We start from the raw sequence: 115343 nt of genomic DNA, 5'->3' as shown, positions 1-115343 counted from the left end.
CGCCCGGTTGCGCGAGCTGGAGCCGGACGTCTGCCCGGTCGTCGCGTACGGGGCGTTGCTGCCGCAGTCCGCGCTCGACATTCCCGCGCACGGCTGGGTCAACCTGCATTTTTCGCTGCTGCCCGCGTGGCGCGGCGCGGCACCGGTCCAGGCGGCGATCCGGGCCGGGGACGAGATGACCGGCGCGTCCACCTTCCGGATCGTGAAGGAGCTCGACGCCGGGCCGGTGTTCGGCGTGGTGACCGAGCCGATCGGCCCGGACGACACGTCCGGTGCGCTGCTCGGCAGGCTCGCCGAGTCCGGGGCGCATCTGCTGGTGTCCACCGTGGACGGCATCGAGGACGGCACGCTCCGCGCGGTCGAGCAGCCGGGCGAGGGCATGAGCTACGCGCCGAAGGTGACCGTCGAGGACGCGCGCGTGTCGTTCGCCGACCCGGCTTCCGCGGTCGACCGGCACATCCGTTCGGTCACGCCGGATCCCGGCGCGTGGGCGGAGTTCCGCGGCGAGCGGTTCAAGCTGGGGCCGGTCACCGTGCTCGACGAACCCGGTCCGCGGCCGGGCGAGCTGGTGGTCGAGCGCAAGCGCGTGCTCGTGGGCACGGCGACGAAACCGGTGCGGCTTGGCGAGGTCCAGGCGGCCGGGAAGAAACGGATGGCGGCCACCGACTGGGCGCGCGGCACGAGGATCGACGAAGGAGAGCGCCTCCAGTGAACGAGCGTGGAGAACGGCGGCCGTCGCGGCCGCAGCGGGGCCGTCCGGCTCCGCGCAAACAGGGACCGCGGCGTCCGCCGGAGATCGACCCGGCCCGCCAGGTCGCGTTCGACGTGCTGCGCGCCGTCCGCGAGAAGGACGCGTACGCCAACCTCGTCCTCCCGCAGCTGCTGCGGGAACGTCGCGTGACCGGCCGCGACGCCGCGCTGGCCACCGAACTGACCTACGGCGCCTCTCGTGCGCAGGGCCTGCTCGACGCGGTGATCGCCGCGTGCGCCGACCGGCCGATCGAGAAGACCGACCCGGTGGTGCTCGACGCGCTGCGGCTCGGCGTCTACCAGCTGCTGCGCACCCGGATCCCGGAGCACGCCGCTGTCGGGTCCACTGTGGACCTGGTGCGCGCCGAAGCCGGTTCGTGGGCAACGGGATTCACGAACGCCATCCTGCGCGCGGTGTCCGCGAAGGACGAGACGCAGTGGCTCGACGAACTGACGCCGGACGAGGCCACCGACCCGATCGGCGCGTACGCGCTCCGCACCGCGCACCCGCGCTGGGTCGCCCGGTCGTTCGCGGAAGCGTTGGGGGACAAGGGCGCTGAGCTGAAAGCCGCCCTCGAAGCGGACGACGCCCGCCCCGAGGTGCACCTGGTCGCGCGTCCCGGCGAGATCAGCGCCGACGAACTGGCCGCCATCACCGGCGGCGACCCCGCGCCGTACTCGCCCTACGGCGTCCACCTGCCCGCCGGCGCGGGCGATCCGGCCGACGCGGAACCGGTGCGCGAGCGCCTCGCCGCGGTGCAGGACGAAGGCAGCCAGCTGTGCGCCATCGCCGTCACCAAGGCCCCGCTGGAAGGCTCCGACGAGCGCTGGCTGGACCTGTGCGCGGGCCCCGGCGGCAAAGCGGCGCTGCTCGGCGCGCTGGCCAAGATCAGCGGTGCGCACGTGGACGCCGTCGAGAAGGCCCCGCACCGGGCCCGGCTGATCGAGAACGCGACCGAGGGCCTGCCGGTCACCGTGCACGTCGCCGACGGTCGTGAATCCGGCCTCGAACCGGGTTACGACCGGATCCTGGTCGACGCCCCGTGCAGCGGTCTTGGCGCGCTCCGCCGACGCCCGGAAGCCCGGTGGCGCCGCAAGCCGTCGGACGTCGCGGACCTCACCAAACTGCAAGGCGAACTCCTGATGGCGGCGCTGGACCTGGTGCGTCCGGGCGGCATCGTCACGTACGTCGTGTGTTCGCCGCATCTGGCCGAAACCGAAGGCGTGGTAGGCGAAACCGCCCGCCGGACCAAGTCCGAGATCGTCGACGCCCGCGAGTTCTTCCCGGACGTCCCGCAACTCGGCGACGGCCCGTACGTCCAGCTGTGGCCCCACCGACACGGCACCGACGCGATGTTCTGCGCGGTGCTGCGCAAGCCGTGACAGATCTGGGTTTGGTCGCCAGCTCGTGCGGCGGACTGGACACCCGGTTCACCGACGAGCTGGCGAAACCAGCGGTAGCCCGAGGCTGGCGGCTGGCCGTCACCCTCACGCCGACCGCCTGGGGCTGGCTGAAAGCGACCGGCGGGCTGGGCGAACTCGAAGCCACGACGGATCTTCCGGTGCGCAGCACGTCCCGCCTTCCCGGCGAGCCGCGTCCGCATCCGGATCCGAAGGTGTTCCTTTTCGCGCCCGCTTCGGCGAACTCGGTGGCGAAGCTGGCGCTGGGGATCGCGGACAACCAGGCGCTCACGTTGCTCGGCGATGTCCTTGGCGCGCCAGGGATCACGATCGTCGTGGCCTACCAGATCCAGCCGACCCGGGAGCACCATCCGGCTTGGCGGCGGCATCTGGACACGTTGGCCGAGGCGGGCGTCCGGCTGCACCGGCTCGACCCGCGCCGACCCTGGTCGGAAGCGCTCGATCTGCTGCCCTCTCCTGCGTGAAAAGCCGTGAAGGACTCCTTGAGGGAATCAGATTCCCTCAAGGAGCCCTTCACGGACTTCAGGCTCAGCGGAGGCGAAGAGCGCGCTTCACGGTGCCGAACAGGTCGGTCTGGTTGGTCAGCCCGACGACGTTCGCCGCCTGCGGCCCGTAAGCCGCGATCCGGACCTGCGTGCCGGTGTGCTCCATCGAGGAACCCGGCAGCGCGGTGCCGTAGTTGAGGGTCATGTTCACGCCCTCATTGGTGATCAGCGTGGCAGTCTGCCCAGGCGTCTTGGCGTCGTTGGACACGATCTGGCTGGTGTGCCCGTGGTCCGCGGTCACCACAACCAGCGTGTCGGTGTGGCTGCGCGCATACGCGAGCCCGGCGGCGACAGCGGCGTCGAAGTCGATCGTCTCGCCGATCTGCCCGCACGGGTCGGCCGCGTGGTCCTGCTTGTCGATCGACGCACCCTCCACCTGGAGGAAAAATCCCTTGTTGCTGCGGCGGTCTTCCAGCAGCTGCAACGCCTTCTGCGTCTGCGCCACCAGCTTCGGCTGAGTCTTCGGCAGCGCCGGGTTCGCGGTGCAGCGGGTCGGTGCGGTGCCGCCCTGCGTCGCCTTCGGGCCGGTCCAGTTCACCGGCAGGTTGCCCGGCGCGAACAGCCCGAGCAGCGGCTTGCCGGGACGCGCCTTGGCGAGGTCGTCAGCGGTGTTGACCACGGTGTACCCGGCGGCCTTGGCTTGCTCCAGCACCGGCTTGCCCTTGAACTGCCCGGCGGTCGCCTTCTGGTCGAAGTACTTCGCGCCGCCGCCGAGGAGCACATCCGGGCGGGTCTGCACGAGCTGCTCGGAGATCGAGCCCGCGCCGCCGTTCTCCTTGGCGTTCCGCGCGCACTTCTTGGTCGTCTCGTCCGGGCCCTTGCAGTCACGGTCGACGACGTGCGCGCCGAGCACGGCCGGGGTCGCGTCCTGGACCTCGGCGGTGGTCACGTCGCCGGTGCGCAGGCCGCTGCGCTTGGCGAGTTCGAGCAGCGTCGGGACCGGGTTGCCGTAGGCGTCCACGGAAATCGCGCCGTTGTAGGTCTTCGTGCCGGTCGCCCAGCCGGTGCCCGACGCCGCGGAGTCGGTGACGTAGTCCGGCTTCGCCGGGTTGCCCTTCTCGACCGCGTACGTGGTGTAGTCGCCGGTCAGCGGGAATTCGTCCATCGCGAGCCGCCCGGCCGCACCGCGCTCGTAGTTGCGCGCCGAGGTGATCTCGGACTGGCCCATGCCGTCGCCGATGAACAGGATGACGTTGCGCGCGTGCCCGCCCTGGATCGCCTGGCGGATCTCCTGCGTGCGGTCGCCCGCACCGGCCGAAGCGGCCCGCGCGCCCTGGTCGTCCTGGTTGCCCTGCGCGGCGATCGCGACCGGGGCGGCGGCGACCATCGCGACGCCGAGCGCGCCCGCGGCCAGCCACTTGCGGCGGCCTGCCAAGACCGTTCTCATGGTTCTCCTCGAAGTGCCTCTCGTCCGGAACTTCCGGACGTGACCCATTAGTGCTCGACGATGTGTTCGACGCGGAGAATCCGGATGAGCGCCGGATGTCCGTAAAGCGAACTCCGGTGCGGTCACGGCCGGTGAACAGGCCGGAACCGGGTCCTTTTACACTCGGGTCGTGGCTTCACCTCTCATCGCACCCAGCATCCTGTCCGCCGACTTCGCCAAGCTCGGCGAGGAGATCGCGGCCGTCGCGCGCCCCGGGGAGACCCGGGCCGACTGGGTGCACGTGGACGTCATGGACGCGCACTTCGTGCCCAACCTGACCCTCGGCCTGCCGGTGGTCCAGTCGATCCTCAAGTCCACCGACGTCCCCATCGACTGCCACCTGATGATCGACGACCCGGACCGCTGGGCGATCGGCTACGCCGAGGCCGGCGCGTACAACGTCACGGTGCACGTGGAAGCCGCCGCGGACCCGGTCATGCTGGCGAAGAACCTGCGTGCCGCGGGCGCGAAGGCCGGGCTGTCGATCAAGCCGGGCACGCCGCTCGAACCGCACCTGGAAACCCTCAAGCACTACGACACGCTGCTCGTCATGTCGGTCGAACCGGGCTTCGGCGGGCAGTCGTTCATCGCCGACGTGCTCGACAAGGTGCGCACCGCGCGCCGGCTGGTCGACACCGGGCACCTCAAGCTGGTCGTCGAGATCGACGGCGGGATCAACTCCGACACCATCGAACAGGCCGCCGAAGCGGGCGTCGACTGCTTCGTCGCGGGCTCGGCCGTCTACGGGGCCGAGGACCCGGGTCGCGCCGTCGCCGCGCTGCGCGAACAGGCCGCCCGCCTCCGCGTCGGCTGACGTTCCGGCCGGGGAAGCTCCCGGGGCCGGGCGGGTGTTGGATGGAGGGGTCGCCGAAGACGGCGGCCGGGCGAGGAGGCAGCAGTGTTCACGGGAATTGTCGAAGAGGTCGGCGAGGTCACCGCGGTCGAGCAGTTCACCGACGCGGCTCGGCTCACCGTCCGCGGCCCGCTGGTCACCTCGGACGCGGGCCACGGCGATTCGATCGCGGTCAGCGGCGTCTGCCTGACCGTCGTCACGGTCTCCGGCGGCGAGTTCACCGTCGATGTGGTGAACGAAACACTCCAGCGTTCGAGCCTCGCGAAGGTGGCCGTCGGCGACGCGGTGAACCTCGAGCGCGCGACCCCGGCGGGCGGACGGCTCGGCGGGCACATCATGCAGGGCCACGTGGACGGCACCGGCGTCTTCGTCTCCCGCGACGAGCGCGGCGTGACGACGTTCTCCCTGCCCCCGGCCTTGTCGCGGTACGTCGTGGAGAAGGGTTCGATCGCCGTCGACGGCGTTTCGCTCACCGTCGCGAGCATCTCCGAGGACCGGTTTTCGGTCGCGCTGATCCCCACCACGCTCGAGGTGACGACCCTCGGCAGGCGGCAGGAAGGTGACCACGTGAACCTCGAAGTGGACGTCGTCGCGAAGTACGTGGAGAAGCTCACTGCGCCACACGTGGCGGCGAACGCGCACAATGTGTGACATCCACCCGGCGGCGGCAGCGAAGGAGCACCCGTGAGCGAGACGAAGGCGGCCGAGCCGCAGACCGGATGGACCCCGTGCGGAGCAGGCGCGGCGGTCGACGTGGACGCCATCGAGGCGGCGATCGCGGACATCGCCGCCGGGCGTGCGGTGGTCGTCGTGGACGACGAGGACCGCGAGAACGAGGGCGACCTCATCTTCGCCGCCGAGAAGGCGACGCCGGAGCTGCTCGCCTTCATGGTGCGCTACACCTCGGGCTACGTGTGCGTCGCGCTGACCGAATCCGAGGCGGACCGGCTCGACCTGCCGCCGATGTACCACACGAACCAGGACCAGCGCGGCACCGCGTACAGCGTCACGGTCGACGCGGCGGAGGGCATCAGCACCGGCATCTCCGGCACCGACCGCGCGCACACCACCCGGCTGCTGGCCGACCCCGAAGCCACCGCGAAGGACTTCCGCCGACCCGGGCACGTGGTGCCGCTGCGCGCCAAGGAAGGCGGCGTGCTGCGCCGGCCCGGTCACACTGAAGCGGCGGTCGACCTGGCCCGGCTGGCCGGTCTGCACCCGGCGGGCGCGCTCTGCGAGATCGTGTCGCAGAAGGACGAGGGCGACATGGCCCGGCGCGACGAGCTGGAAGTGTTCGCCGCCGACCACGACCTCAAGATCATCTCCATCGCGGACCTCATCGCTTACCGGCGGCGCACCGAGAAGCAGGTCGAGCGCGTCGCCGAGGCGCGGATCCCGCTGGCCGCGGGGGAGTTCCGCGCGGTCGGGTACGACAGCCTGCTCGACGGGATCGAGCACGTCGCCTTCGTGTACGGCGAGATCGGCGACGGCGAGGACATCCTGGTCCGGGTGCACTCCGAATGCCTCACCGGCGACGTGTTCGGCTCGCTGCGCTGCGACTGCGGCCCGCAGCTGGACGCCGCGCTGCAGAAGGTGGCCGACGAGGGCCGCGGGGTCGTGCTGTACATCCGCGGGCACGAGGGCCGCGGCATCGGCCTGCTGCACAAGCTGCAGGCGTACCAGCTGCAGGACGCGGGCGCGGACACCGTCGACGCGAACCTGGCGCTGGGCGTCCCGGCGGACGCGCGCGACTATGGCACCGGCGCGCAGATCCTGTGCGACCTCGGCGTCCGGTCGATGCGGCTGCTCACGAACAACCCGGCGAAGCGGGTTGGCCTCGAGGGCTACGGCCTGCGCGTCACCGGGCGGGTCGCGCTGCCGATCTCGCCGAACCCGGAAAACCTGCGGTACCTGCGCACCAAGCGCGACCGGATGGGGCACGACCTCAGCCAGCTCGAGCACTACGACCAGGTCGGCGCGTCCGACCCGGGCACCGAGGAGGACACCACGCGATGAGCGGCGAGGGGCGGCCGGAAGCCGCGCTCGACCTGCGCGACTGCAAGTCCCTGCGGCTGGCGGTCGTCGCGACGCGGTGGAACGCGAAGATCACCGACGTGCTGCTGGAGCGCGCGCTCGCCGCGGCGAAGGACGCCGGGCTCGAGGAAGAGCCCACGGTCATCCGGGTGGCGGGCGCGGTGGAGCTTCCGGTCGCGGCGCAGGCGCTCGCGCGCAACCACGACGCGGTCGTCGCGCTGGGCGTCGTGATTCGCGGCGGCACCCCGCACTTCGAGTACGTGTGCGACGCGGTCACCGCCGGTTTGACCCGGGTCGCGCTCGACGAGAGCACCCCGGTCGGCAACGGCGTGCTGACCTGCGACACCGAGCAGCAGGCGCTGGACCGCTCCGGCATGCCCGGCTCCGTGGAGGACAAAGGCTACGAGGCGGCCGTGGCGGCGCTCGACACCGCGCACGTGCTGCGCGGTCTCGGCAAGCCGTGGACCGAGCGGGGATTCGTGTGAGCGTGATGACCGAGCAGCAGACCGCCCTGGTGATCCGGCCGCGCCGGGCGCTGATCATGTGCAGCGTGCTCGCGGTGGCGCTGCTCGCGGCGTTCGTGGTGGTGGCGGTCCTGCTGCGCAGTTCGCACACCGGCGTCGTGTTCGAGGCGTCGGACCAGATCGCGATGATCGGCATCGGCGTCGCGCTGTCGGCGGGCACGATGCTGTTCGGCAACGCCCGCGTCCGCGCGGACGCCACCGGCATCGAGGTCCGCAACGTGCTGGCGCGGCGGGTTTTCACCTGGGATCAGGTGCTGTCGATCAGCTTCCCGGACGGGGCTTCGTGGGCCCGGCTGGAACTGCCGGACGACGAGTACTTCTCGGTGATGGCCGTGCAGGCAGTGGACCGCGAACGCGCGGTGACGGCGGTGCGCGCGCTGCGCCGGTTGCACCGCGCCGCCACCGAGGCCTGAGGTCTCCTACAGGTCCAGATCCACGACGATCGGCGCGTGGTCGGACGGTTGCTTGCCCTTGCGGGCTTCGCGATCCACGTAGGAATCGGTGACCGCCTTGGCGAAAACCTCGTTCCCGTAGACGAGGTCGATGCGCATTCCCTTGTTGTTGGGGAAGTTCCCGCCGCGGTAGTCCCAGTACGTGAACGGGTGGTCGTACTTCAGCGGCCGCGGGAACACGTCGGACAACCCGGCGTCGCGGAGCTTCTTGAGCGCGGCCCGTTCGGGTTCGGTGACGTGCGTGGATTCGGCGAACAGCGAGATGTCCCAGACGTCCTCGTCGGTCGGCGCGACGTTGAAATCGCCGAGCACCGCGAACGGGCGCGCGTGGTTCAGTTCTTCGCCGACGAGGTCGCCGAGCTTCTCGAACCACTCGAGTTTGTAGGCGTAGTGCGGGTTTTCCGGCTCGCGCCCGTTCGGCACGTACACCGACCAGACACGGATCCCGCCGCACGTCGCACCGATCGCGCGCGCCTCGGCCTTCCCGTCGAAGCCCGGTTCGCCCGGCAGCCCGCGCACCACGTCGTCGAGCCCGATCTTCGAGAGGATCGCGACGCCGTTCCACCGCCCCAGCCCGTACACGGCGACCTCGTACCCGCGCGCGGTGATCTCGTCGGCGGGGAAGGCTTCGGTGGTGTTCTTGAGCTCCTGAAGGCACAGAACGTCCGGAGCGGTGCTGTCGAGCCAGTCGAGCACGCGCGGCAGCCGGGGAACGATGGAGTTCACGTTCCAGGTGGCGACGCGGACGGTCATGGCTGCTCCCTGATCGTTCGGCGGGTCGGCGAGGCTAGGCTACGGCAGGCCAGTTCCGTGCCTCGGGACGCCTTCCGCCGCACGACCGCCAGGGGACGCGAGCACACTGTCGCCCGCGAACGTCGCGGCCCGGCACCCCTGCCCGCAGCAAGGGGTCTCACGGAAACTGTCGGACCCTCGCCATACAGTGGGGCACGTGGCTGATCCGACCACCTACCGACCTCAGCCGGGGAGCATCCCGGACTCGCCTGGCGTCTACAAGTTCCGCGACGACGCCAAGCGGGTCATCTACGTCGGCAAAGCGAAGAGCCTCCGCAGCAGGCTCAACTCGTACTTCGCCGACCTGTCCGGCCTTCATCCGCGCACGCGGCAGATGGTCACCACCGCGGCGAGCGTCGAGTGGACCGTCGTCGGCACCGAGGTCGAGGCGCTCCAGCTGGAGTACAACTGGATCAAGGAGTTCGACCCGCGGTTCAACGTCCGCTACCGCGACGACAAGAGCTACCCGGTCCTCGCGGTCACGCTGAACGAGGAGTTCCCCCGGCTGCACGTCTACCGAGGCGCGCGCAAGAAGGGCGTCCGCTACTTCGGGCCGTACTCGCACGCGTGGGCGATCCGCGAGACGCTCGACCTTCTCCTGCGCGTTTTCCCCGCCCGCACCTGTTCCGCCGGCGTCTTCCGCCGCCACGGGCAGATCGGGCGGCCGTGCCTGCTCGGCTACATCGACAAGTGCTCGGCTCCGTGCGTCGGCCGGGTGTCGGCGGACGAGCACCGGGCGATCGTCGAGGACTTCTGCGACTTCCTCGCCGGCCGCACGGACGCGATGGTGAAGCGGCTCGAACGCGAGATGGCCGCCGCTTCCGAGGAGCTGGAGTTCGAGCGCGCCGCGCGGCTGCGGGACGATCTGGGCGCGTTGCGGCGCGCGATGGAGAAACAAGCCGTGGTCTTCGGCGACGGCACGGACGCCGATGTCGTCGCGTTCGCGCACGACGAGCTGGAAGCCGCCGTCCAGGTGTTCCACGTGCGCGGCGGGCGCGTGCGCGGGCAGCGCGGCTGGGTGATCGACAAGGCCGAGGAAATGGACGTCCAGGCGCTGGTCGACCACTTCCTCACCCAGTTCTACGGTGAGGAATCCGACCGCGCGGGCCGCGACGACGTCGAGACCGGTCCGGTCGTCCCGCGCGAGGTGCTGGTGCCGGAGCTGCCGGCGGACGCCGACGCGGTCGCGGAGTGGCTGTCCGGCCTGCGCGGGTCGCGGGTACGGCTGCGGGTCGCGCAGCGCGGAGACAAGAAGGCGCTCGCGGAAACGGTGGAGCGCAACGCCAAGGAAGCGTTCACCCAGCACAAACTGCGCCGCGCGGGCGATCTCACCGCACGGTCCGCGGCGCTGCAGGAGCTCCAGGACTACCTGGCGCTCGACAGCGCGCCGCTGCGCATCGAATGCATCGACATCAGCCACATCCAGGGCAGCGACGTCGTCGCGTCGCTGGTGGTGTTCGAGGACGGGCTGCCGCGCAAGTCCGAGTACCGCAAGTTCGCGCTGCGCGAAGCGGCGACGGAGGGCGACGTCGCGTCCATCGCCGAGGTCGTGCGGCGGCGGTTCTACCGGTACCTCAAGGAAACGGCCGAAAACGCCGAGGAGGCAACGGAAACCGCGTCGGAGACCGCGGACGAGGCGGTCCGGCCGGTGCGCGCCGGGATCGACCCGGAGACCGGCCGCCCGCGCAAGTTCGCCTACCCGCCGAACCTGCTGGTCGTCGACGGCGCGGGCCCGCAGGCCACCGCGGCCGCGGACGTGCTCGCCGAACTGGGCATCACCGACATCGCCGTCGTCGGGCTCGCGAAGCGGCTCGAAGAGGTGTGGCTGCCCGGCGAACCGGATCCGATGATCCTGCCGCGCACGTCGGACGCGCTGTATCTGCTGCAGCGGCTTCGCGACGAGGCGCACCGGTTCGCCATTCGCTACCACCGCGAAAAGCGCGCCAAGCGCATGCAGACGTCCGAATTGGACAGTGTGCCCGGACTCGGGCAGGCTCGGCGCACCGCGCTGATCAAGCACTTCGGCTCGGTGAAGAAGCTCAAACAGGCCCGGGTCGAGGAAATCGAAGCGGTGCCCGGCTTCGGCAGGCGCACTGCCGAGGCCGTGGTGGCGGCACTGGCCGGGGAGACCGGCGCCGCACCGCGGGCAGTACCGGGAGGGGACCAGGGGTCGTGATCGGGAAGGAAGCACAGACGTGAGTGCGGAAGAGGAAAAGCGGGGCAGCGGGATGGAGGTCGCGGTCGTCAGCGGCCTGTCCGGCGCGGGCCGCTCCACGGCGGCCAAGTGCCTGGAGGACCTCGGCTGGTTCGTGGTCGACAACCTGCCGCCGGAGCTGATCGCCACCATGGTCGAGCTCGGCGCGCAGGCGCGGGGGGCGATCACGAAGGTGGCGGTGGTGATGGACGTGCGCTCGCGCGCGTTCACCGACGACCTCGCCTCGGTCATCAAGGACCTCGACGCGCGCGGGTACAAGCCGCGCGTGCTGTTCCTGGAGGCCACCGACGCGGTGCTGGTGCGCCGCTTCGAGTCGGTCCGCCGCGGCCACCCGATGCAGGGCGACGGCAGGCTCGCCGACGGCATCACCGCCGAGCGCAAGCTGCTTTCGCCGCTGCGCGAGGAAGCCGACCTGGTGCTCGACACGTCCGCGCTGTCGGTGCACGACCTGCGCGCGAAAATAGAGGACGCGTTCGGTTCCGAGGCCAGCACGCAGACCCGCGTCACCGTGCTGTCCTTCGGCTACAAGTACGGTTTGCCGATGGACGCCGACCTGGTGATGGACGTGCGGTTCCTGCCGAACCCGTTCTGGATCCCGGAGCTGCGCGAGCACACCGGCCTCGACGGCGAGGTGCGCAACTACGTGCTGTCGCAGGAAGGCGCCGAGGAATTCCTCGACCGCTACCACCAGCTGCTGCGGCTCATCGGCGCGGGCTACAAGCGCGAGGGCAAGCGGTACCTGACGCTCGCGGTCGGCTGCACCGGCGGCAAGCACCGCAGCGTCGCGATCTCCGAGGAACTCGCCCAGCGACTGTCCAATGAGGACGGCATGGCAGTAAAGGTGGTGCACCGGGATCTTGGCCGGGAGTGACGTGCGCGCGGTGGCGCTGGGCGGAGGACACGGGCTGCACGCGACGCTGACCGCGCTCCGGCGGATCACCCGCGCCGTCACGGCGGTGGTCACGGTGGCCGACGACGGCGGGTCGTCCGGCAGGCTGCGGCGCGAACTGGGGCTGCTGCCGCCGGGCGACCTGCGCCAGGCGTTCGCCGCCTTCGCCGCGGAGGACGGCGGGCGGCTGTGGGCGGAGGTGTTCCAGCACCGCTTCGGCGGCGACGGCGCGCTCGCCGGGCACGCGGTCGGCAACCTGCTGCTCGCCGGGCTGTTCGAGGTGCTCGGCGACCCGGTGGCCGCGCTCGACGAGGCGAGCAGGCTGATGGGCATCTCCGGCCGGGTGCTGCCGATGTCGCCGGAGCCGCTGGAGATCGAGGGGGAGGTCAGCGGCCTGGACAGCGAGGACCCGGACGCGATCCGGCGCATCCGCGGCCAGGTCGCGGTCGCGAGCACGCCCGGCCAGGTGCACCGCATCACGCTGCACCCGGCCGGCCGCCAGGAGCGTCCGCCGCGCGGCTGCCCGGAGGCGATCGAGGCGGTGCTGGAGGCGGACGTCGTGTTCCTCGGCCCCGGCTCGTGGTTCACCAGCGTGCTGCCGCATCTTCTGGTCCCGGATCTGCACGACGCGCTCGTGCGCACGACGGCGACGAAGGTCGTCGTGCTGAACTTGGTCCCCCAACCGGGGGAAACCGGCGGATTCTCCCCGGAGCGGCATCTGGACGTACTCTTCGAGCACGCGCCCGCGCTGCGGGTCGACGCCGTCGTCGCGGACCGTGATTCCGTCCCTGACCCGGCAAGCCTGCGCCGGGCGGCCGAACGCCTCGGGGCGAGGGCCTGCCTGGGGGCGGTGGCCGACCCGGTCGTGGCGGGACGGCATGATCCTGGTGCGCTCGCCCAGTGCATGCGAGAGGCACTCGGCCTCGGCGGGGAGCACTGTGGGTGACGGCGGGCGCGCAGCGAAAGGCAGGAGGGGCAGTACATGGCGATGACCGCCGCGGTGAAAGACGAACTGAGCCGGCTCGAGATCACGAAGATCGGGCCGCGCCGGGCGGAGGTCGCGTCGCTGCTTCGCTTCGCGGGCGGGCTGCACATCGTGGCCGGCCGGGTGGTGGTCGAAGCGGAGCTGGACACGGGTTCGGTCGCGCGGCGGCTGCGCAAGGAGATCCACGAGCTGTACGGGCATCATTCGGACGTGCACGTGATCACCGCGAGCGGCGGCCTGCGCAAGGGGACGCGCTACGTCGTGCGCGTGGTGAAGGACGGCGAGGGCCTGGCGCGCCAGACGGGTTTGATTGACCAGCGCGGCCGCCCCGTGCGAGGCCTGCCCGCCGCCGTGGTGTCCGGCGGAGTGGCCGACGCCGAAGCAGCCTGGCGCGGTGCCTTCCTGGCCCACGGTTCGCTGACTGAACCGGGCCGCTCGTCTTCCCTGGAAGTGACCTGCCCCGGCCCGGAAGCGGCCTTGGCCCTGGTCGGCGCGGCGCGGCGGATGGGCATCCAAGCGAAGTCCCGTGAAGTGCGGGGCGCGGACCGCGTCGTGGTCCGAGACGGCGACGCCATCGGCGCCCTGCTGACCCGTCTGGGCGCGCACACGAGCGTGCTGCAGTGGGAAGAACGCCGGATGCGCCGGGAAGTGCGAGCGACCGCCAACCGCCTCGCGAACTTCGACGACGCGAACCTGCGCCGCTCGGCCCGCGCCGCCGTCGCCGCGGCCGCCCGAGTGGAACGCGCCTTGGAGATCCTCGGCGACACCGCCCCCGACCACCTGCTCGCCGCCGGACGGCTGCGCTTGTCGAACCGCCAGGCGTCGCTCGAGGAACTGGGCCAGCTCTCCGACCCGCAGATGACGAAAGACGCCGTGGCCGGACGGATCCGCCGGCTGCTCGCGATGGCGGACAAACGGGCGAAGGAGCTGAGCATCCCGGACACCGAATCGGCGGTGACTCCGGAAATGCTGGAAGAAGAAGCCTGACACGCTTGACGGCGGGGTTCTGGTTCGGGACGGCCTAGCCCCGCCGCGGTGGCTTGGGGGAGCGGCCTGCGTGGCCCGGTTTGCGGCTTCTCAGCGGGGAGCCCGCTTCGCGCGTCGCTGGGGTAAGGGAGGGGCCTGCTTCATCCCTTTGCCGTGGCGTGCCCGGCCCCGGTTTGCGGCTTCTCGGGCGGAAGCACGCTTCGCCCGGTCGCTGGCCCGGGAAGGGCGAGGTCTGCTTCATCCCTTCGCAGTGGCTTGTCCGGCCCGGTTTGCGGCTTTCTCAGGCGGGCACCCGCTTCGCCCGGTCGCGTGGTCTGGCGGCCAGCCTGATCCGTCCGCGGTGGCTTGCGAGGGCGGAGCAGCCCAGTTGCGGAGCCACCAGCCGAGGCGGCTTGCTGGCGAGGATCGGCCCGCCAAGATCCGCGCGACAAGAAGCCGCGTCGGAAGACCAGCCGCGGTCGCCGGAGGCCTGCCCGATCGTTGGCGGGAGTCTCGTGAGTGTTCAGGCCGGTTCTAACCGGCAAAAACGCTCACGAGAGTGCGCATGCCGAAAACCTCGCCGCGCGGGCCGAGCCCAGCATCATCCCCTGCACCGCGAACCTCCCGCTACGCCTTCCGTACCACGCCCCACCCCACCCTGCGCTTTACTCGGCGCCTACCCGTCCCGCCGCACCGAGAGACCCGCCCCGGCCGTCAAGACTTCGTCCACAGTGGACAAATCACCCCCGCCACACCACCGTCTTCGCTACCGTAGGGGGCATGATCGATCTGCCGCTCTCCGCACTTGAACTCGCGCTGGTCGAGGCCGGGCAGTCGGCCACCGCGGCGCTCGAACCGCTCTCCGCCGTCGCGCGCCGGGTCGACGAGCTCGGCTACCGCAGGCTCTGGTTTGCCGAGCACCACGGTTCCCCGGCCATCGCCAGTGCCTCCCCGCAGGTGCTCGCGGCGCACGCGGGCGCGGTGACGTCCCGGGTCCGGGTCGGGTCCGGCGGCGTTCTCGCGCCCAATCACGCCCCGTTCGCGTTGGCGGAGCAGTTCGGCACCCTGTCCGCGCTCAACGGCGGCCGGGTCGATCTCGGGGTGGGACGAGGGCCGGGGGCGCTCGATCCGGACATCATCCGCGCGCTGCGCCGCGGAGCCGAGCCGGCCGGGGAAGCCGACTATCACGCTGACGTCGACGAGCTCCTGAAGCACCTCGGCAGCGACAAGGTCCTCCCCGGCGGGGTGACCGTGCCGGAGCCGTGGCTGCTCAGTTCCAGTCCGGCGGGCGCGGAGGTGGCGGCTGAGCGCGGGTTGCCGATCGCGTTCGCGCATCACATCCGGCCGGACAACACGGCGCCCTCGCTGGAGCGGTACCGGGAGAAGTTCCGGCCGTCGAAGTGGCGCTCCGAGCCGTACGTGCTGTTGTGCGTCGAGACGATCTGCGCGGACACCGAGGCCGAAGCCGAATACCTCTCCGGGCCGATGAACGTCCTCAAGTCCCATCTGCTCACCGGTGGCGGGGGAGACCAGCCGATGCTCACGCCGGACGAGGCCGCCGGGTACGAGTTCGCGCCGGAGATGGTTCCGCAGCTCGAACACTTCCGCGCGGCTCAGGCGTACGGCGAGCGGGAGCAGGTCCAGGCGCGGCTCGCGGAGCTGGCGAAGCAGACCGGCGCGGACGAAATCATGGTCACGGTCCCCGTCTTCGACGCGAAGGCGCGGATCCGCTGCTACGAACTGGTGAAAGAATAAGGTGCGGCAGGGGTGACCGGCGCCGCTCCGGTCACCCCTGCCGCGGCTTTATCCGGCGAACGCCGCGCCGGGGAACTTCAGCTGCACCACCACGTTGTCGATGGTGTCCGGCGTGCCGCCGAGCTTGTCGTTGTTCGTCGAGGTCACCCAGAGGCGCCCGTCCGGCGTCTTGGTCACCGAGCGCAGCCGGCCCCAGCGGCCGGAGAACACCGCCGACACGGTGCCGACGCTGTCGCCCTTGATCTGCGTCGCGAACAACTGCTTGCCGGTCACCGCCGCGATGTAGATCCAGTCGTTCACGATCTCGATGCCCGACGGCCCGGCCTGCGAGGTCGGCCACGTCTTCTTCGGCGCGATCGTCCCCTTGCAGTCGCCGATCGTGCCCTCGCACGCCGACCAGCCGTAGTTGCCGCCCTTCTGGATCAGGTTCAGCTCGTCCTGGCTGCTCTCGCCGAACTCCGACGACCACAGCCGCCCCTGCGAATCCCAGGCGAGGCCCTGCGGGTTGCGGTGCCCGTAGCTCCAGACGTACCGCGCGTTGCCGCCGGTGGCGTAGAACGGGTTGTCGCTCGGCGCGGAACCGTCCGGGTTGAGCCGGAGGATCTTGCCGTTGAGCGAGCTCTTGTTCTGCGCGTTGGCCTTGACCTTCGCGTCGCCGACGGTGGCGTACAGCTTGCCGTCCGGGCCGAACGCGATCCGGCCGCCGTTGTGGTACTGGTTCTTCGACATCCCGGTCAGCACCGGCGTGGTGGTCTTCGACAGCGTGGTGCCGTCGTAGGTGACCTTCACGATCCGGTTGTCGCTGGACGACGTGTGGTACAGGTACACCGCGTGGTCGGTGTTCCACTGCGGCGAAATCGCCAGCCCGAGCAGGCCGCCCTCGCCGTTCGTGGTGACCACGCCGGGGATCTTGCCGAGCATCGTCTTCTTGCCGTCCGGGGTGATCTGCAGCAGTTCGAACCGGTCCCGTTCGGTCACCAAGGCGTTGCCGTTCGGCAGGAAACCGACCGCCCAGCCGAGGTCGACCTTCGCGATGTCCTTGTCGTACGACGGGATTCCGCCGCCCGCACCGCTGCTGCTGGTCGTCTTCGCGGTGACCGCGTTGCTCGCCGCGGAGGCGTTTCCGTTGGGGTCACGGGCTTTCACCGTGAACGTGTAGGACGTGTTCGGCTTGAGGTCGGTGACCGTCGCCGAAGTCTGCGACGTGGACGAGACGACAGTGCCGCCCTGGTACACGTCGTAGCCCGCGATCGAGCCGCTGTCGTCGGTGGAAGCCTTCCAGGACAACGAAATGCTGTCCGAAGTACTGCCGGTGACCTTGAGCGAACCGGGCACGCTCGGCGGGGTTTTGTCGTCGCTGGGCGGGGTTTTCACGCCGACGACGTTGCTCGGCTGGGACGGGTTGCCCGCCGCGTCGTAGGCGATCACCGAGATGTCGTACGACGTGTTCGGCGTCAGCTGGTCGACGGTCGCCGAGGTGGTCTTGCCGTCCACGACCTTCAGCGTGTTGCCGCCGCGGTTGATCTCGTACCGCGTGACGCCGACGTTGTCCGTCGCCGCGTCCCAGCGGAAATCGGCCGCGGTGGGCCGGATGTTCGACGCCTGGAAGTTCTTCGGCGGCGTCGGCGGCTCGGTGTCGACCGGGGCGCTGAAGCTGTCGGTGATCTTGTCGGTGTTGGGCCCGCCGTTCGCGGACGCCGAAACGGTGCGGACGTGGTTGACGCCCGCGGTGAGCTGGACGGTCGCGGTGACGGTCTTCCACGTCGTCCAGGAACCCGTGCCGGGGAAGGAAACCGTGCCCTTGTCACCGCCGTCGACCACGAGCTTCATCGGCCGGTCGTCGGCGGTTCCGTTGGCATAGCGGAAAGTCAGCGTGTGCGTGCCGGCCTGTGCCGCGTTGACCGAGTAGTCGGCGTAGCTGCCGACGACGTTTTCGAAATCCACGAATCCCTTGCCGGAATAGCCGGGGTGGTTCGTGGCGATCTTGGCCTGGGAGAGCGTCGCGTCCTCGGACTCGTAATCCCCGGTCGCCGCGGTGGCGGTCACGGGGGTCAGCAGTGCGCAGCCGAGCGCGGTCGCCGCGGTACCGGCGAACAGCGCGCTCAACGTCGAGCGTCGTGCCACGGGGGCCTCCTGCTTGAGGGGGATCGGGGCGGCGGCGGGGAACTGCACGGTCTTCGTTAGGAAAGTTTCCTATTTATCGGGACAGATCACACACCCTCGGCAGGTGCGGTGTCAATAGTGCGATCGCGGCATTACGCTCCGCAGCCGTGGCCGCGGAGCGCATGCAGAAAGAACGGGTAGGTCAGAAGCCGGCGATGTCCGCCCGCGCGATCACCTTCGTGATCCTCGCCCGGACGAGGGATTCTTCGGGGACGGCGTTGCGCTTGCCGTAGGCCGGGCCGTTCTCCTCGCCCATGTACCGCGCGCCGAGCCGGGTGGCCCACTCCAGCATTTCGTCGTAGTCGTGGTGCAGTTCCGCCTCGGCGGTGAACTGGACGTACGAGAACGGCGGCCGCTGGTCGTCCACCGCGAGCGAGAGCCGCGCGTCGCGGCGCAGGGCCTTGCCCTTGAGCGTGTCCGTCCCGGTGGTGAAGATCAACTCGTCGCCGTTCGGTCCCTCGTTCAGCAGGAACCACACCGGCGTGACGACCGGGGCCCCGTTGGCCCGCACGATCCCCAGCATCCCGGTCCGCGTGCCCTCGCTCGCGAACTTCCACCACTCCGCCCTGGTCATCTCCCGCATGCCCGCCACGCTAGCCGTCCGCGTGTGCGGGCTCCCGGCCGGGCCGACTAGCCTGACCTGCTGTGCGATACGACGAGATGGGCGCCGCTGGGCTCGCCGACGAGGGGCTGACCCGTCGGCTGAAGGCGCTCGCCTGCACCGCGCCGTTGCACGACCTCGACGCGCGCAAGGCGAAGCTCGACTGGGCCGACGCCACGGTGTACCAGATGGCCGAGATCGCGCTGCACACGATCGACCAGGTCACCATCGCGATGGACTTCGACACCGGCGCGGGTCACGACCAGGTCATCGACCGGCTGCTGCCGTTCATCTCGCTGCAGGCGCCCTCGCGGATGCCGGACGAGCACGTGCGCGTGGCGAAGTGGGTGCTGGACAACCTGATCAACGTCGGCACCACCGACCGCGGCTTCCGGCGCGTGTACGGCTCGCTCGGTCCCGGCGGCTACCAGCGCCGCCAGTTCGACTTCAAGCTGCTGGTCGAGCTGGCCGCCCCCGACGGCGAGGTGTACCTGCGCGCCACCGACGAGGCGATCAACGTGCTGGTCGGCGCGCTGGACACGGACGTCGAATCGGCGCAGATCGCGGCCGAGGTGAAGCTGGAGAACCTGATCAACCGCGGCCGCCTCGCCGACGCGAAGCTCGCCGCGGAGCAGGCGCGCTACCGCACCGTGCAGTATGGCGAGACGCTGCGCGCGAAGCTCGACGCGACCCGCCGCGACGTGCGCGCGGTCGACTGGGAGAGCGAGGTGCCAGAGCTGATCGAATCGGCGCTCGGGCACATCGAGTCCCGGTTCCGCGCGGAGAACGCGATCCTGAAGAACATCACCACCGCGCGCGACGAGTCCGAGGACGCCGACCACAAGCGCCGAGCGGCCGAGCTGGTCGACATCGTCGCCGACTGCATCCGGCGGCACACCCGCCTCCAGTCGCGGCTCGCCGACGCGGGCGCGGTCTTCCGCGCAGAACAGGACCGCCAGCAGTTCTCCGGCCCGCCGCAGCGGGCCACCATCGACCTGTTCGGCCAGCTCCTGATGCCGACACTCGGGCTGCCGCTCGCCGACGCCACCGCGCCCGCCGAGCACTTCTTCCATGCCGTCGCCGGGATCACGACGCCGGTCGTGCCGTCGCTGTCTTCGCTGGTGTCGCTGCTGCTGCGGCCCGCCCCGGAGCGCGACCAGCTGGTCGGCGAGGTGCCGGAGCCGGAGCTGGTGCCCGCCGAGGTGACCGACCGGTTCGGCGACGACGTGTGGCGGCTCGCCGACGAACTGCTCGACCTGCCCGACGTGCCGCGGCGGCTGTCCGGGCTGCTGGAGGACGCGCGCCGCTCCGGGCAGCCGAACCTGGCGTCCCTGATCGCGCTGCGTGCGCTGCACGCCTACAGTCCCGAGGTCGGCGCGGCGCGCCGGCAGGGGGAACGCCAGGTGCTGCTCGCCGTCGACGACGGCACCCTGCTCGACGACCCGGAGTTCGGCGGGGCCGATCTGCTGCTGACCACCGCGGAGGTCGAACGAGCTGACGACGAGACCGAGGAGGTCGCCTGATGCCGGTGACGCACACGAGCGTCGACGCCGAGGCCGCCGCGCGCCTCGTCGCGTTCGGGATGCGCCCGAAGCAGCTGCCCGCCCGCGACGTCGTGTACGGCGAGCTGGTGCGCCGCTACGGCGAGGACAACGCGTTCAAAGCGCTCACCCACGCGGTCGCGTCCGGGCTCGGGCTGATGGTGCTGGAGGTGACGCAGCAGGCCGGATGCGTGCTCGCGGCCACCGACGAGTCCGTCTTCGAGATCAAGATGGACAGCTACGCGCGGCAGGCCAAGATCCGCGAGCGGCGCGAGACGGAAAAGGTGCTGCACGGCCTGATCCACCTCGCGACGGCCGCGCTCGGCTACCCGCGGCCGGACGACCTGGCCAACGACACCTACATCGGCCGGGTGAGCGTCGAGCAGGTCGACGCGATGGTCCGCGAAGCCGCGCGGGTGCTAGACGAGCGCGCGCAGCTGGCCGAGGCGAACAACGACCCGCTCGCGGACGCGCCGGAGCTGGAGCAGGCGTGGCGCGCGTACGCTCGACGTCCGGCCGCAGCGGCGACGAAGGACGGCCGGATGGCGGCGGACACCACGCGCGGCATGGTGTCGCGGGCGCTGCGATTCCTTGCCGATCAAGGCTTTCTGGTGCAGGTGAGCGACGAGCAGGGCGGCACGTACCGCACGACGCCGCGGTACCAGATCCAGGTCCGGGAGCTGGCCGCGGACGCCGCGTTCGACGACCTGCTCGCGCTCGATGTCGTCGCGGTCGCTGGGGCCGGGGGAACGCTGCGCGCGACGGCCTCGGACACGCTGCAGTAAGAGGGGACGGGAATGTACGAGCTTTCGCGGGTCCGCCTGCATTCGGTGGGCCCGGCGGGCGCCCGGTACCAGGACGTGGTGCTGGACTTCAGCGGCGTCGGGGCCACGATCACCGCGCCGAAGCAGGACGCGTTGTTCTCCGCGGGCATCCACGCCGGCGGGCCGGTGCGCCGCCCGTCTCCGGCGAGCGTGCTGTTCCTGGAGAACGGCGGCGGCAAGTCCGTGCTGATCAAGCTGATCTTCTCGGTGATGCTGCCCGGGCGGCGCCAGGTCGTCGGCACCACGAGCACGAAGGTGCTGGAGAAGTTCGTGACGGCCAAGGACGTCGCGCACGTGGTGCTGGAGTGGCTGCACGTCGAGACCGGCCAGCGGGTGATCACCGGCAAGGTGTCGGAGTGGCGCGGGCACGTGACGTCGGCGGACTCGGAAAACCTCGTCGACTCCTGGTACTGCTTCCGCCCGACCGCCGACGTCGCGCTCGATTCGCTGCCGCTGACCGAGGACGGCCGCCTGCTGACCATGTCCGGGTTCCACGACCGGATCGCGGGCGCGGCGATGGCCGAACCGGAGCTGGAGCTGTTCTGGACGCGCCGGCACCACGAGTGGACCGGGCGGCTCGACCAGCTCGGCCTCGACACCGAGCTGTTCCGCTACCAGCGCGCGATGAACGCGGGCGAGGGCGAGGCGGCCGACGCGTTCCAGTTCTCCACCGACGAGGCGTTCGTGGAGTTCCTGCTGCGCGCGGTGCTGTCCGAGGACGAGCCGAAGGACCTCGCCGAGGTCGTGTCGACGTACGCGAACAACCTCGCGCAGCGCGGCGATCTGATGGCGGAGAAGGAATTCGTCGAGGGTGCGCTGGAACTGCTCGGTCCGCTGGCCGAGGAGGAAGGCGTGGCCGCGGCTTCGCGGCGGATCGCCGAATCGGCGCGCGAGGATCTCGGCGAGCTGGCCGGGCGGATCCACGCGCGCAACGAGCTGGAGAACGCGCGGCTGTCGGGGCTGGAAGAACACGTCGAGGAAGTGCGCAGTGCGGAAAAGCTCGCCGAGGGCGACCATCGGCGGCTGACCGCGGGCGTCACCGAGCTGCGGCGGCTGGTCGCGGTGCTGCGGCTGGAAGAAGCGCAGATCGAACGCGAGCGCGTCGACGGCGAGCTGGCCGAGGCGAAGACGCAGGCCGAAGCGTGGCGCGAAACCGCGACCGTGCTGAACCGGTTGAACGCTGCGCGCAAGGCGAAAGACCTGCGTGAGCTGGTCGGAAACCGTGAGGAGAAGGCGAAACCGGCGTTGGCCGCCCGGGATGCGGCGGCGGTCGCGTTGGGGCGCGGTTTGCTTTCGCTGGCTCGTGACGCGCAACGGCAGGCGGACAAAGCCGAGGCACACGCGGACGCGTTGCGCGCCGAAGCGGAGAAGGCGCAGGTCGAGCGGGACGAGGCGGCGAACCTGGCTGCCGGGCGCCGGGCTGAGGCGCGTGGACTGTCGTCGCGGATTGCTGAGCTGCGCGAGGAAATCTCCGAGTCGGTCCGAAGTGGACTGTTGCCCTCCGGGGCGGATGTCGCCGAAGCCGCGCGGTCCGCGCGGGCGGAAGCCGAGGCCGCGGCGGCGGAATCCGTTCGCCGGGAACAGGAACTCGACCGCGTCGGCGAGGATCTGCAAGCGGCGCAGCGTTCGGTGAACGAGGCGCATCAGCTCGCCGGGTCCACTCAGGACCGTCTCGTGCGGGCGGCCGAAGACCTCGAACGCGCGCACCGGCGGACCGACGCGCTGGCCGCCGAACCGCGGTTGATGGAGCTGCTCGGCGCGGACGACGTCAAGCTGGAGAGCGATCTTCCGGTGCTGCTGCAGCGCTTGCGCGACGCGAGTGCGGCGGTGGAGAAGGAGCAGACCGCGCTGCGGATGGAGGAGTCGGCCGACGAACGGGCGCTGGCCGCGCTCGGGTCGGGCGGGCTGCTGCCGCCGCCGGAGGACGTCCAGGCCGCGCTGGATGCGTTGGAGCAGGCGGGAATCACCGCGTGGTCGGGCTGGCGTTATCTGTCCAAATTGGACTCGGTGCGGCGCGACGAAGTGCTGGAGCGGATGCCGCAGCTCGTCGCCGGCGTACTGCTGAACGACGCGGCGCAGGCGAAGCGGGCGCGGGAAGTGCTGGCGGCTTCGCGGCTGCTGCCGAGCGCGGTGATCGCGGTCGGGACTACGGACGCGTTCCAAAAGGACGGTCCGGCCGCCGCGGGTGTCGAGTTCCTCGTGCCGCCGAACCCGGCGATGTACGACGAGGAAGCCGCGGACACCGAGCGGGAAGCCGTGGCGCAGCGGCACGCCGAACGGCAGCGTCGGCTGGAGCAGCTGTCGGAGTCGCTGGCGGCTGATGGCGCGTTGACGTGGAAGCTGACCACCTGGCGCGAGGACTATCCGGCCGGGGCGATCGGGACGCTTGCTGAGCAGGCTGAAAGCGCTCGCGTCGCCCGGGAGACCGCGCAGACCGCGCTCGCGCAAGCGGAGGCGGAATTCGCCCGGTTGAGCGAAAAAATCACCGCCTTGCGGGAGCGAGTCCCGGCGTTGCGGACCGCAGCGGCAGAAGCCGAGGAGAAGGCGCGTCGGCTCGGCGAACTGTCCACTCGGGCCGCGCGTGTCGCGGAGTGGACCGAAGAAGTCGAGCGGGCAACGGAAATCGCGGAACGCGCGGAGACGTCGGCAGCTGAGGCATCGGCGCGAGCGGCGCGGTTGCGCGAGCAGGCGGCGGAGGAGCAGCGGACCGCTGACGGACACCGTCGCACCGTCACCACCGCACGGTCCGAGCTGGCTGAGGTGCCTGGCGCGGCCGAGCTGCCGGAGGACGTCGAAGCGCCTTCGGAACCGGTGGACGCGTTGCGGCGCACCTTCGTGTCGGCTTCCGAGTCGTACGCGAAGGTCGAGGTCGGCAGCGATCTCCGGGCCGAGTTGGAGCAGGCGGAATCCGCTGAGGCAGCGGCGTCGTCGGCCTTGGAAGCGCTGGACGAAGAGGTCCGGGTGCGCGCGGGGGCGTTGCTGGAGACGCCGGACGGCTCGGACGCTTCCACCCGGGCGGCGGCGTTGGCGCGGGCACGGCGGGTCGTCGACGCGCTGGAGGAGGAACGCACCGAGGCGATCGGGCAGGTGTCGACGCGGCGGGCGGAGCTGGACGTGCTGCCGTTGCAAACCGGCGTCGCTTCTCCGGCTGAGCGGCCGCGCGACATCGAGCACGGACTTGAGCTGATCGACGCGGCTTCGCTGGAAGTGTCAGCGGCGGCCCGGAAATGGGAAGAGCTGCAAGAGCGCCGAGCGGCGGCGGAAGCGACGCTGGACGCGGGCAAGGCTTCGGCGTCCGGCTTCGGATTGTTGTCGGAATCGTTGGCGCACTTGCGTTCCGAGGAACCCGCGGACGCGTACGACGGCGATGTCGAGTCCGCGCGGACCCGGTACAACCAGCTCAACACCGTCCTGAACGACGCGCAGTCGGCGGCCGATTCCGGCGACCGGCGGGTGCGCGCGGCGGCGGACCAGCTGGCGCAGTACGCGACCGAGAAGCGGTTCGAAAAGCTCAGCACGCCGGTGCGGCAGCAGGTGATTTCCGTGAAGCGGGACCAGCTTCCCGCGCACGCGGCGGAATGGAGCGAGGCGCTGCGCCCTCGGCTGCGGACCCTCACCGACGACCTCGCGCAGATCGACCGGCACCGCGGCGGCATCATCACGCGGCTGCAGGGCATGGTCGAAGGTGCGTTGCGTACGCTGCGGTCGGCGCAGCGGGTGTCGCGGCTGCCGGACGGGCTCGGCGACTGGTCCGGCCAGGAGTTCCTGCGGATCCGGTTCACCGAGCTGGAAGACCATGTGCTGGCGGAAAAACTGGGCGAGGTCGTCGACGAGGCGGCCGCGGGCAAGACCGCCGACGGCCGCGACGTGAAGCGCGACGGGCTGTCGCTGGTGCTGCGCGGGGTGCACGTCGCCGCGCCCAAGGGGTACCGGGTCGACATGCTCAAGCCGGACTCCGTGCTGCGCACCGAACGCCAGCGGGTGTCGGAAATCCGCGACGTGTTCTCCGGCGGCCAGCAGCTGACCGCGGCGATCATCCTGTACTGCACGCTGGCCGCGTTGCGCGCCAACAACCGGGGCAAGGCGCGGAACCGGCATTCGGGCGTGCTGTTCCTGGACAACCCGATCGGCCGTGCGTCCGCCGGATACCTGCTGGAACTGCAGCGGGCCGTCGCGGAGGCGCTGGGCGTGCAACTGATCTACACGACGGGCTTGTTCGACGCGGGCGCGCTGGCGGAATTCCCGCTGATCGTGCGGCTGCGCAACGACGCGGACCTGCGGGCCGGGCGGAAGTACCTGTCGGTGGACGCGACGATCCGGAATTCCCTCGACGACCTCGGGGACCCGGACGGGGTCGCCCGGCTTTCGGCGACGCGGATGTTCAGCCGTGGGTCTTCCGCTCCCGCGGTGGACTCGTCCGCCGAAGAAGAACAACCGGCCTGACGGCTGGCGCGCGGTCTGCCCAGGCGGCACACCGCGCGCCGAGACCCGTCAGCTGACGGGCACGTACGCCAGCCCGTGACCGCCTGCCGCTCCGGCCGCTTCAGTGTCCAATGTGGTCACCAGGGTGCGGGTCTGGAGATTGATGACCTCCACTTCGGTCGATGCCGCCCCGGACACGAACGCGATCCGGCCGTCCGGGGCGGCGAGAATCGCGAGCGGAAAGTCCGTCCGCAGGTCCATGGACCCGAGCAGTTCGTGACTGGTCGCCGAAAACGCCAGCAACCGCCCGCCCAGTTCGGCGGCCAACACCTCGCCGGACGCCGTGCAATGGATCGGCAGCACCGGATGTTCCGTCGGCAACAGGGTTTCTAGAGTTCCGGTGACCGCGTCGAACACCCGGATCCCGGGCGCTGCGCGAACCGGCTCGGTCCCGTTTTCCAGATACGGAGCCGCGACGTACAGCCGCTTGCCGTCCCGGGAAACCTCCAGCCCTTCACTGCCGGGCAGAGAGATTTTCTCGACCTCGCCACTGTCCAGGTCCACAAAGGACACGAACGGCGCTTCCTTGTTGGTCACGAACCCGCGCCGCCCGTCCGGACTGATGGCGACCTAATGCGGCCCCGGCGCGCCGGTCGCGAGATGCCGGACCGGGCGTCGCGTCGCGGTATCGACGACCACCAGGCCGCCCTCGCTTTCCGGACTGGCCTCGACCGTCACGTACAGCAGCCCTCGCGTCGCATCGATTGCCAGACCGTGCGGCGCGTGATCCGGCGAGAGATCGACGACCTCCAGGACCTCGCGCGAATCCGGATCGATCGCGGTCAGCTCGGTCGCTCGTTCGCCATGGCTGTGGTACGCCCCGCGGCGGTACGCGCTCGCGGTCCAGACGAGGCGGTGGACGGGGTCGAAGCACAGGTCGTGCGGCTGCGCAGGCACCTCGACGGTGCCGAGATGCTTCCCGGACCCGACGTGGAAGAAGGCGACCGCCGGCCCCTTCGCTCCAGCGACCGCGAGTATCGCTTCTCGCATTGGCTCTCTCCTTTGTGTTCGGCTACGAGATCCACTCTGGGCGGCCGCGGATTGCGCGTCGATGCAAGAATCGGCACGGAATTCTTCCGCTGAACGCAAACCTTCCGGGACGGCCATGGACCTGAACCTCTTGCGCGTGCTGGACGTCCTGCTTCAGGAAGGCAGCGTCACGCGCGCCGCGGCCAGACTGGGCAGCTCGCCCGCCGCGGTGAGCCGAACCCTCGCCAAACTGCGCCGCGCCACCGGCGATCCCTTGCTGGTCCGCGCAGGTCAAGGCCTAGTACCGACCCCGCGCGCGCTGGAACTGAAAGACGAAGTCGCCACCCTGGTGCACCGCGCCGACCGCATCCTCGGCCCCGGCCCTGGTTTCGTCCCCGCCAACCTCCGCCGCACGTTCACCGTCCAGGCGACCGACCTGGTCGTGAGCGGCCTGGCTGGTTCTCTGACCGCCCGCCTCCGCGCCGAAGCCCCGCACGTCGAGGTCATCTTCGTCCCGGAGTCCACAGAGGACAGCGGAGCCTTGCGCGACGGCCGGGTAGACCTGGAAATCGGCGCCGCCGGTCACCACGACCCGGAAACCCGCACGGAGCCGTTGATGCACTCGACGGTCCTGGGCATTGCGCGCCAAGGGAATCCGCTCTTCTCTGCCCCCATCGATCCGGTTTCCTTCGCCGCCGCCGACCACATCGGCATCTCCCGCCGAGGCAAGCAACAAGGCCCGATCGACGCCGCCCTCGCCCGGCTGGGCCTGCACCGCCGAGTCGCCGCGGTCGTCCCCGGCCACCCGAGCGCCCTGATTTTGGCGAGCGAGAGCGACCTGGTGACCATCGGCATCGCAGGCTGGCTGGACCCGTTGCTGACCGCTCTGGGCCTGCTGACGTTCGCCATCCCGCTCGACCTGCCGCCCGTCGAACTGGGCCTGGCCTGGCATCCCCGGACGGCAGCCGATCCCGCCCAGGCCTGGTTCCGGAACCACGTGCGCTCCACCCTGCTCGCATCCTCCTGACCAGCGCTGATGCGTTTTCTGTCGGACCTAGCTGGTAGAAATCGAGCCGTGAAGATGACCCTCGCCCAACGCCGGGCCCGCCTCGGCATACGCCACCACCTCGCGGCACGGGCGACGACCGTCGAGGAAGCAGTCGACGGCGTCGTCGCGCTGCACGCCACCGATCCCGCTTCGGTGTACCTGTCCGCCTGGTCGCGCGTGCGTGACGTCTCGATCGCCGACGTCGAGGACTCGCTGTACTCCCGGCGCACCCTGCTGCGCATCCTGGGCATGCGGCGCACCGTTTTCGTCACCGACGTCGCCACTGCCGGTGCGGTGCAAGCCGCGTGCTCATACGACGTCGCCGCCCGGCAACGCCGCTTGCTCGAGAAGCAGCTGGGCACCCTGGGCCATCCGGAGAATGTCGCGCGTCCTGGCGAATGGCTGGACGAGGTCATGGCGAGCGTCGAAAAAGCCTTGCGCGCCAGGGGATCGGCGACCGCCCAGCAACTGGCGGACGACGAACCGCGCCTGCGGCAGCAACTGCTGATGGCGAAGGGAAAACCGTACGAGTCGATCGGCAACGTCACCAGCCGGGTGCTGTTCCAGCTGGCTGCGGAAGGCCACATCGTGCGCGGACGCCCGCGGGGGAGTTGGCAGAGCACGCAGTACCACTGGTCCCCGTTGACCGATTGGCTGGCAAACGCCGAGGGGTCGGCTGGTTCTGGCGCTGGCCGTGGAGCCAAAACCGGTGCTGGGTCCGGCAGCCCCGCCCTCGTCCCCGCCGACTCGCCGGGCCCTCCGAGCTCTGCTGCTGGCAATCCGCACCACTCCGTTCCCGGCGTCGCGGGCTCGGGTTCTGGAACCAGCGGGCCAGGCCGCTCCCACCCCGGCACCGCCGGAGGACCGAACGGCTCTGACTTGGGCACCATCAGCGGGTCCCCCGACTGGCCAGGCCTCTCCGAAGACGAAGCCCGAGCCACCCTGGCCCGGCGATGGCTGCACGCGTTCGGCCCCGCCCCGGTCGCCGACCTCCGCTGGTGGACCGGCTGGACGGCAGGTCAGACGAAAAAGGCCCTGACCGCCGTCGCCCCCGCCGAGGTCGACCTGGACGGCGAACCAGCGATCGCCCTGCCCGACGACCTGGCCCCGGTCGCCGCTCCCGACCCGTGGATCGCCCTGCTCCCGGCGCTGGACCCGACCGCGATGGGCTGGCAGTCCCGAGACTGGTACGTCGGCCCGCACCGCCCCGCCCTGTTCGACCGCAGCGGCAACATCGGCCCGACGGTCTGGAGCGACGGCCGCATCGTCGGAGCCTGGTGCCACCGCCCGTCGGGAGAAGTCGCGGTGCGCCTGCTGGAGGACATCGGAACCGAGAAGACCGCCGCGGTGGACGCCGAGGCAGCCCGGCTGAGCGCCTGGCTGGGAGACGCCCGGGTCGTGCCGAAGTTCCGCACGCCGGTGGAGAAGGAGCTGTCCGGATAGCGCCCGTGCACGGTGCCGAACCGACCGGCGGCGGGTGGAGCTGCTGAGAGCCGGACGACCCGGCGATGGGTGGGGCAGGCGACAGCCAGACGACCCGGTGGCCGGGCTCGTGACCAGGCTGTCCAGCCTCGGGACGCCTGGCAGCCAGTCCTGCCGGGGACACGCGGACGGCTGTATACCGCGCGGCTGCCGAGTCGCCGAAGAGAGCCCGGAACGAAGCATGTCCTAAAGGTTCGGCGGGTAGGCCGCGCCTGCCCAACTCGCCCGAGGCGACCTAGACCGGCGCAGCGTGGGACGCGGCGGCTGGTGCGAGTTCGCTGTGCGCTTCGCGGGAGTCCGGTACTCGGCCGCGAATCACTCGGACGTTCGCGCGACGGGGCCCGTGCCGAGCGCATGCCGTGCCGGTTCCCGCCGGACCCCCTAGCCCTGCCGAGTTCGGCCGTCGTGCTCTTGCTGGCCGGGTTCTGCCGAGCCTGGCCCCGAGCTCCTGCTGCGCCGCTCCCGCCGAGCCCAGCCCTCGAGCCACCCCGTCTCGGTCCTGCCGACCTTGCCCCAAGCCCCCACCCGGCCAACCCGAGCCGCCCCCCTCCTCTGCCCCACCCCCGCGACCCCGCCCCACCACCCCCGGCGAAACCGTCCCGACAGCGTGAACCGGGGCACCAAGACCGATCAAGCCACTGGTCCGCTCCCTCCCCCTGACACCGCGGGAGCGTCCGCCGCGTTTTCGGTCCTCACCCGGCTGAGCTGGGTTCTTAATCGATTCTTGACGTCTCCCGGCAGTGGTGGAAGTCTCGTCAGGGCAGTCCGGGGCAACGGGGCCCGCACGCTAGGGTTGCACCGATTCCGGAAGTCGCAGAAGTCGTCCGGGGCGGGCGCCCCGGGGAACTTCCGCAGTGACCAACTTCAGCGGTCGGCGGCCGGCGCGCCGCCGCCGTGATCAACACCAGAGGAGTGGCAGCAGTGACCGTTCGCGTAGGTGTCAACGGCTTCGGCCGGATCGGCCGCAACTTCTTCCGTGCCGTGAAGGCGAGCGGTCACGACATCGAGGTCGTCGCGTTCAACGACCTCGGCGACGTCGCCACCATGGCCCACCTGCTCAAGTACGACTCGATCCTCGGCCGCTTCCCGGGCGAGGTCAGCGTCTCCGACGAGGGCATCGTCGTCGACGGCAAGACCATCAAGGCCCTCGCCGAGCGCGACCCGGCCAACCTGCCCTGGGGCGACCTGGGCGTGGACGTCGTCGTCGAGTCGACCGGCTTCTTCACCAACGCCGACGCCGCCAAGGCGCACATCGCCGGCGGCGCGAAGAAGGTCATCATCTCCGCGCCCGCCAAGGGCGAGGACCTGACCGTCGTCCTCGGCGTCAACGACGACAAGTACGACGGCTCGCAGACGATCATCTCGAACGCGTCCTGCACCACCAACTGCCTCGGCCCGCTGGCCAAGGTCCTCAACGACGCCTTCGGCATCGAGCAGGGCCTGATGACCACGATCCACGCCTACACGCAGGACCAGAACCTGCAGGACGGCCCGCACAAGGACCTGCGCCGCGCCCGCGCCGCCGCCCTGAACGTCGTCCCGGCCTCCACCGGCGCGGCCAAGGCGATCGGCCTCGTGCTGCCGGAGCTGCTCGGCAAGCTGGACGGCTACGCGCTGCGCGTCCCGGTCCCGACCGGCTCGGCCACCGACCTCACCGTGACCCTCAAGAAGTCCGCCACGGTCGAGGAGATCAACGCCGCCTACAAGGCCGCCGCCGAAGGCCCGCTGGCCGGCATCCTGAAGTACTCGGTCGACCCGATCGTGTCCTCGGACATCGTCACCGACCCGGCGTCCTGCATCTACGACTCGCCGCTCACCAAGGTGATCGGCGACCAGGTCAAGGTCGTCGGCTGGTACGACAACGAGTGGGGCTACTCCAACCGCCTCGCCGACCTGATCAAGCTCGTCGGCTCGAAGCTCTGAACCTGATGAGCGTCAAGAACCTCGACGACCTGCTGGGCGAGGGCGTTCAGGGCCGCTACGTGCTGGTGCGCAGCGACCTGAACGTCCCGCTCGACGGGTCGGCCATCACCGACGACGGCCGGGTCCGCGCCGCGCTGCCGACGATCAAGAAGCTCGCCGACGCGGGCGCGAAGGTCGTCGTCACCGCGCACCTCGGCCGCCCCAAGGGCGAGCCGGACCCGAAGTTCACGCTCGCCCCGGTCGCGAAGCGGCTCAGCGAGCTGCTCGGCGCCGAGGTCCCGCTGGCCGGCGACCTCGTCGGCGAGTCGGCGAAGGCGCTGACCGCCGGTCTGGCCGACGGCAGCGTCGTCCTGCTGGAGAACGTGCGCTTCGACGCGCGCGAGACCAGCAAGGACGCCGTCGACCGGTCCGAGCTGGCGGCGGAGCTGGCCGCGCTGACCCCGGGCGGGGCGTTCGTCTCCGACGGCTTCGGCGTCGTGCACCGCAAGCAGGCCTCGGTCTACGAGATCGCCGCGGTGCTCCCGGCGTACGCGGGCGGCCTCGTGCTGGCCGAGCTGGACGTGCTGAAGAAGCTCACCGACGACGTCAAACGGCCGTACGTGGTCGCGCTCGGCGGCTCGAAGGTGTCCGACAAGCTCGGCGTCATCGCGAACCTGCTCACCAAGGTCGACCGGCTGCTCATCGGCGGCGGCATGGCGTACACGTTCCTCAAGGCCAAGGGCTGCGAGGTCGGCACGTCGCTGCTGCAGGAAGACCAGCTCGACCAGGTCAAGGGCTTCCTCGCCGAGGCCGAGAAGCGCGGCGTCGAACTGGTGCTGCCGGTCGACGTGCTCGCGGCCGACGGGTTCGCCGCCGACGCGGCGCACGAGGCCGTCGACGTCACCGCCATCCCGGCCGACCGCATGGGCCTCGACATCGGCCCGCGCAGCGCCGAGCTGTTCGCGCAGAAGCTCGCCGACGCGGCGACCGTCTTCTGGAACGGCCCGATGGGCGTCTTCGAATTCGAGGCGTTCGCCGGCGGCACCCGCGCGGTGGCCGAGGCGCTCGTCAAGAGCGACGCGTTCACCGTGGTCGGCGGCGGCGATTCGGCCGCCGCGGTGCGGCAGCTGGGCCTGCCCGAGGACGGCTTCTCGCACATCTCCACCGGCGGCGGCGCCTCGCTGGAGTACCTGGAAGGCAAGGAGCTGCCCGGCGTGGCGGCGCTGGAGGGGAAGAACTAAGTGGCACGCAAGCCCCTGGTGGCAGGCAACTGGAAGATGAACCTCAACCACCTCGAGGCCATCGCCCTGGTGCAGAAGATCGCCTTCGCGCTGCCGGAGAAGTACTACGCGAAGGTGGACGTGGCCGTGCTGCCGCCGTTCACCGACATCCGCAGCGTGCAGACGCTCGTCGACGCCGACAAGCTCTCCCTCACCTACGGCGCGCAGGACCTGTCGCCGCAGGACTCGGGCGCGTTCACCGGCGACATCTCCGGCCCGATGCTGGCGAAGCTGGGCTGCAGCTTCGTCACCGTCGGGCACTCGGAGCGGCGCGCGATCCACGGCGAGACCGACGAGCTGGTCAACAAGAAGGTCAAGGCCGCGCTCAAGCACGGCATCACGCCGATCCTGTGCGTGGGCGAGGAGCTCGAGATCCGCGAGGCGGGCGAGCACCTCGAGCACACCCGCAACCAGCTGATCGAGGGCCTCAAGGGGCTCAAGGCCGAACAGGTGCAGGCCGTGGTGATCGCGTACGAGCCGGTGTGGGCCATCGGCACCGGCAAGGTCGCGACCGCCGCCGACGCCGAAGAGGTCTGCAAGTCCCTGCGCGGGACGCTCTCGGAGAAGTACGGCGACGAGGTCGCCACCGCGGTCCGCGTGCTCTACGGCGGCTCGGTGAAGTCCGGGAACGTCTCCGAGCTGGTGGCCGCGGACAACATCGACGGGGCGCTGGTCGGCGGCGCGAGCCTCGACGGCGAGGAGTTCACCAAGCTCTGCGCGCTCGCCGCCGGTGGCCCGCTGCCCTGATCGTGGGCACTACCGGGTAGCCTGTGTGTTCGGTCCGTCACTAGAGCAGTGGACGAGTCCAGGGGTACGGTGAAGATCCGCACGCTGTGCGGGTTCGGCCGTACCCCTGCATGCTCCGACAAGCACAGAGGATGACATGAAGCTGTTCCTGCAAATCCTGTTGATCGCCTCCAGCGTCCTGCTGGTGGTGGCCGTGCTGCTGCACCGCGGCCGGGGCGGCGGCCTGTCGTCCCTGTTCGGCGGCGGGATGCAGTCGAGCCTCGCGGGGTCCAGCGTCGCCGAGAAGAACCTCGACCGGATCACGCTGCTGCTCGGGGCCATCTGGCTGATCAGCATCGTGGGTCTCGGCCTCCTGCTCAAGGTATGACCGGGTCCCCGGAAGGGGACTTGCGATCGGCGTGCCTATTGGGGGGCGCGCCGCCGATTCCAACGGGTGAGGATTCATGGTTGGCGGTAACGCGATTCGCGGCACCCGCGTGGGTGCCGGTCCTTCGGGCGAATCGGAGCGGGGTGAATCGGCGCCACGGCGCCGGGTGTCGTATTGGTGCGCGAACGGGCACGAGGCTCGCCCGTCGTTCGCGATGGACGCGGAAATCCCCGACGAATGGGACTGCCCGCGCTGCGGGCTCCCGGGCGGTCAGGACGAGCAGAATCCGCCCGCCGCGCCTCGTACCGAGCCGTACAAGACACATCTGGCTTACGTGAAGGAACGCCGCAGCGACGCCGACGGCGAGGCCATCCTCGCCGAAGCGCTCGAGCGCCTCCGCCAACGCCGCGAATTGATCTGAGGCACGGTTTCTCCGGGACCACCGGCTTCCCGTCCGCGAGGGCGAGGGCCGGTGGTTTTTTAGTTCCCGGGGTGGACTGGACCTCGGCAGGTCCAGACCACCCCCGGGAACTCCCGTGCAGTGGGGATGCCTCGGCGGTCCGGACCGGCGATGAGGCAAGTCTGGACCGCAGCCGGGTCGGCAGTTCGGGCGGCGGGATTGGCTGTCGTCCGGGCGGTCCAGGCGGGGAGAGGGCGGGCCTGGATCTGTGGCGCGGTTCGGAGCGCGGGACCTAGCCTGCGTGGTCCGGACCTTCAGGACCTTTGCGGGCCCGAAGACCCTCGGTTTGCGCCGGGGGAGTGGCTGTCGCCCGGGCGGCTCAGCCCGGCGGAGAAGCTCCCGTTCGGACCGCCGGAACTGGATGCCGCCCGAGTGGTCCAGACCGCGCAGAAGCAGGTCTAGACCTCCGGAAAGGCCCGATTCCCGCTCTGGCGCCATCGAGGCCCGACCCGGCCAAGGCTCTTGACCGGTCCAGGCCAATCCCCGTCAGGTTCAGCGGTCCAGCGGATACCGTGCCCGCACCCGGAATCCGCCGTCCTCCGTCCCGGAGGTTTCGAAGCTTCCGCCCAGCAGGCGGGCGCGTTCGGCTAGTCCGGTGAGTCCGTGGCCGCCCGACGGGAAGGCCTCGCCCGCACGGCAGGCGCGGGCGTTCTCCACCTCGATGTCCAGCGCGCCGCTCGCCGCGTGGATGCGGATCGTGGCCGTCGCGCCGGGTGCGTGCTTGTGGACGTTCGTCAGGCATTCCTGCACCGTCCGGTACGCCGCCGCCGAGACCTGGCTCGGCAGGGTGTCCGGGAGCTGCTCGACGGTCAGCTGCACCGGGACGTCGCACTCGCGGATCAGGTGGTCCAGCTCGCCGATGCCGGGCCGCGGGCCGTCGTCCCCGGAGCCGGAGCGCAGCACGCTCACCAGCGAGCGCAGTTCCTCGAGGGTTCGCGTCGACAGCTGGCGGATGACCTGCGCCGTCTCCAGCGCCGGGCCGTCCTTCGCCTGCGCCTGCAGCGCGCCGGCCTGCATGGCGATCAGCGTGATCTGGTGCGAAACCACGTCGTGCATCTCGCGGGCCAGCCGGGCGCGTTCCTCGGCGCGCACCGCGTCGGCGTGGAAGCGGCGTTCGCGGTCGCGGCTCTTGGCCAGCTCGCGCAGTTTCGCCGAGATCTCCGCGCGCGCCCCGATCAGCAGGCCGATCGCGATCGGCATCCCGGCCACCAGCACGCCGTAGATCCCGTCGAGGACGTGTTCGCGCCAGCTCAGTTCCGCGAACTCCGACAGCGGCCACCGCACGAACCGGCAGGTGAACACCAGTCCCGCGCCGACCCAGGTCTGCCAGTGCAGCTGCCGCCGTGTCGCGAGCATGCCGAGGTTGAGCATCGACGCGAGCTGCGCCCATCCGGCGAAGAACCCCGGTGCCGCGGCGAGCACCGCGAGGAACGGGAACCGCCGCCGCACCACGACCGCGAGGCACGCGGCGGCCGACAGGTAGAGCGAATAGGGCTGTGCTTTCGGCGGCACGACGAGCCAGACGTCGAGCACCGCCAGCAGCACGACCACCGCTTCGACGGCGATCGTCGCGACGATGGGCTTCCGGAACACGGCGAACGCCCCGGTCAGGCTGACTCGCCTGTCCCGCCGGGCGGCTCCCGCGGCGGAGCTGCTCATCGAGATGCCAGGAATCGAGAGTCCCTCAGTGCTCATCGCGGCGACCCCATTCGTCTTGTGGACTTAGTGATGAGATGCTCCGGCCACCCGATCGGGACGCGCGGCGGTGAACAAATGTGCGGATGCTAACGGGAACGTGTGTGTTGCCAGTAAGTTTCACCCAGAGTGGTTCTTGTGGTGTTGTAATCTCCACAACTGCTCCAACAGGATGAACATAGCGCGGTCGACATCACCTTGTGTCGATCACATCACCTTATGTTCACCATACGGCGGTTCCCACATACTGGTGAGCCGCTTTTTGGCGCAGTGTCAGTTACTCCGTTTGCCGCCCAGGTCGACGCCGGGTCCGTGCCACGCGTACAGGGGAGAGATCACCCGTGCGGGTGGGTGGGACGTGTCGCTGCGCAATCGAAGGCCGCCGCGTCGTGGCGAGCACGGACGCGGCGGCCGGGTAAGCGGGCGGGCTGAGGCTTACGCGGGCGTCTCCGCGGTCGCGACGAGAACCGCGCGGCCGAGCACGTGGCCGAACATGGTGAACCCGAGGACGGCGGGCGTCGCGTCGGCCGGGACGCCGATCGACGCGACATCCAGGGCGTGCACGACGACGAAGTAGCGGTGTTCGCCGTGACCGGCGGGCGGGGCCGCGCCGATGAAACGGGCGGCACCCGCGTCGCCGCGCAACTGGAACGCGCCCTCGGGGAGTCCGGAGCCGGTGTCGTCGCCCGCGCCTTCCGGCAGGTCGGCGACGGTGGCGGGGATGTCGGCGACGGCCCAGTGCCAGAAGCCGGAACCGGTCGGAGCGTCGGCGTCGTACACCGTGACGGCGTAGCTCTTCGTGCCTTCCGGAGCGCCGGACCAGGACAGCTGCGGCGACGTGTCCTTGCCGCCGGGCACGCCGAAGATCCCGGAGAACTGCTCGGCGGACCAGGCCGCGCCGTCGGCGACGGTTGTGCTGGTGACGGTGAAGCTCGGCACCTCGGGAAGGCGCGCGAACGGGGAGTTGGCGGACATGGGTTCCTCTCAAGAGAAGCGGTATGTCATCGACTATAACACTAATAATCGATGATTTGAGGGATCGTCTATCCTGAGCGCATGAAGCAGATGCTGTCCGAGCAGATCTACGACCAGGTCCGCGACGCGATCATGCGCGGCGAGGTCGAGCCGGGGCAGGCGCTGAAACCGCAGGAACTGGCGGCGCGGTACGAGGTCAGCCTGGCCGTGGTGCGGGAAGCGCTGGTGCGGCTGGTCGGGGAGGGCTTGGCGGAACGGCTGACGAACCGCGGGTTCGCGGTGCCCTCGCTGGCGGATCGGCGGTGGCAGGAGATCGTCGAGGCGCGCCAGACGGTCGAGCCCGCGATGCTGCGGTTGTCGGTCGCGCGCGGAGACCTGGAGTGGGAGACGCGGGTGCGCGCGGCGGGGCACCGGCTCGCCCGGACGCCGATGTATGTGCCGGACGAAGGCAGCTACTACTCCGCTGCTTGGGCGGAGGCGCACCGCTTGTTCCACCGCACGCTGCTCGACGGCTGCGGGAACGCGGTGCTGCTGGAGAATTTCGACCGGATGTGGATGGCGAGCGAACTGGCCCGGCGCTGGACGGTGCACCCGGCGTACCGGCTGCCGGTGGAGGAGGTGCTCGCCCAGCACGAGGCCTTGGAACGGGCCGCGCTGAGCCGGGACCCGGAGGAGGCGGCGGGACTGCTGACGGACCACCTCGGGGCGACGGCGGCGCTGCTGACGGGGGCGGAGTCGGCGGGGGAGTAGCGGATTCCTTGCGGCGCGAGGGAGATGGGTCCGGCGGGAGTTGCTGGCAGGCGCTTCCGATCGGAGGGAAGGTGGCGGATTCGTTGCCGCGCAACGGATTCGGGCGCGGCAGGAATGTGCGGGAGTCGCTGGCGAACCATTCGGCGGCGATGCTGCGCGGCGGGAGAGTAGCGGATTCGGTGCAGCGCGGCGGAGAAGAACTCAGCGGCAATGCGCGAGGAGTCGCTGGTGAGCCATTCAGCAACCGCCTTGCACCGCAACGAAAAAGGCTCCCCGCGCCACACGCGCGAGGAGCCCTTCCCGGCAAACCGTCTTACTCGGCTGGCGGCTGGTACACCTTCGTCAGCTTCCCGCCCGCCTCGCGGTCGAGGAGCCACAGCGTCCGCCGGTAGCCGCGGGCGCCCGAGACGGGGATCTGCGTTTCGGGCGCACCGGCCAGTGCCTGCGCGACCGCGTCCGCCTTGGCGGTTCCTGCCGTCATCAGCCACACCTCGCGGGCGCGGCGGATGGCGGGCAGCGTCAGCGATACGCGCGTCGGCGGGGGCTTCGGGCAGTCGCGGACCGGCACTACCGAGCGCTGTGTTTCGCGCACCTCGGCGGTTTCCGGGAACAGCGACGCCGTGTGGCCCTCGCCGCCGAGGCCCAGCAGCATGATGTCGAACTCCGGCACGTCCGCGCCGGGGCCCGCCGCGTCGGAGAGGACCTTCGCGTAGGCCTCGGCGGCAGCGTCGACGTCGTCGCCGAATTCGCCGTCCGACGGGGCCATCGCGTGCACCCGCTCCGGAGCCAGCGGCACGTGGTCGAGCAGGGCTTCGCGGGCGCCCTTCTCGTTGCGCTCGTCCGAATCCGCCGGGACGAACCGTTCGTCGCCCCAGTAGATGTCCAGCCGCGACCAGTCGATCGCGTCCCGCGCGCTCGACTCCCGCAGTTCGCGCAGCACGGCGATGCCGGTGCCGCCGCCGGTGAGCACCACCGACGCGGCACCGCGGGCCGCCTGCACGTCGACGATCCGGGTCACCAAGCGGGCCGCGGCGGCCGCGGCGAGCAGGTCCGGGTTTTCGTAGACGACGACCTCGGTCCGGCTCATGAGCTGCTCTTTTCCGCCGTCTTGCGTGCCGTCTTCGGCTTCGCGGCCGCAGCGGGCTTAGCGGCGGCCGCAGGCTTGGCGGCAGCGGGCTTCGATCCGTTGGAAGCGGCGATCTTGTGCAGCCCGTGCAGCGCCGCCTCGTAGATCTCGTCCGGGTCGAGCCGCCGGAGTTCCTCGACGAGGCATTCCGGGTTGCTGCGCCGCTGCAACGCGATCCGCCGCGTCGGCTGGCCCGGCTGGGTCAGCGTGCCGACCCGCCCGTCCGGCCGCGTCAGCTCCACCGCGCCCGACTTCCGCTCCAGCTTCACCGAGATGATGCCCTGCGCGCTCGAGCTCTTGACCCGGTGCACCGGTGCCTTGAGGTACTCGGCGAGCCAGCCCGCGAGCAGTTCGGTGGACGGCGAATCCGCCTCGCCGGTGACCGTCGCGCTCGTGATCTTCTCGTACGGCGGCAGGTCCAGCGCCGACACCAGCTGCGCCCGCCAGCGGGTCAGCCGGGTCCACGCCAGGTCGGTGTCACCCTCCACATAGGACTTCGCGCGCGTGGTGAGAGACCTTATCGGGCTCTTTTCCGCGGCCGAGTCGGTGATCCGCCGCTGTGCCAGCTGACCGAGCGGGTCCTCCGCGGGAGCCTTCGGACCGGCGCCCGGCCACCAGGTGACGATCGGCGCGTCCGGCAGCAGCAGCGGCACCACGGCGCTCTGCCCCTGCGCGGCCAGCGGACCGTACAGCCGCAGCACGATGACCTCGCTCGCGCCGGCGTCGCCGCCCACGCGGATCTGGCCGTCTATCCGCGGCGCGGCCGTGCGCGCGCCCTTCGCCACGACGATCACCCGCGACGGGTGCTCGCGGCTGGCGTCGTTCGCGGCCTCGATGGCGTCCTCGAGCTTGGCGTCGTCGTCCGCGACGATCACCAGCGTCAGCACCCGGCCGAGCGCGACCTGGCCGCCCTGCTCGCGGATCTCCACCAGTTTCTTGTTCAGCGCCGACGTCGTGGTCGACGGCAGGTCGATGATCACGGACGCCTCCAGTGCCTGCCGGTACGTTCCAGCATCTCGTCAGCCGACTTCGGTCCCCAGCTGCCCGGCGGGTATTGCTCCGGCGCGGTGCCGAGCTTCGCCCAGTGCGACAGCACCGGGTCGAGGATCTCCCACGACAGCTCGACTTCCTCGTTCACCGGGAACAGCGACGGCTCGCCCAGCAGCACGTCCAGGATCAGCCGTTCGTAGGCCTCCGGCGACGATTCGGTGAACGCGTGGCCGTAGCCGAAGTCCATCGTGACGTCGCGGACCTCCATCGTGGTCCCCGGCACCTTCGACCCGAACCGCAGCGTGATGCCCTCGTCCGGCTGCACGCGGATGACCAGCGCGTTCTGCCCCAGTTCCTCGGTGGAGGTGGAGTCGAACGGCAGGTGCGGCGCGCGCTTGAACACGACCGCGATCTCGGTGACGCGGCGGCCGAGCCGCTTGCCGGTGCGCAGGTAGAACGGCACGCCCGCCCAGCGGCGGTTCTGCACCTCCAGCGTCACCGCGGCGTACGTCTCGGTCTTCGAGTCCTTCGCGAACCCGGCTTCCTGCAACAGCCCCGGCACCTTCGTGCCGCCCTGCCAGCCGCCCGCGTACTGCCCGCGCGCGGTGGTCTGGTCGAGCGGCAGCATCGGCTTGGTCGCCGCCAGCACCTTGGCCTTCTCCGACCGCAGCGCCTTCGGCTCGAACGACAGCGGCTCGTCCATCGCGGTGAAGGCGAGCAACTGCAGCAGGTGGTTCTGGATGACGTCGCGCGCCGCGCCGATCCCGTCGTAGTACCCCGCGCGGCCGCCGAGGCCGATGTCCTCGGCCATGGTGATCTGCACGTGGTCGATGAAGTTCGCGTTCCAGATCGGCTCGAACAGCTGGTTCGCGAACCGCAGCGCCAGGATGTTCTGCACCGTCTCCTTGCCGAGGTAGTGGTCGATGCGGAACACCGACTCCTCGGGGAAGACGTCGTTCACGATCGCGTTGAGCTCCTTGGCGCTCTTGAGATCGTGCCCGAACGGCTTCTCGATGACCACGCGTCGCCAGGTGTTCTCGTCGGCCTGCGCGAGGCCCGAACGCGCCAGCTGCTTGGTCACCACGGGGAACGCGCCCGGCGGGATCGACAGGTAGAACGCGGTGTTGCCGCCGGTGCCGCGTTCCTCGTCCAGTTCGCGCACGGTCTTCGCGAGCCGGTCGAAGGCGTCGTCGTCGTCGAAAGTGCCCTGGACGAACCGGATACCTTCGGCGAGCCGGTTCCACACCGACTCCTTGAACGGCGTCCGCGCGTGCTCTCGCACCGAATCGTGCACCAGCTCGCCGAAGTCCTGGTGTTCCCAGTCCCGGCGGGCGAAGCCGACCAGCGAGAACCCGGCGGGCAGCAGCCCGCGGTGCGCGAGGTCGTAGATGGCGGGCATGAGCTTCTTGCGCGCCAGGTCGCCGGTGACGCCGAAGATCACCAGGCTCGACGGCCCGGCGATCCGCGGCAGCCGCTTGTCGCGGGGGTCCCGCAGCGGGTTGCGCCAGGTGGTCACTGAGCGGCCTCCTGCACTGCCCGCACGAGCTCGGCGAGCCCGGCGGCGCGGTCGGTCAGGTGCAGCCGCAGCACCGGGCGCCCGTGCTCGGCGAGCACCTGGCCGTCGCCGAGCGCCTGCGCGTGCTGGAGCTGCCCCAGCGTGTACGGGCGGTCCGGCACCGACAGGTCGTCCTCGACGGCTCCGGTGATCTGCAGGAAGCTGCCGTTCTGGTGGCCGCCCTTGTGGTACTGCCCGGTGGAGTGCAGGAACCGCGGGCCCCAGCCGAACGTCGTCTGCACGCCGGTCCGCTTGGCGATTTCGCCGCGCAGCAACGAAGTCGACGCGTCGTCCAGCCGGTCGAGGTACGCCTGCACGGCGATGTACCCGCCGTCGGCCACCGAACCGAAGAACGCGCGCAGGACGTCGGCGAGCTTGCCGTCTGTCGAAACCCCTTCGCTGCCAAAGACTTCGACGGTACCGTCCACAGTGGCCGGTGCTTCGCCGCCCTTCAGCTTCTCCGGGTCGTCCAGCAGCGCACGCGCCGCCTTCTTGGCCGCTTCGACGTCCGGCTGGTCGAACGGGTTGATCCCGATCAGCCGACCGACGAGCGCGGTCGCGAACTCCCACAAGAGGAACTGCGCGCCGAGCGGGCCGGTCACCGAGATCTGCGCCGCGCCTTCCGGCGCGCCGATCGCGACCGCGGTCGCGTCCTTGCCGTGGTCGGCGAACCCGGGCGCGTCCGGGCCCTCGACGGCCACCGGCAGCAGGCCGGTGCCGAGCTTGCCGGTGGACTCGGCGATCAGCTGCTCCGCCCAGTCCGGGAAACCCTTGATGCCCGAACCGGTGTCGGCCAGCACGACCTTCTCCGCACCGGCCTCGTGCGCCGCGCCCCACGCCGCCGCCAGCTGCACGGCCGGGTTCTCCGGCGCGTCCTCGGCGAGCGTTTCCGCGACCGATGCCGCCTGGTCGAGCAGCCGCGCGACGTCCGCGCCCGCGAGACCGGCCGGCACGAGGCCGAACGCGGTCAGCGCGGAGTAGCGGCCGCCGACGTGCGGGTCGGCCAGGAAGGTCTTGCGGTAGCCCTCCTTCTCCGCCAGCTCGGAGAACGGGGAGCCGGGATCGGTGACGACGACGATGCGTCGCGCCGCGTCGATCCCGGCGTCCGCGAACGCCTTGGCGAAGATCCGGCGGTGGCTGTCGGTCTCGACGGTGCCGCCGGATTTCGACGACACCACGATGACGGTGCGCTCGAGGTCGCCCGCGAGCGCGTCGGCCACCTGGCCGGGGTCGGTCGTGTCGAGAACCGTGAGCGGGACGCCGGCGGTGGCGGTGATGACCTCCGGCGCGAGCGACGAACCGCCCATGCCGGCGAGCACCACGCGGTCCACGCCCTCGCTGCGCAGTTCCGCGCGCAGCGCTTCGATTTCCCCGATCAACGGACGCGACGACTTGTGCAACGTCGTCCAGGACAATCGGATCGACGCTTCGGACTCGGCGTCCGGACCCCACAGGGTGGAGTCCTTGGCGGCGAGCTTGGCAGCGGCGCCGTCGGCGGCCAGCCGCTGCGCCAGCGGCGCTGCCTTTTCTGCCAGTTCGGCGTCGACGATCACGACGCCGGTTTCGTCCCCGCTCATGGTCTCTGGTTCAGCCCCTCGCTTTGTTCAGCTGCCCGGTCACCGTGTCCAGCAGTTCCTGCCAGGACTTCTCGAACTTCTCGACGCCTTCGGTCTCCAGCGTCACGAACACGTCCGGCACGTCGATGCCGGCCGCCGACAGCTTGTCGAAGATCGCCTGCGCCTGCTCGCCCTTTCCGGAAACCGTGTCGCCGGTGATCTCGGCGTGGTCGGCGACCGAGTCCATGGTCTTCTCGGGCATCGTGTTCACGACGTCCTTGACCACGAGCTGGTCGACGTACCGGGTGTCGGAGTAGGCCGGGTCCTTCACGCCGGTGGAGGCCCACAGCGGACGCTGCGCGTTCGCGCCGGCCTCGGCGAGCGCCTTCCACTGGTCCGTGGCGAACAGCTTCTCGAAGGCCGCGTACGCGAGCCGCGCGTTGGCGATGGCCGCCTCGCCCAGCAGCGCCTTGGCCTCGTCGGTGCCGATCGCGTTCAGCCGCTTGTCGACCTCGCTGTCCACACGGGACACGAAGAACGACGCGACCGAGTGGATGCCCTTGAGGTCGTGGCCGTTGGCCTTCGCCTGCTCGAGACCGGCGAAGAAGGCCTTGATGACGGCCTCGTAGCGCTCGACGGAGAAGATCAGCGTGACGTTGACGCTGATGCCCTCGGCGAGCACCGCGGTGATCGCGGGCAGGCCCTCTTCGGTCGCCGGGATCTTGATCATCACGTTCGGCCGGTCGACGGTCTTCCACAGGTCCTTGGCCTCGGCCACCGTCTTGTCGGTGTCCTTCGCCAGGCGCGGGTCCACCTCGATGGACACGCGGCCGTCGACGCCGTTCGTGGCGTTGTACACGTCGCGGAACAGGTCCGCGGCGTTGCGCACGTCGGTGGTGGTCAGCTCCCGGACGGTGCCGTCGAGGTCCGCACCGCGCGCGGCGAGGTCGTTGACCTGCTCGTCGTAGGCGGCGCCCTTCGACAGCGCGTTCGCGAAGATCGTCGGGTTGGTGGTCACGCCGACGACGTGCTTGTCGCGGATGAGCCCGGCGAGGTTGCCCGAGTTCAGGCGCTCCCGCGAGAGGTCGTCCAGCCAGATCGAGACGCCTGCTTCGGACAGCTGTGCGAGCCGATCAGTGCTCATGGTTGCTCTCCCTTCAGTTCTTGGTGTTGGCGATCGAGCGGCGGGCGGCGTCGACCACGGCTTCGGCGGTGAAGCCGAACTCGCGGAAGAGCGTCGCGGCGTCGGCCGAGGCGCCGTAGTGCTCGATCGACACGTTCTCGCCGGCGTCGCCGGTGAAGCGCTGCCACGGCATCGCGATCCCGGCTTCGACCGAAACGCGGGCCTTGACCGTCGGCGGCAGGACGGCGTCCTTGTAGTCCTGGTCCTGCGCGTCGAACCACTCGACGCACGGCATCGAGACCACGCTGGCGGGGATGCCGTCGGCCTCGAGGGTCTTGCGCGCCTCGACGGCCAGCTGGACCTCGGAACCGGTCGCGATCAGCACGACCTCCGGGGTGCCGTTGGACGCCTCGGCCAGCACGTAGCCGCCCTTCTTGACGCCCTCGGCGTTCGTGCCCTCCAGCACCGGCACGTTCTGCCGGGTCAGCGCGAAGCCGGACGGGTGGTGCACGTCCTCCAGCACGGCCTTCCACGCGTACGCGGTCTCGTTGGCGTCCGCCGGGCGGACGACGTTGAGGCCCGGGATGGCGCGCAGCGCGGCGATCTGCTCGATCGGCTGGTGCGTCGGGCCGTCCTCGCCGAGACCGATCGAGTCGTGCGTCCACACGTAGATGACCGGGGCCTTCATCAGCGCGGCGAGCCGGACCGGCGGGCGCATGTAGTCGGAGAAGGTGAGGAAGGTCGCGCCGTACGGGCGGGTGCCGCCGTGCAGCGCGATGCCGTTGAGGATCGAGCCCATCGCGTGCTCGCGGATGCCGAAGTGCAGCGTGCGGCCGTACGGGTTGGTCTTCCACATGTCGGTGCCGGCCGCGGCCGGGCCGAACGAGTCGGCGCCCTTCATGGTGGTGTTGTTGCTCTCCGCGAGGTCCGCGGAACCGCCCCACAGCTCGGGCAGCGGCTCGGCCAGCGCGTTGAGCACCTCGCCGGAGGCCTTGCGGGTGGCGATGCCCTTGGCGTCGGGCTCCCACGACGGCAGGTTGTCCGCGAAGCCCTCGGGCAGCGTGCGGGTCGACAGCCGGTCGGCCAGCTTCTTGCGTTCCGGGTTCGCCGCGGCCCACGCCTCGAAGCGCTCCTGCCACTCGGCGCGCTGCTTCTCGCCGCGCTCGATCGCCTGGCGGGTGTGCGCGAGCACGGCCTCGTCGACGTCGAAGTTCTTCTCCGGGTCGAAGCCCAGCGCCTTCTTGACGCCCGCGACCTCTTCCGCGCCCAGCGCCGCGCCGTGCGCCTTGCCGGTGTTCATCTTCGTCGGGGCCGGGTAGCCGATGATCGTGCGCAGCTGGATGAACGACGGCCGCGTGGTCTCGGCCTGCGCCGCCTTGATGGCCGCCTCGATCGCGACGACGTCCTCGCCGCCCTCGACGGTCTGCACGTGCCAGCCGTAGGCCTCGTACCGCTTCGCGACGTCCTCGGACAGCGCGATGTTGGTGTCGTCCTCGATGGAGATCTTGTTGTCGTCGTAGAAGACGATCAGGTTGCCCAGTTCCTGGCGGCCCGCGATGGACGAGGCCTCGGAGGTGACGCCCTCTTCGATGTCGCCGTCGGAGGCGATCACGTAGATGTGGTGGTCGAAGATGCTCTCGCCGGCGGGGGCGTCCGGGTCCAGCAGGCCGCGCTCGCGGCGCGCCGCCATCGCCATGCCGACGCCGTTCGCGAGGCCCTGGCCCAGCGGGCCGGTGGTGGTCTCGACGCCCTTGGTGTGCCGGTACTCCGGGTGGCCCGGGGTCTTGGAGCCCCAGCGGCGCAGCTGCTCGAGGTCTTCCAGCTCCAGGCCGAACCCGGCCAGGTACAGCTGGATGTAGAGGGTCAGGCTGGAGTGCCCGGCGGAGAGGACGAACCGGTCGCGGGCGGGCCACTCCGGGTCGGCGGGGTCGTGCCGCATCGTGCGCTGGAACAGCGTGTACGCCAGCGGCGCCAGGCTCATCGCAGTGCCCGGGTGCCCGCTGCCGCATTTTTCGACGGCGTCCGCGGCCAGCACGCGGGCGGTGTCCACGGCGCGGGTGTCGGTCTCGGTCCAGTCGGCCGGCACGTTGCGCCGGAGCAAGGGGTTGGTCTCGCTGCTAGAGGTTTCGGACACTGAACTCGAACTCCTGCGTCGGTGAAGTGGTGGCTGTATTCCGTGCGTGCCGCTCAAGTGCTGCGGTGTGCGCCCTCAGTTATCTCAATCGATCCCGAAGGGACGATATTCCTGCTGGCGGCGCTGTGCAGGCGGAGCGAGCGGCCCGTCGCTGTCACCCTAGTGCGTGCGCGCGAGCGCGGGCGCGGGCGCTGCGGGTGAGGTGATCCTGCCCGCCTGTCTGTCTCCGGCTACCCGCCGCGGGCCGTCCCGACTCATCGCGGCCCGCCGCGGCGGACGTGACGGAGGGAACACCGCCGGGCGTGTCCCGGACCCGCGGGCGTCGGGCCGGTCCGTCACGTCTAACATCGATCGCGGGCCAGGCACGGAAGTTCTCCATGAGCACCACCTCTTCTTCCGCGCCGCCCGGCCCAGGACTGACTCAGGGAGAGAAATGTCGTTGGTGAACGCTGCGCACGGACGCAGTGAAGACACCAGCGCCGTACCCCCGGACGGCGGACGGCCGAGCGGGGCCCGGCGAAGCTTCCGCCAGGTGGCCGGCGCGTACGCCGCGCTGGCGAAGCCGCGCGTGATCGAGCTTCTCCTCGTCACCACGATCCCCGCGATGTTCCTCGCCGGGCGCGAGGTGCCGAACCCGTGGCTGGTGGTCGCGACGCTGGTCGGCGGCACCATGGCCGCGGGCAGCGCGAACGCGCTCAACTGCGTGATCGACAGCGACATCGACAAGGTCATGAACCGCACCAAGCGGCGGCCGCTGGTGAAGGACGCGGTGCCGCGGCGCAACGCGCTGGTCTTCGGACTCGTCCTGGGCATCGCCTCGTTCGCCGTCCTGTACTTCACGGTGAACCTGCTGGCGGCGGTCCTCGCGATCGCGACCATCCTGTTCTACATCTTCGTCTACACCCTCGGCCTCAAGCGGCGGACGTCGCAGAACGTGGTCTGGGGCGGGGCCGCGGGCTGCATGCCGGTGCTGATCGGCTGGGTCGCGGTCACCGGCACCGTGCAGTGGCCGGCGTTCGTGATGTTCGGCGTGATCTTCTTCTGGACGCCGCCGCACACCTGGGCGCTGGGCATGAAGTACCGCGACGACTACGAGCGCGCGGGCGTGCCGATGCTCCCGGTCGTCGCGACCGCCGAGCACGTGGCCCGGCAGATCGTCATCTACTCGTGGGTGATGGTCGCCTGGACGCTGCTGCTGCTCCCGGTCACCAGCTGGCTGTACGCGACCTTCGCGATCCTCGCCGGCGGCTGGTTCCTCTTCTACGCGCACCGGCTGCAGGCCGCCGTGCACCGCGGCGAGGAGACCAAGCCGATGGCGCTGTTCCACCGGTCGAACACGTACCTGATGATCGTGTTCGTCGCGCTGGCGGTCGACTCGGCGATCGGCTTGCCGGTCCTCGGCCTGCCTTTCTGACCCGACCCGTTCGCACCCGATCCGCGCCGGGCAGGAATGGCCCGGGATCCTCGCCGGTTGCACTCTTCCGGCCCCGATCCCGACCTGAAAGCAGGACCTTTCCTTGCCCGAGGAACCGGCCTACGAAGCCGAGCTGCGCCGCGAGCAGGCTTATGTCGACGCGCTGTTCGCGAAGCTCGACGCCGAACGCACCCAGACCCAGCGCCGCCTCGACGAGACCCTGCGCCAGACCGGCGGGACGCCGCAGGCGCGGACCGAACGCGAAGCCGCCACGAACCTGCACAGCGACCGGCTCGCCCAGCTCGGTTCGGTCGAACAGGGGCTGTGCTTCGGCCGGCTGGACTTCGGGCCCGGCAGCGCCTCCGAAGACACCGAGGAAACCGCCTACATCGGACGGCTCGGGCTGTTCGACGAGGACGACGACTACCGGCCGCTGCTGATCGACTGGCGCGCGCCGGTCGCGCGGCCCTTCTACCTCGCCACCGCCGCTTCGCCGGACGGCGTGCGCCGCCGTCGCCACCTGCGGTCGCTGAGCCGTCGCGTCACCGGGTTCGACGACGAGATCCTCGACCTGACCGCCGCCGACCAGGGCCAGGACCTCGGGCTCGCCGGCGAGGCCGCGTTGCTGGCCGCGCTGGAGCGCCGGCGGACCGGCGAGATGGCCGACATCGTCGCCACCATCCAGGCCGAACAGGACCGGATCATCCGCGCGCCGCTCGGCGGGGTGATGGTGGTGCAGGGCGCGCCGGGCACCGGCAAGACCGCGGTCGCGCTGCACCGCGCGGCATACCTGCTCTACACGCACCGCCAGCAGCTGACCACGCGCGGCGTGCTCGTCGTCGGCCCGAACTCGACCTTCCTGCGCTACATCGGCCAGGTGCTGCCGTCGCTCGGCGAGACCGGCGTGCTGCTGTCGACCATCGGGCAGCTGTGGCCGGGCCTGGACGCGGACGGAGTCGAGTCGCCGGAAGCGGCCGAGGTGAAGGGCCGGCTGGTGATGGCCGAGGTGCTCGCCAAGGCAGTCCGCGACCGGCAAGGTGTACCCGATCCGGTGATCGAGATCGAGCACGAACGCGAAATCCTCAAGCTCGACCGGAAGACCTGCGCGCAGGCCCGCACCCGGGCTCGCCGTTCGCGCCGGCCGCACAACCTCGCGCGACGGCTGTTCGTCTCCGACGTGCTCGACGCGCTCACCCGGCAGGCCGCGCGTGCGCTGGGCGAGGACCTGCTGGACGCGCAGGACGTCCAGGACATCCGTGCCGAGCTCGCGTCGAGCCCCGCGGTGGCCGCCGCGCTGAACTCGCTGTGGCCGAAACTCACGCCCGCGGGCCTGCTGGACGACCTGTTCGCCGAGCGCGAACACCTCGACCGGGCGGCGGGCGAGCTGCTGTCCGAAGAGGACCGGAAGCACCTGGAGAGCGGCCGCGACGCGAAGTGGACGCCCGCCGACGTGCCGCTGCTCGACGAACTGGCCGAACTGCTCGGCAGCGACGACTCCGAGGAGGAGGCCGAGCAGAAGCGCCAGGAACGCGTCGAGCGCGCGTATGCCGAAGGCGTGCTGGACATTCTCGAGCAGGACGAGGAAATCCAGGACGAGGAGATCCTGCGGGTGTCCGACGTGCTGGACGCCGAACTGTTCGCCGAACGCCAGCAGGCGCGCAGCGAGCTGACCGCGGCGCAACGGGCGGCGCAGGACCGGACGTGGACGTTCGGGCACGTGATCGTGGACGAGGCGCAGGAACTGTCCGCGATGGACTGGCGCCTGCTGATGCGCCGCACGCCGAACCGGTCGATGACGCTGGTCGGCGACGTCGCGCAGACCGGGGCCGCCGGGGGAGCGCGGACTTGGGACGAGGTGCTGTCGCCCTATGTCGCGGACCGCTGGCGGCTGGAGCAGCTGACGGTGAATTACCGCACCCCGGCGGAGATCATGGCGGTCGCGGCGGGCGTGCTTGCTGAACTGGACGTGGACCTGGCCGCGCCCGCATCGGTGCGGGAGACCGGGGTGCCGCCGTGGGGCGTGGAGGTCGCCTCGCTGGACGAGGAACTGCCGCCGCTGGTGGCCGCGGAACTGTCCGCTGTGGACGGTGGGACGGTCGCGGTCCTGGTGCCGGGTTCGCGCATGGACGAGGTGCGGAAGCTGCTTCCGGAGGACGACCGGCTGAGCGTGCTGACCGTCGATCGTTCCAAGGGACTGGAGTTCGACGGGGTCGTGCTGGTGTCGCCGGACGAGATCGTGGCTGGCTCGGCGCGCGGGCTGAACGACCTGTACGTGGCGCTGACCCGGGCGACGCAGCGGCTCGGCGTGGTGCGGACTGGTCCGGCGGTGCCCGCGCTCGGCGGGCTTGGTTAACCCGGACCCCGCCCCACCACCGCCCTCAACGGAACGGCTGCGCCGTGCGGATAAAGTCCGGGCATGCAGAACATCGGCAGGACAGCTGTCCTCGGCGCGGTCGTGGCGGTCGCCGCGTTCGGCCTCACGGCCTGCGGCGGCGACAGCAGCGCGGCTCCGGCGACCCCGAGCCGCGAGTGCACCGCGGACGACATCAAGACCACCGGGAACTTCGGCCAGGCGCCGACGATCACCATCCCGGACGACTGTGCCCCGCCGAAGAAGCTGCTCACCAAGGACCTCTCCGCGGGCGCCGGGAAGGCCGCGGCCGCCGGGTCGAAGCTGTCCATGAACTACCTGGTCGTCACCTGGTCGAACAAGAAGAAGCTGGACAGCTCGTTCGACCGCGGCGAGCCGTTCGGCCTCGATCTCGGCGCCGGCCAGGTCATCGAGGGCTGGGACCAGGGCCTCGTCGGCGTCAAACAGGGCGGGCGGCGGTTGATGATCATCCCGCCCGCCCTCGCCTACAAGGACGGCGGACGCGGCATCGCGCCCAACGAAACGCTGGTGTTCGTGACCGACGCCCTCTCGGTTTCCTGAGTCAGGGGATCAGCAGCAGCTTCCCGGTCGTCCGGCGTCCCTGCAGGTCCTCGTGGGCCTTGCGGGCGTCGGCGAGCGGGTAGCGGCCGCCGATGCGGACGTTCAGCGAACCGTCCTGCACGGCGGCGAACAGTTCGCCGGCGCGCCAGTCGAGTTCCTCGCGCGTGCGCAGGTAGTGGCCGAGCGTCGGGCGGGTCAGGAAGAGCGAGCCGCCGGAGTTGAGCCGTTGCGGGTCGACCGGCGGCACCGGGCCGCTGGCCGCGCCGAACAGCGCCAGGGTGCCGCGGATCTTCAGGCTCGCGAGGCTGCCGTCGAAGGTGCTCTTGCCCACGCCGTCGTAGACCGCGGCGACGCCTTCGCCGTCGGTCAGCTCGCGGGTCACGGCGGCGAAGTCCTCGCGGTCGTAGCGGATCACGTGGTCCGCGCCGGCGCCGCGAGCCAGTTCGGCCTTCTCGTCGGTGGACACGGTGCACAGCACTCGCGCGCCGCGCGCCTTCGCTAGCTGGACCAGCAACAGACCGACGCCGCCGGCCGCCGCGTGGACGAGGATGTCGTCGCCTGCCTGGACTTCGTAGGTCGAACGCACCAGGTAGTGCGCCGTCATGCCCTGCAGCATCGTGGCGGCGGCGAGCTCGTCGGACACGCCGTCCGGCACCTTCACCGTGGCGCTGGCCGGGACCACCGCGCGCTGGGCGTAGCTGCCGAGCACGCCCTGCCAGGTCACGCGGTCGCCGGGGGCGAATTCGGTGACGCCCTCGCCGGTCTCCACGACGGTCCCGGCGCCCTCGGAGCCGAGGACGAACGGCAGGTCGATCGGGTAGATGCCCTGGCGCTGGTAGGTGTCGATGTAGTTGACGCCCGCGGCGGCGAGGTCGACCAGCAGTTCGCCCGCGCCGGGCGGGCCGGGCTCGATCTCGGCCAGTTCCAGCACTTCCGGGCCGCCGGTCCGGGTCACCTGCACTGCGGTCGGCATCGTTCCTCCTCGAGATGGGCGCGTCTGGCGTCCACTATGGCCGAGAACACGGTCGGGCCGCGGGGGCGGGGGTCTCGGGTTAAGCTCCGGACGTGGCTGAGGAGACCGAAAACACGCCGACCGCGCCGACTGCCCGCCAGCTGGCGTCCGCCCGCGACTTCGTGGCGAAGCACGGGAAACCGTCGCGCGCCGTGGTCGAGAACATCGGCCTCGCCGGCGCGCGGGTCGTGCTCGTGGGCCCGGACGGGGCGATGGGCGACGTGCTGGTCGCCGGGGTCGAAACCGGGAACGCGCTGGTCGAGCAGGTCGACGACCTCGAGGCCGCGGAGTGGGACAGCGAAACCGTGAAGACTGTCAAAATCGGTGCCGCGCACCGGCGCAAGATGGCCGGGCCGCGAGCAGGCCGGTGACCCGCTCGGCGATTTTCGTCGGCTGCGCCGCGCTGCCCGAGGGCGACGGCGACGAGGCCGCGGTGCTGCCCGCGCTCGCGGACCTCGGATTCACCGTGAGCTGGGCGGCCTGGGACGCGGCCGCGGACTTCGCCTCGGCGGACATCGTCGTGCTGCGCGCCGCCTGGGACTACCCGGAGCGGCGCGAGGAATTCCTCAGCTGGTGCGAGGACGTGCCCGGGCTGAGCAATCCGGCCGCGGTCGTGCGGTGGAACACGGACAAGACGTATCTCGGCGAACTGCTCGACGCCGGGGTGCCGACGGTGCCGGTCGAGATCGTGCCGCCGGGGGAGAAGCCGCGCTGGCCGAAGAAGCCGTTCGTGGTGAAGCCTTCGGTGGGCGCGGGAGGCCGCGGCGCCGCCCGGTTCTCCGCCGCCGGTGCGGACGCGGAGCAGCATCTGCGCACTTTGCACGACGAGGGCCGCACGGGTCTGGTGCAGCCGTATCAGTCCAGTGTGGACGCTCAGGGCGAGATTGCGGTGACGTATTTCGGCGGCGTTTATTCGCACGCCTTCACGAAATTCGCGCCGCTGGAGTCCTCAATGGACAGTTCCGGGCTGTACCGGGAGGAGCGGCTCGCGGCCGCGGTCCCGGCCCCGGAGGTGCGCGCGGTGGCGGAGGACGCGCTGGACGCCGCTTGCGGGCTGCTCGGGATCTTGCGGGCGGAACTGCTGTACGCACGGGTCGACCTGGTCCGCGGGGACGACGGGCGTCCGCTGGTGCTGGAGTTGGAATTGACCGAGCCTTCGCTGGGTTTCCGACACGCGGACGCGGGCGCGCCGCTGCGGTTCGCGTCGGCGGTGCGGCAGCAGCTGGCCTAGCCCCGCCCGGCAATGCTTGAAGGTCCGTGAAGGGCTCCTTGAGGGAATCAGATTCCCTCAAGGAGCCCTTCACGGACTGTCAGCCGGGTTGGTGGACGCGTTTAGTGGCGAGTCGTTCCGGCCGGGGCCACCGGACGTCAGTCGCCCAGCCGAGGCGTTCGAAGGTCCAGATCACCCGCGCCGAGACGTCCACTTGGCCGCGCAGGACGCCGTGCCGGGCGCAGGTCGGGTCGGCGTGATGGGAGTTGTGCCAGGACTCTCCCATGGACAGCAGCGCCAGCGGCCAGAAGTTCGCGGCGCGGTCGCGGCTCGCGAACGGGCGGTCGCCGATCAGGTGGCACACCGAGTTCACCGACCAGGTCACGTGGTGCAGGAACGCGATCCGCACCAGCCCGGCCCAGAAGAACGCCGTCAGCGCGCCCTGCCAGGTGCCGCTGAACGCCCAGCCGAGGGCGGCGGGCAGGGCGAGGCTGAGCGTGATCCACAGCCAGAAGAACCGGTTCACCAGGCGCAGGTCGCGGTCGCCGACGAGGTCGGGCGCGAAACGGTCGGCGTTGGTGACCTCGCGCTGGAACATCCAGCCCATGTGCGCGTGCCAGAACCCGCGCAGCAGCGCCGTCGGCGAGGTGCCGAACAGCCACGGCGAATGCGGATCGCCCTCGCGGTCGGAGAACGCGTGGTGGCGGCGGTGGCTCGCGACCCAGAAGATCACCGAACCCTGCACCGCCATGCTGCCCGCGATGGCTAGCGCGATCCGCAGCGGGCGGCCCGCTTTGAACGCGCCGTGGGTGAAGTAGCGGTGGTACCCGACGGTCACGCCGAGCGTGGCGAGCACGTAGAAAACGGTCGCGAGGATCAGGTCGGTCCAGTCGATGCCCCATCCCCACACCAGCGGCACGGCGGCGATCAACGCGGCGAACGGCACGAGCAGGAACGTCTTGAGCACGAGCATCTCGGCGGTCCCGCGCCGGCCGGAGAGCAGGGGTTTGGCGGCACGGGCAGGGGCGGTCGGCATGGCGGCACCTCGGGCTTTCGGAAAGCCGGACGGCGACGACGGTAAGCCGCCGACCTGTCCGTCGGGCCGACGCGCAGTTACGCCCGGATGACCGTCAGTTCGCGGTGGCGAGTTCCCGCTTCTCGGCGGGCTCCAGCGACGTGACCGGGCCCCGGTCGCGAGTGCCGGTCCACAGCACCGCCGTCACCACGATCACGAGCGCCGAGCCCAGCACGTGGAAGGACACCATCGCCTCGGGCACGCCCAGCGCGTACTGCACGGTCCCCAGAACACCCTGCAGCAGCGCGACAATCCACACCCACGCGTACCGCCGCCACACGCTCTTCGGCGCGCCGACGCGCATCAGCGTGAGCCCGAAGACCCCCAGCACGACGAGGTACGCGATCAGCAGTCCGCTGTGGATCCGGGCCAGCTGCTCGATCGGGGCGTCGAGGCGATGCGTGTTGACGTCGCCGCCGTGCGGGCCCGCGCCGGTGACCGTCGTGCCGGCGATGAGCACCGCCCACATCAGCACCGTCAGCAGCACCAGCATCTGCCGTCCCAGCTTCGGGACCAGCGGGCGCGCCGGTTCGTCTCCTTCGCGGAACGCCTTCAGCAGCAGGACCGCCAGCCACACGAGCGGCGTCGAAGCGAGGAAGTGGATCGCGACCGTCCACCATTCCAGTTTCGCCAGCACCGTCAGCCCGCCGATGACCGCCTGCATCACGACGCCGCCGGGCATCGTCCAGGCGAGCTTCACCAGCCGCTTGCGCTCCGGGTGGTCGATCTGGATCCGCCACGCGGTGAGCACGGCGAGCGCGGCCACCACGATCACGACGCCGGTCAGCATCCGGTTCGAGAACTCGATCCACTGCGTGACCGCGTCGATGCCGGAGTGCCGCACCGGCACCAGGCTGCCCGCGACGCACTGCGGCCAGGTCGGGCATCCCAGCCCGGACCCGGTCACCCGCACCACGGACCCGGTGACGCCGATGCCTGCCTGCGCGACCACCGCGGCGATCCCGACCGCGCGCTGAACCGCGGCGGACGGATACGGCAGGCGGGCGATCAAACTGCGAAGGGACACGCCGAAAGAATACTCGCGCGCGTTTTCCCGCCTGCACGCGGCGGTATTGTTCCGCCCGGATTTGCCAGCGTGCGCAAGGAATCGGGTGCGGCGGCGGTCACATTCCGGTGCGAAATTCCGCGCGGAAATCGCGGTGTGGGATTCAGGTGAGTTTTGTGGTTCGCGTCGCCAGCACGCCGGCCAACGCCGCCCACACCACCAGCACCGCGGCCGGTCCGAGCGGGAACTGGCCGTCCACCAGCGCCGCGCGCATGCCTTCGGCCAGCGCCCCGGAAGGCAGCAGCGACACCACGAACCCGACCCCGGACGGCAGCGCCGACGGGGCCAGCAGAATCCCGCCCGCCAGCAGCAGCACGAACCACACGATGTTCGCCAGCGCCAGCACGGCTTCCGCGCGCAACGCGCCGCCCAGCAGCACGCCCAGCGCGCCGAAAGCCAGCGTCCCCAGCACCAGCAGCACCACCGCGGAACCGATCCCGGCGGCCGACGGGGACCAGCCCAGGAATGCCGCCACGATGCCGAGCACCACGGACTGCAGCGCCACCACGACCAGCGCCGCCACGACCCGTCCGGCCACCAGCAGCCAGCGCGGCAGCGCCGTCGCCGAAAGCCGCTTCAGCACGCCGTACCGCCGGTCGAAGCCGAGCGCGATCGCCTGGCCGGTGAACGCCGACGACATCACCGCCAGCGCGAGGATCCTCGGCGTCATCCAGTCCACTTTGGACGTCGAGCCGAGCTGGCTCGCCGGGAGGATGTCCAGCAGGCTCAGGCCGATCAGCAGCGCGAGCGGAATGATCAGGGTGAGCAGCAGCTGCTCGCCGTGCCGCAGGGTCAGCGCGGCCTCGACGCGCGCGTGCGTGCGCAGCATCTTGCCGAGCGAACCGCGGCCGGGCGCGGGGGCGAAAGTGCCCGCGGGGAACGGAGAACTCATGCGCGCAGCTCCCGTCCGGTGAGTTCGAGGAACACTTCTTCGAGCGTCCGCCGTCCGACTTGCAGTTGTTCGGGCAGTACGCCCTGTTGCGCGCACCAGGCGGTGACGGCGGAAACCACCTGCGGGTCGACCGCGCCCTCCACCAGGTAAGAACCGGGCGCGGTTTCGCTGACCCGGTAGCCCTCCGGCAGCGCGGCCGCGAGCAGCGTCGTGTCGAGTTTCGTGCGGGCGCGGAACCGCAGCTGCGCCGCCTCGCCGGCCTCCAGGGTCAGCGCATGCGGCGTGCCTTCGACGACCACCTTGCCGTGGTCCACGATCACCACCTGGTCGGCCAGCGTTTCCGCTTCCTCCATCAGGTGGGTGGTGAGCAGGACGCTCACGCCGTCCGCGCGCAGGGCCGCGAGCAGGTCCCAGACCAGCCGCCGCGCCTGCGGGTCCATGCCCGCGGTGGGCTCGTCCAGGAACACCAGCTCCGGACGGCCGACCAGCGCGCACGCCAGCGAAAGCCGTTGCTGCTGCCCGCCGGAAAGCCGTTTGAACGGGGTGCGCTTCGCGCCGGCCAGCCCGAGCACGTCGAGCAGCCACGCCGGATCGTGCGGGTTCGCCGCGCAGGAAGCCACTAGCCGGAGCATTTCCTCCGCGCGCACGCCTGGGTACGCGCCGCCGCCCTGGGGCATGATGCCGACGCGGGGGCGGAGCCGGGAGCTGTCCGCGACGGGGTCGAGGCCGAGCACGCGAACGCGGCCCGCGTCAGGTCTGCGGAAACCCTCGCAAATCTCGACAGTGGTCGTTTTTCCGGCGCCGTTCGGCCCGAGCAGGGCCAGCACGCAGCCACGCTCCATGCGCAGGTCGATGCCGTCGACCGCGGTGGTGGAGCCGTAGCTTTTCGCCAAGCCGGAGATCTCGACGGCGGGGTTGTCCACAACGAATCACGATACGACGTCGGCGGGCGCGCGCGGTGCTGGGGACGCCGGAGGTGTCCTGGACAACAGCAGCGGCGAAACCCGGTACACGATCGCGAGGCCGCCGAGGGTCACCAGAGCGGCCGCGCCGTAGGCCCACGGCAGGACGTAGGAGCGGCCGTCGAAGGTGCCGCCGGTGGGCGGCAGCAGGAACGGCAGCCCGGCGCTGATGACCGTGGCGACGACCCGGAACCGCGACGTCCCGGCCGCGGCGGCGAGCGGGATCACCGCCCACAGCAGGTACCAGGGCTGGAGGTTGATCTGCAGGATCATCGCCGCGCCCAGCGAAACGCCGAGCCCGATGATCGGCCGGTACCGCCATTTGAAGCTGGCCCACAGGAATTTGATCGTGACGGCCGCGGTGATCGCGTTGCCGAGCGTGCCGAGGATCGGCACCAGCGCGTCGGTGTGGTTGCCCAGCCCGAGCGTGATGCCGAGGACGCCGCTGAGGTTCGCGATCTCGGCGGTGGGGGAGATGAACGACCGCACCAGCCCCGGCGTGCTCGCCGTCGCGCCGATCCAGCCGAAGCCCAGCCCGGTGCCGACGCAGATCGCGGTGAGCACCACGCCGAACAGCAACGCCATCGGCGCGCCCGCCCACACCAGGTCCTTCAGCCGCCCGTGCCATCTGCGCGCGACCATCACCGACAGGAACGGCAGCGCCAGCACCGCCGGGATCTTCACGGTGGCGCCGACGGTGATGATGACGACGCCGAGCGCGATGAAGAGCAATTCGCCCTTCGCCAGCGGCGGCGGACTGTCTCCCTTCACCCGCACCGGCAGCCGCCGGATGCCGATCTCCAGCCCGGCCACCATGAGCCCGATGGCGAGCGAATCGTTGTGCGCGCCCGCGACGAAATGGAAGATCAGCAACGGGTTCGCCGCGCCGAGCCACAGCGCGGTGGCCGGCTGCACGCCGAACCGCCGGGCCAGCCGCGGCACCGCCCACACGATCAGCAGCACGCCCACCATCGCGAGGCCGCGCTGCAGCAGCACGCCGACGACGATGTTGTTGCCGCCGACCGGGGCCAGCCACCCGCCGAGCCGCAGCAGCAGCGGGCCGTACGGGGCGGGCGTTTCGCGCCAGATGTTGGTGACGCCCGCGGTGAGCGGGTCCGCGACGCCGAGCGCCTGCGCCGGGCCGAGCTGGTACGGGTCCATGCCGCGGTGCACGATCTCGCTCTGCGCGAGATAGCTGTAGACGTCGCGGGAGAACAGCGGCGGGATCAGCAGCAGCGGCGCGACCCACATCGCGACGGTGCGGGCGAGCTGCCCGCTGGTGGCCAGCCGCGCGCTCGCCGGACGGGCGAACCGGGCGAGCATGAGCCAGCTCAGCACCAGGATGCCCATCCCGGAAAACGCGATCGCGAGCGAGACCGTCGGGATCCGGATGAACAGCCGCAGCACCGGCAGGTCCTGCACCGGGTTGATCACCGGCGCTGCGCCGGCCCCGAGCGAGCCGAGCGCGAGGAACAGCGAGCCGACCGTGCCGAAGCGGCGGACCGCGTCGAGGCCGCGGGTCTCGGCGGCGTTCAGCGGATCGGTGCGGCGCGGGCCGACCGGCGACGGCACGGTCGCCGGGTGGTCAGCGCTGTCGGCGCCGCCGGATACGTCCGGTTCCGGTGCCCGCTGGTCCGGGTGTTCGCCGACTGCCACGCCCGGAAGCGTATCGAGTCCGGTCCGGGCGGCGTGGCGAGTCCGGCCGGAAGGCTGCGGGCGGGTGCGGGGCGGCGGGTCGCGAGTGGGTTTGGCGGGCGGTGCGGAGGGGCGGATCGGTCTGGTTCGGGCGGAGGGGAGGATCGAGTCCGGTCGGCGCGGGGAGCCCGGCGGGAAGGTGGTGCCGGGTGCGGGGCGAGGCTCGTTCCGCGTGAGTCGGGTCACTGGGCGACACCCTGCCTTTGCCCGGCGGCCGGAAATAAGACACACTTGTGTTGTGAAAAAGAACGGGACCACCGGCGAGGGGCGCGGCGAGCAGCCGCGCACCGCGGCTGTCGGCGTTCCCGTGCAGGTCAGCGCCGCGAACGTGGCCGAGGGGCGCACCCGGCACGAGGTCGCCCGGCTGCTGCTGGAGCAGGGCCCGATGACCGCCGTGGTGGTCGCCGAGCAGCTCGGGATCAGCCCGACCGCGATCCGGCGGCACCTCGACGCGCTGCAGGCCGACGGCGAGGCCGAGACCCGCGACGCCCCCCGCAAGGGCCCGCGCGGACGCGGCCGCCCGGCCAAGCTGTTCCTGCTCACCGAAGCGGGCCGCGCCCGGTTCGGGCACGCCTACGACGACCTCGCGGTCTCGGCCATCCGCTTCCTCGCCGAGCACGCCGGCCCGGACGCGGTGCGCGCGTTCGCCGAGCGCCGGGTCGAGGGGCTCGTCGGGCCGCACCGGCAGGCGATCACCGGATCGGCTGATCCGGTCGAGCGCGCCGAGGCCCTCGCCACCGCGCTGAGCAGGGAGGGCTACGCTGCCTCGACCCGTCAGGTCGGGGCGGGCGCCCCCGCCGCGAACGTCGGCGCGCAGCTGTGCCAGCACCACTGCCCGGTCGCGCACGTCGCCGCGGAATTCCCGCAGCTGTGCGAGGCCGAGACGGAAGCGTTCGCGAAGCTGCTGGGCACCCACGTCCAGCGGCTGGCGACCATCGCGCGCGGAGACAACGCGTGCACCACACACGTACCCGCCGGACCGGCGGGTATCCCGGCCCATCCCGAGCCGGACCGCACGACGCCCGGACCAGCGGCCCCGCCGCCCGAAGGGCACGCACCACGGATCCCGAATGGAGGGAAACCCGCATGACTGCCGCTGCCGAGCAGCGCACTCCCACCACCGAGCCGTTGAGCCAGGAAGAGACCATCGCGTCCCTTGGCAACTACGCCTTCGGCTGGGCGGACTCCGACGAGGCTGGCGCCAGCGCCCGCCGCGGCCTGAACGAGGATGTCGTCCGCGACATCTCCGCGAAGAAGTCCGAGCCCGAGTGGATGCGCGACGCCCGATTGAAGGCGCTCAAGCTGTTCGACCTCAAGCCGATGCCGAACTGGGGCGCCGACCTCTCGGGGATCGACTTCGACAACATCAAGTACTTCGTGCGGTCCACCGAGAAGCAGGCGGCCAGCTGGGAAGACCTGCCCGAGGACATCAAGAACACCTACGACAAGCTGGGCATCCCCGAGGCGGAGAAGCAGCGCCTCGTGGCCGGCGTCGCCGCGCAGTACGAGTCCGAGGTCGTCTACCACCAGATCCGCGAGGACCTGGAGGAGCAGGGCGTCCTGTTCCTGGACACCGACTCCGCGCTCCGCGAGCACCCGGAGATCTTCCAGGAGTACTTCGGCTCCGTGATCCCGGCGGGCGACAACAAGTTCTCCGCGCTGAACACGGCGGTGTGGTCCGGCGGCTCGTTCATCTACGTGCCGAAGGGCGTGCACGTCGAGATCCCGCTGCAGGCCTACTTCCGGATCAACACCGAGAACATGGGCCAGTTCGAGCGGACGCTGATCATCGTCGACGAGGACGCCTACGTCCACTACGTCGAGGGCTGCACCGCGCCGATCTACCAGTCGGACTCGCTGCACTCCGCGGTCGTCGAGATCATCGTGAAGAAGGGCGCCCGCTGCCGCTACACGACGATCCAGAACTGGTCGAACAACGTCTACAACCTGGTCACCAAGCGCGCCAAGTGCGAAGAGGGCGCGACCATGGAGTGGGTCGACGGCAACATCGGCTCCAAGGTGACCATGAAGTACCCGTCGGTCTTCCTCATGGGCGAGCACGCCAAGGGCGAGGTCCTCTCGGTCGCGTTCGCGGGCGAGGGCCAGCACCAGGACGCCGGGGCCAAGATGGAGCACCTCGCGCCGCACACGTCCTCGACCATCGTGTCGAAGTCGGTCGCGCGCGGCGGCGGCCGGACCTCCTACCGCGGCCTGGTCAAGGTCGCGAAGCGGGCGCACCACTCGCGCTCCAGCGTGGTCTGCGACGCCCTGCTGGTGGACACGATCTCGCGGTCGGACACGTACCCGTACGTGGACATCCGCAACGACGAGGTGTCCATGGGCCACGAGGCCACCGTGTCCAAGGTCAGCGAAGAGCAGCTGTTCTACCTGATGTCGCGCGGCCTCGACGAGGCCGAGGCGATGGCGATGATCGTGCGCGGGTTCGTCGAGCCCATCGCGCGCGAGCTGCCGATGGAATACGCGCTCGAGCTGAACCGCCTGATCGAGCTGCAGATGGAAGGGTCCGTCGGCTAAATGTCCGTGGCAGAGAACAACGTTTCCGAAGCGGTCCGCGAGGGGGTCGTCGTTCCGGCGGCCTCCCGCGCGGAGCGCTTCACCTCCTACGACGTCGAGGCCTTCGAGGTCCCCGGCGGGCGTGAGGAAAACTGGCGCTTCACGCCGATGAAGCGCCTGCGCGGCCTGCACGACGGTTCCGCCGTCGCCTCCGGCGAGATCACGCTGGAGACCGAGGCCGCGCCCGAGCTGAAGATCGAGACCGTCGGCCGCGACGACTCGCGGCTCGGCCAGGCGGGCGTGCCGAGCGACCGCATCGCCGCGCAGGCGTACTCCTCCTTCGCCAAGGCCACCGTCGTGACGGTGCCGAAGGAGACGAAGGCGTCGACGCCGTCGGTGCTGCGCATCCACGGCCCGGGCGAGGGCCAGGTCGCCTACGGGCACCTGCAGGTCCGCGCCGAGGCGTTCGCCGAAGCCGTGATCGTGCTCGACCACGTCGGGTCCGGCACCTACGCCGACAACGTCGAGTTCGTCATCGGCGACGGCGCCAAGGTCACCGTGGTCAGCGTCCAGGACTGGGCCGACGACGCGGTGCACGTCTCCGAGCAGCACCTCAAGCTGGGCCGCGACGCCGCGCTGCGGCACACCGTGATCACCCTGGGCGGAGACCTGGTCCGCATCTCGCCGACCGCGACCTTCACCGACAAGGGCGGCGACGTCGACATGCTCGGCGTCTACTTCGCCGACGGCGGCCAGCACCAGGAGCACCGGCTCTTCGTCGACCACGCGGTGCCCAACTGCAAGTCGCGGGTCGGCTACAAGGGCGCGCTGCAGGGCGAGGGCGCGCACGCGGTGTGGATCGGCGACGTGCTGATCCGGGCCGCGGCCGAGTCCACCGACTCCTACGAGTTCAACCGCAACCTGGTGCTCACGCCCGGGGCGCGCGCGGACTCGGTGCCGAACCTGGAAATCGAGACCGGCGAAATCGAAGGCGCCGGCCACGCGAGCGCGACGGGAAGGTTCGACGACGAGCAGTTGTTCTACCTGCAGTCGCGCGGAATCGCCGAAGAAGCCGCCCGCCGCCTGGTCGTGCGCGGGTTCTTCCACGAAATCCTGGTGAAGATCGACGTCCCCGAGGTGCGCGAGCGCCTCGAAGCCGCGATCGAGGCCGAACTCGAAGCCGTCGGCGCCTGACGCCCTCCACCGCAGACTTTAGGAAACGAAGAATGGCTACCCTGGAAATCAAGGACCTGCACGCGTCGGTGACCACCGACGAAGGCGCCAAGGAGATCCTCAAGGGCGTCAACCTGACCATCCGGTCGGGCGAGACGCACGCGATCATGGGCCCGAACGGCTCCGGCAAGTCCACCCTGTCCTACGCGATCGCCGGCCACCCGAAGTACACGGTGACCTCCGGCGAGGTGCTGCTGGACGGCGAGAACGTGCTCGAGATGAGCGTCGACGAGCGCGCCCGCGCCGGCCTCTTCCTCGCCATGCAGTACCCGGTCGAGGTGCCCGGCGTCTCGATGTCGAACTTCCTGCGCACCGCGGCCACCGCGGTCCGGGGCGAGGCTCCCAAGCTGCGCCACTGGGTCAAGGAGGTCAAGGAGGAGATGGGCAAGCTCGGCATCTCCCAGGAGTTCGCCGAGCGCTCGGTGAACGAGGGCTTCTCCGGCGGCGAGAAGAAGCGCCACGAGATCCTGCAGCTGGCGCTGCTCAAGCCGAAGTTCGCGATCCTCGACGAGACCGACTCCGGCCTGGACGTCGACGCGCTGCGCGTCGTGTCCGAGGGCGTCAACGAGTACAAGGCGGGCAACGAGGTCGGCGTCATGCTGATCACGCACTACACCCGCATCCTGCGGCACATCACCCCGGACTTCGTGCACGTCTTCGCCGACGGCCGCATCGTCGAGTCCGGCGGCCGCGAACTGGCCGACGAGCTGGAGGAGAACGGCTACGTCAAGTACGTCGGCTCCGCCGAGCCGGCCAAGGCCTGACGTTCCCCGCGCCCCGTTCCCGACGACACCGAGAGAGAGGAGTTGGCTCGATGACCACCACGGCTTCGAACAGCCCGACCAACTCTGTTCCCCTTGACGTGGCGGCACTGCGTGCCGACTTCCCGATCCTGACGCGCACCGTGCGCGACGGGAAACCCTTGGTGTACCTGGACTCCGGAGCGACCTCGCAACGGCCGGTGCAGGTGCTCGACGCGGAACGGCGGTACGTGTTCACGTCGAACTCGGCCGTGCACCGCGGTGCCCACCAGCTGTCCGAAGAGGCCACCGACGCCTACGAATCCGCGCGTGCCAAGACCGCGGAATTCGTCGGCGCGGACCCGGAAGAGCTGGTGTTCGCCAAGAACGCGACCGAGGGCATCAACCTCGTGGCGTACGCGATGAGCAACGCCGCCACCGCCGGACCGGAAGCGGAGCGTTTCCGGATCGGCGAGGGCGACGAAATCGTCATCACCGAGATGGAGCACCACGCGAACCTCGTGCCGTGGCAGCAGTTGTGCCAGCGCACCGGGGCGACGCTGAAGTGGTTCAAGGTGACCGCCGAGGGCCGGCTCGATCTGTCCGACATGGACAGTGTGATCACGCCGCGCACGAAGGTGGTCGCGTTCGCGCACCAGTCCAACGTGCTCGGCACGGTCAACCCGGTGGCCAAGCTGGTGGCCAAGGCGAAAGAGGTCGGCGCGCTGACCGTCCTCGACGCCTGCCAGTCCGTTCCGCACTTCCCGGTGGACTTCCACGCGCTGGACGTCGACTTCGCGGTGTTCTCCGGGCACAAGATGCTGGCCCCGTCCGGGATCGGCGTGCTGTACGGCCGGACCGAACTGCTGTCCGCGATGCCGCCGTTCCTGACCGGCGGTTCGATGATCGAGCTCGTCACGATGGAGCGCACCACGTTCGCCGCGCCGCCGCAGCGGTTCGAGGCCGGGGTGCCGATGACGTCGCAGGCGATCGGCCTCGGCGCGGCGGTGGACTACCTGTCCGCCATCGGGATGGACCGCGTCGCGGCGCACGAGCACGAGCTGGCCGCGGCCGCGATCGCGGGCATCAGCGCGATCCCGGGCGTGCGCATCGTCGGGCCGACCGACCTGGAGGACCGCGGTGCCACCGTCGCGTTCGTGATCGACGGCGTGCACCCGCACGACGCCGGCCAGGTGCTCGACAGCCTCGGCATCGCCGTGCGGGTGGGGCACCACTGCGCGTGGCCGCTGCACCGGGCGTGCTCGGTGCCCGCCACCGTGCGGGCGAGCTTCTACCTGTACAACACGCTGTCCGAAGTGGACGCTCTGGTCGCCGGGATCCGCGAGGCGCAGAAGTTCTTCGGGGTGGCCCAGGACGGGGCCGAGAAGTGAACCTGGAGAGCATGTACCAGGAGATCATCCTGGACCACTACAAGAACCCGCACGGGCGCGGCCTGCGCGATCCGTTCGACGCGGAGTCGTTCCAGGTCAACCCGACCTGCGGCGACGAGATCACCTTGCGGGTGAAGGTCAGCGACGGCAAGGTCGAGGACGTGTCCTACGACGGGCAGGGCTGCTCGATCAGCCAGGCGTCCGCGTCGGTGCTCACCGACCTGGTCGTCGGGCACACGGTCGACGAGGCGTTCACGACCATGGACGCGTTCGTGGAACTGATGCAGGGCAAGGGCAAGGTCGAACCGGACGAGGACGTACTGGAGGACGGCGTCGCGTTCGCCGGCGTCGCGAAGTACCCGGCGCGCGTGAAGTGCGCCCTGCTCGGCTGGATGGCGTTCAAGGACGCGGTGTCCAGCACCACCACAGGAGCTGAGAAGGCATGAGCGAAGAGACGGCCACCGACCCGCGCGAGGGGCGCACCGCCGCGGACCTGCCCGAGCAGTCCGCCGCCGTCCCCGCCGACATCGCCAAGATCGAGGACGTCGAGGAAGCGATGCGCGACGTCGTCGACCCGGAACTCGGCATCAACGTCGTGGACCTCGGCCTGGTCTACGACATCCGGGTCGAGACCGACAACACCGCGACGATCGACATGACGCTCACGTCCGCGGCGTGCCCGCTCACCGACGTGATCGAGGACCAGACGTCGGCCGCGCTGACGTCCGGCGGTCTCGTGAACGACTTCCGGATCAACTGGGTCTGGATGCCGCCGTGGGGCCCGGAGAAGATCACCGACGACGGCCGCGAGCAGTTGCGGGCGCTCGGTTTCACTGTCTGACGTTGTGCTTCGAGAAGGCCGCTCCCGGTTCGCCGGGGGCGGCTTTCGGCGTATCCGGGCTGGTGCTTTCGGGCGCTGCCGGGCGGAACGCCGGATTCTGTCGGGGGCGGGTGCTATTACTGGTCAATGACCGAACCCGACTCCGAATCCGTGCGTTCTTCCGAGGAAAGACCCAGCCGCGGCCTGGCCGTGGGAGCGGTGTCCGTGGCCGCGGTGAGTTTCTCGCTCGCGGTGCTCACCTGGCTGGCCTGGCTGCTGGTCCGGCCCCGGATGCTGACCGCCGGGGTGTATCCGCTCGTGGCCGAGGTGTTCGTCCTGGTGCTCGGTGCGTTGTGGTTCCTGGCGCTGCTGGCCGGGGTGCTGGCGGTGGTCCTGGGGCGGCTCGGGGGAGGACTGCGCTACGGCGGCGACCTGGCCCGCAAAGGCGCGCTGCTGGGCGGGCTGACGGTGGTGGTGGCGCTGGCCGGGACGGTCGCGTTCACGGTTAGTCCTGGGTTGATGCCTGTTTATGGGGATGTTGGGCGGCCGCTTAATTCGATCCTTCGGGAGTAGGGGTTGTATAACGGCCTATACGGGGGTGGGTGGTTGTGGGTCCGTTGTGGATAGAGGGGCGTTGGTCGTCTGCGCGGTTCTGGGCTGCGTGACGGATTCGCGGGTCCGGTTGATCCTCGCTCGGTGATCGACGGGTTTCTGGCCCCCGTGGCTGGTTTTCTGCGTGCTTCGCCGGTTTTCGGCGGGGCTGGCGCGTATGCCGTTGCGCAGGGGTATTTCACTCTGCTGGGCCGGGTGATGCTTGGCGTGACTTGCCGCGGTGGTGAGGGTGTCGCGGTTTCGGGCGGCTCGTCGCCTGGGGGCGACATCGCGCACGGTGGTTGCGTGGGGCACCCCGAAGCTTGATTGTGCTGACGGTTCGGGGGTGCTTGTCAAGGCGGGAAAGATGCCTTGACAAGCACCCCCGAACCGCAGGAGAGCTTCGTATCGGGGTGCGGGGGAGGGGCTGGGTGCCTCGCTCGTTGGGTGCACCGGCTGCGGTTGGTGGGTGGGATAGCGCCCCAATGTGGCATTGGGTGCGTGGGACGCACCCAATGTGGCGTTCGGTGCGTCTGACGCACCCAATGCCGCATTGGGGCGCTACCGGAGTGCGGTCGTGAGGGGAACCCTGACGGAATCAGAGTTCCTCAGGGTGGCCCTCACGTACTTCGCCGAGCAGGGTTGGGGCGAGGGTCAGCGGGTTCGGGGCCGTCGTCCGGAGCGTCGGAAGACGACGAAAAGCAGTCGCAGTCCTGCCAGTGCGCTGATCATCAGCAGGTTGTAGCCGAACACGTGGTTGAGCGTCAGTCCGGGCACCAACTGCGGGCCACTCGAGCTGGACAGCAGTAGTACGGCCATAAGTCCGGTTGCGATGCCGACCAGGGCCAGCAGTACCTCGTGCACCAGGCCGGTCACCAGGTCGCGGTCGCGTTCGTCGGAGAACAGGCGCATGTTCACCGACAGTCTGCCTTCCTCCAGTGCCGCGCCGATTCGGTCGACGCGGCGGGGGAGGCGGCGCAGCACTGGCAGCAAGGCGGTGAATTCGTCGGTGACGGTGCGGCGCAAGGTGTCCGGGCGCAGGCCGATGCGTTCGGTGGCGAATGCGCGGGATTCGGCGACCAGGTCGAAGTCCGGGGCTAGCGTCGCGAGGGTGCCTTCCATCGTCGCCAACGCGCGGAACACCGCGGCGATCGGCGGCGGGACGGCGAGGCGGAAGTCGGCTATGACGCGGAACAGGCCGGTGAACAGGTCGAGACCGGGCGTCCGGCCGGGGCCGAAGTGTCGGGCCAGCAGGGCGCCGAGGGCGCGTTCCAGGCGTTGTTCGTCGAGATCGTCCGGGCGGTTGACGATTTCCAGCAAACCGTCGCGGACGCCGGCTGGGTCGCCGCGGTCGATGGCGGGCAGCAGGGCTTGCAGGCCGGCGCGCAGGCCGGTGTCTAGGCGGCCGACGGAGCCGAAGTCGAGCAGGCCGAGGGTGCCGTCTTCGAGCAGCAAAACGTTGCCCGGGTGGGGATCCGCGTGGAACACCCCGCCGAGCAGTACCTGGTCTAGCAGGCCGCGCAGGAAAGTGCGGGCGAGTTCTTCGCGGGAGTGCGCGGAACCTGTGGCGAGCGGTTTGCCGTCCAGTCGTCGCATCACCAGAACGCGCTCTGTGGACAGTGCTTTGTGGACAGTCGGAAGCGTGACGCCGGGGACCGGATGTGCGGCGATGGCTTCGATGTTCGCGGCTTCGGTGCGGAAATCGAGTTCGTCCTCAAGGGATTCGGCGAAGCCGTCGGCCAGTTCCCGGACACCGAGCGAACGTGCCCAGCCGGCGCGTTCGTACAGCACGGCGGCTAGGCGGCGGACGATGTCGATGTCGCGTTCCACCTGCTCGCGGATCCCGGGCCGCTGCACTTTCACGACGACCTCGGCGCCGGACCGCAGCCGGGCGCCGTAAACCTGCGCGATCGACGCTGCGGCAAGGGGTTCGTCGTCGATGTGGGCGAAGGCGGTGACGTCGATTTCCTCCCGCAGCAAAGCGCGCACCTCGTCTTCGGGCGCGGGCGGGACCTGATCGTGCAGCTTGCTGAGTTCGCGGATGTACACCGGCGGCAGGAGATCGGCGCGGGTCGAGAGCAGTTGGCCGAGCTTTACGAACGTCACGCCCGCTTCTTCCAATGCCAGCCGCAGCGATCGCGCGAGTTTCGCCGAGCCGTCAGGTCCCGCGGTGCGGCGGCCGGTGAGGAACGAGCCGAGGCCGTGGCGGATGGCGATGCGCATGATCCGCGAGTAACGACGGGCGCGGGACGCGCGGGATCGCAGCGAGCGCATCCGGGCGAACAGTCCCGATCCGCCGGACGGAACCGCGAGTTCGGCGACGAACAGGACCAGCAGGGTCACCGCGAGCGCGCTGCCCGCCAACGGGATCAGCAGTCCGATCGCGACCCCGGCGTTGGTGAGCACGGCGATCGGGAACAGTCGGACGGCAGTGCCCGCGACGAGCCAGCCGGCCAGCGCGGCGCCGAGCGCGCGGACGAGACCGACGCGCACCCCGAGCACTTTGCGGGCCGCGGCGACGAGCGGCCACAGCACGACGACGTAGGCCACCAGGCCGAGCAGCAGCGTTTGCATGCCGAAGAGCACACCAGCACGGCGGCGCGTGCGGATCCAGCCGGGGCGGGACGGGCCTCCCTCTCGCGGGGGAGCGCCCTACTTTCGGACGTAGTCGGCCCCGGTGGTGAACTTCTAACGTCATCGAGCGGACAAAGGGTTGCTTGCTTTCCCCGATGAGTACGGAGGACACGATGCACGCACGAGGGTTCCGGCGGATCGCCGCACTGGCCACGGTCGCCGCCGTGCCGCTCGGCTTCGGCCTGGCGACCGCACCCGCCGCGTCCGCCGCCGCGGCGACCACCGTCTACTACAGCTCGGCAGGCGCGCCGGACTACCTCGCGCAGATCGACCAGGGCGCGGCGAACTGGAACGCCGCGGTCACCGACGTGCAACTGGTCAAGGACGAGGGCAAGGCGACGATCACCATCCACGAGGTGCACAGCGGCGGCTCGTACACGCAGACCGACGGACACGGCAACGGCGACGTCTACCTGGACACGAGCCAGGTCGCGGAGGGCTACGACCCGACCCGCATCGCCGCGCACGAACTCGGGCACAACCTCGGGCTGCCGGACCACTACGAAGGGCCGTGCACGGAACTGATGTCGGGGCACGGTCCGGGCACGTCGTGCACCAACGCGAAGCCGGACGCGCAGGAGTCGGCGAAGGTGCAGCAGTTGTGGGCCAACGGAGTCCGCGCCGCGGGCACGCGGGTCACGACGACTGTCTACTGAGGACTGCGCGCGGGCCGGAGCGGACCCGGCCTGCGCGCTCTCATTCGGCTTGCTGCCGGAAGAACAGGCACGCGCAGGGAGCACGATCTCGGCCGGGGGTTACGTCGACTGTCTACTGAGGACTGCGCGCAGGCCGGAGCGGACCCGGCCTGCGCGCTCTCATTCCGCGTGCAGCACGAAGAACAGGCAGCTCGGGCTGACGCACAGCATCCGGTAGTCCTCCGGGAACAGCTTTTCCGCCTCCGGAACCGGTTTCGGCTCGCTGAGCACCGCAATCCGGAACCCGGCCGCCGTGAACGCGTCGGTCATCGCGTGCACCGGCCGGTTCCAGAAGCTCATCGGCATGGTGCGGCCGTCGATTTCCCAGGTCTCGGTCCACTCGTAGGTGGTCGAGTAGTCGGTCTGCTGCCCGGCTTGCCGCTGCAGCAGGTGAATGGCAAACGGATGGTCGACCACCACGATCAGCCGTCCGCCGGGCTTGAGGATGCGGTGGAACTCGCCGAGCGTCGGGCCCCAGTCTTCGAGGTAGTGCAGCACCAGTGAGGCGACGACGTCATCGAACGCGTTGTCCGCGTAGGGGAGCGGCTCGGCCACGTCGGCGATGCGCAGGTCCACATCCGGTCCTAGCCGCTCGCGGGCGATGTCGAGCATGCCGCTGCTGAGGTCGAAACCGGAGACTTCCGCGCCGCGATCGCGCAGCGCGACGGTCAACGGCCCGGCGCCGCAGCCCGCGTCGAGAATCCGCCGCCCGGCCACGTCCCCGGCCAGCGCCAGCACGGCGGGCCGCTCGTAGTAGGCGTTCTGGATTTCGGTGTCCGACCATCGGGTGTAGGTGTCGGCCAGCAGGTCGTAGTCGTTGACGACGGTGCTCTCTTCAGGCGGCATGCGGTCCACGGTGCCAGAAAATCGGCCGCCGGGTCCCGCCCTGGAGGGAGGCGTCCGCTGGCGCCGCCTGTCAGGATTGGCGGGTGCGTTTCTTCCGTCCGCTGGTCAGCGGGGTCACCTATCGCCGGTGGGTGTACTTGATCCTCGGCGCCGCGCTCAGCGTGCCGTACCTGCTGCTCGCCATGGTCGCGATGCCCGCGCTGGTGCCGTTCGCCACGACGATGGGGTGGGCGAGCCTCGCCGGGTTCGTCGTGATGCTCGTGGTGCTGGCCGCGACCGCGTTCCTGCCCGCGGTGCGCGTCCTGGAGGCGGCGGCGGTTCGGGAACTGCTCGCCCAGCCCGCGCCGGGACGCGGACGGCTGCGGTGCGCGACGATGTTCGTGCTGCACGTCGTGACCGGTCTGTGCACCGGTCTCGCGACGCTCGCGGTGCCTGCCGGGTTCGGGTTCGCGATCAACGCCGTCTTCACCGGTCGGCTTGTCGACACGCCGGATTTCCACCTGACGGTTCCGCGCGGCTGGGCTTCGGCGTGGCTGCCCGCGGCGTTCGTGGCGGCTTTCGTCGTGCTGATCTACGTCGTGTGGGGCCTCGGCGGAGTGCTGCGCCGCGTGGCCGCCCGGTTGCTCGGCTGGTCCGCCGCCGAACGCATCGCACAGCTCGAACGCCGCACCGACCAGCTCGCCGAACGCACCCGGCTCGCGCGCGAACTCCACGATTCCGTCGGCCACGCGCTTTCGGTGGTCACGCTGCAAGCCGGGGCCGCGCGGCGGACGTTGCACACCGACCCCGGTTTCACCGAGGAAGCGCTCACCGCGATCGAGGAATCCGCCCGCACCGCGCTCGACGACCTCGACCACGTGCTCGGCCTGCTCCGCGACGAAGCACGCGACCGGACGCCGCACGCGGGTCTCGCCAACCTGCCCGCGCTGATCACCGTGACGCAGCAGTCCGGGACGGAGTGCCGCTACGAGGTGCACGGCGACATCGCCGCGGTGCCGGCGGTGGTTTCCCGCGAGGTGTACCGGATCCTGCAGGAATGCCTGACCAACGCGGTGCGGTACGCGGGCAAGGTGCCGGTCACCGTCGCGCTGGCGGTCGCGGACGGGCGGCTGCGGGCGGCGGTCGCGAATCCGCTCGGCTCGGCCCGGCCGTCGCGCGCCCGCGGCGGACGCGGTCTACGGGGCATGGCGGAGCGGGCGGAACTGGTGGGTGGCAAGCTGTCCGCGGGACCGGTCGGCGATAACTGGGAGGTCGTGGTGACGGTGCCGTGGGGGAACCGGTGAGCGTGCGAGTCTTGCTGGTGGACGACGAACGGCTGATCCGGGCCGGGCTGCGCGCGATCGTGGACAGCGAACCGGATCTGACCGTGGTCGGCGAGGCGTCCGACGGCGCGGAGGTACCCGGGCTCGTCGGGCAGCTGCGGCCGGACGTCGTGCTGATGGACGTGCGGATGCCCGCGGTGGACGGGATCCGCGCGACGGAGCATCTGCTGTCCACTGTGGAGGATCCGCCGAAGGTGATCGTGGTGACCACCTTCGAAAACGACGACTACGTGTACGACGCGCTGCTCGCCGGGGCGAGCGGATTCCTGCTGAAACGCGCGCGCCCGGAGGAGATCGTCGCCGGGATCCGCACGGTGCTGGCGGGGGATTCGCTGTTGTTCCCGGCCGCGATCCGGGGCATGGCCGCTCGCCGCGCGCCGGGTGCCGCCGCCCCGCTGGACTTCCTGACCGAACGGGAACGCGACGTGCTGCGGCTGATGGCGGCGGGACTGTCCAATGGGGAGATCGCGGCGGAGCTGTTCCTGGGGCTGCAGACGGTGAAAACGCACGTCGGGAATGTGCTGTCGAAACTGGGCGCGCGGGACCGGACGCAGGCGGTGATCCGGGCCTACGAGTCGGGATTCGTCAGGCCGACCGGCTGATCGCGACGTCCCGGCCGATGCCGCGCAGGACTTCGACGCGGTCGCTGCCGGGGCGGCTGAGGACCCAGCTCGAACCCGGAACCGCTTTGGCGCGTTTCTTCAGCGGTGCGAGGAGCCGGGAAGCGTCCCGATAGGACGGAATGGCGCCGCTGCCGCACACGAGCGTCGCCAGGGAAACCGTGACCGGCATGCCTTCGGCGGACCAGTGCGTGTCCAGCAAAGCCGCGGCGACCGTGCCGATCTCGTCGACGTCGCACACGATCAGGAAGTCGTCGCCGCCCACGTGGCTCACGCGCATCCGCGGCAGCCGCCGGGCGAGGTCGGTGAGCGTTTCGCCCAGGGCGCGGATCAGGTCGTCGCCCGCGGCGAAACCAGCGTTGTCGTTGACCGATTTGAAGGCGTCGACGTCCAGCCACGCAGCCACGAACTGCTCGCCGCTCGCGATCCGGCGTTCCACGTCGCGCGCCGCCGCTTCACTGCCCGGCAGCCGGGTGAGCGGGCTGAGCGTGACCGCCTCCTCGACCTTCGCCTCGGCGACCCCGCGCACGACCTCGGTCACCAGCACCACGCCGAGACAGTGCCCGGACGCGTCGACCACTACGACGTCGTCGCCGGTGCGGCCCCAGTCGGCGTCGGTGACCAGTTCGAGGAATTCCAGCGCGCTCGCGCCCGCCTCGATCAGGTGCGGTTTGTCCGCCAGCCGGGCGGCGGGCCGCTTCGCGTGCAAGGCGTGTCCGTACGGACCGGTGATGGTGACGAGGAACCGGGTCCGGTCGACTGACCACTGTGGACGGTTGTCCGCGTCGACGCCGACCACCCCGCTCGGTGCGTCCGCGGCGGCGAGCACCTCGCGGACGTCGTCGCAGGTCGCGTCGACCGGCAGGGTCGTGGCCGGGCGCAGGAAGTCGCCGACGCGCGGGGCCTGCGGCGGCGCGGGCGTGCGCCGGTCCTCCGGGATGACCGCGCCGGAGGCGGGCGCGGACCGGTGCGCGGCGGGCGGCGCGAGCAGGTTGCCCTGCGCGATCCGGACGCCGAGGCTCTGCGCCGCGTCCAGCTGCGACTCGGTTTCGATGCCGGTCGCGACCAGCCGGATGTTCGTGCGCGTCGTGAAGTGCAGCAGCGCCTCGACCACTGCCGTCGACGCCGGGTCGCCGGGCAGGCCGCGCAGCACGCTGCGGTCGAGTTTCACCAGGTCCACCGGCGACTGCGCGAGCAGCGCCAGCGGCAGGTCGCCGCGGCCGAGCCCGTCGAGCGCGAGCCGGAAGCCCTGTTCGGTGAGCGCGCGCATGCCGTCGAGCAGGCGGCCGGTGGGCAGGTGCGTGAACGGCGGCCCGACCTCGAGCACCACGTCGCGGGTGCGTCGTCCGGCCGCGCCGAGTTCGGCGATCAGCTCGTCGAACGCCTCCAGCGGCGACGCGAGCGTGCGGGCGGAGACGTTGAGGTGCAGCGGGAGCGCGCTGGGCCGCTCGGCCTCCTGGCGCACCGCGGCGGCGGCCAGCCCGAGGTCGACCTCGGTGAGCTTGCCCGCGCGGCGCGCTTCGGCGAGCAGTTCGTGCGCTGTGCCCCGGCCCGGCCGGGCCAGCGCTTCGTACGCGACGACCCCGCCGGTGTGCAAGCTGTACATCGGCTGGAAGGCGAATCGGACCGCACGCAGCGTCGTCACGGACGCGATACTCGCACCGCCGAAGGGGGCCGCGAAACCGTTGTCAGCTGATGTTCACCGGCGCGGCACTTCGGCCACCGGATCGGAGTAACAAAATGGTTTTCCCGTTCGCTCGATCGGGCAAGGCAACAATCCCGGCACGGACTCAGCCGAGCAGCCGCCGACGCAGCCGGGCCGGGGCGGCGCGGAACAGGTTTGCCATGGTCGAGGCGGTGCCGGGCAGGTCGGCGCGGCCCGAGGTGAACGCGCGCTGCGCCGGGATCGGGAGCTCGAAGAACAGGTCGAAAAATTGCGCCGACTGAGCGGGTGACATTCCGCACAATGCACGGAGTCCGTGGCGGCGCAAGGCATGCACAGCACGGGCTTCCGGCGGCCACAATGCCTTCCGGGCAGCGCCGGCCGCGGCCGCCGGACCTGCGTCGAACGCGTCTGCGAGAGCCTCCGCGACGCGAGGCGCGAGCTGCAGTGCGGTCGCGAGGCTGAAACCGGTCGCCGGGTGCACGAGCGCGCCCGCGACCCCGAACGGCACCGCCTGGCCGCGCTTCGGCAGCGGGACGTCGAGCACGATCCGCACCTGTTCGACCCGGCCCGCCGGACGGATTCCCGCCGCTTTGAGCCGCGCGTGCAGCCGCTGGGCCAGTTCGGACACCGGGAGCCCGGGTTTGCGGGCGAGCGAGGTCTCCTCGACCAGCACGGAGCCGTCGCCGAGGGGCAGGAGGTAGCGGAAGCTGTCGGTGCCGTCGCGCCAGTCCATGAAGACAGCAGTGTCGGGCGGGGCCAGCCGCTCGGCCTGGTCGGCGGGCAGCACGAGCCCGTACGCGGTCTGCTCAGCGCGCGGAGCCCGGAGCTTGGGCGCACCGGACGCGTCGACGAACACAGCGGCTGCGAGCCGTCGACCGTCGGCGAGCAGGACCGTCGAACCGTGCGGACCGTGTTCCGCGCCGGTCGCCTTGCCCGTGACGACCTCGACCTGCGGTTCGGTGAGCCACTCGCGCAGCCCGGCGTTGTCGAGCACCCGGTAAGCCCGGTCGACGCGGTGCTCGCGGGTCCCGAACGCGAGCGTCGTCGCCGGAGCCGCGGCGATCGCTTTATCCGGCAGCTCCGGCACTTCGTCTGCCCACAGTCCGTAAGTGTTCGGCCACTTTAGGTGCGGATCCGGGTCGAGCACGGCCGTTTCCAGTCCTCGCCGGGCGCACGCGGCCGCCAGCGCCCGTCCGGCCGGGCCGCCGCCCGCCACCAGCACGTCGGTCATCCCGCAATCCTGCCGGACGGCCGGATACGGTGGGACACATGGACGAGACCGATCCGAGGGCAGCGCGGCGGGACCCGCAGGACGGGACCGGCGGGTTCACCGATCTGGCGACCAGCCCGTTCCGCGTCGACCGCGACCGGATCACCGCGTCGCCGTTCTTCGCGCGGCTCGGCGGGGTCACCCAGGTGGTCAGCGCCGGCGGCGCCGGGCTGCTGCACAACCGGCTGACGCACAGCCTGAAGGTCGCGCAGGTCGCGCGCGGGATCGCGGAGCGGATCACCGGATCGAGCGAGTCGGCCGAACTCGCGGCGAAACTCGGCGGCTGCGATCCGGACGCGTGCGAGGCCGCCGCGCTGGCGCACGACCTCGGGCACCCGCCGTTCGGGCATCTCGGCGAGCAGATCCTGGACCGGATCGCCCGGCACCGGTTCGGCCTGGCCGACGGTTTCGAGGGCAACGCGCAGTCGTTCCGCATCGTCACGACGACCGACGTGCGCGGCCCGTCCGCCATCGGCCTGGACCTGACGACCGCGGTCCGCGCCGCGGTCCTGAAGTACCCGTGGGCGCGGCTGCATTACCCGCAGCCGCATCCGACCGCGATGCCGCTGCCGCCTCGCGGCGCGGCCGAGCCGGACGACGCTCCCGGCACCGGCGCGAGCAAGTTTTCCGCGTATGTCACGGAATTGGACGACTTCGAGCAGTCGCGGGCCCCGTTCGCCGGGCGGATCGAGCCGTGGCAGCAGACGGTCGAAGCGTCCGTTATGGACACTGCCGACGACATCGCGTACGCGATCCACGATCTGCAAGATTTCCACCGCATCGGCGTCCTGCAGCACGCCCCCGTCGCCGCCGAACTGGGGGAGTGGCTGGCGCACGCGGTCGAGCTGGCCTCTTTGGACGATGCCCGGCTGACCGCGGAAATTCGCCGGCCAGGCCGTTCCCTGGAGCGGATGCGCCGCCGCATGCACCTGAAGGACAGCTGGATCGTGGACGACGACGCCTTCGCCGCGGCCGTCGCCCGAGTCCAGCGAGAACTGGTCGACGGCCTTCTCGCGGACGGCTTCGACGGCTCGACCGAAGCCGAACAAGCGACGGCCGCCTTCTCGGCGAGCTGGATGGCACGGCTGGTCGACGGGGTGTTCGTCCTGTCGTCGCCCCCGACCCGGTCCGGGCATGTGTCGCTGCGTCCCGCGCAGTGGCACGAGGTGCAGGTCCTGAAGTTCGTCCACCGGCGGTTTGTGTTGCTGCGCCCCGATCTCGCCCTGCACCAGCGCGGCCAGGCCAGTCTGGTCACGACGCTGGTCGACGCGCTGGACGCGTGGCTCCTGGACCGCGACGAGGCTTCCCGCTTGCCGCGTCGGCTGCACGATCTGATGGAACTGGCGCACGGCGAGTACTCGGACCTCGCCCGGGTCGCGCCGGAACTGCTGGTGGGCGCGACGGGCGAACGAATCGAGGGCGCGGACGCGGTGCGCGGACTGGCCCGGGGACGCGCGGTCGTGGACTTCGTGGCTTCGCTGACGGACAAGCAGGCGGTGACCTTGCTGGACGCTTTGTCGGGCCGGTCGAGCCAGCCCTGGTCGGATTCCTTTGTGCTGTAAATAGGTTGCGTTCGCCGGGGCCGGTCAGCACGGTAGACAGATGCCGTTGACGATCCGGGACGCTGGCGCCGACGATTGGCCGGGGATCTGGCCGATCATCCGGGACGTGGTGACCGAGCAGCAGACGTTCCCCTACGACCCGGCGATGAGCGAATCCGAAGCCCGTCAGCAGTGGCTGGTCGCAGCCCCGGCGCGGGTCGTGGTCGCGGCCGACGGGGATCGGGTGCTGGGCACGGCGAACATGTACGCCAACCGGCCGGGCCCGGGCAGTCATGTCGCTTCGGGAAGCTTGATGGTGTCCAGGGACGCCCGAGGCCACGGCGTCGGGCGGGCCTTGGTGGTGGACTTGATCGCTTGGGCCCGGCGGACGGGGTTCGCGGCGATTCAGTTCAACGCGGTGGTGGAGACCAATGTTCATGCGGTTCGGTTGTATGAGAGTTTGGGGTTCGTGACATTGGGGATCGCACCGGGGGCGTTTCAGCATCCGGTGGAGGGGCGGGTGGGGTTGCGGATCATGTGGCTGGAGTTGTGAGCGTTGTATCGGCTTCTGTCCGAAGCGGACCGTCCGGGGTTTGCGCTGGCCTTCGAATCGATGTCCGGCTTCCTCAGCGAGGGCCGGGCTGCTGGGCTGGTAACTATCGAAAACGTGGTCGGCGCGGCTGAGGCGATCCCGGTGACTGTCGAGGACGCGGAGATCGAGGTGGTCGACGGCGCTGGCAAGGCCATCGGCCACTACTGGTTCGGCCGCCTGGAATTGCGGCCGAAGAACCTTGTCCGGACACCGGATGGATCGGTGCACCTCGAAGTTCCGTTTCCTGACGGTTGGCCTTATCCGCACGCGCAGGCGATCTGGTCGCGATGGCGCCGCGGCTCGATCCTGCCCGGCGAGTGGACGCGGTATCCCGCGGCCCAGCACGGCGACTGGCTGCACGTCGTGCAAAACGCGTGGTTCTTCTCCGGGAAGCGCGCGATGCGCTACAACACGGGCGACATCGTCATCGACGGGCAGGGCTTGTCCTCCGAGGACTCGTTCTATTGCGCCCTCGGCGAGGCGGCGAACGGGCCGGGAGGTCACTTCGGCAGCAACTTGGACGCACTCGACGACTGTCTCCGCAGCGAACCCGCTTCAACTCCGCGCTATCCGGTGGTCTGGCACGCCGCGGCGGAATCCCGCCGAACCTTGGGCGATGCGTTTGTGGAGGCGGTCGCGGAAGTGTTCGCCGACCACCGCATCGAACTGCACGAGCGTGAATCCGCTGTCCAGTAAACCCTCGCCAGGACAACCGAGGCGGCAGCAGCTCCGCCGAACGGCCTACGACGTCCGGCGGGCAACGGATATTGCCTCACCAACGTCACTCCAACGGCCGTTTTTCCCGGACAGAAGTGGTACTTAGCTGGATCCAGCCGGTGATCACCGGCGTTGGCCAGCGTGAGTCGGGGCACGCGGTGCGAGATCGGAGGGCGCACGTGCGTCGTACCCGTTCACCTGGAGCCTCGACAAGAAGACGGACGGGCGTGGTCGCCGCGGCGGTGCTTGCCGCCGGGTTGGTGACACCGCCCTTGGCCGATGCGCAGGAGTCTACTGTGGACTCTACCGCGAACAGTCAGATCGCCGCATTGCAAGCGGTGAAAGCAGGACAGACCGCGACTGAGTCCAAAATAGACAGCAAACTGCTCGTCCAGGAGAAGATGCGCACGCGGAGCCTGAGCGCGGCCGCGTTGCCCGGAATCGGCAAGACCGCGGACAAGGCACTGGTCGACATCCGGGTCACGAAGGTCAGCGACGAGCTCGTCAACGACCTGCGCAAGGCCGGGGCCGAGGTGCGTGCGGTGTCGAGCACGGCGGCGAGCATCCGGGCCGACGTGCCGTTGGCCGCACTGCCGGAGATTGCGAAGCGCGGCGACGTGAAGCATGTCGAAACCGCGGATCAGGCGATGACAGCGCGGCAGCGGGAAAACAAGAACGGCACGGAAACCAAGCAGCAGAAAGCCGATCGAATCGACCGGCAGCTCAAGGAAGCGATCGGGACCAAAACGCAGGTGGTCAGCGCGGGCGACCGGGCGCACAACGCGGACACGGCGCGCCAGCAGTTCGGCGTGACCGGAACCGGCGTGAAGGCGTGCGCGCTGTCCGACGGCGTCGATTCCCTGGAGGTTTCCCGCACCAAGGGCGAGCTTCCGGCGGTCGATGTCCTGACCGGACAGGCCGGCAGCGGCGACGAGGGCACCGCGATGCTGGAGATCATCCATGACCTCGCGCCGAACGCCAAGCTCGGGTTCGCCACGGCATTCACCTCCGACGCGAGTTTCGCCGACAACATCCGCAAGCTCCGTTTCGAAGCGCATTGCGACGTCATCGTCGACGACGTCATTTACTTCAAGGAATCCCCGTTCCAGGACTGGATCATCGCGCAAGCGGTGAACGACGTGACGGCCGACGGCGCGCTTTATTTCTCCTCCGCGGGCAATGAAGGCAATGTCGCCGACGGCACCGCAGCGCACTGGGAAGGCGACTTCGTCGATTCGGGAGTCTCGATCGGCAAGTTCGCCGGCACCGCGCACAACTTCGCGGGCGCAGCCGGAAAACAGGTGTATGAACCGATCTCGGACGCGTCGTCGGCGAGCATCCCGGTGACGCTGCACTGGTCCGACCCGATCGGCGCGGCCTCGGACGACTACGACCTCTACCTCCTCGACGCGCGCGGCAACGTCGTGAGCTTCAGCCAGGACGTCCAGAACGGCACCCAGGACCCGTACGAGCAGCTGGCCACCCCGCTGTTCGGCGGCACCGGGCTGCGGCTCGCCGTGGTGAAGTTCTCCGGGGCGAGCCGGTATCTCTCGCTGACCGCGTTCGGCAGCCGGTTCCGCGATTCCGCGGACGGGCTCAAGGCGTACTCCACGCCGGGTGCGGTCGTGGGCCACGCCGCGGCGCGCAAGGCGTTCGCGGTCGCCGCGGCACCGGCCGAGGCGGCGTTCGGGCGGCCGCTCGAACCGGGCGACCCGGCGAACCCGACCGGACCGTACCCGGCGGCGTATTCCGCTGCCAGCAAGGCGGAACGGTTCAGTTCGGACGGTCCGCGGCGCATGTTCTACGAAGCCAACGGAACGCCGATCACGCCGGGCGACGTGTCGTCGACCGGGGGAGAGGTCCGGCAGAAGCCGGAAATCACCGCGGCGGACGGCGTGCACACGTCGGTGAGCGGGTTCGACCCGTTCTTCGGCACCTCGGCGGCCGCACCGCACGCGGCCGCGATCGCGAGCCTGGTGCTGTCCGGCAATCCCGGACTGTCCTCTTCGGACATTCGCGAGGCGTTCCTCAAGACCGCGGTGGACATCGAAGCACCCGGTACGGACAACCTCACCGGCGCCGGAGTGTTGCTGGCGGACAAGGTGCTCGCGTACACCGGAGCCAGCCCGCAGCCGTACGCGGAAGCGGGGCAGCCGACGGTCCGCGGACCCAGCGGCGGCAGCACGCTCAACCCCGGTGACACCGCGACTGTCACGCTGCCGGTGAAGAACACCGGCGACGGCACCGCGGTCTCCACGAGCGTGGTGCTCACCTCGCCGACCCAGGGCGTCACGATCGAGCCGAGGGCGAAGTCGTACGGCACGATCAGCCCGGGACAGACCGGAATCAACGACTTCACCGTCACGGTTCCGGCAAGCCAGCAGCTGGGCTCGCCGGTGGTGCTCAGCGCGAAGGTGACTTTCGCGGGCTCGTACTCGCCGCGCACCAGCACGTTCTCGCTGCCGGTCGGCACGCCGTCGCCGGTTTCGCAGGCGTTCGCCTACGCCGGTCCGGCGGTCGCGATCCCGGACAATTCGCAGCTCGGCGCGTCGGTCCCGCTCGTGGTGAGCGGCGTCGGTCCCGCGTCGAAGGTGTCGCTTTCGATCGACGGCGCCACCTGCACTACGGCGGAGAAAGCGACCACGGTCGGCATCGACCACACCTACGTCAACGACCTGGTCGGCACGCTGACCTCGCCTTCCGGTGCGACGGCGACGCTGTTCCAGAAGGGCGGCGGCAGCGGGAACAACCTCTGCCAGGTGGTCTTCGACGATTCCGCGACCAAGCTGTTCAGCTCGGCCGGGTCCGGGGACGCGCCGTACACCGGCACCTACCGGCCGGTCGCGGCGCAGAGCCAGCTCGGCGCTTCGGCGGACGGCACGTGGACGCTCAAGGTCGTCGACACCACCGGCGGCGACACCGGTTCGATCCGCAGCGTTTCGCTGCACGTCAACGGGTACGTCTCGGCCGGGCATCCGGCGGACGTGCACAAGACGGTGACCACCGGGCCGGTGCGGCCTCAGCTGGCCTGAGCGATGCGGGGCCGTCGCACCGCGCGGCGGCCCCGTACCGTTTCCGGCATGGCACGACAGGTCGCAGGCGGCGGACGGGCGGTGGAAGTCCCGCCCGAACGGCTCGACGGCTGGTTCGCGCGCTTCGCCGAACGCAACCACGGCGTGCGCACGACCGTTCTCGCCGCGACGCACGTGCAAGTCACCGCCGAGAACGGCACCATAGCTACCGCGACTGTCCCGTTTGGACCGTTGAGCGAGCAAGGCGAATACCCCGGACTGGCCGTCGAACCCCTGCTCCGCCACGTGCAGACACCGCGGCTGATCGCGCTGCTGCTGGTCCGGAAAGGCGGACACTCCCTCGGACTCGCCTACGACGGCCGCGTAGTCCTCTCCCGAACCGATCGCCACCACGTGCAAGGCCGAACCGCTGCGGGCGGCTGGTCGCAGCAACGCTTCGCCCGCCGCCGCGAAGGCCAGACGCGGGCCGCGCTCCGCTCAGCCGCCCAGGACGCGTACGAGGTTCTGTTGCCGCGACTGTCCGAAGTGGACGCTGTGGTGCTGGGCGGGGACCGTCGCGCGCTCGATGGACTGCGCTCGGACCGACGGCTAGCCGAGTTGTTCGACCGGGCGGAGCCGCGGGTGCTGGAGATTCCCGAGCCCGGCTATGAGGTGCTGGCCGAAGCGGCACAGCGAGCGCGTGCCGTCCACCTGGTGGTGAGGGATCGGACACCGGGACCCGAGTGAATCCGGACACGGCCGCGAAAACCGTTCGACGCCGACCCGTACACTGGGTTCGTGGTCAACAGGGCATTGGTGCGGATCCAGAGAGAGTAGCCGCCCGCCCCGCATCGCACGCGGTGCCGGGGCGCTCCAGCACGTCCACCTGACCGCCCCCGTATCCGGGAGTTCTCTTGATCACGGCCACTGGCCTTGAGCTGCGCGCCGGTTCGCGCATCCTGCTCAACGGCGCCACCCTCCGCATCCAGTCCGGCGACCGCATCGGCCTCGTCGGCCGCAACGGCGCGGGCAAGACCACCTCGCTGAAGGTCCTCGCGGGCGAGGGCGAACCGCACGCCGGCGACGTCCGGCGCAGCGGCGAACTCGGCTATCTGCCGCAGGACCCGCGCGAGGGCGACCTGTCGGTCACCGCGAAGGACCGCGTGCTGTCCGCGCGCGGGCTCGACACCCTGCTGCGCGACATGGAAAAAGCGCAGACCTCGATGTCCGAGCTGGTCGACGACAAGCAGCGGGACAAGGCGATCAACCGCTACGCGCGGCTCGAAGAGCGGTTCTCCTCGCTCGGCGGGTACGCCGCGGAGAGCGAGGCGGCGCGGATCTGCTCGAACCTCGGCCTCGCCGACCGCATCCTGTCCCAGACGCTCAGCACGCTGTCGGGCGGTCAGCGCCGCCGCGTCGAGCTGGCGCGGATCCTGTTCGCCGCCGCCGAGGCGGGCGCGGGCGGCAAGTCCGAGACGATCCTGCTGCTGGACGAGCCGACCAACCACCTCGACGCCGACTCGATCAACTGGCTGCGCGGCTTCCTCAAGCAGCACGACGGCGGGCTCGTGGTGATCAGCCACGACGTCGAACTGCTCGGCGACGTCGTGAACAAGGTCTGGTTCCTCGACGCGACGCGCGGCGAGATCGACATCTACAACATGAGCTGGCAGCGCTACCTCGACGCGCGCGCCACCGACGAGAAGCGCCGCCGCCGCGAGCGCGCGAACGCCGAGAAGAAGGCGTCCGCGCTGCAGGCGCAGGCCGCGAAGCTCGGGGCGAAGGCGACCAAGGCCGTCGCGGCCAAGAACATGGCCCGGCGCGCCGAGCAGATGCTGTCCTCGCTCGACGAGACGCGTCAGGCGGACAAGGTCGCCCGGATCAAGTTCCCGGACCCGGCCTCCTGCGGGCGCACGCCGCTCACCGCCGACGGGCTGTCCAAGTCGTACGGTTCGCTCGAGATCTTCACCGGCGTCGATCTGGCGATCGACCGCGGCTCGAAGGTCGTCGTGCTCGGATTGAACGGCGCCGGAAAGACGACATTGCTCCGGCTGCTCGGCGGAATGGAAACCCCGGACACCGGATCCGTCGAACCGGGTCACGGATTGCGTTTGGGCTATTACGCACAGGAACACGAAACGCTCGACCACGACGCTTCGGTGTGGGAAAACATCCGCCATCTCGCACCGGACACCGGCGCGCAGGAGCTGCGGAACCTGCTCGGCTCGTTCCTGTTCACCGGCGAACAGCTCGACCAGCCCGCCGGAACCCTGTCCGGCGGCGAGAAGACCCGGCTCGCGCTCGCTGGACTCGTGTCCAGCCAAGCCAATGTGCTGCTGCTCGACGAACCGACGAACAACCTGGACCCGGCCAGCCGCGCACAGGTTCTCGACGCGCTGCGCAGCTTCGCCGGTGCGGTCGTGCTGGTGACGCACGACCCGGGCGCGGTCGAGGCGCTCGAACCCGAGCGCGTGATCCTGCTTCCGGACGGAACCGAGGACCACTGGTCGGCGGATTATCTGGAACTTGTCCAGCTTGCCTGACCGAGTGCGTCCGTTCGGGTGCTGACCGTGTCGGGCAAAGCACTGGAATGGCCCAATGTGATCGCGGTTTCGATCGTTTTACGGCTGTCGTCTGGCAATCCGGCGCGTAGTGTTCGATCATTGCCCCGGCAGGGGCCGTGAATGGCCCGGAACAACCACTCGGCGGGAAGGCGATCGACGTGGCTGATCTCAAGAAAGGCGCGCGGATCACCGGCAACACGCGCGACAAGCTGGCCGCTGACCTGAAGAAGAAATACGAGAAGGGCTCGAGCATCCGGGCTCTGGCCGAATCCACCGGACGGTCCTACGGGTTCGTCCACCGGGTGCTGTCGGAGTCCGGGGTCCAGTTGCGGGGGCGCGGCGGGGCCACGCGAGTCAAGAAGAAGTAGCGTCAGCGCGGCCGCTGCGCGGGGGGCGCACGGTCGGAGAGGTCGTCCGGAAGGTCAGCGCGGCGCCGAGGAGTACCAGCGGGTACACGAGGTAGCCGTACCGGGTGGCCGGAGTAAGCAGGATCAACGCGCCGAGTCCGACGGCGGTTCGCGTCAGTGCAGCGGATCCCGTCGCGGGGGGCCGGCGCGCCAGCCAGATCAGCATCGCCACCGCCGCGACACCCACCAGCACCAGGGAAATCACGGTGCCGGCCGGTCCGGCCTGCGCGATCAGATGCCCGGGCAGCGGGCTCGCCGCGGGGGAGCGGACCGCGCCCATGCCGAGCGGGAAGCGGATCACGTGCTCGGTGAACGCCGCCGGGTTCGCCAGATACACCGGCAGATGCAGCGCGATCGTCGCCGCGGCCAGTGCGCCCGCGAAGCGACCTGTTGCCGCCCAAGGATTTTCGCCGCGAGCCCGCTGGTAAACGAAGACCGCGAGCACCGCGGCGGCGGGCGCCACGATGAGTTTCGCGCTGATCACCAGCGCCAGCACGAACCCGGTCCATCCTGGACGGCCCGACGCGGCCAGCGCGAACGTCAGCACGAGCAGGCCCACGATCGCGAGGTCCGGTCCGGCGACCGCCCAGGTCAGCGCGGTCAGCGGACAGGCGATCGCGAGCTGTGCGGCGAAAACCGGGATCCGGGGCCGGTTCAGCAGCCGCCAGGACGCGTACGCGCAGAGCACCGCGGCCAGCGCGAACATCCACCGCGCGTCGGTCAGTGCATTGAGGACCGGGCTGCCGCCGAACAACGCGCGCGGCAGCCCGAAAACGGTCATCACCGGGCCGTACGGCGTGTAGTCGTTCACTTCCGGTGCGCGGTGGAGCGCGGTGATGTCGATGTACGGGGTTCCGTTCCGCAGCAACAGGTCCGCGCTGCGTTCGATCACCCACACCTCCGGCTGCGCGGCCCAGGAGAACGGGGTGATCAGCCAGTCCGTTCCGGTCAGCCGCCGGATCACGAGCGTCACCAGCGGCGCGCACATCGCGAGCACGACAACCGCGCCGATACCGATCCAGCGCGACCCGAATTTGCCGTTAGTTTGCATTCCGCGGCGCGCGGAAATCGTCAGCCAGGCGCTGTGCGCGGCGGCCAATCCGTATCCGGCGACGGCGAAATTGCCCCAGATCCGATAGCCGTAGAACTCCGAAGCGAGCGCGGTGCCGAGCGCGAAGGCGAAGCAGCCGAGATAGAAGACGAGATCCCAGGCGGCGACGCGCACGGGATGGGCTTCCTCGGCACGCGCAGGGGCCATCAGCAGTTGCACCCGCGTTTCCTCCCCGGCTCGCCGACCCCGAAACGCCAGGCTACCGAGCCGGGCCGCGCCGGATCCCACCGCCCGTGGCCCGCACCGGCCCGAGGTCCGTGATCGGAATCCGAGTCCCTGGGGAGTCCTTCACGGACATCGGGAAGAATGCCGGGCGTCCCGGTGTTGTGCAGGGCATCTCCGGAAAAAAGTTCAACTAATCTAGAGGTTTTCACGAGCTGGGGGACACTCCGATGGACAACACCTGGGCGCTGCTGAGCTCCGCGATGCGGGCGGGCGACGCGCCGAAAGCCCTGACCCGAGGCACGGTCCGCCGGGTCGCGCGATTCGCCCGGCCGCACTGGAAGCGGCTGCTGGCCTTCCTGGTGCTCACCGTGATCTCGGCGGTGCTCGCCGTGACGACGCCGGTGCTCGCGGGCAAGGTCGTCGACGCGATCGTGGGCGGGCACGAGCTGAACGTGGTCATCTGGCTGTCGGTGGTGATCGCGGCGCTCGCGATTCTCGACGCCGGGTTCGGTCTCGCGGAACGCTGGCAGTCGTCGCGGATCGGCGAGGGCATCATCTACGACCTGCGCGTGGCGGTGTTCGAGCACGTGCAGAAGCTGCCGATCGCGTTCTTCACCCGCACCCGCACCGGTGCGCTGGTCAGCAGGCTCAACAACGACGTGATCGGGGCGCAGCGCACGTTCACGGCGACTTTGTCCGGTTTGGTCACCAATGTGATCCAGCTGGTGCTGTCGCTGGTGGTGATGGTGTCGCTTTCGTGGCAGGTCACGCTCGTCGCACTGGTCCTGTTGCCGATTTTCGTGCTGCCCGCCCGCAGGCTGGGCCGCCGCATGGCCGGGCTGCAGCGCGAGGCCGCGCAGCTCAACGCCGGGATGACCACGCAGATGACCGAACGGTTCTCCGCGCCGGGCGCCACGCTGGTGAAGCTCTTCGGACGGCCGCGCCAGGAGGTCGCCGACTTCGGCCTCCGCGCCGGACGGGTCCGCGACATCGGCGTCCGCACCGCGATGCTGACGCGCTGGTTCATGACCAGCCTGACGCTCGTGTCCGCGCTCGCGCAGGCGCTCGTCTACGGACTCGGCGGCTACCTGGCGCTCACCGGCAAGCTCGAACCGGGCACCGTGGTCGCGCTGGCGCTGCTGCTGACCCGGCTGTACACGCCGCTGACCGCGCTCGCGAACGTGCGCGTGGACGTGATGACCGCGCTGGTGTCGTTCGAGCGGGTCTTCGAGGTGCTGGACCTGGAGCCGATGATCAAGGAGCCGGCGGAGCCGAAGAAGCTGCCCGAGGGTGGGGTTTCGGTCGAGTTCTCCGACGTGAAGTTCGGATACCCGGCGGCGGACAAGTTCTCGCTCGCCTCGCTGGAGGACGTGGCCACTTTGGACAGCCGGGGCGGCGAAGAGGTGCTGCACGGCATCAGCTTCCGCGCCGAAGCCGGGCAGATGGTCGCGCTGGTCGGTTCGTCCGGTGCGGGCAAGTCGACGATCGCTTCGCTGCTGCCGCGGCTGTACGACGTGGACGCCGGTTCGGTCCGGCTGTCCGATGTGGACGTCAAGGACCTGAGTTTCGCTTCGCTGCGCGAAACCGTCGGCGTGGTGACCCAGGACGGGCACCTGTTCCACGACACGATCCGGGCCAACCTGAGCTACGCGAGCCCGGACGTCGCCGACGACGAGATCTGGGCCGCGCTTGAGAAGGCGCGGCTGGGCGATCTGGTGCATTCGCTGCCGGACGGACTGGACACGACCGTCGGCGAACGCGGCTACCGCCTCTCCGGCGGCGAACGGCAGCGGCTGACCATCGCGCGCTTGCTGCTGGCGCAGCCGAAGGTCGTGGTGCTGGACGAGGCGACCGCGCACCTGGACTCGGAATCCGAGGCCGCGGTGGGCGAAGCGCTCACCGGCGCGCTGGAAGGCCGGACGTCGCTGGTGATCGCGCACCGGCTGTCGACCGTGCGGGCGGCGGATCTGATCCTGGTGGTGGAAAACGGGAACATCGTGGAACGCGGCACGCACGACGAACTGCTGGCTGCGGAGGGGCGGTACGCGGAGCTGTACCACACGCAGTTCGCGGAGGAGCCCGCTGCGGCCTGACCCGAATGCCCCCGGCCGTTGGCAAGGTCCGTGAAGGGCTCCTTGAGGGAATCTGATTCCCTCAAGGAGCCCTTCACGGCCCTCAGCGGAGAGGGTGGGTCAGCGCAGCGCGGGCACCCGGGGTTCGTACTTGGCCAGCAGCGCCGCGTTCGCCGCGTCGCCACCCTCCACATTGGAGCTGCGCCACAACGGAACGTCGAGCCCCTCGGCGGTGCCGCGGTCGTAAACCTCGGCCAGGATCAGGTTCCACAAAAACGCATTGACCACAGTGGACAGTGGACCGGTGCGCGGTGCGGAGGCGGGATAGCTGGCATCGCCGGGAATCACCAGCGAATCCAGCACCACGGTGCCTTCCTCGACCAGCGTCGTGGCGGACCGGCGCGGTGCCGCAGCCACGCAGGCTCGCGACGTCACGGCGATCACGGAGGCGCCGCGGCGGCGTGCGCCGGCTGCCAGTTCGACCGGGTACGGATTCACGCCGGACGTGGAGAACACGACCAGCACGTCGTCCGGTCCCGGTGCGCGTTCGGCCAAGACCTCTTCGGCGAGCCCGGAACGGCGCTCGGTGCGCGTGCTCTGCTGCGCGCCGTGCAGCGGCAGCAGTTCCGGGTGGTACACGGGATACACGCAGGCGAGCCCGCCCGCGCGGTAGAACGTCTCGGCGACCGCCGCGAGCGAGTGCCCGGCGCCCGCGGTGAAGACCAGCGCGTCGGCCCGGATCACCCCCAGCAGCAGGTCGGCGGCGGCGGACACGTGCGCGGCGTTGGCCTCCGCGGCCGCCGCAAGCTGGTCCGAAGTGTTCTTCACGAGATCCGTGGCGCTCACCACACCTGCCCTTCCTCGCGGGTCCGGGCACCGAATCTATCGGGTGGACACGCTTCGTGGTGGATTACCGTGGAGTTGATCGAAACGGGGGTGCCGGTGAACGGGAAACGGCGGAACGGCCGGACGGATCCGGCTGTGCGGGTGTGGCGGGCCCCCGGGCAGACCCGCGCGGTGGCGCTCGTGCTGCACGGCGGGGCCGAACGCAGCACCGCGGCCGTCCAGCCGTGGCGGCTGGCCTACCAGCGGATGGTGCCGCTGGCCCGCTCGCTGCACCGCGCCGGAAAGCGGCACGGGCTGGAAGTCCGGCTCATGCGGAACCGGCTGTACGGCTGGAACGGGCGGACGGAAAGCCCGGTGCCGGACGCGCGCTGGGCCCTGGAACGGATCCGCGCCGACCATCCGGGGCTCCCGGTGGTCCTCGTCGGGCATTCCATGGGTGGTCGCGTCGCGCTGCGCGTCGCCGACGATCCCGCGGTGACCGGGGTGTGCGCGATGGCCCCGTGGACGCCGCAGGGCGAGCCCGTGGACGCCGTCGCGGGCCGCGCGGTGCTGATCGCGCACGGCACCCGCGACCGGATGACCTCGCCCGCCGAGTCCTACGCCTTCGCCGCGCGCGCCCGCGAGGTCACCGACCTGGTCGCGCGGTTCGAGATCGCCGGCGAGGGCCATTCGATGATCCGCCGTCCCGCGGTCTGGACCCGGCTCATGTGTGCTTTCACACTGGACCGGATCGGAGTGGGCGAGACGGACGAGACTCTTCGTCAGGCCTGGTCCCGCCCCTCCGGCGACCGGCTGCGCATTCCGGGGTAACCGGAGGGTGCGGCCCGGTCGCGAGGGCGACGGGGACGAAGCGGGAATATCATGGGGAAGGGCTCGAAAAGCCCGTTCGGAGGGAGTGTCTTGTCCACGTCACGAGTCGATCCGACAGTGGTCTCAGCGGTCTCGCAGCCGGTGCCCGACGAATCCCGATGGCCCGGTCTCGCCACGCCGCCGCATTCGCCGCTGCGGGCGCGCGCGGCCGAGGCGCTCTTCCGGCACGCGGTGAAAACGCTGGACGTGCGGGTGACGTTCCCGGACGGCACGGTGCTCGGCGCGGGCGGCCCGGACGCGCCGGAGATGCGCATCCACCGGCCCGCCGCGTTCTTCCACCGGCTCGGAGCCGACGCGAAGATCGGCTTCGGCGAGGCGTACCTGGTCGGCGACTGGACCGCGGAGGACCTGGCCGGCGTGCTGACGCCGTTCGCCGAGCGGCTCGCCACGCTCGTGCCGCCCTTCCTGCAGCGGTTCCGCCGGTTCGCCGAGCGCATGCAGCCGTCCGCGGAAGAGAACACGATCGAGGGCGCGCGGTCGAACATCCACCGGCACTACGACCTGTCGAACGACCTGTTCAGCGCGTTCCTGGACGAGTCGATGATGTACTCCTCGGCGCTGTTCGGGCCGGGGGACACGCTCACCCAGGCGCAGCACCGCAAGCTCGACAGCGTGCTCGACTACGCCGGCGTGCGCAAAGGCAGCGAGGTGCTGGAAATCGGCACCGGATGGGGCGAACTGTCGATCCGCGCGGCCTCGCGCGGCGCGAAGGTGACGTCGCTGACCATCTCGCAGGAGCAGAAGGTGCTCGCCGACGCGCGGATCGCCGAGGCGGGCCTGTCCGACCGCGTCGACGTGCGGCTGTGCGACTACCGCGAGGCCACCGGCGAGTACGACTCGGTGGTCAGCGTGGAGATGATCGAGGCGGTCGGCGCGTCCTACTGGCCCACGTTCTTCTCCACGATCGGCAAGCGCCTGCGCCCCGGCGGGCAGTTCGGCCTGCAGGCGATCACCATGGACCACGACCGGATGGAGGCCTCGGCCAAGTCCTACACGTGGATCCACAAGTACGTCTTCCCCGGCGGCATCATCCCGTCGGTGCAGGCGATCGAGGACGGGATGCGCGAGAACACCCGGCTGAAGCTGGCCGGGATGCGCGAGTTCGGCCAGGACTACGCCCGCACGCTCAAGCTGTGGCGGGACCGCTTCCAGCAGCGCTGGGACGACATCCGCGGCTTCGGGTTCGACGACGTGTTCCGGCGGATGTGGGAGTTCTACCTCGCCTACTCCGAGGCCGGGTTCCGGTCGGGGCACCTGAAGGTCCACCAGTTCGGGTTCGCCGACCCGCGCTGACCTCTCCTCCCCCTTCCGGAACAACCCGCGTAGGGTCCCGCACGTCCACCGCAGGAGGACCGTGCAGGATCCTGCGCGGCCACACCCACCGGATCGGGGAGACAGGCCCATGACGTACGGAGGCGACGACGGCAGGCGGCGGATGCCGCCCAGGCCACCGCAGCCCCCCGCACGCCCGCGTCAGCAGCAGCAGCGGGCGCAGATGCTGCCGCTGCCGGGGAGAGGGCAGAGCCCCTACGACGCCCGCACCCGGCCGATGGGCGCGCGCGGCGAGGCCCCCGCTCCGCCGCCCGGACCGCCGAGGCAGGACCCGCCGGAGCACGGCGGCCGCCAGCCGCGGCCGCGCCGTCGCCGCCGGTGGAGCATCGGCAAGATCCTGATGACGCTGCTGATCGTGTTCGTGCTGTTCGTCGGCGCGATCTGGGCGTATCTCGAGTTCTCCATCAACCGGGTGGACGCGATCGGCGACTACTCCGGGCGCCCGGCCGCCGCGTCGGGCACGAACTGGCTGATCGTCGGCTCGGACAGCCGCCAGGGCCTGACCGCGGAGGACGAGGAGCGGCTGGCCACCGGCGACACCGGCGAGGCGGGCGGGCAGCGCACCGACACGATCATGATCGCGCACCTCCCGGACAACTCGACGAAGCCGACGCTGCTGAGCCTGCCGCGCGACTCGCAGGTGAAGATCCCCGGCCACGGCACGAGCAAGATCAACGCCGCGTTCGCCCTCGGCGGGCCGAAACTGCTGGTCCAGACGGTCGAACAGGCCACCGGGCTGCGGATGGACCACTACGCGGAGATCGGCTTCGGCGGATTCGCGAACATCGTCGACGCGATCGGCGGCGTCGACATGTGCATCGACAAGGACATGAGCGACCCGATGACCGGCATCGACATCAAGGCGGGCTGCCAGAAGCTCGACGGCCGGTCGGCGCTCGGCTTCGTCCGGATGCGGCACGCCTCCGCGACGCCGCGCTCGGACCTCGACCGGGTCGCGAACCAGCGGAAGTTCATCGGCGCGCTGGTGAGCCAGGTGGCGAGCCCGGGGACGCTGCTGAACCCGTTCGACTTCTTCCCGCTGCTGGGCTCCGCGCCGGACGCGCTGACCATGGACACCGGCGACCACGTGCACAACCTGGTCGGCCTGGCGATCGCGATGCGCGGCATTTCCTCCGACGGCGTCACGACCACGACGATGCCGATCACCGACGCTTCGGCGCAGCACTGGGACAAGAAGAAGTCGGCGCAGCTGTTCGACGCGCTGAAGAACGACACCGAGGTGCCGCAGGACATCGTGGTGAACTGACGTTTTCTTGGGAAACGGCGGCGGCCTTCGCGAAATTCGCGAGCCTGCCGCCGTTTCTGCTGTCAGGATGGCTCGCATGGAAACTCTCGCCGACGGTGTGATCACCCTCGTTCGCTGGCGCCCGGACCATCGCGACGCGCAGGTGGCGACCGTCGTGGGATCCCTGGACCACCTGGCCGCCTGGATGCCCTGGGCGATCGACGGTTACGACTCCGCCAAGGGAGACGAGTTCCTCGCCCGCGCGGCCGCGCAGTGGGAGAGCGGCGAGGAGTACAACTACGCGATCTTCACGCCGGACGACGAACTGGCGGGCAGCTGCGGGCTGATGCGCCGCGGGGACGGGTGGGAGATCGGGTACTGGCTCGCGAAGTCCCAGACTGGCAAGGGTTATGTGACGCGGGCGAGTGCTTTGCTGGTGTCTTTGGCTTGGCGGCTGGACGCCACTTTTGTGTTAATCAAGCACGATTCGGAGAACGTGCGCAGCGGCGCGGTTCCGGCTCGGCTGGGGTTTTCGCGGGTGGGGGAGGAGAAGGCCGAGGGGCGGCTTCCGTCGGCTTGCAGCGGGGTGAATGTGGTGTGGCGGCTTGAACGGGCCGCTTGAGCGCTGTTTGCCTGCGGCTTGAGAGCGCCCCAATGTGGCATTGGGTGCGTCTGACGCACCGAACGCCACATTGGGTGCGTCGCATGCACCCAATGCCACATTGGGGAAATCCCGGCCGGAACGGGTACCGAAGAGGTCAGGCGTCCGCTCGCTCCCGAAGCACCTTCAATGCCCGATCCGCATGCGCCGTGAAGTTCAGTTCGCTCTTGATCACGTCCAGCACCCGCCGGTCCTCACCGATCACGAACGTCTGGCGTTTCGTGTGCAGGGGCAGGATTTTGCGCCACACGCCGAACTGCTTCGCCACCGTGCCGTCCACATCGGACAGCAGCGGATAGTCGAAACCGTGCTTCGCGGAGAACTCGCGCTGTTTGCCGACCGCGTCCGGGCTGATGCCGACCCGTTGCGCGCCCGCCTCGGCGAATTCCGCGGCGAGGTCCCGGAAATGGCAGCTTTCGGCGGTGCAGCCGCTCGTCATCGCGGCCGGGTAGAAGAACAGCACGACCGGGCCGTCGGCCAGCAGGGCGGACAGGGTGCGTTCGACGCCCTGGTCGTCGGGGAGGGTGAAGTCGGGGGCGAGGTCGCCAGGCTGCATCGGGGTAACCTTTCGGTCGTCGGCAACGTCATCTTGCCTGGGTGCCGGACACGTCGTCGCGGCGACCTCGGCAAACGACCGCGAGACCGTCTGAACCCTCCTGCTCACCAGCCCGCGTGCTGGCCGTCGCCTGATCGAGATCAGCTGTCCGTAACTTCTGAGCCGCTGAGACCGATAAGAAAGGACGTCAACTGCGGCTGAAGTCGATTGCGGAGGAAACTGTGGCGCTGCTCAAGAAGAAGACGCCCGAAGAGGCAGCCGCGGAAGCCGCGGCGAAGGAGCAGGCACGCCTTGCGGCGGAGGACCGCAAACGCCAGGCGCAACTGGAGAAGGAAAGGCAAGCGTTCGAGCAGTCCCCAGCCGGGCGCGCCCGGGCGGCATTCAGGAACGGCGACCACGTCTTCCAGTTCTCTATCGACGTAATGAACCAGAAGGCCGTCATCGTCGCGATGGTCGGCGGCACGACGACTCAGCGGACGAGCGACCCTGTCGACGTGCTCAACTCCGTGTGCCGCGAAGGCTGGGACCTGGTCAACGGTTCGTTCGTCTTCGTCGAGCAGGGCCAGGAGAGCCGTGACAAGTTCATGTCGTCCGGACAGAACGTTGCGGTCAAAGGCGAAGTGGTGGGCTACTACCTGTTCAAGCGCTGCGAGGCGAACCGGCAGGCGGCATAGGCGCACGAACGCCAGCGTCAGCTGGCGTGCCGGGCGATCATTTCGTCGACCTCGTCGCCCGTCGCGGACTCCGCTACGAACGAACCCCGCGCTGCCAGCACGCCCTGTTCCCGCAGGCGTGCGGCATGACCGTGGTCGCGCACGCCCTCCGCGCCGATGCGCAGGCCCAGTTCCTTCGCTCGCGTGACCAGTAGCGACAGGTGCCGCACGTCAGTCTCCGCCGGGTTCGGGTCGGCCAGTGCGTCGACGACCGGGCCGCTCAGGATCACGTGTTTCACCGGGAGCTGGTAGCGCGGGATGAGTTCCAGGTCGGACGATCCGGTGATCGTGAGCACGAGCTGCGCGCCGAGGTCGGCGAACTGCTGAACGAGTCCAGCAGTTCGCCCTCGCTGTCGAACATCGACTCGCGGTCGGTGCACAGCCGCAGCGCTCGTGCGGGCAGGCGGTGCCGGTCGAGCTGGTTCTTGACCATCAGCACCAGGTCCTCGTCGGTGGCGAGGCGCTTCGGCAGGCGGATGCACACGTCCGGCGCGGCGGGGCCGTACTGTTCGCGCCAGCGCGCGGTCGCGCCGAGCGATTCCTGCAGCAGCCATTTGCCGAGCGGCACGGTCATTCCGGTGGTCTGCGCGAGCGGATAGAACTCCTCGGGCCCGAGTTCGCCGCGTTCGGGGTGGCTCCAGAGCAGTCCGGCGTTCACCGCCGCGATCTCGTCCGGCTTCGCGAGTTTGACCGTCGGCTGGTAGATCAGCGAGAACTCGCCGTTCTCCAGCGCACCGGCGATCACCGCACCGAGCTGGTAGCGGTTGCGGTCCCGTGCGTCGAGCTGCGGGTCGAACAGCATCCACTGCGCCTTGCCTGCCTCCTTGGCGCGGTGCAGCGCCAGTTCGGCCGCGCGCAGCAGGTCGCCGTGGCTGCCTTCGTTCGCCGGGCGCACGACGATCCCGATGCTCGCGCTGACGCCGATGCCGTGTCCGTCGACGTACACCGGCTCGCTGAGTTCCTCGAGCACCCGGTCGGCCAGCAGGACCGTCTCCTGCCCGGTCAGTTCCGGGCCGCGCAGCAGCACCGCGAAACCGTCGCCGGACAGCCGCGCGACGTAACCCTCGTGCTTGCCGGCGAACACCGCCTTCAGTTTCCGCGAGATCTCCTTCAGCACCTGGTCGCCCATGCCGGCACCGAGCCCGTCGTTGATCACCTTGAACCCGTCGATGTCCAGGTACAGCAAGGCGATCTCGGAGGAGCCGCCCGAACCGAGCGCGAGTTCGAGCTGGGCGTTGAACGCGGCGCTGTTGGGCAGACCGGTCAGCGGGTCGTGCAGGTTCTGGTGGCGCAGCCGTTCCCCGAGCAGGTGCAGGTCGTCGTCATCGGCGGCCATGAACACCGGGAAGTACGTGCCCGGCCGGTCGCCGGGCAGCGACGCGAGCGTGACGTTCGTGGTCAGTTCGCCGTCGCGGCTGTGGCCGAGCTGCACGCTCTGGACGGTCCGGCGCGCGTCGGCGGTGAGCGGCAGGCCTTCGAGCGCGGTGCGCAGCCGGGTGGCGTCCTGCGGGCCGGCGGCGAGATCCGCGATGTGCTTGTCCCGCAACGCGGCCGCGGACGTGCCGAGCAACCGGGCCAGCGCGCCGTTCGCCTCGACGACGTTCCCGGCCGGGTCGGTGAGCGCGATGCCGAGCGGCGCGGAGGAGAAGAGCGCGGTGAACCGCCGCGTGGCGCCCGCGTCCTCAGGACGCGCGGCGACCTCGCCGGCGAAGTCGAGCAGGATCCGCTCCACCTCGGCGGGAGGGAGCGTTACTCCGTTGGTGTCGGTCAGCGCCGCCGCGTACTTGCGCGCGACGTCGACCAACCCTGGCATGGCACCAGGCTCCGGCACACTCCACCTCTTCATACGCGGACAAAGACCAGCTCAGACCCGGTGCGGAGGATCCGAAGACCCACACTGGGTACGAGTTGGCCGCAAGTGATGCCACGGCATCACGGACCAAACAGGGTGTCTACCGGCTGAACGAGTGATGGGCACTACACAACTGGTGACATCAAGTCACCTTGAGTACACGAAGGTGGCTTGTACTGCAGTTTTGTCTCCAGCTGTCGACCTTTCTGTCCCGCTCGGCGGCCGTCAACGATAGGCCAACCGGGCGGGCAGTCCGTCGGCGGGCACCGGAAGCGAGACGTAGTCCCACTTCGCGACGTAGTCCTCGGGCACCGACCAGCGGTGCGCCCGCAGCAGTTCGTGCATGAGCGCTTTCACCTCGAGACCGCCGAACTGCAGCCCGATGCACTTGTGCGCGCCGCCGCCGAACGGCATCCACGCGAACCGGTGCGCCTTGTCCTCGCGGCGGTCCGGGCCGAACCGCTCGGGGTCGAAGCGCAGCGGATCGGTCCAGTGCTCGGGGGAGTGGTGGTTCAGCGTCGGCGAAACCGCGACCATGGTGCCTTCCGGCAGGTAATGGCCGAGGACGGCAGTGTCCTTTGTGGTCTTTCGCGCCAGCGACGGCACCGGCGCGCGGAGCCGCAGCGCCTCCTTCATCACCAGATCCAGCGTTTCGAGGCTTTCCAGCGCGTCGAGGTCCGGCAGGTCGTCGCCGAGGCGTAGCGACTCCTCGCGGGCGCGGTCCTGCCATTCCGGGTGTTTCGCGAGGTAGTAGGCCATCGCGCTGGCGGTGATGGTGGTCGTGTCGTGCGCGGCCATCATCAGGAAGATCATGTGGTTGACGATGTCGGCGTCGCTGAACCGGTCGCCGTCCTCGGAAACGGCGTGGCAGAGCGCGGAGAACAGGTCGTCGCCGTCCGCGTCGCGCTTGGCCGCCAGGTTCTCGCCGAAATAGCGCTCCAGCGTCCGCCTGCCGCGCAAACCCGCGGCCCAGCGACCGCCAGGCACCGGATAGCGCACGACGGCGGTACCGGCGCGCACAGCGGCCACGAACGCGCGGTTGATGCGCTCGGCGTCGGAGGCGGAGCGCATGCCCATGAAAACCTGCGTCGCGACGTCCAGCGTCAGCTGTTTGAACGCCCAGTACAGCTGGGGACGGCCGGACGGCAGCGCGGCGACGCCTTCGCGCAGCGCCGGACCCATCTGCGCGACGTAGCCGCGGAGCCGGTCGCGCGTGAACGCCTCCTGCATGATCCGCCGGTGCAGGTGGTGCTCGCCGAAATCGAGCAGCATGAGCCCGCGCTCGAAGAACCGCTCGATGAAGAACTTCCAGCCCTCCTGGGAAAACGCCTTGTCCTTGTTCACGAGCGCGGCCTGGGTGGCCTCGGCTCCGGACAGCGTCACGATCCGCTGGCCGAACACGCCCATCCACGACACCGGGCCGAACTGCTCGAAGCGGTGCAGGCTGAAGTCGAGGCCGAACCGCATCCCGTCGAGCGTGTGGCCGATCAGCGGCGGCCCGTCGTCGCCGAGCACCGGCTTCAGGCCGCTGCCCGCCGGCGGCGCCGCGAGTTCGCGGACCGGCCAGCGCGCGCCGAGCCAGCGTTCGTCGAACTTGCGCGGCAACGGGATCGCGGTCAGCGGCGGCATCCGGCCGCGCAGGTTCTCCGACAGCCGCGTGACGCCGTCGCTCCCGGCGTGGGCGACCTTGCCGAGCGCGCCGCCTGCCGCCGGGAGCCTCGTCTTTCCGGTCACGTCCGCCATGGCGACCACCTCCCGGTCAGGGTATCGGCCGCCTCCACGGTCCCGCGTTATTGACGCATTGACAATACCTCGCGGGCCTGCCGTTCGGGTGATCCTCGGACCGGTGCCGGGCAGCGGGACGCGATGCCCGGCACCGGGACGCGTCAGCGAGGTTCGGCGCGCAGTTCCCGGGCCGCGCCGACCAGATGCCGCAGCGCCGGCTCGACCTCGGCGTAACCGCGGGTCTTGAGACCGCAGTCCGGATTGATCCACAGCCGTTCCGCCGGAACCGCGCCGAGCGCCGTGCGCACCAAGTCCGTCATCTCGGTCTGGTCCGGCACGCGCGGCGAGTGGATGTCGTACACGCCGGGTCCGACGCCGCGGCCGAAGCCCGCTTCGTTGAGGTCGGCGAGTACTTCCATCTTCGAGCGGGCGGCCTCGATGCTGGTGACGTCGGCGTCGAGGGCGTCGATCGCGGGCAGCACGTCGCCGAATTCCGAGTAGCACATGTGCGTGTGGATCTGCGTCGTTTCCGCGACGCCTGAGGTAGCCAGCCGGAACGCGGGCACTGCCCAGTCGAAATACGCCTCGCGGTCCGCCGCGTGCAGCGGCAGCAACTCGCGCAATGCCGGTTCGTCGACCTGAATGATGCGGATTCCGGCGGCCTCCAGATCCGCGACCTCGTCCCGGACGGCCAGCGCGACCTGGCGTGCGGTGTCGGCCAGGGGCTGGTCGTCACGGACGAACGACCACGCCAGGATCGTGACCGGGCCGGTCAGCATGCCCTTCACCGGGCGGTCGGTGCGGCTTTGCGCGTACTGCGCCCATTCGACAGCCATCGGGCGTGGCCGGGAGACGTCGCCGAAGAGGATTGGCGGGCGGACGCAACGGGATCCGTACGACTGGACCCAGCCGAGGGCGGTCGCCGCGAAGCCGGTCAGTTGTTCGGCGAAGTACTGGACCATGTCGTTGCGCTCGGGTTCGCCGTGGACCAGGACGTCTAGGCCGAGGTCTTCCTGCAGCCGTACGACGCGGTCGATTTCGGTGCGCATCGCGGTGCGGTAGGCGGTGTCGTCGAGTTTGCCCGCGCGGTGTGCGGCTCGGGCTCGGCGGACCTCGCTGGTTTGCGGGAAGGAGCCGATTGTGGTGGTCGGGAGTGGGGGCAGGTTCAGTGATTGTTGTTGTGCCGCAGCGCGTTCTGCATACGGCGCGCGGACGGTGTCTACTGGGCGGAGTGCGTTGACTCGTGCACGGACGTTGGCGTCGTTGAGTTCGGCGGCTCCGGCTCGGTCGGCGGCCGCGGCTCGGGCTGGAGTGAGGTCGGCCTTCTCTCCGCTTAGGGCTCGGCCTAGCAGGACGACCTCGTCCACCTTTTGCTTCGCGAAAGCCAGCCAGTTCTTGAGGCGCGGGGCGAGGTCTGTTTCCGCGTTCACGTCGTAGGGGACGTGAAGTAGCGAGCATGACGTTGAGATGCTCACGTGTGCGGCGGTGTCTCGCAGTTGCGCTGCGTGGGCTAGTGCGACGTCTGGGTCGGTGCGCCAGACATTTCGGCCGTCTACTACTCCGGCTAGGACTTCCTTGTCTCGCAGTGCTCCTTCCGCTGCGACTGTGTCCACAAAGGACTCGTCGGTTACCAGGTCTACGGCTATTGCTTCGATGGGGGAGCGGGCCAGGACGCCCAGTGCTCGGCCGAGGCCGCCGAAGTATCCGGCTGCCAGGAGCTTCGGGCGGTGGGTTTCCTTGGCCAGCCAGTGGTAGGCGCGGGTGAGTGCGTTGAACTCAGGCGTGGTTCGGTCGGCTGCGAAGGCTGGTTCGTCCAACTGGACCCATTCGACGCCCTCGTCGGCCAGCTTGCCCAGAAGTTCGGCGTAGGCGGGCAGTAGTTCGTCCAGCAGTTCCAGCGGGGTGAAGCCGGGTTCGGTGGGCTTGGCCAGCAGTAGGAAAGTGACCGGTCCGACGAGTACCGGGCGTGGCGTGATGCCTAGCGCTTGTGCTTCGCGGACTTCGTCGATCGGGGCGGTGCCGGTGAGTGCGAAGCGGGAGTTCGGGCCCAGTTCCGGGACCAGGTAGTGGTAGTTGGTGTCGAACCACTTCGTCATTTCGAGGGCGGGTGCGTCCGGGACTCCTCGTGCGGCGGCGAAGTAGGTGTCCAGTGGCGAGAGGCCCAGCCGGGTGAAGCGGTCCGGCAGAGCGCCGAACAGGGCGGTGGTGTCCAAGACCTGGTCGTAGAGCGAGAAAGTGCTGGACGGGATTGAGCCGAGGCCCTGGTCTCGCAGGGCTGTCCAGGTTTGCTCGCGCAGCTGCCGTCCGGTGGTCAAGAGGTCTTCTTCGGTGGTTTTTCCTGACCAGTAGGACTCGAGTGCTCGTTTGAGTTCTCGGGCTGGGCCGATCCGCGGATAGCCGAGAATCGTGGTGCCGATCGTGTTCACAGCATGCATCCTCACGTGCTCGCCGGAAGAGTCCGGGCACGCGGAAGTCGTGCTTCGGTCGGTGCCCTTCCCGCGAGGCCCGGACTCACGCACGCCGTCGGCGTGCGTGCCATTGGCAGGTATTCGGACTCGTGGGCGTATCGCTCGTGCCTACCGGCTGTCGCTTCCCGGGCGGGGCGCCCAGTGCTTTACCGCGTTTCGCGGTGACAGCTTTCGTTCCCACATACCGCTGCGGGGCAGTCCCGGAATCGCACCGGGTTCCCTGTTGCCTCGCCGGGACGCGGCTGCGTCCTGGCGAACCAGTGGCGGGGCTGAGCTTAGCGGTTTCCGCGCGGATCCGGCACAAGCCGGACGCGGCTCCCGGATGGCGGGATTCAGTGCGGCCTCGGACCACGCAGTGGTGGCGAAACAGACCGGCTCGCCGAAACGCGACTCGGCCCCGCCCTGGCGAACCAGGACGGGGCCGAGTGTTCAGCGTTGTGCCGGAACCGGGATCAGTCCCAGTCGAGCGCGCCGCCGGACTGGTATTCGATGACGCGGGTTTCGAAGAAGTTCTTTTCCTTCTTCAGGTCCATCGCCTCCGACATCCACGGGAACGGGTTTTCGTTCTCGCCGTAGATCGGGGTGAGGCCGATCTGCTGGGCGCGCCGGTCGGTGATGAAGTGCATGTACTGCTCGCACAGGTCAGCCGACAGGCCGAGCATGCCGCGCGGCATGGTGTCTCGGGCGTACTTCACTTCGAGCTCGCACGCGTCCTGCAGCATTCCGCGCACCTCGGCCTGGAACTCCTCGGTCCACAGGTGCGGGTTCTCGATCTTGATCTGGTTGATGCAGTCGATGCCGAAGTTCAGGTGGATCGACTCGTCGCGCAGGATGTACTGGTACTGCTCGGCGATGCCGACCATCTTGTTCCGCCGGCCCAGCGACAGGATCTGCGCGAAACCAGTGTAGAACCACATGCCCTCGAAGATCACGTAGAACGCCACGAGGTCGCGCAGGAACGCCTGGTCGGCCTCCGGCGTGCCGGTCTCAAAGTCCGGGTTCTCCAGGTTCTGCGTGTACTTCAGCGCCCACGCGTCCTTGTCCGAAATGGACGGGACCTCGCGGTACATGTTGAACAGCTCGCCCTCGACCAGGCCGAGGCTTTCGCAGATGTACTGGAAGGTGTGCGTGTGCACGGCCTCCTCGAACGCCTGGCGCAGCAGGTACTGGCGGCACTCCGGGTTCGTGATCTGGCGGTACACCGCGAGCACGATGTTGTTGGCCACCAACGACTCCGCCGTGGCGAAGAAGCCGAGGTTGCGCTTGAGCATCTGCCGCTCGTCCTCGGTGAGGCCGTCCGGCGACTTCCACAGTGCGATGTCGGCCTGCATCGCGACCTCGGTCGGCATCCAGTGGTTGTTGCACGCCGCCAGGTACTTGTCCCACGCCCACCGGTACTTCATCGGCAGCAGCTGGTTGACGTCGGCGCGCGCGTTGATCATGCGCTTGTCGTCGACGTTGATCCGGGCCGCGCCGACCTCGATCTCGCCGAGGCCGGTCGCGTCCGTCGTTTCCACGTTCGTCATGGTTCAGGAATTCCTTACTGGCAGGCTTCGCAGTCGGGGTCGTCGATCCGGCAGGCAGCGCCCTCGGTGGCGACGAAGTCGACGTCGGTCTTCGGCATCTCCTTCGGCTCCGCCGGGACGGCCGCGGCGGGCGACGGCGACGGTGCGGGGGAGGCGGCCGGGACCGCGGCGGACGGCGACGGCGACGGTGCCGGGGAAGGCGCGGCGGCTGGAGCAGCGGCAGCCGGAGCGGCCGGGGCGGGGGTGGCGGAGACGGCGTTCAGCTTGCCGTCCGTGCCGCGCAGGGTGCTCTTCTCCACGTGCGTCGCGGACTGCGCCCGCAGGTAGTACGTGGTCTTGAGGCCCTTGTGCCAGGCGTAGCGGTACAGCTCGTCGAGCTTGCGGCCGCTCGGCGCCGCGATGTACAGGTTCAGCGACTGCGCCTGGTCGATCCACTTCTGCCGCACCGAACCGGCGTCCACGATCCACTTCGACTCGATCTCGAAGGCGGTCGCGTACAGCGCCTTGAGGTCGTCCGGAACGCGGTCGATCTGGCCGAGGCTGCCGTCGAAGTACTTGAGGTCGCTGACCATGACCTCGTCCCACAGGCCGCGCGCCTTGAGGCTCTTGACCAGGTGCGGGTTGACGACGGTGAAGTCGCCGGACATGTTCGACTTGACGTACAGGTTCTGGAACAGCGGCTCGATCGACTGGCCGACGCCGGAGATGTTGGAGATCGTCGCGGTCGGCGCGATCGCCATCACGTTCGAGTTGCGCATGCCGACGGTCTTGACGCGCTCGCGCAGCGGGGCCCAGTCCAGCGTCGTGGAGGTGTCGACGTCGAGGCCGTCGCCCTGGCGGGCGTCGATGAGCAGCTGCATCGAGTCGATCGGCAGGATTCCCTTGCTCCACAAGGAACCCTCGAACGTCTGGTACTGGCCGCGCTCCTCGGCGAGGTCGGTCGAGGCCGAGATCGCGTAGTAGGAGAGGTGCTCCATCGAGACGTCGGCGAACTTCACCGCGTCGGCGGACGCGAACGGCACGCCTAGCTCAAACAGCGCGTCCTGGAAGCCCATGATGCCCAGGCCGACCGGACGGTGGCGCAGGTTGGAACGGCGCGCCTCCGGGATCGTGTAGAAGTTGATGTCGATCACGTTGTCGAGCATGCGGACCGCGGTGCGCACGGTCTTCTCGAGCCGCTCAGTGTCCAAACCGGACGGAGTGACGTGCTTGAGCAGGTTCACCGAGCCGAGGTTGCAGACCGCGACCTCTTCGGTGTTCGTGTTCAGCGTGATCTCGGTGCACAGGTTGGACGAGTGCACGACGCCGACGTGCTGCTGCGGCGAACGCAGGTTGCACGGGTCCTTGAAGGTGATCCACGGGTGGCCGGTCTCGAACAGCATGGTCAGCATCCGCCGCCACAGCTCGACCGCGCGGACCTTGCGGAACACCTTGATCTCGCCGCGCGCGGCGGCCGCCTCGTACTCGCGGTAGCGCTGCGCGAACGCGTTGCCGTAGAGGTCGTGCAGGTCCGGCGTCTCGTTCGGGGAGAACAGCGTCCACTCGGCGTTCGCCTCGACGCGGCGCAGGAACTCGTCCGGGACCCAGTTGGCGGTGTTCATGTCGTGCGTGCGCCGCCGGTCGTCGCCGGTGTTCTTGCGCAGGTCGAGGAATTCCTCGATGTCGACGTGCCAGGTCTCCAGGTACGCGCACGCCGCGCCCTTGCGCTTGCCGCCCTGGTTGACCGCGACCGCGGTGTCGTTGGCGATCTTCAGGAACGGCACGACGCCCTGGGACTGGCCGTTGGTGCCCTTGATGTGCGCGCCGAGGCCGCGGACCGGGGTCCAGTCGTTGCCGAGGCCGCCCGAGTACTTGGCCAGCAGCGCGTTGTTCTTGTACGCCTGGAAAATCGAGTCCAGGTCGTCGTCCACAGTGGTCAGGAAGCAGGACGACAGCTGCGCGCGGTTGGTGCCGCTGTTGAACAGCGTCGGGGTGGACGCCATGAAGTGGAACGTCGACAGCAGTTCGTAGAACTCGATCGCGCGGGCTTCGCGGTCGTCCTCGCGGATCGCCAGGCCCATCGCGACGCGCATGAAGAACGCCTGCGGCAGCTCGAACCGCACGCCGTTGTGGTGCTGGAAGTACCGGTCGTACAGGGTCTGCAGGCCGAGGAAGCCGAAGTCGAGGTCGCGCTCGGCGTGAATGGCGGCGGTGATCTTGTCCAGGTCGAAGCGCAGCAGCTCGCCGTCGACCAGTTCCAGTTCGACCGCGCGGCGCAGGTAGGCGCGGAAGTACGCCGGGTATTCGGCCGCCATCTCGTCCTGGCTGGCCTGGCGCGGCTTCTGCGCGAGGTAGCTCAGCGCCTCGCCGCGCAGCTTGTCCAGCAGCAGGCGGGCGGACACGAACGAGTAGTTCGGCTCCTGCTCGACGAGCACGCGCGCGGCCATGATCTGCGCGAGCGCCAGTTCGTCGGCGGTGATGCCGTCGTAGAGGTTGCGCTTGGCCTCGGCCAGCACCGGCTCGGCGGAGACGTCCTCGAGCCCGGCGACGGCCTCGCCGACGACGTGCGAAACGCGCGCCCAGTCGAGCGGGCGCAGCGTCCCGTCGGCGCCCTTGACGCTCAGCGCGACCTCGGCGGACGCCGGCGCGGCGGCCTCGCGGGCCTTCGTGCGCTCGTCGCGGTAGAGCACGTAGGCGCGGGCGACCTTGTGGTGCTCGCCGCGCATGAGGGCGAGTTCGACCTGGTCCTGGATCTGCTCGATGTGCAGCGCGGTCTCCGGGCCGGTGTGGCGCAGCAGCGCCGCCTCGACCTGCCCGGTCAGCTCCGCGACCACGTGGTGCACGCGGGAGGACGCGGCGGCGTCGCCGCCCTCGACCGCGAGGAAGGCCTTGGTCAGCGCCACCGAGATCTTGCCCGCGTCGAAGGGCGAGACGCTTCCGTCCCGCCGGATGACGCGGACCGCGCTCGGGGCCCCCTCCGCCGCCGACGGCGGCCGCTGACCGGTTTCCACTGACATGCGTGTCTCCAACAGTTCCTCGAAATGGGCGCGTTCGAGCGGCACACGGCCGGTCAAGGCCATGCGCTGCGGTTTCGGCGAAACAGCCCGGCCGCCCTCTTCAAGCGGTCTCCCCGTCGCTGGGGGCTGCCGGTTCCCAGAGACTACATGTTGGGGTGGGGGCTCGCACGGGCCCCAAGGTATGGCGTGTCGGTCTCACCCTGGCGGGTTATCCGATCACCGAGGGCAAGATCCGAAACGGAGCCTCGTGGCGCCCAGTGCGGCACTGGCCACGGGCCGTTTCCCGGCGAGATACGCCAGCGGCCCGGCCGGGTTGACCGACCAGTCGGCGGCCGCCGCGCGGGGCTTCGAACGCCACTCGACCGTGGTACGCAGCGGGCTGCCGCCGCGGTCCTGAGCGATCTCGAAGCGTACCGGGAGCGTGATCGGGAGCCCGAGGCGCGGGGTGAAGGCGGCGGTGGCGATCCAGTCGTCGGAGGTCGCTGCGGTGAAGGTGCGTCCGCCGGTGAAGGCGAAGGACGCGAGGTCCTTCGGGATGCCCCACAACTCGCGCCCGCCCGCGCGCGAGACCTCGCTGTCGACCCAGATGTCGGTGATCGACGCGGCGAGCCCGCGGCCGCGCACGGCGACGCAGGAGAGGAGTTCGTGGTAGCTCAGCTGACCGGACGGCAGGTAGTCGATCCAGGCGGTGAAGACGGCGGCCTGCTTGCCCAGGAGCAGCGGTTCGGTGCCGGCGGGCAAGGCGGGCAGCTCGTCGACGGGGACTCGCCACATCGACACGCACGCGTCGGCGGCGAGGTGCCACGGTTCGGGCGGGTACTCGGTCATTCGTCGATCCATGGCAGGTAAGGCGGCAGATCGCGGTCCACGCGCAAGGGGAACTCCGGCGGGCGTTTCTGGAAGAACGAGGCGATGCCCTCGACAGCGTCCGGGTTTGAGCCCAGCTGGGAGATGAGCTTCGAGTCCACCTGGTGGACGTCGAACGGAGACGGGGCCGAGGCCATCCGGTAGAGCAGCTGCCGGGTGACCGCTACCGCGACCGGCGCGGTCGTTTCGGCGATCTCCCTCGCCTTGGCTTGGGCTTGGGCGAGGACGTCCCCGGGGGCGTGGATCTGGTGGACGAGTCCGGCCTGGAGTGCCTCGTCGGGTCCGAAGAGCCGTCCGCTGACCATCCAGTCGACGGCCGCGCCCATCCCGACGAGGCGGGGGAGGAACCACGCGGACGCGCCTTCGGGGTAGATGCCGCGGCGGGTGAAGACGAAGCCGAACTTGGAGTCGGTGGAGGCGAACCGGTAGTCGCAGGACAGCGTGATGGTGATGCCCGCGCCGACGGACGCCCCGCGCAACGCGGCGAGCACGGGTTTGTTCATCGTGAAGATCCGCTTCGACACACGGCCGGCCGGTTCCTGCCAGTCGTCCGGCGGACGGTCGCCGAAGTCGAAGCCGCCGGAGGAGAGGTCGGCCCCGACGGAGAAATCCTTGCCGGTGGTGCCGAGCACGACCGCGCGGACGTCCTCGTCCCGGTCGGCGCGGTCGAGGGCGTGGGCTAGTTCGTCGGCCATCCGGATCGTGTAGCCGTTGCGGGCTTCGGGCCGGTCGAGCAGGACGGTCGCGACCTTGGCGGCGACCTCGTAGGCGATCTCCGCGTAGGAGTCCATGGGAGGACGGTAGGGGGCTTGTTTTCGCGGTGTCAATAGCGGTGGGGTCCGCCTCGTCGCCTGGCGGCGACATCGGCCTCGTTGGTTGCGTGGGGCACCCCGAAGCTTGATTGTGCTGACGGTTTGGGGGTGCTTGTCAAGGCGGGAAAGATGCCTTGACAAGCACCCCCAAACCGCAGGGGAGCTTCGTATCGGGGTGTGGGGGAGGTGTGGGTGCCTCGATGGTTGGGTGCACCGGTGCGGTTTGAGTTGGCGCGGGGCTAGCGCCCCAATGCCACATTGGGTGCGTCCCATGCACCCAATGTGGCGTTCGGTGCGTCTGACGCAACCAATGCCGCATTGGGGCGGCATCCCGGTGGCCGGCGGCGGACGGGGCGGTCCGTGAAGGGCTCCTTGAGGGAATCCGAGTCCGTGAAGGGGTCCCTCACGACCGGTGACGGGTCGTGAGGGGAACCCTGACGGAATCAGAGTCAATGAGGGTGGCCCTCACGGACCCGGTGCCGGAGCAAAACAATCATGCGCGCTTGATTTTTCCGGGGCCAGGGTCCACGCTGGGTCCGCACGAGGTGGTGCGGCGGACGCAGGGAGGCGCAGGAATGGCTGATCTCGCGGGGATCCTCCGGGATCTCGCGGCCGAATCGCAGGCGGTCGACGACCTGGTCGCCGGGTTGCCCGCCGGGGAATGGGCGCGGCCGACGCCCGCGCCCGGCTGGAGCATCGCGCATCAGGTGGCGCATCTGGCGTGGACCGACGGCAAATCGCTGATCTCCGCGAGCAGGCCGGAGGACTGGCAGTCCGAGGTCGAAAACCTGTTGAGCATCGGCGAGAACTACGTCGACCAGGGTGCCGAGGACTGGGCTCAGCTGCCGCCGGACGAGCTGCTGGCGCAGTGGCGCGCGGGACGGGCCGCCCTCGCCGAGGCGCTCGCCGCGGTCCCGGACGGGCAGAAGCTGCCGTGGTACGGCCCGCCGATGAGCGCGGCTTCCATGGCGACCGCGCGGATGATGGAGACCTGGGCGCACGGCCAGGACATCGCCGACGCGCTCGGCGTCACCCGCGAACCCACCGAACGGCTGTGGCACATCGCCCGGTTCGGCACGCGCACGCGCGATTTCGCGTACAAACTCCACTCGCTCGCACCGCCGGCGGAGGAATTCCGGGTCGAGCTGACCGCGCCGGACGGCAGCACGTGGGCGTTCGGGCCGGAGGACGCGGAGCAGCGGCTGACCGGCAGCGCGCTCGACTTCTGCCTGGTCGCGACGCAGCGGCGGCATCCGGCGGACACTGATCTGGTCGCGACCGGCGCGGACGTCGAGGAATGGCTGGGCATCGCGCAGGCGTTCGCCGGGCCGCCCGGGGCGGGGCGCAAGCCGGGGCAGTTCGCGTGAGCGCGCCGTTGCGCGTCGGGAACGCGTCCGGGTTTTACGGCGACCGGTTCTCCGCCGTGCGGGAAATGCTGACCGGCGGCCCGCTCGACGTCCTGACCGGCGATTACCTCGCCGAGCTGACCATGCTCATTCTCGGCCGCGACCGGATGAAGGACCCGGCGCGCGGCTACGCCAAGACGTTTCTCCGGCAGATGGAGGAAAACCTCGGCCTGGCGAAGGAGAAGGGCGTCCGGATCGTCGCGAACGCGGGCGGGCTCAACCCGGCGGGGCTGGCCGACGCGTTGCGCGAACTGGCTGAGAAGCTCGGTCTCGAGGTCCGCGTCGCGCACGTCGAGGGCGACGACCTGATCGCGCGAGCGGACGAGTTCGGCTTCGAGAAACCGTTGACTGCCAACGCTTATCTCGGAGCGTGGGGCATCGCGGAGTGCCTTAAGGCTGGGGCCGACATCGTGGTGACCGGGCGCGTTACGGACGCGTCGGTGATCGTCGGACCGGCGGCGGCGCACTTCGGCTGGGCCCGCGACGACTACGACGCGCTCGCCGGAGCGGTCGCGGCGGGACACGTCATCGAGTGCGGCGCGCAGGCGACCGGCGGGAACTACTCGTTCTTCCGGGAACAGCCGATCGGCCTGCCAGGGTTCCCTCTGGCGGAGATCCACGCGGACGGTTCCAGTGTGATCACGAAGCATCCGGGCACGGGAGGCGTGGTCAATAAAGGGACTGTGACGGCGCAACTGTTGTACGAAATCACCGGTGCGCGGTACGCGAATCCTGATGTGACGGCGCGGTTCGACACTTTGTCGCTGTCGGACGACGGACCGGACCGCGTGCGGATCAGCGGGGTTCGCGGGGAAGCGCCGCCGCCGACGTTGAAGGTGTGTCTCAACCGGCTCGGCGGTTTCCGGAACGAGACGACGTTCGTCCTTACTGGACTGGACATCGAAGAAAAAGCCGCGCTGGTACGGGAACAGCTGGAAGGCGCATTGGCGAAGCGTCCGCCAGCCGAGGTCCGGTGGACGCTCGCGCGCACCGATCATGCGGACGCCGACACCGAGGAACGCGCCAGCGCGCTGCTGCATGTCGCGGTGAAGGACAACGATCCGAAGATCGCCGGACGTGCGTTCAGCGGAGCGGCGATCGAGTTGGCTCTCGCGAGCTACCCGGGATTCCACGTGACCGCACCGCCCTCGGACGCCTCGCCGTTCGGGGTGTACTCGGCGGCCTTTGTGGACGCTGCCGCGGTTCCGCATGTCGCGGTCCTGCCGGACGGGTCCAAGGTGGACATCGCGCCCGCTGCCGAGACGGTTTCCTTGTCCGAAGTAGACGAACCGGCACTGCCGGAACCGTTTCAGGCGAACAAGGTGCGGCGCGTTCCGCTCGGTCTCGTCGCGGGCGCGCGCAGCGGCGACAAGGGCGGCAACGCGAACCTCGGCGTGTGGGTGCGGTCCGAGGAGGCGTGGCGCTGGCTGGTGCACCGGCTGACGGTCGGGGAATTCCGCCGTCTGCTGCCGGAAACCGAAGGACTGCCGGTCACCCGGCATCTGCTGCCGAACCTGTGGGCGATGAACTTCGTGGTCGAGGGCATTCTCGGCGACGGCGTCGCTTCGCAGGCCAGGTTCGATCCCCAGGCGAAGGCGCTCGGCGAATGGCTGCGGGCGCGCGAACTCGACGTCCCGGAGGCGCTGCTGTGACCGTGGATCCGTTCCGCACGCCGGAACGCACCGAACTGCGCGCGACGGTGCGCCGGTTCGTGGAGAAGGACGTGCTGCCGCACCTGGACGACTGGGAGCGGGCCGGGGAACTGCCGCGCGACCTGCATCGCAAGGCGGGAGAGTTGGGCCTGCTCGGGGTCGCGTTCCCCGAATCCGCGGGCGGGGGCGACGGCAATTACCTCGACGCGCTCGTGGTCGCCGAGGAAATGCACTACGCGGGCGGGTCCGGCGGGCTGTTCGCGTCGCTGTTCACCTGCGGGATCGCGGTGCCGCACATCGTCGAGGCCGGCGACCCGGTGCAGATCGAACGCTGGGTGCGGCCGACGCTCGAAGGCGAGAAGATCGGTTCGCTGGCGGTCACCGAACCGGACGGCGGTTCTGACGTCGCCGGGATCCGCACCACTGCGGTGCGCGAGGGCGACGAGTACGTGATCAACGGGGCGAAAACGTTCATCACTTCCGGCTGTCGCGCGGACTTTGTGACCACTGTGGTCCGAACCGGTGAAGCGGGCGCGCACGGGCTTTCGCTGATCGTGGTCGAGCGCGGAACACCAGGGTTCACGGTGTCGCGCAAGCTGGAGAAGATGGGCTGGGCGGCTTCGGACACCGCGGAACTGTCTTATGTGGACGTCCGGGTTCCGGCGGAGAACTTGGTCGGCGCGGAGAACAGCGGCTTCGCTCAGGTGGCCACGCAGTTCGTCACCGAACGGCTTTCGCTGGCGGTACAGGCATATGCGCACGCGCAGCGGGCACTGGATTTGACGCTGGACTGGTGTCGGATGCGCGAGACGTTCGGGCGTCCGCTGATCTCGCGGCAGCTGGTGCAGCACAAACTCACCGAGATGGCCTGCAAGGTCGACGTCGCGCGGACGTACGCCCGGCAGGTCGCGCTCCGGCACGTGTCCGGCGAAGAAGTGATCGCCGAGGCGTGCTTCGCGAAGAACACCGCGGTGCAGACCGCCGAATGGGTCGTGAACGAGGCGGTGCAACTGCACGGCGGGCTCGGCTACATGCGCGAGTCCGAAGTGGAACGGCACTACCGCGACGTCCGCATTCTCGGCATCGGCGGCGGCACCACCGAAATCCTCACCGGACTGGCCGCGAAGCGATTGGGATACACCGCATGACCACTATCAGGTCCACAGTGGACACCCGGGCCGACGAGTTCGCCGCGAACCGCGAGGCGATGCTGGAGAAGCTCGCGGAGATCGACGCCGAACAGGCGAAAGCGGTCGCCGGCGGCGGGGAAAAGTACGTCGAACGGCACCGCAAGCGCGGGAAACTGCTGGCGCGCGAGCGGATCGAATTGCTGCTGGACGAGGACTCGCCGTTCCTGGAGCTGTCGCCGCTGGCCGCGTGGGGTTCGGACTACAAGGTCGGCGCGAGCGTGATCACCGGGATCGGCGTCGTGGAAGGCGTCGAATGCCTGATCTCGGCGAGCGACCCGACGGTCAAGGGCGGCGCGAGCAACCCGTGGACGACGAAGAAGTCGTTCCGGGCGGCGGACATCGCGGCGCAGAACCGGCTTCCGGTGATCAACCTGGTCGAATCCGGCGGCGCGGATCTTCCGACGCAGAAGGAAATCTTCATCCCGGGCGGCCGTGTCTTCCGTGATTTGACGCGGTCCTCGGCGGCGAAGGTGCCGACCGTTGCGCTGGTGTTCGGCAACTCCACCGCGGGCGGCGCGTATCTGCCCGGCATGTCCGACTACGTCGTGATGGTGAAGGAACGCGCGAAGGTGTTCCTCGGCGGACCGCCGCTGGTCAAAATGGCGACCGGCGAGGAGTCCGACGACGAATCCCTCGGCGGCGCGGAAATGCACGCCCGGACGTCCGGGCTCGCCGATTACCTCGCGGTCGACGAGGAGGACGCGATCCGGCTCGGCCGCAGCATCATCAAGCGGCTCAACTGGACCAAACAGGGCCCGACGCCCAAACCGGACTACGCCGAACCGCTGTTCGACGCCGAAGACCTGCTCGGCATCGTGCCGACCGACCTGAAGATCCCGTTCGACCCGCGCGAGGTGATCGCGCGCGTCGTGGACGGTTCGGACTTCGACGAGTTCAAGCCGCTGTACGGGCCGAGCCTGGTCACCGGATGGGCGAGCATCCACGGGTATCCGGTGGGAATCCTGGCCAACGCCCAGGGCGTGCTGTTCGGCGAGGAATCGCAGAAGGCCGCGCAGTTCATCCAGCTGGCCAACCAGATCGACACGCCGCTGGTGTTCCTGCACAACACGACCGGCTACATGGTCGGCAAGGAATACGAGCAGAGCGGCATCATCAAGCACGGCGCGCTGATGATCAACGCGGTGTCGAACTCGAAGGTGCCGCACCTGTCCGTCCTCATGGGAGCGTCCTACGGCGCCGGGCACTACGGGATGTGCGGCCGCGCCTACGATCCGCGGTTCCTGTTCGCCTGGCCGAGCGCGAAATCCGCGGTGATGGGGCCGGCGCAGCTGGCCGGTGTGCTGTCCATTGTGGCCCGCGCCGCGGCGGCGAGCCGGGGACAGGAGTACAGCGAGGAAAACGACGCCGCGATGCGCGCCATGGTGGAAAACCAGATCGAGGCGGAATCGATGCCGATGTTCCTCTCCGGCATGCTTTACGACGACGGCATCATCGACCCGCGCGACACCCGCACGGTGCTCGGGCTGAGCCTGTCGGCGATCCACAACGGACCAGTGAAGGGCGTCGAAGGCGGCTTCGGCGTCTTCCGGATGTGAGGGCCATGATCCAGAATCTGCTGGTCGCCAACCGGGGCGAAATCGCCCGCCGCGTGTTCCGCAGCTGCCGGGACGCCGGAATCGGCACCGTCGCGGTGTTTTCCGACGCGGACGCCGACGCGCCGCACGCGCGGGAAGCCGACGTCGCCGTCCGGCTGCCGGGCAACGCACCGGGCGAGACCTATCTGCGCGGCGAACTGATCGTCAAAGCCGCGGCGGACGCCGGTGCTGACGCGATCCACCCCGGATACGGCTTCCTGTCCGAGAACGCCGGGTTTGCCCGGGCAGTGCTTGACGCCGGGCTGACCTGGGTCGGCCCGCCGCCCGCAGCGATCGAGACGATGGGCTCCAAAGTGGAGTCCAAGCGGCTGATGGCTGCCGCCGGGGTTCCGGTGCTGTCCGAATTGGACCCTTCCTCGGTCACCGATGCCGATCTTCCGTTGCTGGTCAAGGCTTCCGCTGGCGGCGGCGGTCGCGGCATGCGCGTGGTCCGCTCGCTGGACGAGTTGGCTGAGGCGGTTGAGAGTGCTCGCGCGGAGGCGGGATCGGCGTTCGGCGACCCGACGGTGTTCTGCGAGCGGTATCTCGAAACCGGACGGCACATCGAGGTCCAGGTGCTCGCCGACTCGCACGGCACGGTTTGGGCGGTGGGGGAGCGGGAGTGCTCCATCCAGCGGCGGCATCAGAAAGTGGTGGAAGAAGCGCCATCGCCCTTTGTGGACGATGCCATGCGCGCGGAGTTGTTCGACGCGGCACGCAAGGCCGCGCAGGCGATCGACTACGTCGGCGCGGGAACGGTCGAATTCCTCGCTGGCCCGGACGGTCGGTTCTACTTCCTGGAGATGAACACGCGGCTGCAGGTCGAGCATCCGGTGACGGAGAATGTCACCGGACTGGATCTGGTGGCGTTGCAGCTTTCGGTGGCCGAAGGCGGTCGGTTGTCTGCCGAACCGCCTGCTGCTAATGGGCATTCGATCGAAGTCCGGCTGTATGCCGAAGACCCGTCGGCCGGATGGCAGCCGCAGAGCGGGACGCTGCACACGTTCGAAGTGTCCGGAGTGGACCGCGAATTCGTCCACGGTGCCGGACTGCGCCTCGATTCCGGGGTGGAATCCGGTTCGGTGATCGGTGTGCACTATGACCCGATGCTGGCGAAGGTCATCACGTGGGCTCCCGCGCGGGCGGAAGCCGCGCGTCGGCTCGCCGGTGCCTTGGCTGGCGCGAAGATCCACGGCGTGGTGACCAACCGCGACCTGCTGGTCCGGATCCTGCGCCACGAAGCTTTCCTTGCCGGAGAAACGGATACCGCCTTCTTCGACCGGCACGGACTGGACACTTTGGCCGCGCCACTGGCCACTGTGGACACCGAACGCTGGTCCGCGCTGGCCGCCGCACTGGCCGATGCTGCGGGAAACCGGGCCTCCGCGACCACTCTGGGACGGCTGCCCAGCGGTTGGCGCAACGTCCGTTCCGGCGGCCAGCGCAAGGTATTCGCCAAGGGAGACAACCGTTACGAGGTCGTCTATTCGCTGACCCGCGACGGCCTGCGTGCCGAGGGTTACGACGACGTCGCCTTGGTCGCCGCGACGCCGGACCAGGTGGTCCTCGACATCGCCGGAGTGCGCCGGACCTTCGCCGTTGCCCGGCATGGTGCGGTGTCCTATGTGGATTCACCATTGGGTTCGGTGGCATTGACCGCCGAGCCGCGATTCGCCGATCCTGATTCGGCGCTGGCGGCGGGTTCACTGCTCGCACCGATGCCTGGCACAGTCGTGCGGCTCGCAGTGTCCGCAGGGGACAGTGTGCGGGCTGGCGATCCGTTGCTGTGGCTGGAAGCGATGAAGATGGAACACCGGATCTCGGCCCCGGCGGACGGTGTGGTCGCCGAACTGCCGGTCGAGGTCGGGCAACAGGTCGAGGTAGGCGCGGTGCTGGCTGTGGTGGGAGAGACCGAATGAACGCGATGAACTTCGTCGAGCCCGAAGAGCGGGTGGCGCTGCGGAAGGCCGCGGCCGATCTGGCGGGCAAGTACGGGCACGACTATTACGCGAAAAAGGCCCGCGCGGGCGAGAAGACCGACGAGCTGTGGAACGAAGCCGGGCGGCTCGGCTACCTGGGCGTGAACCTGCCGGAGGAATACGGCGGCGGGGGAGCCGGGATCGCGGATCTCGCCGCGGTGCTGGAGGAATTCGCGGCCGCGGGCTCGCCGCTGCTGCTGATGGTGGTGTCGCCGGCGATCGTCGGGACGGTGCTGTCGCGCTTCGGCACGCCGGACCAGAAGAAGCAGTGGCTGCCCGGAATGTCGGACGGCAGCAAGAAAATCGTCTTCGCGATCACCGAACCGGACGCCGGCTCCAACTCGCACAAGATCACGACGACCGCCCGTCGCGACGGCGGCGACTGGGTGCTGTCCGGGCGCAAGGTGTTCATCTCGGGCGTCGACGAGGCGGACGCGGTGCTCGTCGTGGGCCGCACCGAGGACGCGAAGACCGGTCGCCTGAAGCCCGCGCTGTTCGTGGTGCCGACGGACGCGCCCGGGTTCGAGTTCACGAAAATCGACATGGACATCGTCGCGCCGGAAAACCAGTTCTCGCTGTTCCTGGACGACGTGCGGCTGCCCGCGGAAGCCCTGGTGGGCGAGGAGGACGCGGCGATCGCGCAGCTGTTCGCGGGCCTGAACCCGGAACGCATCATGGGCGCGTCGTTCTCGCTGGGCACCGCGAGGTACGCCCTGGACAAGGCGGTCGGCTACGCCAACGAACGGCAGGTGTGGGGCGCGCCGATCGGGTCGCACCAGGGGCTCGCGCATCCGCTCGCGCAGGTGAAAATCGAGCTTGAGCTGGCGAAACTGATGACGCAGAAGGCCGCCTCGCTGTACGACGCGGGCGACGATTTCGCCTCCGGGGAGTCCGCGAACATGGCGAAATACGCGGCGGCGGAGGTCGCGATCCGCGCGGTCGACCAGGCAGTGCAGACCCACGGCGGAAACGGGCTGGCGACCGAATACGGCCTGGGAACCCTGGTGACGGCCGTGCGCCTGGGCCGGATCGCGCCGGTGAGCCGCGAGATGGTGCTGAATTTCGTGGGGCAGCACAGCCTCGGACTGCCGAAGTCGTACTGAGCAAGGGTGAAGTCATGAGGTGCGTCGGCGATCGGCGGCCCGGCCGTGGAGAGCGGCCGGGTCCCCGGTGCGGGCCTGGTCTGAGGTCCGGGAGGGGAGCAGAGTCCCGCAGGGCTCCCGTCACGGACTTCTGCCGGAGCGGGCTGGGGCTGATGCTTCGCGAGCCGCCGCAGGATCGCAGTCGCACCACTCGGCGCGTGTCTGGTCTGAGGTCTGGGTGCGCACTGGCTCGGGCAGGTGAGGGCTGATGCTCCGCGAGCCGCAACAAGAACGCAGCCGCACCACCCGGCGGCGGTTGATCGAAGCCGCGATGGACTGCATCGGGGAGCGCGGGTGGCACGGGGTGACCGTCGCGGTCATCGCGGAGCGGGCCGGGGTCTCCCGGGGCGCCGCGCAGCACCACTTCCCGACGCGGGAATCGCTGGTCGCCGCGGCGGTCGAGTTGCTCGGCGAGGCCCAGCTGGACGAACTGCGCACACGCGCGGCCGGATCGCCGGGCGGCTCGTCGCGGATCGAGTGGGTCGTCGAGATGCTGCTGACCCTCTACACCGGGCCGATGTTCCGCGCCGCGCTGCAGCTGTGGGCCGTCGCGTCGACGGACGACCAGCTGCGCGACGTGCTGGTGCCGCTGGAGGCGCGCGTCGGGCGGGAGGCGCACCGGGTCGCGGTCGAACTGCTCGGGGTCGACGAGGCCCAGCCGGGCGTTCGCGAACTGGTCCAGGCCACTCTCGACCTCGGGCGCGGGCTCGGCCTCGCCAACCTCCTCACCGACGACACCCGCCGCCGCGAGCAGATCGTGCGCGAGTGGGCGCGGACGCTCGAGTCTCGCCTGGCGGGAACCGAACAGGTCTAGGCATCGTCACATTCCCGAACCGCTACAGTGTGGCTGTTAACACATTCGGCCCAATCGGCGATAACGTTGAGTAAGTAGCCCACGAGGAAGAAGGCGATCCCGGTGTCCGGTGCAGAAGGGGTGACCGTCGAGCTGACCCATCGCGCGATGGCCATGCTCAAAGCGGTCGCGCAGCAGCGCGCGGAGATGTCCACCAGCTGCGAGCCCGACCTGTTCGTCGACGGTTTCGCTTGCTGCGACCAGATGACCGCACACGCACTCGCCAAGGGCGGCTACGTCCGTCCGGGCACAGGAGTCACCGCCGCGGGCCGGGTCCCCGCCGAACTGACCGAGGCCGGCGCGGCCGCGCTGTCGGTCACCGCCGCTGCCTGATCTTCACTCGTTCGGACGTATCCGCGCACGGTGTGTGACGGGCGGCAGAACGGGGACCTCCCGGGCGGGAAGGTCCCCGTCGCCAGACCCGGCGGCCGCGATCCAGGCGTGCGCCAGGTGGTTCAGTCCACCGGGGTGACCCGCGAGTCTTCGCTCGAAGGGTGCCCGGTTCGCTCAGCCGAACCGCCGCCGGTTTGATCCGGGCCGGTCGAACCGTTGCGCGGCTTGGGCCAGGTCGGCAGAGCTGTCGCCAACCTGACCCACCTCGCCTGGCTCAACCCGGCCCGGCCCCCGGTCAGCCGTTGTACCCGGCCACGACCTTCGTGAACGCGTAGTTCTCCTGGTCGATCCCGCTGCAGCCGCCGCAGTCGCGGTTTGTCGCCCAGAACGTGACGCGGCCCAGGTGGTGTTCGGCGGCCCAGTCGCGGATCGCGGTGAAGTCCGCGACCGACACGACCTCGCCCGCGCGGTCGGTCTTGCCGTTCATCGACGACAGTCCGGCGCGGTGGTAGGCGGTGGCGTCGTCCCAGCCGAACGTCGACTTCAGTTCGCCGACCAGGCCGTC

The 115343-nt window shown here is 70.0% G+C and carries 94 protein-coding genes, 3 pseudogenes and 1 riboswitch (2 of these 98 cut by a window edge); of the genes and pseudogenes, 62 read left to right on the top strand and 35 right to left on the bottom strand.

Annotated features, from left to right (window positions below; translation table 11 throughout):
- The 3 genes in view from fmt to EIZ44_RS22280 are tightly spaced (each overlapping or abutting the next) and all read left to right on the top strand, a layout consistent with a single transcriptional unit that may run on beyond the window.
- Positions 1-712, top strand: the 3' portion of a protein-coding gene (gene fmt / locus EIZ44_RS22290; protein WP_134730944.1) for a methionyl-tRNA formyltransferase. Its footprint begins 215 nt before the window's first position; only the last 712 of its 927 coding nucleotides appear in the window; its start codon lies beyond the left edge, outside the window; its stop codon occupies positions 710-712.
- Positions 709-2133 (top strand): RsmB/NOP family class I SAM-dependent RNA methyltransferase, encoded by a 1425-nt coding sequence (locus EIZ44_RS22285; protein WP_134730942.1) that lies wholly within the window; start codon positions 709-711, stop codon positions 2131-2133. Before fmt ends, EIZ44_RS22285 begins: the two co-directional genes overlap by 4 nt.
- Positions 2130-2636, top strand: a complete 507-nt coding sequence (locus EIZ44_RS22280; RefSeq protein ID WP_037814614.1) for a flavoprotein — start codon at positions 2130-2132, stop codon at positions 2634-2636. Before EIZ44_RS22285 ends, EIZ44_RS22280 begins: the two co-directional genes overlap by 4 nt.
- A gap of 64 nt (positions 2637-2700) precedes the next feature.
- Here the strand turns inward: EIZ44_RS22280 and phoA are convergent, their stop codons facing one another.
- Complete coding sequence (gene phoA / locus EIZ44_RS22275; protein ID WP_134730940.1) at positions 2701-4104, bottom strand: alkaline phosphatase; 1404 nt, start codon at positions 4102-4104, stop codon at positions 2701-2703.
- Between the two features lie 169 nt (positions 4105-4273).
- On the opposite strand from phoA, the gene rpe reads away from it, so the two are divergent.
- The 5 genes from rpe to EIZ44_RS22250 all read left to right on the top strand — a co-directional run bounded on the left by rpe (position 4274) and on the right by EIZ44_RS22250 (position 7967).
- On the top strand, positions 4274-4957 hold the full coding sequence (rpe, locus tag EIZ44_RS22270) for a ribulose-phosphate 3-epimerase (RefSeq protein ID WP_037814617.1): 684 nt from the start codon (positions 4274-4276) through the stop codon (positions 4955-4957).
- 84 nt (positions 4958-5041) lie between these two features.
- On the top strand, positions 5042-5647 hold the full coding sequence (locus tag EIZ44_RS22265; protein ID WP_037814618.1) for a riboflavin synthase: 606 nt from the start codon (positions 5042-5044) through the stop codon (positions 5645-5647).
- A gap of 33 nt (positions 5648-5680) precedes the next feature.
- Positions 5681-7012, top strand: a complete 1332-nt coding sequence (locus EIZ44_RS22260) for a bifunctional 3,4-dihydroxy-2-butanone-4-phosphate synthase/GTP cyclohydrolase II (RefSeq protein ID WP_037814620.1) — start codon at positions 5681-5683, stop codon at positions 7010-7012.
- The gene (ribH, locus tag EIZ44_RS22255) at positions 7009-7515 is read left to right on the top strand and encodes a 6,7-dimethyl-8-ribityllumazine synthase (RefSeq protein WP_037814621.1); all 507 of its coding nucleotides are present in this window, start codon (positions 7009-7011) and stop codon (positions 7513-7515) included. Before EIZ44_RS22260 ends, ribH begins: the two co-directional genes overlap by 4 nt.
- Positions 7516-7520: 5 nt before the next feature.
- The gene (locus EIZ44_RS22250; protein WP_037814999.1) at positions 7521-7967 is read left to right on the top strand and encodes a PH domain-containing protein; all 447 of its coding nucleotides are present in this window, start codon (positions 7521-7523) and stop codon (positions 7965-7967) included.
- A 6-nt stretch (positions 7968-7973) separates the two neighbouring features.
- Here EIZ44_RS22250 and EIZ44_RS22245 read toward each other — a convergent pair whose 3' ends face one another.
- Positions 7974-8759, bottom strand: coding sequence for an exodeoxyribonuclease III (locus tag EIZ44_RS22245; protein WP_134730938.1), 786 nt, complete (start codon positions 8757-8759; stop codon positions 7974-7976).
- A gap of 196 nt (positions 8760-8955) precedes the next feature.
- On the opposite strand from EIZ44_RS22245, the gene uvrC reads away from it, so the two are divergent.
- The 5 genes from uvrC to EIZ44_RS22220 all read left to right on the top strand — a co-directional run bounded on the left by uvrC (position 8956) and on the right by EIZ44_RS22220 (position 15608).
- A complete protein-coding gene (uvrC, locus tag EIZ44_RS22240) occupies positions 8956-10974 on the top strand; it encodes an excinuclease ABC subunit UvrC (protein ID WP_078870526.1) in 2019 nt (672 codons plus the stop codon).
- A gap of 52 nt (positions 10975-11026) precedes the next feature.
- Positions 11027-11884 (top strand): RNase adapter RapZ, encoded by an 858-nt coding sequence (gene rapZ / locus EIZ44_RS22235; protein ID WP_020658140.1) that lies wholly within the window; start codon positions 11027-11029, stop codon positions 11882-11884.
- A 1-nt stretch (position 11885) separates the two neighbouring features.
- A complete protein-coding gene (locus EIZ44_RS22230) occupies positions 11886-12848 on the top strand; it encodes a gluconeogenesis factor YvcK family protein (RefSeq protein WP_043827416.1) in 963 nt (320 codons plus the stop codon).
- 36 nt (positions 12849-12884) lie between these two features.
- On the top strand, positions 12885-13874 hold the full coding sequence (gene whiA, locus EIZ44_RS22225) for a DNA-binding protein WhiA (RefSeq protein ID WP_093574335.1): 990 nt from the start codon (positions 12885-12887) through the stop codon (positions 13872-13874).
- 759 nt (positions 13875-14633) lie between these two features.
- Entirely contained in the window at positions 14634-15608 is a 975-nt protein-coding gene (locus tag EIZ44_RS22220; RefSeq protein ID WP_134730936.1) for an LLM class flavin-dependent oxidoreductase, read from the top strand.
- 51 nt (positions 15609-15659) lie between these two features.
- On the opposite strand, the pseudogene EIZ44_RS22215 reads toward EIZ44_RS22220, so the two are convergent.
- Both EIZ44_RS22215 and EIZ44_RS22210 read right to left on the bottom strand, forming a co-directional pair.
- Positions 15660-17705 (bottom strand): annotated as a pseudogene (locus EIZ44_RS22215) (PQQ-dependent sugar dehydrogenase); the annotation flags it as partial.
- Positions 17706-17913: 208 nt separating this feature from the next.
- Complete coding sequence (locus EIZ44_RS22210; protein ID WP_037814629.1) at positions 17914-18354, bottom strand: PPOX class F420-dependent oxidoreductase; 441 nt, start codon at positions 18352-18354, stop codon at positions 17914-17916.
- Positions 18355-18431: 77 nt separating this feature from the next.
- On the opposite strand from EIZ44_RS22210, the gene EIZ44_RS22205 reads away from it, so the two are divergent.
- From EIZ44_RS22205 to EIZ44_RS22195, 3 genes are read left to right on the top strand one after another with little or no spacing between them, the layout of a single operon-like run.
- Positions 18432-19895, top strand: coding sequence for a hypothetical protein (locus EIZ44_RS22205; RefSeq protein WP_134730972.1), 1464 nt, complete (start codon positions 18432-18434; stop codon positions 19893-19895).
- Positions 19895-20698: a hypothetical protein gene (locus tag EIZ44_RS22200; RefSeq protein WP_037814632.1), complete on the top strand. Its 804-nt coding sequence runs from the start codon at positions 19895-19897 to the stop codon at positions 20696-20698. The genes EIZ44_RS22205 and EIZ44_RS22200 overlap by 1 nt, the downstream gene beginning before the upstream one ends.
- A 12-nt stretch (positions 20699-20710) precedes the next feature.
- Positions 20711-25180 carry a coiled-coil domain-containing protein gene (locus EIZ44_RS22195; RefSeq protein ID WP_134730933.1) on the top strand — a complete coding sequence of 1490 codons (4470 nt, stop codon included), beginning with the start codon at positions 20711-20713 and terminating at the stop codon, positions 25178-25180.
- A 48-nt stretch (positions 25181-25228) separates the two neighbouring features.
- Here EIZ44_RS22195 and EIZ44_RS45605 read toward each other — a convergent pair whose 3' ends face one another.
- Together EIZ44_RS45605 and EIZ44_RS45600 are read right to left on the bottom strand one after the other, a co-directional pair.
- Positions 25229-25756, bottom strand: coding sequence for a YncE family protein (locus EIZ44_RS45605; RefSeq protein WP_240691375.1), 528 nt, complete (start codon positions 25754-25756; stop codon positions 25229-25231).
- Between the two features lie 33 nt (positions 25757-25789).
- Positions 25790-26209 carry a YncE family protein gene (locus tag EIZ44_RS45600; RefSeq protein WP_240691374.1) on the bottom strand — a complete coding sequence of 140 codons (420 nt, stop codon included), beginning with the start codon at positions 26207-26209 and terminating at the stop codon, positions 25790-25792.
- A 115-nt stretch (positions 26210-26324) separates the two neighbouring features.
- On the opposite strand from EIZ44_RS45600, the gene EIZ44_RS22185 reads away from it, so the two are divergent.
- The 7 genes from EIZ44_RS22185 to EIZ44_RS22155 all read left to right on the top strand — a co-directional run bounded on the left by EIZ44_RS22185 (position 26325) and on the right by EIZ44_RS22155 (position 33435).
- A complete protein-coding gene (locus EIZ44_RS22185; protein ID WP_134730931.1) occupies positions 26325-27215 on the top strand; it encodes a LysR family transcriptional regulator in 891 nt (296 codons plus the stop codon).
- Positions 27216-27269: 54 nt separating this feature from the next.
- Entirely contained in the window at positions 27270-28679 is a 1410-nt protein-coding gene (locus EIZ44_RS22180; RefSeq protein ID WP_240691377.1) for a winged helix DNA-binding domain-containing protein, read from the top strand.
- Between the two features lie 960 nt (positions 28680-29639).
- The gene (gene gap, locus EIZ44_RS22175; RefSeq protein ID WP_037814640.1) at positions 29640-30641 is read left to right on the top strand and encodes a type I glyceraldehyde-3-phosphate dehydrogenase; all 1002 of its coding nucleotides are present in this window, start codon (positions 29640-29642) and stop codon (positions 30639-30641) included.
- Positions 30642-30646: 5 nt separating this feature from the next.
- On the top strand, positions 30647-31861 hold the full coding sequence (locus EIZ44_RS22170) for a phosphoglycerate kinase (RefSeq protein WP_134730929.1): 1215 nt from the start codon (positions 30647-30649) through the stop codon (positions 31859-31861).
- Positions 31862-32647, top strand: a complete 786-nt coding sequence (tpiA, locus tag EIZ44_RS22165) for a triose-phosphate isomerase (RefSeq protein WP_037814643.1) — start codon at positions 31862-31864, stop codon at positions 32645-32647.
- 136 nt (positions 32648-32783) lie between these two features.
- Positions 32784-33014, top strand: coding sequence for a preprotein translocase subunit SecG (secG, locus tag EIZ44_RS22160; RefSeq protein WP_033292761.1), 231 nt, complete (start codon positions 32784-32786; stop codon positions 33012-33014).
- A gap of 76 nt (positions 33015-33090) precedes the next feature.
- Positions 33091-33435, top strand: a complete 345-nt coding sequence (locus tag EIZ44_RS22155) for an RNA polymerase-binding protein RbpA (protein ID WP_009075886.1) — start codon at positions 33091-33093, stop codon at positions 33433-33435.
- A gap of 531 nt (positions 33436-33966) precedes the next feature.
- Here the strand turns inward: EIZ44_RS22155 and EIZ44_RS22150 are convergent.
- Both EIZ44_RS22150 and EIZ44_RS22145 read right to left on the bottom strand, forming a co-directional pair.
- Positions 33967-35169: a sensor histidine kinase gene (locus EIZ44_RS22150; RefSeq protein WP_167754239.1), complete on the bottom strand. Its 1203-nt coding sequence runs from the start codon at positions 35167-35169 to the stop codon at positions 33967-33969.
- Between the two features lie 435 nt (positions 35170-35604).
- The gene (locus EIZ44_RS22145) at positions 35605-36144 is read right to left on the bottom strand and encodes a YbhB/YbcL family Raf kinase inhibitor-like protein (protein ID WP_134730927.1); all 540 of its coding nucleotides are present in this window, start codon (positions 36142-36144) and stop codon (positions 35605-35607) included.
- 90 nt (positions 36145-36234) lie between these two features.
- Here EIZ44_RS22145 and EIZ44_RS22140 point away from each other — a divergent pair, with 90 nt between their 5' ends.
- The gene (locus EIZ44_RS22140; RefSeq protein WP_205673268.1) at positions 36235-36894 is read left to right on the top strand and encodes a GntR family transcriptional regulator; all 660 of its coding nucleotides are present in this window, start codon (positions 36235-36237) and stop codon (positions 36892-36894) included.
- Positions 36895-37207: 313 nt separating this feature from the next.
- Here the strand turns inward: EIZ44_RS22140 and pgl are convergent, their stop codons facing one another.
- The 6 genes from pgl to tkt are packed head-to-tail and all read right to left on the bottom strand — an operon-like array spanning position 37208 to position 45378.
- The gene (pgl, locus tag EIZ44_RS22135; protein WP_134730923.1) at positions 37208-37981 is read right to left on the bottom strand and encodes a 6-phosphogluconolactonase; all 774 of its coding nucleotides are present in this window, start codon (positions 37979-37981) and stop codon (positions 37208-37210) included.
- On the bottom strand, positions 37978-39000 hold the full coding sequence (gene opcA, locus EIZ44_RS22130; protein WP_037814651.1) for a glucose-6-phosphate dehydrogenase assembly protein OpcA: 1023 nt from the start codon (positions 38998-39000) through the stop codon (positions 37978-37980). Before opcA ends, pgl begins: the two co-directional genes overlap by 4 nt.
- Positions 38997-40526, bottom strand: coding sequence for a glucose-6-phosphate dehydrogenase (gene zwf, locus EIZ44_RS22125; protein WP_037814653.1), 1530 nt, complete (start codon positions 40524-40526; stop codon positions 38997-38999). Before zwf ends, opcA begins: the two co-directional genes overlap by 4 nt.
- The gene (locus EIZ44_RS22120; RefSeq protein WP_134730921.1) at positions 40523-42142 is read right to left on the bottom strand and encodes a phosphoglucose isomerase-related protein; all 1620 of its coding nucleotides are present in this window, start codon (positions 42140-42142) and stop codon (positions 40523-40525) included. The genes zwf and EIZ44_RS22120 overlap by 4 nt, the downstream gene beginning before the upstream one ends.
- A 10-nt stretch (positions 42143-42152) precedes the next feature.
- Entirely contained in the window at positions 42153-43265 is a 1113-nt protein-coding gene (gene tal, locus EIZ44_RS22115) for a transaldolase (RefSeq protein WP_037814657.1), read from the bottom strand.
- 13 nt (positions 43266-43278) lie between these two features.
- The gene (gene tkt / locus EIZ44_RS22110; RefSeq protein WP_134730919.1) at positions 43279-45378 is read right to left on the bottom strand and encodes a transketolase; all 2100 of its coding nucleotides are present in this window, start codon (positions 45376-45378) and stop codon (positions 43279-43281) included.
- A 433-nt stretch (positions 45379-45811) separates the two neighbouring features.
- Here tkt and EIZ44_RS22105 point away from each other — a divergent pair, with 433 nt between their 5' ends.
- The 3 genes from EIZ44_RS22105 (at position 45812) to EIZ44_RS22095 (ending at position 49724) form a co-directional block, all read left to right on the top strand.
- Positions 45812-46792 carry a heme o synthase gene (locus EIZ44_RS22105; protein WP_134730917.1) on the top strand — a complete coding sequence of 327 codons (981 nt, stop codon included), beginning with the start codon at positions 45812-45814 and terminating at the stop codon, positions 46790-46792.
- Between the two features lie 103 nt (positions 46793-46895).
- Positions 46896-49145 (top strand): HelD family protein, encoded by a 2250-nt coding sequence (locus EIZ44_RS22100; protein WP_134730915.1) that lies wholly within the window; start codon positions 46896-46898, stop codon positions 49143-49145.
- A gap of 63 nt (positions 49146-49208) precedes the next feature.
- On the top strand, positions 49209-49724 hold the full coding sequence (locus tag EIZ44_RS22095; protein ID WP_134730913.1) for an FKBP-type peptidyl-prolyl cis-trans isomerase: 516 nt from the start codon (positions 49209-49211) through the stop codon (positions 49722-49724).
- 1 nt (position 49725) lies between these two features.
- On the opposite strand, the gene EIZ44_RS22090 is transcribed toward EIZ44_RS22095, so the two are convergent.
- A complete protein-coding gene (locus EIZ44_RS22090) occupies positions 49726-50697 on the bottom strand; it encodes a quinone oxidoreductase family protein (protein WP_134730911.1) in 972 nt (323 codons plus the stop codon).
- A 92-nt stretch (positions 50698-50789) separates the two neighbouring features.
- Here EIZ44_RS22090 and EIZ44_RS22085 point away from each other — a divergent pair, with 92 nt between their 5' ends.
- Together EIZ44_RS22085 and EIZ44_RS22080 are read left to right on the top strand one after the other, a co-directional pair.
- Positions 50790-51107 (top strand): hypothetical protein, encoded by a 318-nt coding sequence (locus tag EIZ44_RS22085; protein ID WP_009075903.1) that lies wholly within the window; start codon positions 50790-50792, stop codon positions 51105-51107.
- A complete protein-coding gene (locus EIZ44_RS22080) occupies positions 51104-51967 on the top strand; it encodes an ATP-grasp domain-containing protein (protein ID WP_043827450.1) in 864 nt (287 codons plus the stop codon). Before EIZ44_RS22085 ends, EIZ44_RS22080 begins: the two co-directional genes overlap by 4 nt.
- 79 nt (positions 51968-52046) lie before the next feature.
- Here the strand turns inward: EIZ44_RS22080 and EIZ44_RS22075 are convergent, their stop codons facing one another.
- The 5 genes from EIZ44_RS22075 to mptB all read right to left on the bottom strand — a co-directional run bounded on the left by EIZ44_RS22075 (position 52047) and on the right by mptB (position 57513).
- Entirely contained in the window at positions 52047-52982 is a 936-nt protein-coding gene (locus tag EIZ44_RS22075) for an acyl-CoA desaturase (RefSeq protein ID WP_134730909.1), read from the bottom strand.
- 94 nt (positions 52983-53076) lie between these two features.
- Complete coding sequence (locus EIZ44_RS22070; protein WP_134730907.1) at positions 53077-54048, bottom strand: COX15/CtaA family protein; 972 nt, start codon at positions 54046-54048, stop codon at positions 53077-53079.
- Positions 54049-54190: 142 nt separating this feature from the next.
- On the bottom strand, positions 54191-54979 hold the full coding sequence (locus tag EIZ44_RS22065; RefSeq protein WP_167754238.1) for an ABC transporter permease: 789 nt from the start codon (positions 54977-54979) through the stop codon (positions 54191-54193).
- Positions 54976-55902: an ABC transporter ATP-binding protein gene (locus EIZ44_RS22060; RefSeq protein ID WP_037814674.1), complete on the bottom strand. Its 927-nt coding sequence runs from the start codon at positions 55900-55902 to the stop codon at positions 54976-54978. Before EIZ44_RS22060 ends, EIZ44_RS22065 begins: the two co-directional genes overlap by 4 nt.
- Positions 55903-55908: 6 nt before the next feature.
- The gene (mptB, locus tag EIZ44_RS22055) at positions 55909-57513 is read right to left on the bottom strand and encodes a polyprenol phosphomannose-dependent alpha 1,6 mannosyltransferase MptB (protein WP_037815015.1); all 1605 of its coding nucleotides are present in this window, start codon (positions 57511-57513) and stop codon (positions 55909-55911) included.
- 361 nt (positions 57514-57874) lie between these two features.
- On the opposite strand from mptB, the gene EIZ44_RS22050 reads away from it, so the two are divergent.
- From EIZ44_RS22050 to EIZ44_RS22015, 8 genes are all read left to right on the top strand, one after another.
- On the top strand, positions 57875-58726 hold the full coding sequence (locus tag EIZ44_RS22050) for a helix-turn-helix transcriptional regulator (RefSeq protein WP_370318243.1): 852 nt from the start codon (positions 57875-57877) through the stop codon (positions 58724-58726).
- Positions 58723-60171 (top strand): Fe-S cluster assembly protein SufB, encoded by a 1449-nt coding sequence (gene sufB, locus EIZ44_RS22045; RefSeq protein ID WP_037814676.1) that lies wholly within the window; start codon positions 58723-58725, stop codon positions 60169-60171. Before EIZ44_RS22050 ends, sufB begins: the two co-directional genes overlap by 4 nt.
- A complete protein-coding gene (gene sufD / locus EIZ44_RS22040; RefSeq protein WP_043827459.1) occupies positions 60172-61344 on the top strand; it encodes a Fe-S cluster assembly protein SufD in 1173 nt (390 codons plus the stop codon).
- Between the two features lie 32 nt (positions 61345-61376).
- Entirely contained in the window at positions 61377-62147 is a 771-nt protein-coding gene (gene sufC, locus EIZ44_RS22035) for a Fe-S cluster assembly ATPase SufC (RefSeq protein WP_037814678.1), read from the top strand.
- Positions 62148-62197: 50 nt separating this feature from the next.
- Positions 62198-63514 carry a cysteine desulfurase gene (locus EIZ44_RS22030; protein WP_037814680.1) on the top strand — a complete coding sequence of 439 codons (1317 nt, stop codon included), beginning with the start codon at positions 62198-62200 and terminating at the stop codon, positions 63512-63514.
- On the top strand, positions 63511-63960 hold the full coding sequence (sufU, locus tag EIZ44_RS22025) for a Fe-S cluster assembly sulfur transfer protein SufU (protein ID WP_037814681.1): 450 nt from the start codon (positions 63511-63513) through the stop codon (positions 63958-63960). The genes EIZ44_RS22030 and sufU overlap by 4 nt, the downstream gene beginning before the upstream one ends.
- Positions 63957-64355: a metal-sulfur cluster assembly factor gene (locus tag EIZ44_RS22020; RefSeq protein WP_037814682.1), complete on the top strand. Its 399-nt coding sequence runs from the start codon at positions 63957-63959 to the stop codon at positions 64353-64355. Before sufU ends, EIZ44_RS22020 begins: the two co-directional genes overlap by 4 nt.
- A gap of 126 nt (positions 64356-64481) precedes the next feature.
- The gene (locus tag EIZ44_RS22015; protein ID WP_134730905.1) at positions 64482-64907 is read left to right on the top strand and encodes a hypothetical protein; all 426 of its coding nucleotides are present in this window, start codon (positions 64482-64484) and stop codon (positions 64905-64907) included.
- A 672-nt stretch (positions 64908-65579) separates the two neighbouring features.
- Here EIZ44_RS22015 and EIZ44_RS22005 read toward each other — a convergent pair.
- On the bottom strand, positions 65580-67499 hold the full coding sequence (locus EIZ44_RS22005; protein WP_134730901.1) for an ABC1 kinase family protein: 1920 nt from the start codon (positions 67497-67499) through the stop codon (positions 65580-65582).
- Between the two features lie 173 nt (positions 67500-67672).
- Between EIZ44_RS22005 and EIZ44_RS22000 the strand changes: the two genes are divergently transcribed.
- Positions 67673-68215, top strand: coding sequence for a snapalysin family zinc-dependent metalloprotease (locus EIZ44_RS22000; protein ID WP_134669685.1), 543 nt, complete (start codon positions 67673-67675; stop codon positions 68213-68215).
- Positions 68216-68374: 159 nt separating this feature from the next.
- On the opposite strand, the gene EIZ44_RS21995 is transcribed toward EIZ44_RS22000, so the two are convergent.
- Positions 68375-69100, bottom strand: coding sequence for a class I SAM-dependent methyltransferase (locus EIZ44_RS21995; RefSeq protein WP_134730899.1), 726 nt, complete (start codon positions 69098-69100; stop codon positions 68375-68377).
- An 83-nt stretch (positions 69101-69183) separates the two neighbouring features.
- Here EIZ44_RS21995 and EIZ44_RS21990 point away from each other — a divergent pair, with 83 nt between their 5' ends.
- Complete coding sequence (locus EIZ44_RS21990) at positions 69184-70383, top strand: sensor histidine kinase (RefSeq protein WP_134730897.1); 1200 nt, start codon at positions 69184-69186, stop codon at positions 70381-70383.
- Complete coding sequence (locus EIZ44_RS21985; RefSeq protein ID WP_043833251.1) at positions 70380-71024, top strand: response regulator transcription factor; 645 nt, start codon at positions 70380-70382, stop codon at positions 71022-71024. The genes EIZ44_RS21990 and EIZ44_RS21985 overlap by 4 nt, the downstream gene beginning before the upstream one ends.
- On the opposite strand, the gene EIZ44_RS21980 is transcribed toward EIZ44_RS21985, so the two are convergent.
- A complete protein-coding gene (locus EIZ44_RS21980) occupies positions 71008-72687 on the bottom strand; it encodes a GGDEF domain-containing protein (protein WP_043833253.1) in 1680 nt (559 codons plus the stop codon). The genes EIZ44_RS21985 and EIZ44_RS21980 overlap by 17 nt on opposite strands.
- 145 nt (positions 72688-72832) lie before the next feature.
- Positions 72833-73939, bottom strand: a complete 1107-nt coding sequence (locus EIZ44_RS21975; RefSeq protein WP_134730895.1) for a lycopene cyclase family protein — start codon at positions 73937-73939, stop codon at positions 72833-72835.
- A 38-nt stretch (positions 73940-73977) separates the two neighbouring features.
- Between EIZ44_RS21975 and EIZ44_RS21970 the strand changes: the two genes are divergently transcribed.
- The 8 genes and pseudogenes from EIZ44_RS21970 (at position 73978) to EIZ44_RS21940 (ending at position 82771) form a co-directional block, all read left to right on the top strand.
- The gene (locus tag EIZ44_RS21970; protein WP_134669642.1) at positions 73978-75540 is read left to right on the top strand and encodes a deoxyguanosinetriphosphate triphosphohydrolase family protein; all 1563 of its coding nucleotides are present in this window, start codon (positions 73978-73980) and stop codon (positions 75538-75540) included.
- A 40-nt stretch (positions 75541-75580) separates the two neighbouring features.
- Entirely contained in the window at positions 75581-76072 is a 492-nt protein-coding gene (locus EIZ44_RS21965; RefSeq protein ID WP_134669640.1) for a GNAT family N-acetyltransferase, read from the top strand.
- 3 nt (positions 76073-76075) lie between these two features.
- Positions 76076-76807, top strand: a complete 732-nt coding sequence (locus EIZ44_RS45165; RefSeq protein WP_205673262.1) for a barstar family protein — start codon at positions 76076-76078, stop codon at positions 76805-76807.
- Between the two features lie 200 nt (positions 76808-77007).
- Positions 77008-79860, top strand: a complete 2853-nt coding sequence (locus EIZ44_RS21955) for a S8 family serine peptidase (RefSeq protein ID WP_134730893.1) — start codon at positions 77008-77010, stop codon at positions 79858-79860.
- Between the two features lie 48 nt (positions 79861-79908).
- The gene (locus tag EIZ44_RS21950; protein WP_167754236.1) at positions 79909-80586 is read left to right on the top strand and encodes an acVLRF1 family peptidyl-tRNA hydrolase; all 678 of its coding nucleotides are present in this window, start codon (positions 79909-79911) and stop codon (positions 80584-80586) included.
- A gap of 158 nt (positions 80587-80744) precedes the next feature.
- Positions 80745-81332 (top strand): annotated as a pseudogene (locus EIZ44_RS46290) (ATP-binding cassette domain-containing protein); the annotation flags it as partial.
- A 75-nt stretch (positions 81333-81407) separates the two neighbouring features.
- Positions 81408-82382, top strand: coding sequence for an ABC-F family ATP-binding cassette domain-containing protein (locus tag EIZ44_RS46285; RefSeq protein WP_370334306.1), 975 nt, complete (start codon positions 81408-81410; stop codon positions 82380-82382).
- Positions 82383-82561: 179 nt separating this feature from the next.
- On the top strand, positions 82562-82771 hold the full coding sequence (locus EIZ44_RS21940; protein ID WP_003071237.1) for a helix-turn-helix domain-containing protein: 210 nt from the start codon (positions 82562-82564) through the stop codon (positions 82769-82771).
- Here the strand turns inward: EIZ44_RS21940 and EIZ44_RS21935 are convergent.
- Positions 82758-84068, bottom strand: coding sequence for a glycosyltransferase 87 family protein (locus EIZ44_RS21935; RefSeq protein WP_205673261.1), 1311 nt, complete (start codon positions 84066-84068; stop codon positions 82758-82760). The two genes, EIZ44_RS21940 and EIZ44_RS21935, sit on opposite strands and share 14 nt — an antisense overlap.
- A gap of 245 nt (positions 84069-84313) precedes the next feature.
- Between EIZ44_RS21935 and EIZ44_RS21930 the strand changes: the two genes are divergently transcribed.
- The gene (locus EIZ44_RS21930; RefSeq protein WP_134730888.1) at positions 84314-86179 is read left to right on the top strand and encodes an ABC transporter ATP-binding protein; all 1866 of its coding nucleotides are present in this window, start codon (positions 84314-84316) and stop codon (positions 86177-86179) included.
- A gap of 99 nt (positions 86180-86278) precedes the next feature.
- Here EIZ44_RS21930 and EIZ44_RS21925 read toward each other — a convergent pair whose 3' ends face one another.
- Entirely contained in the window at positions 86279-87007 is a 729-nt protein-coding gene (locus EIZ44_RS21925) for an SIS domain-containing protein (protein ID WP_037814721.1), read from the bottom strand.
- 66 nt (positions 87008-87073) lie between these two features.
- Here EIZ44_RS21925 and EIZ44_RS21920 point away from each other — a divergent pair, with 66 nt between their 5' ends.
- The 4 genes from EIZ44_RS21920 to EIZ44_RS21905 all read left to right on the top strand — a co-directional run bounded on the left by EIZ44_RS21920 (position 87074) and on the right by EIZ44_RS21905 (position 91074).
- The gene (locus EIZ44_RS21920; RefSeq protein WP_240691373.1) at positions 87074-87814 is read left to right on the top strand and encodes an alpha/beta hydrolase; all 741 of its coding nucleotides are present in this window, start codon (positions 87074-87076) and stop codon (positions 87812-87814) included.
- A 90-nt stretch (positions 87815-87904) separates the two neighbouring features.
- Entirely contained in the window at positions 87905-89167 is a 1263-nt protein-coding gene (locus EIZ44_RS21915) for an SAM-dependent methyltransferase (RefSeq protein ID WP_051729088.1), read from the top strand.
- Between the two features lie 109 nt (positions 89168-89276).
- Positions 89277-90473, top strand: a complete 1197-nt coding sequence (locus tag EIZ44_RS21910; protein ID WP_043833270.1) for an LCP family protein — start codon at positions 89277-89279, stop codon at positions 90471-90473.
- Between the two features lie 76 nt (positions 90474-90549).
- Positions 90550-91074, top strand: a complete 525-nt coding sequence (locus tag EIZ44_RS21905; protein ID WP_205669964.1) for a GNAT family N-acetyltransferase — start codon at positions 90550-90552, stop codon at positions 91072-91074.
- Positions 91075-91210: 136 nt separating this feature from the next.
- On the opposite strand, the gene EIZ44_RS21900 is transcribed toward EIZ44_RS21905, so the two are convergent.
- Positions 91211-91669 (bottom strand): peroxiredoxin, encoded by a 459-nt coding sequence (locus EIZ44_RS21900; RefSeq protein WP_037814731.1) that lies wholly within the window; start codon positions 91667-91669, stop codon positions 91211-91213.
- 221 nt (positions 91670-91890) lie between these two features.
- Between EIZ44_RS21900 and EIZ44_RS21895 the strand changes: the two genes are divergently transcribed.
- Positions 91891-92343, top strand: a complete 453-nt coding sequence (locus EIZ44_RS21895; RefSeq protein WP_037814737.1) for a hypothetical protein — start codon at positions 91891-91893, stop codon at positions 92341-92343.
- Positions 92344-92360: 17 nt separating this feature from the next.
- Here the strand turns inward: EIZ44_RS21895 and EIZ44_RS21890 are convergent.
- The 7 genes and pseudogenes from EIZ44_RS21890 to EIZ44_RS21860 all read right to left on the bottom strand — a co-directional run bounded on the left by EIZ44_RS21890 (position 92361) and on the right by EIZ44_RS21860 (position 104607).
- Positions 92361-94195, bottom strand: a pseudogene (locus EIZ44_RS21890) (diguanylate cyclase domain-containing protein).
- A 264-nt stretch (positions 94196-94459) separates the two neighbouring features.
- A complete protein-coding gene (locus tag EIZ44_RS21885; protein WP_134730960.1) occupies positions 94460-95863 on the bottom strand; it encodes a cytochrome P450 in 1404 nt (467 codons plus the stop codon).
- A 257-nt stretch (positions 95864-96120) separates the two neighbouring features.
- Positions 96121-98394 (bottom strand): 5-methyltetrahydropteroyltriglutamate--homocysteine S-methyltransferase, encoded by a 2274-nt coding sequence (metE, locus tag EIZ44_RS21880; RefSeq protein ID WP_134730886.1) that lies wholly within the window; start codon positions 98392-98394, stop codon positions 96121-96123.
- 88 nt (positions 98395-98482) lie between these two features.
- Positions 98483-98704, bottom strand: a riboswitch (cobalamin riboswitch).
- Positions 98705-98879: 175 nt separating this feature from the next.
- Positions 98880-99953, bottom strand: a complete 1074-nt coding sequence (locus EIZ44_RS21875; protein WP_134663605.1) for a ribonucleotide-diphosphate reductase subunit beta — start codon at positions 99951-99953, stop codon at positions 98880-98882.
- 14 nt (positions 99954-99967) lie between these two features.
- A complete protein-coding gene (locus EIZ44_RS21870; RefSeq protein WP_134730884.1) occupies positions 99968-102949 on the bottom strand; it encodes a ribonucleoside-diphosphate reductase subunit alpha in 2982 nt (993 codons plus the stop codon).
- A 216-nt stretch (positions 102950-103165) separates the two neighbouring features.
- The gene (locus tag EIZ44_RS21865) at positions 103166-103777 is read right to left on the bottom strand and encodes an acetoacetate decarboxylase family protein (protein WP_134730882.1); all 612 of its coding nucleotides are present in this window, start codon (positions 103775-103777) and stop codon (positions 103166-103168) included.
- Positions 103774-104607: an enoyl-CoA hydratase-related protein gene (locus EIZ44_RS21860; RefSeq protein ID WP_037814748.1), complete on the bottom strand. Its 834-nt coding sequence runs from the start codon at positions 104605-104607 to the stop codon at positions 103774-103776. Before EIZ44_RS21860 ends, EIZ44_RS21865 begins: the two co-directional genes overlap by 4 nt.
- Positions 104608-105203: 596 nt before the next feature.
- Here EIZ44_RS21860 and EIZ44_RS21855 point away from each other — a divergent pair.
- The 8 genes from EIZ44_RS21855 to EIZ44_RS21820 all read left to right on the top strand — a co-directional run bounded on the left by EIZ44_RS21855 (position 105204) and on the right by EIZ44_RS21820 (position 114778).
- Entirely contained in the window at positions 105204-105995 is a 792-nt protein-coding gene (locus tag EIZ44_RS21855) for a TIGR03084 family metal-binding protein (RefSeq protein ID WP_134730880.1), read from the top strand.
- Positions 105992-107686 (top strand): acyclic terpene utilization AtuA family protein, encoded by a 1695-nt coding sequence (locus EIZ44_RS21850; RefSeq protein WP_134730878.1) that lies wholly within the window; start codon positions 105992-105994, stop codon positions 107684-107686. Before EIZ44_RS21855 ends, EIZ44_RS21850 begins: the two co-directional genes overlap by 4 nt.
- Positions 107641-108834 carry an acyl-CoA dehydrogenase family protein gene (locus EIZ44_RS21845; RefSeq protein ID WP_051729069.1) on the top strand — a complete coding sequence of 398 codons (1194 nt, stop codon included), beginning with the start codon at positions 107641-107643 and terminating at the stop codon, positions 108832-108834. The genes EIZ44_RS21850 and EIZ44_RS21845 overlap by 46 nt, the downstream gene beginning before the upstream one ends.
- Positions 108831-110432 carry an acyl-CoA carboxylase subunit beta gene (locus EIZ44_RS21840; RefSeq protein WP_051729070.1) on the top strand — a complete coding sequence of 534 codons (1602 nt, stop codon included), beginning with the start codon at positions 108831-108833 and terminating at the stop codon, positions 110430-110432. The genes EIZ44_RS21845 and EIZ44_RS21840 overlap by 4 nt, the downstream gene beginning before the upstream one ends.
- A gap of 5 nt (positions 110433-110437) precedes the next feature.
- The gene (locus EIZ44_RS21835) at positions 110438-112390 is read left to right on the top strand and encodes an acetyl/propionyl/methylcrotonyl-CoA carboxylase subunit alpha (RefSeq protein WP_134730877.1); all 1953 of its coding nucleotides are present in this window, start codon (positions 110438-110440) and stop codon (positions 112388-112390) included.
- Positions 112387-113553: an acyl-CoA dehydrogenase family protein gene (locus tag EIZ44_RS21830; protein WP_078870531.1), complete on the top strand. Its 1167-nt coding sequence runs from the start codon at positions 112387-112389 to the stop codon at positions 113551-113553. Before EIZ44_RS21835 ends, EIZ44_RS21830 begins: the two co-directional genes overlap by 4 nt.
- Positions 113554-113800: 247 nt before the next feature.
- A complete protein-coding gene (locus tag EIZ44_RS21825; protein ID WP_037814758.1) occupies positions 113801-114406 on the top strand; it encodes a TetR/AcrR family transcriptional regulator in 606 nt (201 codons plus the stop codon).
- 102 nt (positions 114407-114508) lie between these two features.
- Positions 114509-114778, top strand: a complete 270-nt coding sequence (locus EIZ44_RS21820) for a hypothetical protein (protein WP_037814759.1) — start codon at positions 114509-114511, stop codon at positions 114776-114778.
- Positions 114779-115073: 295 nt separating this feature from the next.
- On the opposite strand, the gene EIZ44_RS21815 is transcribed toward EIZ44_RS21820, so the two are convergent.
- Positions 115074-115343, bottom strand: the end of a protein-coding gene (locus tag EIZ44_RS21815) for a chitinase (protein WP_051729071.1). The gene runs 702 nt beyond the window's last position; the window shows 270 of its 972 coding nt (coding positions 703-972); its start codon lies beyond the right edge, outside the window; it ends in the stop codon at positions 115074-115076.

Origin of the sequence: Amycolatopsis nivea, assembly GCF_004522235.1 — a bacterium.
Taxonomy (GTDB): Bacteria; Actinomycetota; Actinomycetes; order Mycobacteriales; family Pseudonocardiaceae; genus Amycolatopsis; species Amycolatopsis nivea.
The sequence above is the reverse complement of the archived record's forward strand: the minus strand, read 5'-3'. Positions and strand labels throughout refer to the sequence as shown.

Coding starts and splice junctions, on each gene's coding strand:
- phoA (WP_134730940.1), bottom strand. CDS start 4,104: ATGAGAACGGTCTTGGCAGGCCGCCGCAAGTGGCTGGCCGCGGGCGCG.
- ribH (WP_037814621.1), top strand. CDS start 7,009: ATGAGCGGCGAGGGGCGGCCGGAAGCCGCGCTCGACCTGCGCGACTGC.
- EIZ44_RS22250 (WP_037814999.1), top strand. CDS start 7,521: ATGACCGAGCAGCAGACCGCCCTGGTGATCCGGCCGCGCCGGGCGCTG.
- EIZ44_RS22245 (WP_134730938.1), bottom strand. CDS start 8,759: ATGACCGTCCGCGTCGCCACCTGGAACGTGAACTCCATCGTTCCCCGG.
- rapZ (WP_020658140.1), top strand. CDS start 11,027: ATGGAGGTCGCGGTCGTCAGCGGCCTGTCCGGCGCGGGCCGCTCCACG.
- whiA (WP_093574335.1), top strand. CDS start 12,885: ATGGCGATGACCGCCGCGGTGAAAGACGAACTGAGCCGGCTCGAGATC.
- EIZ44_RS22220 (WP_134730936.1), top strand. CDS start 14,634: ATGATCGATCTGCCGCTCTCCGCACTTGAACTCGCGCTGGTCGAGGCC.
- EIZ44_RS22210 (WP_037814629.1), bottom strand. CDS start 18,354: ATGCGGGAGATGACCAGGGCGGAGTGGTGGAAGTTCGCGAGCGAGGGC.
- EIZ44_RS22205 (WP_134730972.1), top strand. CDS start 18,432: ATGGGCGCCGCTGGGCTCGCCGACGAGGGGCTGACCCGTCGGCTGAAG.
- EIZ44_RS22200 (WP_037814632.1), top strand. CDS start 19,895: ATGCCGGTGACGCACACGAGCGTCGACGCCGAGGCCGCCGCGCGCCTC.
- EIZ44_RS22195 (WP_134730933.1), top strand. CDS start 20,711: ATGTACGAGCTTTCGCGGGTCCGCCTGCATTCGGTGGGCCCGGCGGGC.
- EIZ44_RS45600 (WP_240691374.1), bottom strand. CDS start 26,209: ATGCGAGAAGCGATACTCGCGGTCGCTGGAGCGAAGGGGCCGGCGGTC.
- EIZ44_RS22185 (WP_134730931.1), top strand. CDS start 26,325: ATGGACCTGAACCTCTTGCGCGTGCTGGACGTCCTGCTTCAGGAAGGC.
- EIZ44_RS22180 (WP_240691377.1), top strand. CDS start 27,270: ATGACCCTCGCCCAACGCCGGGCCCGCCTCGGCATACGCCACCACCTC.
- EIZ44_RS22170 (WP_134730929.1), top strand. CDS start 30,647: ATGAGCGTCAAGAACCTCGACGACCTGCTGGGCGAGGGCGTTCAGGGC.
- secG (WP_033292761.1), top strand. CDS start 32,784: ATGAAGCTGTTCCTGCAAATCCTGTTGATCGCCTCCAGCGTCCTGCTG.
- EIZ44_RS22155 (WP_009075886.1), top strand. CDS start 33,091: ATGGTTGGCGGTAACGCGATTCGCGGCACCCGCGTGGGTGCCGGTCCT.
- EIZ44_RS22150 (WP_167754239.1), bottom strand. CDS start 35,169: ATGAGCACTGAGGGACTCTCGATTCCTGGCATCTCGATGAGCAGCTCC.
- EIZ44_RS22145 (WP_134730927.1), bottom strand. CDS start 36,144: ATGTCCGCCAACTCCCCGTTCGCGCGCCTTCCCGAGGTGCCGAGCTTC.
- EIZ44_RS22140 (WP_205673268.1), top strand. CDS start 36,235: ATGCTGTCCGAGCAGATCTACGACCAGGTCCGCGACGCGATCATGCGC.
- pgl (WP_134730923.1), bottom strand. CDS start 37,981: ATGAGCCGGACCGAGGTCGTCGTCTACGAAAACCCGGACCTGCTCGCC.
- EIZ44_RS22120 (WP_134730921.1), bottom strand. CDS start 42,142: ATGAGCGGGGACGAAACCGGCGTCGTGATCGTCGACGCCGAACTGGCA.
- tal (WP_037814657.1), bottom strand. CDS start 43,265: ATGAGCACTGATCGGCTCGCACAGCTGTCCGAAGCAGGCGTCTCGATC.
- EIZ44_RS22105 (WP_134730917.1), top strand. CDS start 45,812: ATGTCGTTGGTGAACGCTGCGCACGGACGCAGTGAAGACACCAGCGCC.
- EIZ44_RS22095 (WP_134730913.1), top strand. CDS start 49,209: ATGCAGAACATCGGCAGGACAGCTGTCCTCGGCGCGGTCGTGGCGGTC.
- EIZ44_RS22090 (WP_134730911.1), bottom strand. CDS start 50,697: ATGCCGACCGCAGTGCAGGTGACCCGGACCGGCGGCCCGGAAGTGCTG.
- EIZ44_RS22075 (WP_134730909.1), bottom strand. CDS start 52,982: ATGCCGACCGCCCCTGCCCGTGCCGCCAAACCCCTGCTCTCCGGCCGG.
- EIZ44_RS22065 (WP_167754238.1), bottom strand. CDS start 54,979: ATGAGTTCTCCGTTCCCCGCGGGCACTTTCGCCCCCGCGCCCGGCCGC.
- sufB (WP_037814676.1), top strand. CDS start 58,723: ATGACTGCCGCTGCCGAGCAGCGCACTCCCACCACCGAGCCGTTGAGC.
- sufD (WP_043827459.1), top strand. CDS start 60,172: ATGTCCGTGGCAGAGAACAACGTTTCCGAAGCGGTCCGCGAGGGGGTC.
- sufC (WP_037814678.1), top strand. CDS start 61,377: ATGGCTACCCTGGAAATCAAGGACCTGCACGCGTCGGTGACCACCGAC.
- EIZ44_RS22030 (WP_037814680.1), top strand. CDS start 62,198: ATGACCACCACGGCTTCGAACAGCCCGACCAACTCTGTTCCCCTTGAC.
- EIZ44_RS22020 (WP_037814682.1), top strand. CDS start 63,957: ATGAGCGAAGAGACGGCCACCGACCCGCGCGAGGGGCGCACCGCCGCG.
- EIZ44_RS22015 (WP_134730905.1), top strand. CDS start 64,482: ATGACCGAACCCGACTCCGAATCCGTGCGTTCTTCCGAGGAAAGACCC.
- EIZ44_RS22005 (WP_134730901.1), bottom strand. CDS start 67,499: ATGCAAACGCTGCTGCTCGGCCTGGTGGCCTACGTCGTCGTGCTGTGG.
- EIZ44_RS22000 (WP_134669685.1), top strand. CDS start 67,673: ATGCACGCACGAGGGTTCCGGCGGATCGCCGCACTGGCCACGGTCGCC.
- EIZ44_RS21995 (WP_134730899.1), bottom strand. CDS start 69,100: ATGCCGCCTGAAGAGAGCACCGTCGTCAACGACTACGACCTGCTGGCC.
- EIZ44_RS21975 (WP_134730895.1), bottom strand. CDS start 73,939: ATGACCGACGTGCTGGTGGCGGGCGGCGGCCCGGCCGGACGGGCGCTG.
- EIZ44_RS21970 (WP_134669642.1), top strand. CDS start 73,978: ATGGACGAGACCGATCCGAGGGCAGCGCGGCGGGACCCGCAGGACGGG.
- EIZ44_RS21965 (WP_134669640.1), top strand. CDS start 75,581: ATGCCGTTGACGATCCGGGACGCTGGCGCCGACGATTGGCCGGGGATC.
- EIZ44_RS21950 (WP_167754236.1), top strand. CDS start 79,909: ATGGCACGACAGGTCGCAGGCGGCGGACGGGCGGTGGAAGTCCCGCCC.
- EIZ44_RS21935 (WP_205673261.1), bottom strand. CDS start 84,068: ATGGCCCCTGCGCGTGCCGAGGAAGCCCATCCCGTGCGCGTCGCCGCC.
- EIZ44_RS21930 (WP_134730888.1), top strand. CDS start 84,314: ATGGACAACACCTGGGCGCTGCTGAGCTCCGCGATGCGGGCGGGCGAC.
- EIZ44_RS21910 (WP_043833270.1), top strand. CDS start 89,277: ATGACGTACGGAGGCGACGACGGCAGGCGGCGGATGCCGCCCAGGCCA.
- EIZ44_RS21905 (WP_205669964.1), top strand. CDS start 90,550: ATGGAAACTCTCGCCGACGGTGTGATCACCCTCGTTCGCTGGCGCCCG.
- EIZ44_RS21900 (WP_037814731.1), bottom strand. CDS start 91,669: ATGCAGCCTGGCGACCTCGCCCCCGACTTCACCCTCCCCGACGACCAG.
- EIZ44_RS21885 (WP_134730960.1), bottom strand. CDS start 95,863: ATGCCGCCGCTGACCGCGATCCCGTTGCCGCGCAAGTTCGACGAACGC.
- metE (WP_134730886.1), bottom strand. CDS start 98,394: ATGCATGCTGTGAACACGATCGGCACCACGATTCTCGGCTATCCGCGG.
- EIZ44_RS21875 (WP_134663605.1), bottom strand. CDS start 99,953: ATGACGAACGTGGAAACGACGGACGCGACCGGCCTCGGCGAGATCGAG.
- EIZ44_RS21870 (WP_134730884.1), bottom strand. CDS start 102,949: ATGTCAGTGGAAACCGGTCAGCGGCCGCCGTCGGCGGCGGAGGGGGCC.
- EIZ44_RS21865 (WP_134730882.1), bottom strand. CDS start 103,777: ATGACCGAGTACCCGCCCGAACCGTGGCACCTCGCCGCCGACGCGTGC.
- EIZ44_RS21860 (WP_037814748.1), bottom strand. CDS start 104,607: ATGGACTCCTACGCGGAGATCGCCTACGAGGTCGCCGCCAAGGTCGCG.
- EIZ44_RS21855 (WP_134730880.1), top strand. CDS start 105,204: ATGGCTGATCTCGCGGGGATCCTCCGGGATCTCGCGGCCGAATCGCAG.
- EIZ44_RS21845 (WP_051729069.1), top strand. CDS start 107,641: ATGGCTGCGGGCGCGCGAACTCGACGTCCCGGAGGCGCTGCTGTGACC.
- EIZ44_RS21840 (WP_051729070.1), top strand. CDS start 108,831: ATGACCACTATCAGGTCCACAGTGGACACCCGGGCCGACGAGTTCGCC.
- EIZ44_RS21835 (WP_134730877.1), top strand. CDS start 110,438: ATGATCCAGAATCTGCTGGTCGCCAACCGGGGCGAAATCGCCCGCCGC.
- EIZ44_RS21830 (WP_078870531.1), top strand. CDS start 112,387: ATGAACGCGATGAACTTCGTCGAGCCCGAAGAGCGGGTGGCGCTGCGG.
- EIZ44_RS21825 (WP_037814758.1), top strand. CDS start 113,801: ATGCTCCGCGAGCCGCAACAAGAACGCAGCCGCACCACCCGGCGGCGG.